Origin of the sequence: Dehalococcoides sp. THU4, from assembly GCF_043231265.1 — a bacterium.
GTDB classification, from domain to species: Bacteria; Chloroflexota; Dehalococcoidia; order Dehalococcoidales; family Dehalococcoidaceae; genus Dehalococcoides; species Dehalococcoides mccartyi.
In genome coordinates, this window is the sequence record NZ_CP171266.1 from 1,179,896 (window position 1) to 1,294,180 (window position 114,285).

The 114,285-nt window shown below is 47.3% G+C and carries 117 protein-coding genes, 7 tRNA genes and 1 pseudogene (1 of these 125 running past the window's edge); 79 read left to right on the forward strand and 46 right to left on the reverse strand.

Translation table 11 applies throughout. From position 1 onward, the window contains the following. Window positions 1–124: 124 nt before the first annotated feature. The 4 genes from ACE6F3_RS06310 (at window position 125) to ACE6F3_RS06325 (ending at window position 549) form a co-directional block, all read left to right on the forward strand. A tRNA-Phe gene (locus ACE6F3_RS06310) sits at window positions 125–200 on the forward strand. Window positions 201–274: 74 nt separating this feature from the next. Further along, window positions 275–361, forward strand: a tRNA-Leu gene (locus tag ACE6F3_RS06315). Between the two features lie 29 nt (window positions 362–390). Then, window positions 391–464: transfer RNA gene (locus ACE6F3_RS06320), tRNA-Gln, on the forward strand. 10 nt (window positions 465–474) lie between these two features. Further along, window positions 475–549 (forward strand) — tRNA-Asn (locus ACE6F3_RS06325). A 472-nt stretch (window positions 550–1,021) separates the two neighbouring features. Here ACE6F3_RS06325 and ACE6F3_RS06330 read toward each other — a convergent pair. Next, a complete protein-coding gene (locus tag ACE6F3_RS06330) occupies window positions 1,022–1,159 on the reverse strand; it encodes a recombinase family protein (protein WP_324665151.1) in 138 nt (45 codons plus the stop codon). Window positions 1,160–1,302: 143 nt separating this feature from the next. Between ACE6F3_RS06330 and ACE6F3_RS06335 the strand changes: the two genes are divergently transcribed. The 6 genes from ACE6F3_RS06335 to ACE6F3_RS06360 all read left to right on the forward strand — a co-directional run bounded on the left by ACE6F3_RS06335 (window position 1,303) and on the right by ACE6F3_RS06360 (window position 8,238). Next, window positions 1,303–2,283 (forward strand): hypothetical protein, encoded by a 981-nt coding sequence (locus tag ACE6F3_RS06335; RefSeq protein ID WP_279115767.1) that lies wholly within the window; start codon window positions 1,303–1,305, stop codon window positions 2,281–2,283. 46 nt (window positions 2,284–2,329) lie between these two features. Beyond that, window positions 2,330–4,495, forward strand: coding sequence for a DUF3854 domain-containing protein (locus ACE6F3_RS06340; protein ID WP_279115766.1), 2,166 nt, complete (start codon window positions 2,330–2,332; stop codon window positions 4,493–4,495). Window positions 4,496–4,764: 269 nt separating this feature from the next. Next, window positions 4,765–5,139, forward strand: coding sequence for a J domain-containing protein (locus ACE6F3_RS06345; RefSeq protein WP_279115765.1), 375 nt, complete (start codon window positions 4,765–4,767; stop codon window positions 5,137–5,139). After that, window positions 5,139–6,047 carry an ATP-binding protein gene (locus ACE6F3_RS06350; RefSeq protein ID WP_279115763.1) on the forward strand — a complete coding sequence of 303 codons (909 nt, stop codon included), beginning with the start codon at window positions 5,139–5,141 and terminating at the stop codon, window positions 6,045–6,047. The genes ACE6F3_RS06345 and ACE6F3_RS06350 overlap by 1 nt, the downstream gene beginning before the upstream one ends. A gap of 142 nt (window positions 6,048–6,189) precedes the next feature. Beyond that, a complete protein-coding gene (locus tag ACE6F3_RS06355) occupies window positions 6,190–7,698 on the forward strand; it encodes an ArdC-like ssDNA-binding domain-containing protein (protein WP_392654710.1) in 1,509 nt (502 codons plus the stop codon). A 3-nt stretch (window positions 7,699–7,701) separates the two neighbouring features. Beyond that, the gene (locus ACE6F3_RS06360; protein ID WP_279115717.1) at window positions 7,702–8,238 is read left to right on the forward strand and encodes a hypothetical protein; all 537 of its coding nucleotides are present in this window, start codon (window positions 7,702–7,704) and stop codon (window positions 8,236–8,238) included. Between the two features lie 46 nt (window positions 8,239–8,284). Here ACE6F3_RS06360 and ACE6F3_RS06365 read toward each other — a convergent pair whose 3' ends face one another. Genes ACE6F3_RS06365 through ACE6F3_RS06390 form a run of 6 tightly spaced genes read right to left on the reverse strand, consistent with a single transcriptional unit; the run spans window position 8,285 to window position 13,190 of the window. Further along, window positions 8,285–8,668: a hypothetical protein gene (locus tag ACE6F3_RS06365; protein WP_279115715.1), complete on the reverse strand. Its 384-nt coding sequence runs from the start codon at window positions 8,666–8,668 to the stop codon at window positions 8,285–8,287. Between the two features lies 1 nt (window position 8,669). Beyond that, entirely contained in the window at window positions 8,670–9,086 is a 417-nt protein-coding gene (locus tag ACE6F3_RS06370) for a hypothetical protein (protein ID WP_279115713.1), read from the reverse strand. A gap of 10 nt (window positions 9,087–9,096) precedes the next feature. Then, a complete protein-coding gene (locus tag ACE6F3_RS06375) occupies window positions 9,097–9,840 on the reverse strand; it encodes a hypothetical protein (protein ID WP_279115711.1) in 744 nt (247 codons plus the stop codon). A 23-nt stretch (window positions 9,841–9,863) separates the two neighbouring features. Next, entirely contained in the window at window positions 9,864–10,760 is an 897-nt protein-coding gene (locus ACE6F3_RS06380; protein WP_279115709.1) for a hypothetical protein, read from the reverse strand. Continuing rightward, window positions 10,761–12,008, reverse strand: coding sequence for an MBL fold metallo-hydrolase (locus ACE6F3_RS06385; RefSeq protein WP_279115707.1), 1,248 nt, complete (start codon window positions 12,006–12,008; stop codon window positions 10,761–10,763). A 12-nt stretch (window positions 12,009–12,020) separates the two neighbouring features. Next, window positions 12,021–13,190, reverse strand: coding sequence for a Fic family protein (locus ACE6F3_RS06390; protein WP_279115705.1), 1,170 nt, complete (start codon window positions 13,188–13,190; stop codon window positions 12,021–12,023). Between the two features lie 381 nt (window positions 13,191–13,571). Between ACE6F3_RS06390 and ACE6F3_RS06395 the strand changes: the two genes are divergently transcribed. The 12 genes from ACE6F3_RS06395 to ACE6F3_RS06450 all read left to right on the forward strand — a co-directional run bounded on the left by ACE6F3_RS06395 (window position 13,572) and on the right by ACE6F3_RS06450 (window position 23,001). Beyond that, entirely contained in the window at window positions 13,572–14,177 is a 606-nt protein-coding gene (locus ACE6F3_RS06395; RefSeq protein ID WP_279115703.1) for a hypothetical protein, read from the forward strand. 372 nt (window positions 14,178–14,549) lie between these two features. Further along, a complete protein-coding gene (locus ACE6F3_RS06400; protein ID WP_392654711.1) occupies window positions 14,550–15,581 on the forward strand; it encodes a hypothetical protein in 1,032 nt (343 codons plus the stop codon). A 326-nt stretch (window positions 15,582–15,907) separates the two neighbouring features. Continuing rightward, entirely contained in the window at window positions 15,908–16,096 is a 189-nt protein-coding gene (locus ACE6F3_RS06405; RefSeq protein WP_279115699.1) for a hypothetical protein, read from the forward strand. Window positions 16,097–16,163: 67 nt separating this feature from the next. Then, window positions 16,164–16,499: a hypothetical protein gene (locus ACE6F3_RS06410; protein ID WP_279115697.1), complete on the forward strand. Its 336-nt coding sequence runs from the start codon at window positions 16,164–16,166 to the stop codon at window positions 16,497–16,499. Window positions 16,500–16,568: 69 nt separating this feature from the next. Further along, window positions 16,569–17,051, forward strand: a complete 483-nt coding sequence (locus ACE6F3_RS06415; protein ID WP_392655063.1) for a hypothetical protein — start codon at window positions 16,569–16,571, stop codon at window positions 17,049–17,051. A 55-nt stretch (window positions 17,052–17,106) separates the two neighbouring features. Continuing rightward, on the forward strand, window positions 17,107–17,424 hold the full coding sequence (locus ACE6F3_RS06420) for a hypothetical protein (protein ID WP_324665142.1): 318 nt from the start codon (window positions 17,107–17,109) through the stop codon (window positions 17,422–17,424). A gap of 38 nt (window positions 17,425–17,462) precedes the next feature. Beyond that, a complete protein-coding gene (locus ACE6F3_RS06425) occupies window positions 17,463–17,948 on the forward strand; it encodes a hypothetical protein (protein WP_324665140.1) in 486 nt (161 codons plus the stop codon). Window positions 17,949–18,184: 236 nt separating this feature from the next. Beyond that, entirely contained in the window at window positions 18,185–18,385 is a 201-nt protein-coding gene (locus ACE6F3_RS06430; RefSeq protein WP_278812099.1) for a helix-turn-helix domain-containing protein, read from the forward strand. A 13-nt stretch (window positions 18,386–18,398) separates the two neighbouring features. Continuing rightward, window positions 18,399–19,574, forward strand: coding sequence for a UPF0758 domain-containing protein (locus ACE6F3_RS06435; RefSeq protein WP_324665136.1), 1,176 nt, complete (start codon window positions 18,399–18,401; stop codon window positions 19,572–19,574). Further along, window positions 19,571–20,095 carry a hypothetical protein gene (locus ACE6F3_RS06440; RefSeq protein ID WP_324665134.1) on the forward strand — a complete coding sequence of 175 codons (525 nt, stop codon included), beginning with the start codon at window positions 19,571–19,573 and terminating at the stop codon, window positions 20,093–20,095. Before ACE6F3_RS06435 ends, ACE6F3_RS06440 begins: the two co-directional genes overlap by 4 nt. Window positions 20,096–20,313: 218 nt before the next feature. Further along, window positions 20,314–20,799, forward strand: a complete 486-nt coding sequence (locus ACE6F3_RS06445; RefSeq protein ID WP_392655065.1) for a DNA methyltransferase — start codon at window positions 20,314–20,316, stop codon at window positions 20,797–20,799. A 630-nt stretch (window positions 20,800–21,429) separates the two neighbouring features. Continuing rightward, the gene (locus ACE6F3_RS06450) at window positions 21,430–23,001 is read left to right on the forward strand and encodes an NAD(P)/FAD-dependent oxidoreductase (protein WP_279115682.1); all 1,572 of its coding nucleotides are present in this window, start codon (window positions 21,430–21,432) and stop codon (window positions 22,999–23,001) included. On the opposite strand, the gene ACE6F3_RS06455 is transcribed toward ACE6F3_RS06450, so the two are convergent. After that, on the reverse strand, window positions 22,998–23,588 hold the full coding sequence (locus ACE6F3_RS06455; protein WP_058292800.1) for a phosphatidic acid phosphatase: 591 nt from the start codon (window positions 23,586–23,588) through the stop codon (window positions 22,998–23,000). The genes ACE6F3_RS06450 and ACE6F3_RS06455 overlap by 4 nt on opposite strands. A gap of 219 nt (window positions 23,589–23,807) precedes the next feature. Here ACE6F3_RS06455 and ACE6F3_RS06460 point away from each other — a divergent pair, with 219 nt between their 5' ends. From ACE6F3_RS06460 to ACE6F3_RS06475, 4 genes are all read left to right on the forward strand, one after another. Further along, window positions 23,808–24,554 carry an ABC transporter ATP-binding protein gene (locus ACE6F3_RS06460; protein ID WP_279115680.1) on the forward strand — a complete coding sequence of 249 codons (747 nt, stop codon included), beginning with the start codon at window positions 23,808–23,810 and terminating at the stop codon, window positions 24,552–24,554. Next, window positions 24,547–25,272 (forward strand): ABC transporter permease, encoded by a 726-nt coding sequence (locus ACE6F3_RS06465; RefSeq protein ID WP_279115678.1) that lies wholly within the window; start codon window positions 24,547–24,549, stop codon window positions 25,270–25,272. Before ACE6F3_RS06460 ends, ACE6F3_RS06465 begins: the two co-directional genes overlap by 8 nt. A gap of 100 nt (window positions 25,273–25,372) precedes the next feature. Next, entirely contained in the window at window positions 25,373–26,128 is a 756-nt protein-coding gene (locus ACE6F3_RS06470; RefSeq protein WP_041342122.1) for an ABC transporter ATP-binding protein, read from the forward strand. Beyond that, window positions 26,110–27,345: a SufD family Fe-S cluster assembly protein gene (locus ACE6F3_RS06475; protein ID WP_010936545.1), complete on the forward strand. Its 1,236-nt coding sequence runs from the start codon at window positions 26,110–26,112 to the stop codon at window positions 27,343–27,345. The genes ACE6F3_RS06470 and ACE6F3_RS06475 overlap by 19 nt, the downstream gene beginning before the upstream one ends. A gap of 68 nt (window positions 27,346–27,413) precedes the next feature. Here ACE6F3_RS06475 and ACE6F3_RS06480 read toward each other — a convergent pair whose 3' ends face one another. From ACE6F3_RS06480 to ACE6F3_RS06500, 5 genes are all read right to left on the reverse strand, one after another. After that, entirely contained in the window at window positions 27,414–28,205 is a 792-nt protein-coding gene (locus ACE6F3_RS06480) for an ABC transporter ATP-binding protein (protein ID WP_279115676.1), read from the reverse strand. A gap of 88 nt (window positions 28,206–28,293) precedes the next feature. Then, a tRNA-Lys gene (locus tag ACE6F3_RS06485) sits at window positions 28,294–28,366 on the reverse strand. Window positions 28,367–28,481: 115 nt separating this feature from the next. Next, window positions 28,482–29,135: a thymidylate synthase gene (locus ACE6F3_RS06490; RefSeq protein ID WP_279115674.1), complete on the reverse strand. Its 654-nt coding sequence runs from the start codon at window positions 29,133–29,135 to the stop codon at window positions 28,482–28,484. An 11-nt stretch (window positions 29,136–29,146) separates the two neighbouring features. Continuing rightward, window positions 29,147–29,851, reverse strand: a complete 705-nt coding sequence (locus ACE6F3_RS06495; protein WP_279115673.1) for a hypothetical protein — start codon at window positions 29,849–29,851, stop codon at window positions 29,147–29,149. A 9-nt stretch (window positions 29,852–29,860) separates the two neighbouring features. Beyond that, window positions 29,861–30,451, reverse strand: a complete 591-nt coding sequence (locus tag ACE6F3_RS06500) for a hypothetical protein (protein ID WP_392654712.1) — start codon at window positions 30,449–30,451, stop codon at window positions 29,861–29,863. A 123-nt stretch (window positions 30,452–30,574) separates the two neighbouring features. Between ACE6F3_RS06500 and ACE6F3_RS06505 the strand changes: the two genes are divergently transcribed. From ACE6F3_RS06505 to ACE6F3_RS06515, 3 genes are read left to right on the forward strand one after another with little or no spacing between them, the layout of a single operon-like run. Continuing rightward, the gene (locus ACE6F3_RS06505; protein WP_279115671.1) at window positions 30,575–30,970 is read left to right on the forward strand and encodes an archease; all 396 of its coding nucleotides are present in this window, start codon (window positions 30,575–30,577) and stop codon (window positions 30,968–30,970) included. 9 nt (window positions 30,971–30,979) lie between these two features. After that, window positions 30,980–32,440, forward strand: a complete 1,461-nt coding sequence (locus tag ACE6F3_RS06510) for an RtcB family protein (RefSeq protein ID WP_279115670.1) — start codon at window positions 30,980–30,982, stop codon at window positions 32,438–32,440. After that, complete coding sequence (locus tag ACE6F3_RS06515; RefSeq protein WP_077975278.1) at window positions 32,441–33,058, forward strand: SagB/ThcOx family dehydrogenase; 618 nt, start codon at window positions 32,441–32,443, stop codon at window positions 33,056–33,058. Between the two features lie 2 nt (window positions 33,059–33,060). Here the strand turns inward: ACE6F3_RS06515 and cimA are convergent, their stop codons facing one another. The 11 genes from cimA to ACE6F3_RS06570 form a co-directional block, all read right to left on the reverse strand. Further along, on the reverse strand, window positions 33,061–34,662 hold the full coding sequence (gene cimA, locus ACE6F3_RS06520; protein WP_077975279.1) for a citramalate synthase: 1,602 nt from the start codon (window positions 34,660–34,662) through the stop codon (window positions 33,061–33,063). 6 nt (window positions 34,663–34,668) lie between these two features. Beyond that, window positions 34,669–35,766, reverse strand: a complete 1,098-nt coding sequence (gene leuB / locus ACE6F3_RS06525; RefSeq protein WP_096476666.1) for a 3-isopropylmalate dehydrogenase — start codon at window positions 35,764–35,766, stop codon at window positions 34,669–34,671. Then, complete coding sequence (leuD, locus tag ACE6F3_RS06530) at window positions 35,767–36,267, reverse strand: 3-isopropylmalate dehydratase small subunit (RefSeq protein WP_041342140.1); 501 nt, start codon at window positions 36,265–36,267, stop codon at window positions 35,767–35,769. 71 nt (window positions 36,268–36,338) lie between these two features. Beyond that, window positions 36,339–37,592: a 3-isopropylmalate dehydratase large subunit gene (gene leuC / locus ACE6F3_RS06535; RefSeq protein ID WP_279115668.1), complete on the reverse strand. Its 1,254-nt coding sequence runs from the start codon at window positions 37,590–37,592 to the stop codon at window positions 36,339–36,341. Between the two features lie 17 nt (window positions 37,593–37,609). Continuing rightward, window positions 37,610–38,011, reverse strand: a complete 402-nt coding sequence (locus ACE6F3_RS06540) for an MgtC/SapB family protein (RefSeq protein ID WP_010936557.1) — start codon at window positions 38,009–38,011, stop codon at window positions 37,610–37,612. A 15-nt stretch (window positions 38,012–38,026) separates the two neighbouring features. Next, entirely contained in the window at window positions 38,027–39,544 is a 1,518-nt protein-coding gene (locus tag ACE6F3_RS06545; protein WP_058292787.1) for a 2-isopropylmalate synthase, read from the reverse strand. Between the two features lie 175 nt (window positions 39,545–39,719). After that, complete coding sequence (ilvC, locus tag ACE6F3_RS06550) at window positions 39,720–40,718, reverse strand: ketol-acid reductoisomerase (protein WP_010936559.1); 999 nt, start codon at window positions 40,716–40,718, stop codon at window positions 39,720–39,722. An 18-nt stretch (window positions 40,719–40,736) separates the two neighbouring features. Further along, on the reverse strand, window positions 40,737–41,273 hold the full coding sequence (gene ilvN / locus ACE6F3_RS06555) for an acetolactate synthase small subunit (RefSeq protein ID WP_010936560.1): 537 nt from the start codon (window positions 41,271–41,273) through the stop codon (window positions 40,737–40,739). Further along, window positions 41,249–42,958, reverse strand: coding sequence for a biosynthetic-type acetolactate synthase large subunit (ilvB, locus tag ACE6F3_RS06560; RefSeq protein ID WP_279115667.1), 1,710 nt, complete (start codon window positions 42,956–42,958; stop codon window positions 41,249–41,251). Before ilvB ends, ilvN begins: the two co-directional genes overlap by 25 nt. A 21-nt stretch (window positions 42,959–42,979) precedes the next feature. Next, entirely contained in the window at window positions 42,980–44,647 is a 1,668-nt protein-coding gene (ilvD, locus tag ACE6F3_RS06565; protein ID WP_279115666.1) for a dihydroxy-acid dehydratase, read from the reverse strand. A gap of 101 nt (window positions 44,648–44,748) precedes the next feature. After that, window positions 44,749–45,390 carry an L-threonylcarbamoyladenylate synthase gene (locus tag ACE6F3_RS06570; protein WP_279115664.1) on the reverse strand — a complete coding sequence of 214 codons (642 nt, stop codon included), beginning with the start codon at window positions 45,388–45,390 and terminating at the stop codon, window positions 44,749–44,751. Between the two features lie 231 nt (window positions 45,391–45,621). Here ACE6F3_RS06570 and guaA point away from each other — a divergent pair, with 231 nt between their 5' ends. The 6 genes from guaA to ACE6F3_RS06600 are packed head-to-tail and all read left to right on the forward strand — an operon-like array spanning window position 45,622 to window position 51,560. Beyond that, entirely contained in the window at window positions 45,622–47,223 is a 1,602-nt protein-coding gene (guaA, locus tag ACE6F3_RS06575) for a glutamine-hydrolyzing GMP synthase (RefSeq protein WP_171973451.1), read from the forward strand. 6 nt (window positions 47,224–47,229) lie between these two features. Beyond that, window positions 47,230–47,541, forward strand: coding sequence for a hypothetical protein (locus ACE6F3_RS06580; RefSeq protein WP_010936565.1), 312 nt, complete (start codon window positions 47,230–47,232; stop codon window positions 47,539–47,541). A 19-nt stretch (window positions 47,542–47,560) separates the two neighbouring features. Next, window positions 47,561–48,838 (forward strand): phosphoribosylamine--glycine ligase, encoded by a 1,278-nt coding sequence (purD, locus tag ACE6F3_RS06585; RefSeq protein WP_010936566.1) that lies wholly within the window; start codon window positions 47,561–47,563, stop codon window positions 48,836–48,838. Further along, complete coding sequence (gene purE / locus ACE6F3_RS06590) at window positions 48,829–49,293, forward strand: 5-(carboxyamino)imidazole ribonucleotide mutase (RefSeq protein ID WP_010936567.1); 465 nt, start codon at window positions 48,829–48,831, stop codon at window positions 49,291–49,293. Before purD ends, purE begins: the two co-directional genes overlap by 10 nt. Further along, window positions 49,290–50,645 carry an adenylosuccinate lyase gene (gene purB, locus ACE6F3_RS06595; protein WP_077975285.1) on the forward strand — a complete coding sequence of 452 codons (1,356 nt, stop codon included), beginning with the start codon at window positions 49,290–49,292 and terminating at the stop codon, window positions 50,643–50,645. Before purE ends, purB begins: the two co-directional genes overlap by 4 nt. Further along, window positions 50,646–51,560: a phosphoribosylaminoimidazolesuccinocarboxamide synthase gene (locus ACE6F3_RS06600; RefSeq protein ID WP_279115662.1), complete on the forward strand. Its 915-nt coding sequence runs from the start codon at window positions 50,646–50,648 to the stop codon at window positions 51,558–51,560. It abuts the gene before it with no gap. A gap of 68 nt (window positions 51,561–51,628) precedes the next feature. Here ACE6F3_RS06600 and hisB read toward each other — a convergent pair whose 3' ends face one another. The 5 genes from hisB to ACE6F3_RS06625 are packed head-to-tail and all read right to left on the reverse strand — an operon-like array spanning window position 51,629 to window position 57,264. Further along, window positions 51,629–52,219, reverse strand: a complete 591-nt coding sequence (gene hisB / locus ACE6F3_RS06605) for an imidazoleglycerol-phosphate dehydratase HisB (RefSeq protein WP_279115660.1) — start codon at window positions 52,217–52,219, stop codon at window positions 51,629–51,631. 1 nt (window position 52,220) lies between these two features. Beyond that, window positions 52,221–53,297 (reverse strand): histidinol-phosphate transaminase, encoded by a 1,077-nt coding sequence (gene hisC / locus ACE6F3_RS06610; protein ID WP_279115659.1) that lies wholly within the window; start codon window positions 53,295–53,297, stop codon window positions 52,221–52,223. Window positions 53,298–53,309: 12 nt separating this feature from the next. Beyond that, window positions 53,310–54,620, reverse strand: coding sequence for a histidinol dehydrogenase (hisD, locus tag ACE6F3_RS06615; protein WP_279115658.1), 1,311 nt, complete (start codon window positions 54,618–54,620; stop codon window positions 53,310–53,312). A gap of 6 nt (window positions 54,621–54,626) precedes the next feature. Then, window positions 54,627–56,033 (reverse strand): ATP phosphoribosyltransferase, encoded by a 1,407-nt coding sequence (hisG, locus tag ACE6F3_RS06620; protein ID WP_279115656.1) that lies wholly within the window; start codon window positions 56,031–56,033, stop codon window positions 54,627–54,629. Continuing rightward, entirely contained in the window at window positions 56,026–57,264 is a 1,239-nt protein-coding gene (locus ACE6F3_RS06625; protein WP_279115655.1) for an ATP phosphoribosyltransferase regulatory subunit, read from the reverse strand. Before ACE6F3_RS06625 ends, hisG begins: the two co-directional genes overlap by 8 nt. A gap of 141 nt (window positions 57,265–57,405) precedes the next feature. On the opposite strand from ACE6F3_RS06625, the gene ACE6F3_RS06630 reads away from it, so the two are divergent. Beyond that, the gene (locus tag ACE6F3_RS06630; RefSeq protein ID WP_279115654.1) at window positions 57,406–57,696 is read left to right on the forward strand and encodes an NfeD family protein; all 291 of its coding nucleotides are present in this window, start codon (window positions 57,406–57,408) and stop codon (window positions 57,694–57,696) included. Then, complete coding sequence (locus tag ACE6F3_RS06635) at window positions 57,697–58,500, forward strand: slipin family protein (protein ID WP_012882041.1); 804 nt, start codon at window positions 57,697–57,699, stop codon at window positions 58,498–58,500. Window positions 58,501–58,572: 72 nt separating this feature from the next. Here the strand turns inward: ACE6F3_RS06635 and ACE6F3_RS06640 are convergent, their stop codons facing one another. Then, complete coding sequence (locus ACE6F3_RS06640; RefSeq protein WP_279115653.1) at window positions 58,573–59,361, reverse strand: biotin--[acetyl-CoA-carboxylase] ligase; 789 nt, start codon at window positions 59,359–59,361, stop codon at window positions 58,573–58,575. Between the two features lie 90 nt (window positions 59,362–59,451). On the opposite strand from ACE6F3_RS06640, the gene ACE6F3_RS06645 reads away from it, so the two are divergent. The 19 genes from ACE6F3_RS06645 to ACE6F3_RS06735 all read left to right on the forward strand — a co-directional run bounded on the left by ACE6F3_RS06645 (window position 59,452) and on the right by ACE6F3_RS06735 (window position 77,343). Beyond that, window positions 59,452–60,003, forward strand: a complete 552-nt coding sequence (locus tag ACE6F3_RS06645) for a DNA polymerase ligase N-terminal domain-containing protein (protein WP_279115651.1) — start codon at window positions 59,452–59,454, stop codon at window positions 60,001–60,003. 35 nt (window positions 60,004–60,038) lie between these two features. After that, entirely contained in the window at window positions 60,039–60,935 is an 897-nt protein-coding gene (locus ACE6F3_RS06650) for an ABC transporter ATP-binding protein (RefSeq protein WP_279115649.1), read from the forward strand. Further along, window positions 60,928–62,145, forward strand: coding sequence for an ABC transporter permease (locus tag ACE6F3_RS06655; protein WP_077975294.1), 1,218 nt, complete (start codon window positions 60,928–60,930; stop codon window positions 62,143–62,145). The genes ACE6F3_RS06650 and ACE6F3_RS06655 overlap by 8 nt, the downstream gene beginning before the upstream one ends. 137 nt (window positions 62,146–62,282) lie before the next feature. Then, a tRNA-Gly gene (locus tag ACE6F3_RS06660) sits at window positions 62,283–62,357 on the forward strand. Window positions 62,358–62,382: 25 nt separating this feature from the next. Next, window positions 62,383–62,598 carry a hypothetical protein gene (locus tag ACE6F3_RS06665; protein ID WP_010936581.1) on the forward strand — a complete coding sequence of 72 codons (216 nt, stop codon included), beginning with the start codon at window positions 62,383–62,385 and terminating at the stop codon, window positions 62,596–62,598. Between the two features lie 46 nt (window positions 62,599–62,644). Then, entirely contained in the window at window positions 62,645–62,860 is a 216-nt protein-coding gene (locus tag ACE6F3_RS06670; RefSeq protein WP_279115647.1) for a hypothetical protein, read from the forward strand. 288 nt (window positions 62,861–63,148) lie between these two features. Continuing rightward, window positions 63,149–64,372, forward strand: coding sequence for an ABC transporter permease (locus ACE6F3_RS06675; protein WP_279115645.1), 1,224 nt, complete (start codon window positions 63,149–63,151; stop codon window positions 64,370–64,372). A gap of 1 nt (window position 64,373) precedes the next feature. Then, a complete protein-coding gene (locus ACE6F3_RS06680) occupies window positions 64,374–65,084 on the forward strand; it encodes an ABC transporter ATP-binding protein (RefSeq protein ID WP_279115644.1) in 711 nt (236 codons plus the stop codon). Between the two features lie 12 nt (window positions 65,085–65,096). Then, window positions 65,097–66,233, forward strand: coding sequence for a radical SAM family heme chaperone HemW (gene hemW, locus ACE6F3_RS06685; RefSeq protein ID WP_279115642.1), 1,137 nt, complete (start codon window positions 65,097–65,099; stop codon window positions 66,231–66,233). 63 nt (window positions 66,234–66,296) lie between these two features. After that, window positions 66,297–68,114 (forward strand): translation elongation factor 4, encoded by a 1,818-nt coding sequence (gene lepA, locus ACE6F3_RS06690; RefSeq protein WP_010936586.1) that lies wholly within the window; start codon window positions 66,297–66,299, stop codon window positions 68,112–68,114. Between the two features lie 140 nt (window positions 68,115–68,254). Then, entirely contained in the window at window positions 68,255–70,201 is a 1,947-nt protein-coding gene (locus ACE6F3_RS06695; RefSeq protein ID WP_279115641.1) for an NADH-quinone oxidoreductase subunit L, read from the forward strand. Next, window positions 70,198–71,046 (forward strand): complex I subunit 1 family protein, encoded by an 849-nt coding sequence (locus tag ACE6F3_RS06700; RefSeq protein WP_279115640.1) that lies wholly within the window; start codon window positions 70,198–70,200, stop codon window positions 71,044–71,046. Before ACE6F3_RS06695 ends, ACE6F3_RS06700 begins: the two co-directional genes overlap by 4 nt. Continuing rightward, window positions 71,047–71,514, forward strand: a complete 468-nt coding sequence (locus ACE6F3_RS06705; protein ID WP_010936589.1) for an NADH-quinone oxidoreductase subunit B family protein — start codon at window positions 71,047–71,049, stop codon at window positions 71,512–71,514. Then, entirely contained in the window at window positions 71,507–71,992 is a 486-nt protein-coding gene (locus ACE6F3_RS06710; protein WP_010936590.1) for an NAD(P)H-dependent oxidoreductase subunit E, read from the forward strand. Before ACE6F3_RS06705 ends, ACE6F3_RS06710 begins: the two co-directional genes overlap by 8 nt. Before the next feature lie 13 nt (window positions 71,993–72,005). Continuing rightward, the gene (locus ACE6F3_RS06715; RefSeq protein WP_279115638.1) at window positions 72,006–73,928 is read left to right on the forward strand and encodes an NADH-quinone oxidoreductase subunit NuoF; all 1,923 of its coding nucleotides are present in this window, start codon (window positions 72,006–72,008) and stop codon (window positions 73,926–73,928) included. Further along, entirely contained in the window at window positions 73,928–74,521 is a 594-nt protein-coding gene (locus ACE6F3_RS06720; protein ID WP_279115637.1) for a 2Fe-2S iron-sulfur cluster-binding protein, read from the forward strand. Before ACE6F3_RS06715 ends, ACE6F3_RS06720 begins: the two co-directional genes overlap by 1 nt. A gap of 2 nt (window positions 74,522–74,523) precedes the next feature. Then, complete coding sequence (locus ACE6F3_RS06725; RefSeq protein ID WP_279115636.1) at window positions 74,524–75,909, forward strand: FAD-dependent oxidoreductase; 1,386 nt, start codon at window positions 74,524–74,526, stop codon at window positions 75,907–75,909. Beyond that, on the forward strand, window positions 75,910–76,989 hold the full coding sequence (locus tag ACE6F3_RS06730) for a nickel-dependent hydrogenase large subunit (RefSeq protein ID WP_041342210.1): 1,080 nt from the start codon (window positions 75,910–75,912) through the stop codon (window positions 76,987–76,989). It begins immediately after the preceding gene. Between the two features lie 9 nt (window positions 76,990–76,998). Next, window positions 76,999–77,343 carry a 4Fe-4S binding protein gene (locus ACE6F3_RS06735; RefSeq protein WP_279115633.1) on the forward strand — a complete coding sequence of 115 codons (345 nt, stop codon included), beginning with the start codon at window positions 76,999–77,001 and terminating at the stop codon, window positions 77,341–77,343. Window positions 77,344–77,430: 87 nt separating this feature from the next. Here ACE6F3_RS06735 and ACE6F3_RS06740 read toward each other — a convergent pair whose 3' ends face one another. After that, window positions 77,431–78,360, reverse strand: a complete 930-nt coding sequence (locus ACE6F3_RS06740; protein WP_279115632.1) for an amino acid--tRNA ligase-related protein — start codon at window positions 78,358–78,360, stop codon at window positions 77,431–77,433. A gap of 4 nt (window positions 78,361–78,364) precedes the next feature. Then, window positions 78,365–78,931 carry an elongation factor P gene (efp, locus tag ACE6F3_RS06745; protein ID WP_010936597.1) on the reverse strand — a complete coding sequence of 189 codons (567 nt, stop codon included), beginning with the start codon at window positions 78,929–78,931 and terminating at the stop codon, window positions 78,365–78,367. Between the two features lie 194 nt (window positions 78,932–79,125). Here efp and ACE6F3_RS06750 point away from each other — a divergent pair, with 194 nt between their 5' ends. Together ACE6F3_RS06750 and ACE6F3_RS06755 are read left to right on the forward strand one after the other, a co-directional pair. Continuing rightward, window positions 79,126–79,611 (forward strand): MarR family winged helix-turn-helix transcriptional regulator, encoded by a 486-nt coding sequence (locus ACE6F3_RS06750; protein WP_096476689.1) that lies wholly within the window; start codon window positions 79,126–79,128, stop codon window positions 79,609–79,611. A gap of 4 nt (window positions 79,612–79,615) precedes the next feature. After that, a complete protein-coding gene (locus tag ACE6F3_RS06755) occupies window positions 79,616–82,561 on the forward strand; it encodes an MMPL family transporter (RefSeq protein ID WP_279115630.1) in 2,946 nt (981 codons plus the stop codon). 2 nt (window positions 82,562–82,563) lie between these two features. Here the strand turns inward: ACE6F3_RS06755 and ACE6F3_RS06760 are convergent, their stop codons facing one another. The 3 genes from ACE6F3_RS06760 to ACE6F3_RS06770 form a co-directional block, all read right to left on the reverse strand. Beyond that, window positions 82,564–83,208, reverse strand: a complete 645-nt coding sequence (locus tag ACE6F3_RS06760) for a helix-turn-helix transcriptional regulator (protein WP_077975309.1) — start codon at window positions 83,206–83,208, stop codon at window positions 82,564–82,566. Window positions 83,209–83,665: 457 nt separating this feature from the next. Further along, a complete protein-coding gene (locus ACE6F3_RS06765; RefSeq protein ID WP_010936602.1) occupies window positions 83,666–83,938 on the reverse strand; it encodes a hypothetical protein in 273 nt (90 codons plus the stop codon). A 36-nt stretch (window positions 83,939–83,974) separates the two neighbouring features. Further along, window positions 83,975–85,507 carry a reductive dehalogenase gene (locus tag ACE6F3_RS06770; protein ID WP_279115628.1) on the reverse strand — a complete coding sequence of 511 codons (1,533 nt, stop codon included), beginning with the start codon at window positions 85,505–85,507 and terminating at the stop codon, window positions 83,975–83,977. Window positions 85,508–85,919: 412 nt separating this feature from the next. Here ACE6F3_RS06770 and ACE6F3_RS06775 point away from each other — a divergent pair, with 412 nt between their 5' ends. After that, entirely contained in the window at window positions 85,920–86,555 is a 636-nt protein-coding gene (locus ACE6F3_RS06775; protein ID WP_279115627.1) for a TetR/AcrR family transcriptional regulator, read from the forward strand. Window positions 86,556–87,682: 1,127 nt separating this feature from the next. Beyond that, complete coding sequence (locus tag ACE6F3_RS06780) at window positions 87,683–88,102, forward strand: hypothetical protein (RefSeq protein ID WP_392654713.1); 420 nt, start codon at window positions 87,683–87,685, stop codon at window positions 88,100–88,102. A 40-nt stretch (window positions 88,103–88,142) separates the two neighbouring features. On the opposite strand, the gene ACE6F3_RS06785 is transcribed toward ACE6F3_RS06780, so the two are convergent. The 3 genes from ACE6F3_RS06785 to ACE6F3_RS06795 all read right to left on the reverse strand — a co-directional run bounded on the left by ACE6F3_RS06785 (window position 88,143) and on the right by ACE6F3_RS06795 (window position 89,655). Beyond that, a complete protein-coding gene (locus ACE6F3_RS06785; protein ID WP_324665091.1) occupies window positions 88,143–89,102 on the reverse strand; it encodes a tyrosine-type recombinase/integrase in 960 nt (319 codons plus the stop codon). Window positions 89,103–89,142: 40 nt separating this feature from the next. Beyond that, a tRNA-Lys gene (locus ACE6F3_RS06790) sits at window positions 89,143–89,215 on the reverse strand. Window positions 89,216–89,319: 104 nt separating this feature from the next. After that, window positions 89,320–89,655 (reverse strand): winged helix-turn-helix domain-containing protein, encoded by a 336-nt coding sequence (locus ACE6F3_RS06795; protein WP_041342228.1) that lies wholly within the window; start codon window positions 89,653–89,655, stop codon window positions 89,320–89,322. A gap of 364 nt (window positions 89,656–90,019) precedes the next feature. On the opposite strand from ACE6F3_RS06795, the gene ACE6F3_RS06800 reads away from it, so the two are divergent. From ACE6F3_RS06800 to ACE6F3_RS06820, 5 genes and pseudogenes are all read left to right on the forward strand, one after another. Further along, window positions 90,020–91,294 carry an ArsB/NhaD family transporter gene (locus ACE6F3_RS06800; protein WP_279116070.1) on the forward strand — a complete coding sequence of 425 codons (1,275 nt, stop codon included), beginning with the start codon at window positions 90,020–90,022 and terminating at the stop codon, window positions 91,292–91,294. Window position 91,295: 1 nt separating this feature from the next. Next, a complete protein-coding gene (locus ACE6F3_RS06805) occupies window positions 91,296–92,681 on the forward strand; it encodes an MFS transporter (RefSeq protein ID WP_279115619.1) in 1,386 nt (461 codons plus the stop codon). Between the two features lie 146 nt (window positions 92,682–92,827). Next, window positions 92,828–93,937, forward strand: a complete 1,110-nt coding sequence (locus ACE6F3_RS06810; protein WP_279115617.1) for an aminopeptidase — start codon at window positions 92,828–92,830, stop codon at window positions 93,935–93,937. A 221-nt stretch (window positions 93,938–94,158) separates the two neighbouring features. Continuing rightward, window positions 94,159–94,635, forward strand: a pseudogene (locus tag ACE6F3_RS06815) (rubrerythrin); the annotation flags it as partial. A 57-nt stretch (window positions 94,636–94,692) separates the two neighbouring features. Beyond that, a complete protein-coding gene (locus ACE6F3_RS06820; protein WP_279115615.1) occupies window positions 94,693–95,394 on the forward strand; it encodes a hypothetical protein in 702 nt (233 codons plus the stop codon). A gap of 4 nt (window positions 95,395–95,398) precedes the next feature. Here the strand turns inward: ACE6F3_RS06820 and ACE6F3_RS06825 are convergent, their stop codons facing one another. The 7 genes from ACE6F3_RS06825 to ACE6F3_RS06855 form a co-directional block, all read right to left on the reverse strand. Beyond that, window positions 95,399–96,199, reverse strand: coding sequence for a PAC2 family protein (locus ACE6F3_RS06825; protein WP_279115613.1), 801 nt, complete (start codon window positions 96,197–96,199; stop codon window positions 95,399–95,401). Next, on the reverse strand, window positions 96,189–97,097 hold the full coding sequence (locus ACE6F3_RS06830; RefSeq protein ID WP_279115611.1) for a PAC2 family protein: 909 nt from the start codon (window positions 97,095–97,097) through the stop codon (window positions 96,189–96,191). The genes ACE6F3_RS06825 and ACE6F3_RS06830 overlap by 11 nt, the downstream gene beginning before the upstream one ends. Window positions 97,098–97,294: 197 nt before the next feature. Continuing rightward, on the reverse strand, window positions 97,295–97,495 hold the full coding sequence (locus ACE6F3_RS06835) for a hypothetical protein (RefSeq protein WP_279115610.1): 201 nt from the start codon (window positions 97,493–97,495) through the stop codon (window positions 97,295–97,297). 26 nt (window positions 97,496–97,521) lie between these two features. After that, complete coding sequence (locus ACE6F3_RS06840) at window positions 97,522–97,776, reverse strand: hypothetical protein (RefSeq protein ID WP_010936622.1); 255 nt, start codon at window positions 97,774–97,776, stop codon at window positions 97,522–97,524. Between the two features lie 153 nt (window positions 97,777–97,929). Continuing rightward, window positions 97,930–98,664, reverse strand: coding sequence for a UPF0280 family protein (locus tag ACE6F3_RS06845; RefSeq protein WP_279115608.1), 735 nt, complete (start codon window positions 98,662–98,664; stop codon window positions 97,930–97,932). Between the two features lie 9 nt (window positions 98,665–98,673). Continuing rightward, window positions 98,674–99,084, reverse strand: a complete 411-nt coding sequence (locus ACE6F3_RS06850) for an NIL domain-containing protein (protein ID WP_041342251.1) — start codon at window positions 99,082–99,084, stop codon at window positions 98,674–98,676. Between the two features lie 8 nt (window positions 99,085–99,092). After that, window positions 99,093–100,319 carry a homocysteine biosynthesis protein gene (locus ACE6F3_RS06855; RefSeq protein ID WP_279115606.1) on the reverse strand — a complete coding sequence of 409 codons (1,227 nt, stop codon included), beginning with the start codon at window positions 100,317–100,319 and terminating at the stop codon, window positions 99,093–99,095. Window positions 100,320–100,543: 224 nt separating this feature from the next. On the opposite strand from ACE6F3_RS06855, the gene ACE6F3_RS06860 reads away from it, so the two are divergent. The 13 genes from ACE6F3_RS06860 (at window position 100,544) to ACE6F3_RS06920 (ending at window position 112,568) form a co-directional block, all read left to right on the forward strand. Further along, window positions 100,544–101,635, forward strand: a complete 1,092-nt coding sequence (locus tag ACE6F3_RS06860) for a type IV pilus twitching motility protein PilT (protein WP_041342258.1) — start codon at window positions 100,544–100,546, stop codon at window positions 101,633–101,635. Window positions 101,636–101,914: 279 nt separating this feature from the next. Then, complete coding sequence (locus ACE6F3_RS06865) at window positions 101,915–102,286, forward strand: NADH-quinone oxidoreductase subunit A (protein WP_010936627.1); 372 nt, start codon at window positions 101,915–101,917, stop codon at window positions 102,284–102,286. Continuing rightward, the gene (locus tag ACE6F3_RS06870) at window positions 102,277–102,879 is read left to right on the forward strand and encodes an NADH-quinone oxidoreductase subunit B (protein ID WP_279115604.1); all 603 of its coding nucleotides are present in this window, start codon (window positions 102,277–102,279) and stop codon (window positions 102,877–102,879) included. Before ACE6F3_RS06865 ends, ACE6F3_RS06870 begins: the two co-directional genes overlap by 10 nt. Before the next feature lie 4 nt (window positions 102,880–102,883). Then, window positions 102,884–103,330, forward strand: coding sequence for an NADH-quinone oxidoreductase subunit C (locus tag ACE6F3_RS06875; RefSeq protein WP_279115603.1), 447 nt, complete (start codon window positions 102,884–102,886; stop codon window positions 103,328–103,330). Then, entirely contained in the window at window positions 103,320–104,423 is a 1,104-nt protein-coding gene (locus ACE6F3_RS06880) for an NADH-quinone oxidoreductase subunit D (RefSeq protein ID WP_279115602.1), read from the forward strand. Before ACE6F3_RS06875 ends, ACE6F3_RS06880 begins: the two co-directional genes overlap by 11 nt. Further along, window positions 104,423–105,484, forward strand: a complete 1,062-nt coding sequence (gene nuoH, locus ACE6F3_RS06885; RefSeq protein ID WP_041342266.1) for an NADH-quinone oxidoreductase subunit NuoH — start codon at window positions 104,423–104,425, stop codon at window positions 105,482–105,484. The genes ACE6F3_RS06880 and nuoH overlap by 1 nt, the downstream gene beginning before the upstream one ends. After that, window positions 105,468–106,019, forward strand: coding sequence for an NADH-quinone oxidoreductase subunit I (locus ACE6F3_RS06890; protein ID WP_041223371.1), 552 nt, complete (start codon window positions 105,468–105,470; stop codon window positions 106,017–106,019). The genes nuoH and ACE6F3_RS06890 overlap by 17 nt, the downstream gene beginning before the upstream one ends. Before the next feature lie 6 nt (window positions 106,020–106,025). Continuing rightward, window positions 106,026–106,508 (forward strand): NADH-quinone oxidoreductase subunit J, encoded by a 483-nt coding sequence (locus tag ACE6F3_RS06895; protein ID WP_041342269.1) that lies wholly within the window; start codon window positions 106,026–106,028, stop codon window positions 106,506–106,508. Window position 106,509: 1 nt separating this feature from the next. Further along, entirely contained in the window at window positions 106,510–106,815 is a 306-nt protein-coding gene (gene nuoK / locus ACE6F3_RS06900; protein WP_010936634.1) for an NADH-quinone oxidoreductase subunit NuoK, read from the forward strand. A 16-nt stretch (window positions 106,816–106,831) separates the two neighbouring features. Beyond that, complete coding sequence (gene nuoL / locus ACE6F3_RS06905) at window positions 106,832–108,796, forward strand: NADH-quinone oxidoreductase subunit L (protein ID WP_392654714.1); 1,965 nt, start codon at window positions 106,832–106,834, stop codon at window positions 108,794–108,796. Between the two features lie 9 nt (window positions 108,797–108,805). Next, entirely contained in the window at window positions 108,806–110,299 is a 1,494-nt protein-coding gene (locus ACE6F3_RS06910) for a NuoM family protein (protein ID WP_058292990.1), read from the forward strand. Between the two features lie 6 nt (window positions 110,300–110,305). Next, window positions 110,306–111,763 carry an NADH-quinone oxidoreductase subunit N gene (locus ACE6F3_RS06915; RefSeq protein WP_353912932.1) on the forward strand — a complete coding sequence of 486 codons (1,458 nt, stop codon included), beginning with the start codon at window positions 110,306–110,308 and terminating at the stop codon, window positions 111,761–111,763. Window positions 111,764–111,773: 10 nt separating this feature from the next. After that, the gene (locus tag ACE6F3_RS06920; RefSeq protein WP_279115595.1) at window positions 111,774–112,568 is read left to right on the forward strand and encodes a TatD family hydrolase; all 795 of its coding nucleotides are present in this window, start codon (window positions 111,774–111,776) and stop codon (window positions 112,566–112,568) included. Here ACE6F3_RS06920 and nth read toward each other — a convergent pair. After that, window positions 112,548–113,204 carry an endonuclease III gene (gene nth, locus ACE6F3_RS06925; RefSeq protein ID WP_279115593.1) on the reverse strand — a complete coding sequence of 219 codons (657 nt, stop codon included), beginning with the start codon at window positions 113,202–113,204 and terminating at the stop codon, window positions 112,548–112,550. The genes ACE6F3_RS06920 and nth overlap by 21 nt on opposite strands. A gap of 127 nt (window positions 113,205–113,331) precedes the next feature. Between nth and ACE6F3_RS06930 the strand changes: the two genes are divergently transcribed. Continuing rightward, window positions 113,332–114,285, forward strand: partial view of a cobyric acid synthase gene (locus ACE6F3_RS06930; protein ID WP_279115591.1) — the 5' portion only. Its footprint extends 558 nt past the window's final position; the window shows 954 of its 1,512 coding nt (coding positions 1–954); it begins with the start codon at window positions 113,332–113,334; the stop codon falls past the right edge of the window.

Consider the following 114,285-nt stretch of genomic DNA (forward strand, 5'->3'; position numbering starts at 1 on the left):
AACATATCAGCACAGGATATAATAATATGCGTATTATCCTGTCGGTGCAAGATAAAAATAGCCTTGAAACAGGCTGAAATTCTTGACACCTTTAACGCTTAAGGCTACAATACTACATGTTTTCGCCGAGGTAGCTCAGCCGGTAGAGCAGCGGACTGAAAATCCGCGTGTCCCCAGTTCGATCCTGGGCCTCGGCACCATTTGATATTGGTATTTCAGTTACTTAAAATAGCTTTAATCAGCAAACGTAGCCAGCGAAAGTAATCTTAAACCGGCCGAAGTGGCGGAATGGCAGACGCGGCAGTCTCAAACACTGCTGGGGGTAAACCTCGTGTCGGTTCGAGTCCGACCTTCGGCACCAAGAGGACTTGAAAGCTTACTTTTAGGCTATGGCGAGTTGTGTAGTGGTAGCACAGAGGACTTTGAATCCTTATGCCCAGGTTCGAATCCTGGCTCGCCAGCCAAATAAAGCGTTCCCGAGTAGCTCAGTGGTAGAGCGGGCGGCTGTTAACCGCTTGGTCGTAGGTTCGAATCCTACCTCGGGAGCCAAGTTTATCAATACGCAGAACTTCCTCTGTAGTGGTTAACCCATTTATCGGTAATGGCATAGTATAGTCAATCACTACTTGGGGCTCATTCAATTCAATTTTCTTGATGAAAGATCTAAGGAACGATTTCTGTTCGATAAAAGAACTATTAACGAGAAGTGTTTTCATACTTGAAACATATTCTTGTACAGTTGTTAAATTCAGTGCTTGCGGAGATTCCTCATTCATCGCGTCTAAAAGACCATTTCGCTTCTCTTCCAGTTCTTTCTGTTGAGACCTGAGTTCTTTTATTCGAGGTGCCAGATCTTCAAGATCAATTTTTCCTGTTTCGAGAGCTGAATAAAGTTTACTCAATCTGCCTTGAACCTGCCCTAACTGCTGTCCGATCTCACTAATCTGTTCCTCAAAATATCCACTATTTTTTATCAATTCTTCATTAACAAGTTGAACCAGTTGCTTGATATTTTCGTCGGTTAGAATATGTCCCAACCACGTTCTAACGCATATTTTCTTAAAGCCTTTATTTGAGCAGGGATCGATAAATCTTTTTCTGCTTGCCTTTCGGAAGATACCCTTGCATAAATAGCTGCCTTTCCAAGATTATTAATCATTTTTCCCTCCAGATTAGCTTTTACAAATGAGTTCGATAACGGGCTAAGGATATTGGCTCGAATAATTGCTCGAGCTTATCTGAAAGACCTTGCGATAAAGTCTAACAAACCTAATTCATTAGAGAAAACGAAGGAGGATGACAATGCCAATCAAGGGAGTGACCGGTGTAGTGAGACTTCCCCGTCTGGGGAAAATAAGGTTGGGAGTAAAAAAAGAAAATGCTAGCGGAATATCTTATCCGTTCCCAACGGATTATTTTGTCTGTCCTGAAGAAGTCAGGAAAGTCTTTGGAGAGAAACCAAAAGAATTACGAATCATGTTCCCTACCGATGATCAGACACAATGGGCCAGCCAGTATTTAAGATGTTATTCAGCAACCAGGGGGCTTGTTTGCCGCGGTGATGGAGAGACATCGGTCGCCAAAATCGATACACGTACCGGTGATATTGCTAATAGAGATTCCGTTGAAACGGAGATGAGAGAAATCACCTGCAATCCAGCTAAATGTACCTACTACCAGTTAGCCAGATGCCGGCGGGTTATGAATTTACAATTCCTTCTGCCTGATTGTCCCGGCTTTGGCGTTTACCAACTCGATACCAGCTCCTTTTATTCGATCGTTAATGTCAACTCCAGCCTTGAGCTGATTCGCGGTACCTGCGGCAGGCTTTCAATGATTCCTCTTTCATTGAAGCTTGTCGAACAGGAAGTTCAGCCGGAGGGTAAGAAGAAGATAGTGAGAGTGCTCAGTATCACCGCACCGTATTCACTGGTTGAAATCCAGCGATATGCCCAGATACCGCCCGGACAGGTTTTGCTTTTACCTCCACCGGATAACGAAGCGCCTGACGACCTGTTTCCGGATGAAATCCTGAGCAAAGAAGAATCCCCGAAAACAATACTGGGTTCGGATAAAGAACTAATGCTGCTTTGGGACCGGGTCAAGAGCAAGATCTGGCAGATGGACATGCAGGATTACCAGATATCGCACTGGTTTCAAAAGAACTGTAACCTTGACGTTCATATAACCGACTTCGATCTGTTGACGCCTCCAAACAGGATCAAAGTCGAGTACCTGGAAAACTTTTTGAAGACCCTGGAACGATACACAGATCGTAGCTAGAACGTAGAATCTCAATCTTCCGTACACACGATTTTTAAGGATTGCTATGTCTGAACTTGTTTTTTCCGAAGCTGTCCCGCAGCTCCTGGTTGAGCACCTTCATCATCTCAGTGAAGGGAGCGGTATCAGCCTCGATGTGATTAAGGAAAGAGGATATCGGAGCGTTCTCAATAAAACCGACCTGGCAAAGGTAGGATTTACATCTTCTCAACAGAGAACCTCCGGTATTCTCATACCATTATGGGGAGTCGATGGTGGACAAGTAGGTTACCAGTATCGGCCGGATAATCCCCGTATGGATTCAAGACAACGGCCAGTGAAATATGAATCACCGGTTGGCTCATCGAATCACCTGGATTGTCCTCCCCGCTGCAAACCGATGCTTGGAGATCCAAAGACTCCCCTCTGGATAACTGAAGGCTCGAAGAAAGCTGACGCTTTGGCAACTCACGGAGCCTGTGTTATCTCGCTTACTGGTGTCTGGGGGTTCAAAGGCAAGAATGAATTCGGTGCTATCACTCTGCTTTCTGATTGGGACCGCATCGCCATTAAAGACAGGCTAATTTATCTTGCCTTTGACTCCGATGTTATCTCCAAGGAAATGGTGAGGAAAGCACTCGAGCACCTGGGGGAGCATCTTAATCGTAAGGGTGCCAACATCGTGGTTGTATATTTGCCTCAGGAAGGTAACCAGAAAGTCGGAATTGATGATTATCTTCTCAATCACTCACTGGAAGAAGCTCGCAAGCTGGCGACCGACTTTAAAATTGAAGATGAAAACAAGGAGCGATTAGTACCTGGCTTTGTCCTGCATGACGGTACCATCGGTGAGCTTATAGTCAACAAGGAAGACGAGCGGGCGTTTATTGTTGTGTTCAATGGTTCGGTACGTAAGGTTTTTCGCTTCGAGACTCCCAAAGCTATCTATATTCCCACAGATGATCCCCTGGTAGGTGAGGTAGTTCATTTCGCCTCTACAGCTACACCGTATGACTCCCAAGCATATCTTTTTAAAGAAATTAGGAATTTTGTACATCGCTATTTGGAACTGCCGGCTGATTTTGAGGAGATATCTTCCCTTTATGTGCTACTCACCTGGGTTTATGAGTTCGCTCCTTCCATACCCTACCTGCGGGTTATTGGTGACTGGGGCACCGGTAAAACTCGCTTTCTACAGGTTGTTGGTAGTGTTTGCTTCAGACCGACATTTGCTTCAGGAGCCACTACAGCGGCACCGATATTTCGTATCCTGGAGCAGTTCCGGGGCACGCTGGTACTGGATGAAGCTGACTTCAAGGACTCTTCATCCTGGGTTGAGATGGTAAAGCTATTAAATAACGGCTATCGCCCTGGAATGCCGGTACTCAGAGCAGATAAAGAAAACGGCAAGTGGTTCCCGCGCAGCTACCAGGTATTTGGGCCGAAATTGATTGCCACTCGCTTCCCTTTCAAAGACGAAGCCCTCGAGAGCAGATGTTTAACATCCGAGATGATGCCATTGACCCGGGATGATATTCCTCGCGTACTACCTCCTATTTTCGATAAAGAGGTGGACGATTTGAGAGCTAAGCTACTGACCTTCCGGCTGGCCAACCTGATCAAGCTCAAAGGGAAAACTTTTGGGAATGATCTTCTTGAACCGAATCTTCAGCCCAGGTTGCAGGAAATATTAATACCCTTAAAAGCTATGCTCAACGGTGACAGCTCCATGGTGGAAGCAATAACAGGATTCGTTCACCGTCTCCAGGAAAGCCTTTTTCTGAGAAGGAGAGAAAGTATCGCCGGAAGAATATTAGCAGCGCTGATTGATTTACGTGAAGAAGGTAAAGAGCTTACATCTGAGAACGTGGCTAAAAAAGCGAATGAAACTGACGATGAGGTAGAACAGCTCAGTGCTGAGAAGGTCGGCCGGATGACGAAACGGCTGGGCTTTGCTAAAGAGCGGGTCGGAAAGTCCAGGCAACGGCTCATCTGCTGGGACGAAACAAGAATCACCAAACTTATCGGCTCTTATGGATTACAGATGGCTCTCCCGTTATCCGTAGAAAAACCGTCCGAACCGTCCTTACTGTCCGCTTTAGATACAAATCCGGCGGACAGTATTAAAGATAGCTCCGTAATCCGTCCGCCATACTGTCCGCCAACTGCTGAAGCTAACTCAAGCGTGGAGGCGGACAGTAGGACAGAGCGGACAGTAAATAGAAATGGTTGAACTTAGCAAATGAGGGAATGAGAACATGAGGAAAATGCGGACCCTTTATGAATGTATCAACGCGCGGGTAACCGGCGATCGGATCCGTTGCCGCTGCGGACACCCGTTTTCACTTAAATCGGCGGATGGCAGCATCGACGCGAGAAGACTAGCCCGAGGAGAGCCTCTCACCCTCAATATTTGCCAGGTATGCGGTGATTTTGAATGTATCGGACCACCAATACCCGAAGAAGAAAGGGGCTGGATTATGCAAGAGGTGGCGAAAAGAAATGGTAGAAGACTTGTTAAGAGAACTTGAGCAATTAAACAAAACCGTGAATAGAAGTTTCTCGGAGGAGATGCGGGCATGGATGCAAGAACTTCTTTCCGGTGCTTTTACTCCTGCCGGCTTGCTGTATTTTGCAGAAAGCCTGGGGATAAACCTTTCGGGATCCACTGCGGCAGTTGGCCAGCAGGATAGTTTCAATCCTTATCGGGTTCTGGGCCTCGAAAAAACAGCTAAAGATGAGGTAATTAAACGACGGTACCGGGAACTGCTTATGAAGTTGCATCCTGATACTGCCGGAGTCGAAGGTACAAGCTTTCTGCTCCAGTTGGTAGTGGCTGCTTACCAACAAATAGTAAAAGAAAGGGAGTGGCACTGATGAAAGACGGTGATGTCGAACTGCTGAATGAAATTGCCAGGTTTGAGGCTTCGGTAGATCTGGAGAAAGAATACCGGATTGGCTGGTCATGGCGTCATGTCAGGATCTGGCCGGCAACTCTCAGCCGGTTATTCAAAGATGGATACCTCGAGAATGTCTTTCGCTCTAACTCTTATACCGGCTACAAGTTGGGTGACCTGGGTAAAAAGCTGGTGGAGGGGGCAAAGGCAGAAGCTGCCAGTGTGACCAAGCAAGACGAGAATTTGGCAATATCAGGTGACCTTTTCGAGGATATTATTGGCCATCAAGAAGTAAAAGAGCTATTGAAAGCTGCTCTATTAGCTGAAAAGCCGGTACATGTATTACTCACCGGGCCTCCAGCCCTGGCTAAAACTCTTTTCCTCTGGGATATAGAACGAGTGGGCAGAGAAAAAGCTATCTGGCTGGTAGGCTCAGCCACTTCTAAGGCTGGCTTATGGGACATGGTTGCAGAAAGGCAACCACGAATACTGCTAATCGACGAGCTCGATAAGATGAATGCTGCCGATACCGCGGCATTACTCACCATGATGGAGGGGGGACGTTTGGTTCGTGCCAAGAAAGGGAGAGAACTGGACCTTTCTAATCCTCTTCGGGTCGTGGCCGCCAGTAACCGAATGGATATGTTATCTCCGGAGTTACGATCCCGCTTTGCTGTCCGCAGACTTAATACATACGACCGTGTTGAGTTTCTGACGGTAGTAAAAGGTGTTTTGGTCCGGCGGGAAGGTTTAAATTCTGAACTCGCGGATGGAATCGCTCAGGCTCTCGATGGCAGAAGCCAGGATGTACGGGATGCTATCCGTGTGGCGCGGCTGGCACCTCAACTGGGAATAGAGAGAGCGGTAATCCTACTTCTGGGAGGATAAGTTTGGAGAGCTTGTATGAGGCTGAAGGAGGGGTCACCCCCGGCACCCCTATCAAGAGGTATATAAATAGCCACAACGTATTTGCTGGCAACGTATGTGCTGGCTTAAATGCCAACGTAACTGCTGATAAGGAGGTAAATAGATGGTGAAGTGCGGAATTTGCGGGAGAGAGTTCCCAACCGCTCAAGCTCTAGGTGGGCATGTCAAGAATGCTCATAACCATGAGCAAGGAAAGGAATTAATAGAAAATACAATTGTTCAAGAGCAAGGTTCTGGTGAACTTAATGGTACAGGTGAACCTCAGGAACACTCTATGGATAACGGATCTGAAAAAACTGAAGAACCTAGTCTGGCGGAACAGATACGGAGCTATTTGAAACAGGGCTATTCCGTCAGTCAACTCAGGGATCAGTTCGGCTTCAAGGAAACCACGATACGACAGGAAATAGAGAAGATGGTACCGCCGGAAGGGAATCAACTGGTAAAAGCAAGCGATTCCAAAGATGACGGACTTCCGGTAATGCGTAAAATGGGCGGTGGAATGGAAGTCACTACCCCTGAAGCAGTACTCAGAAGATATATGGACGGCAGTGAGCGTGAACAAATTGAGCTGCGAGGAATGATGAAACTCAGAGCGGCAATGCTGATGGTCATGGACCTGGTGAATATCCAGAAAGCTGCCGCCGAAGCTGATGCCAGAAGGTTGGAGCCGGTACTGAGGCTGATGAAGGAAACTCGTGAAGAACAGGATGCCGCTGCCGCCCGGGCCAAGGCTTCAAGCTATGAGATGGCCAGGGAGGCGGCTCAGGAAGCCGTTGGTGGGGTGATGAACTACATCGAAGATAAAATACCCAAAGCGCCGCCGCCGAAGACAGTGGATGAAGCCTATGCTAAGAGGATAGACAAGGTAATGGATATGGTTTGGGGCATGATGGAACAGCAAATCATGCTACAAAAACCTGATGCTACACGGGTCGCCGGTTATAGCACCTGGAAAGATTTATATCGCTGGGTCAAGAAAGGCGAAAAGGGGATCGCTATTCTAGCTCCGTGTATGCCTCCTAAGAAAAAGATACTTGAACCTTCTGAAAGTGAGAATGCACAGGATGAAGAGGAAACGGAGATCCGACCGATCTATTTCAAAGTGGTCCACGTTTTTGATGTTAGCCAAACAGAAGGGAAACCTTTGCCTGAATTTGAAGTTCCACCTCTCACCGGCGAAGCAAATGAAAAATTATTCGAGCAAGTTATGCAGCTGGCAGAATCACAAGGGCTTGAGGTCAGTTTTGAATCAAAGCCGGATCAGGATCCGGATATTAAGGGTTTCTACACAGGGAAAACTATCTGGGTTAGGCCGGAAGAGTCACGAGCTCAGCAATTAAAAACACTGTTGCATGAAGTGGCTCATTATTATTCTGAGGGGGTATTTCGCATACCGCGAAGCGATGCCGAAACAATCGCTGAAAGTGTGGCATTTACTATCGGCGCTCATTATGGCTTTGACACAGGTGCACGTTCGTTCCCGTATGTGGCGATCTGGTCCAAAGATAAGAAAGTTCTTGAAGCCAACCTGGCTGCCATACGTAAGGTGGCAGATAAGATGTTCGATGGCCTTGAGCAAGCTATAAAGAAACCTATAGGAGTAGCCTAATCCATGGTAATTCGATTAGCGCCTACCAGGGGAGGCTTCCTCCGACCATTTGGCTGTGGGTGGTTTATCCGAGAATACCTTCTGGGTAACGGTCCTGAAGGATCAAAGAAACTTGATCCTGAGCAAGGCGCTCCTCAGGCTGACATCAACTTTGAGTATAAAGAGGCTCTGGCCCGGGCTACAGCAAGGGAACGAGCCGAGCGAATCATAAGTAACATGGTGGCCAAAGGTGCTGATGTTTCCGAAGAAGAAGCCGAAAAAATTTACCAGCGTGAACTTAAAAGAGTCTCTCGTAAATTTACCCATATGCGATATCATTCTTTCCTGATGTACTTCGGAGTGCTAAAGAGGCTGGGATGGGTCGAAATCACTAAGCAAACCGAAGCTTCAACGATTCAGGATAACTATCCCTCGGCTCCAGAGCGGACCTACTATCGGCTTACAAAAAAGGGAATTGAAGCTGATGAAGAGTTTTGGTCAAATCCTCTCTTTACTCTATATCCTGAAATTGGCCCCAACCATACGAAAAAGCCAGATTAATACAGCAATAGCTACACCAAGCGAACACTCAGCATTTTCTTTACTATTATGTGTGTTCAGTATATTTTGGCCATTTATTAAAGCGTAATAAGTATTGCTTGTGTAGTTCTTCTTCAACAGCACAAGGCCTATCAGTCTCCGCCCAACGTATTTCTATATCATTTACATTTTCGTTGGCACGGATTTGTTTCCCTGATGAATGAGGAGTCTTTCCTTTAACCAGTCCCTGCCTTACTCTCATTCTCAAGTTCGAGGCTTTTCCAATAGTTAAACGCTCGGGTTGTCCTTTTAGTCTTGCCTCATAAACCCCAGGTATTCCGTTTGGTATATTTATACCACCAGAACGACCGTCCATGATTAAGTCATTCCAGTTATTCCATTCGCTCCATTTAAGCTGAATCGGAGGAATACGTATTTCCTGATTTTCCATACTAACCTCTTAATATTCGCTCAATGATCTCGAAATCATGATCCATATATTCTTTCTGAACTGATGACCTTCCAATTCTTGGTGAATGGTTTTGATATTTGTGTGTAATCAGTTTATTGGCGCAATTTCCGCTGAGAAAATACAATTCAGGTTGTTTTTTAGGATTTAGTCCAAGCCTAACGAGTGCGACTATCGAATTCTCGCTAGTGTCAAACTTATCGGCTACTAGCCAATCGTAACCATGATATGTTGATTTCACTTGAATATTGATGGTCCTCCCCGTATCACAAGTTGCCATCATATCGAATACTTTAGCTCGGCCAATCGTAATCCCTATATCGTAACCCAGCCGTGAAAGGCAAAAGGCAACGTAATATTCACCGGCAAGGCCTCTTTGTTGGCTATCTGGTTCGTTCATACATAACTCCTTATTCAATGGTTCTCTGTCCTTGGAATTCCTCTTTCTTGCGTGGAGACGCCCAAATACATGAGAGCCTAGGAGAAAGGGAATTCCAATCAACTAACTCCTTGAATCTATCCCAAAATTTATTTTGGGCAATTTCGATATTACTCGTGGAGGCTAATTCAGAATTATCGAAAAGCAGTACTATACCATGATCCGCGAATGGTTTAGGATAATAATCGTTAGCCTGTACGGTGGCTTCCAATTTCCTTATAGCCTGAACAGCATATTCCGCCTGTTGTTTGGCTGATTCTGTCCGATTACGATGTGCTAAATCACGAAACAGTTTCAACTCAATAGCATAATCAAGAACAGGAAGAGGTATTTTCCCAGACTTTAAGTTCTCACAAAGCGTCTTATAATCTTGGGAACGTAGAACCTCAAATTCGCATTGGCTTGCTGCCTTCCTGTTTAGGATAACAATATCGAAGTGTCCCCTTTGGCCTTTTATATCCGAAACATCCAGCAATTTAAACTGGCGATCAATCATTGAGCATCGAAACGGTGTAGGATATTCAGTATGAATAATAGAAGTAACACCGTTTAGAAAAGTAAACTGTTCTGTTCCATTCAATGCCAAAATATTCCCGATTTCCCTCAGTAAACGCCACCTGACATCTTCTTCAGTGAAATAGTTATGCGGGTGAGCTTGAAAGTCGAGAACGACTTCTTCAATACCTTTACTTACGGCAATACTTATATCTGTCATTGTGGTTATCTTATCCCTAGAACTTAGTATTTATTATCGCCAAATTTAGACAAGTTAGATTGCCAGAGTGCTAATCCACCGAGTGCTATATGAACTTTCCCTTGGAAATCTGGCTTCCCAGCGTTCTCAGCTCGCTTCATAAGATCACTGTTCCGGTTATAATCGATTAGATAAATGATAACTTCTGTCTCAGCGATATTGGGTTTAATTGGAAGTTTTCGCAGGCGGTTTATTTGCCCCTCAGTTTTTGCTAGTAGACCTAGTTCCAGCTTCTGATTTAAGATATTTTCCATATCTTCACAAATTTCAGGCAGATGCGCTTCCAAATAGTTGGCGTATCTCTCGATTTGGTTTTTAATGTCTTGGATATCAGGATTCTGAGCATATTTTACTTCTATTATGGACAAGTAACCTTCCTGGTAGGGTCTGCCTCGTTTTTCGATTGGCCATCTTAAGGCAACAAGATCCCACCTATCTACACCTCTATTTACAACATATTGGCGATCGAGAATAATGTATTCGGAGTTATTACGGCTTTCTAGATTATTAGCCCGTATAAGAAGCTGCTCGAATTCCAGTTCTCTACTTTTTGAAGACCTAACACCTACCTCATTTGGGCAGTAGGTGACATTATCCTTGATGTTTGGAAGTAATTTCAGATAAGTATTAACTTGTTCCTTGGTTTTAAATGAACTGGGGATTTGGTCTTCCACTCCACGTAAAAACTTCTTATCAATTGTAATGTTTCCATTCTTGTCCAAGTTCAAGATACTGTGACCTTGATAGTAAATGTTCAAATATTTACCTCTAAACTCCATGTCGAGGTCTTTGTCCAACCTTACCCTCTGAACTATAGGATGATAGATACCATCCTTCAGCTCTCTTATAAAAGAATCTGATAATCGTCTATTTCCTGTCATTTATATTTCCCACCATTCTCCATCATTGTGTAATTCTACATTGGCAAAAAGAGCCGGGTATCTTTCGGGCATGAATGTGTGAATTGGGATGACCTTAACTGGGGATAGAGCCGCGACAAACCTTTTCAAATCAGCGATGCTAGCATGACCGGAGGTATGGATATGACGGTCGGAAATCTTGTGCTCCTGTAGCCAGCTACGCAAACCCCGAAAGGATTCCCTTTCCCAATAACCTTCCCACTGTGAATATACATATACTGCCCCGTCAAGGCAGTCTGCTCTGGTTAAATCAACGCGATGAACCGGTCGGAATAATAATACTGACTTCCTCGACAAGTCTTTAAGATTCTCTATAAATATTCGGTGTGCAGAATGTCTTCGAAGTAAGTCGAACCATGCATTATTTTTAATCTGTATACGTTGTGCTTGTGGAATGTAAAGTACAACGTCTGGCCAATCCGATTGTGGTATTCTGGGATTACCCGTGGCTTCAAGGATAGCGGCAGCATAAAGATCAATCACCAGTCTTCGCCCAGATTTTTTACATGCCCGGAAAATAGACACAATTCGGTCAATGTTTTGCGCAGAAGTATGTACCATGACTATGCCTTCGGCTTCAGTGAATATTCGCACAAATTCGGTTTCGATGTCTGCTTCTGAAGGGAAATGCTTGTCTTCATCTAAACGGCCAAGAGTCGATCCCTCGACAAGAAGAGCATCTACAGGAGAAGGAGGATTGGAAACAAAGCGTTCAAACAAAGGAAATTTACGACCATGTGCACGAAAATCACCACTGTAGAACAAACGCTTACCTTGTGCCTGGATAAGCAGGGAATAGGCATCGTAAGCCGAATGATCTATCAAGAAGGGCGTTATGCGGAATGGTCCAATGTTAATTGTCTCCTCAGATACGAAATCCCAGCCCATTGTTGGAGAAATCCAACTGTTAGGTAGAAATGGGGCTGCCGCTGTCATTATCTTACGAGCAGCAACCCCAATGCCGATCGGAATTTCCTGGTCTATATATGAAAGTAAACCGAAATGGTCAAGATGTGGATGAGAAACCAGGATACCCAATAGCGCGGGATCCTTTTCCTTCAGCCCCTGAATCTGTGGTAGATATTGAGATCCATCTTCTTCCGCATCTAAAGGAAGACCAAGGTCAATGAGTAATCGTTGGCCATTATTTTCCACTTCGACGCAGCTTCCACCTATTTGTTTGCTACCACGATGTATACATACGCGCATAATAATATCAGCTTATCTCGTAGATTTTTCCTCGGGTGATGTTTCTCCATCAAGTGCTTTAAGAACAGCATTGGCAGCATAGGCTTTGTCACGTTTGCGACCGGTGATTTCGGTCAAGATGCCGGCTTCTTGTAACGCTTTTATCGCCTTCTGCGCCCCTGGGTATGTTATCTTTAAGAATTCCTGAGCTGTATTAGTACTCAACACAGGCTTCATGAGCACCAATTCCACCAGTTGTAAAGCTGTTGGGGGTAACCGTTTTTCTCGTGCGAGCTGAGTATAGTCACGATGGAGTTCCTGTAGGCGCCGGGATCTTGAAACCGCATCTCCGGATTGCTCAATTACTGCCTTTAAGAAAAACTCTATCCATTGTCGCCATGCTCCTGTACTACTGACTTTCATGAGAAGGTCATAATAGTCCTGCCGGTGTTGCTCAAAAAAAGCACTCAGATAAAGTAATGGCTTGCTAAGAACGTTTCTCTGGCATAAAAGCATGGTAACCAGCAGGCGTCCAATACGTCCATTGCCATCTAAAAAAGGATGAATTGTCTCAAACTGGTAATGGACCAAAGCCGCTTCTACCAATGGGGGAAGCTTGTTTCCTGCATGAAGGAATTTTTCCAGTTGATTGAGACACTCCTGCATATCTGGAACCGGGGGCGGAACAAAAGTCGCTTCGTTGAGGGATGCTCCTGAACTGCCTATCCAGTTTTGCGACTGACGAAACTCTCCGGGAGTAGCATGTTCGCCCCGAACTCCTTCCATCAGGATGCCATGCATTTCACGAATAAACCTTAGACTGAGTGGTAACTCGCTTAATCTTTTTAAACCATTTTCCATGGCACGTACATAATTTTGAACTTCCCTGACGTCACCTCGCTTTTCGATCTCCGTCGCTTCAAACAATAGTAAATCGGAGAGTGATGATTGCGTACCCTCGATGCGTGAAGATAGTACTGCCTCTCTCCGGATAAACGGATAAATAAGAAGGTGTGGATTGGGTAAAGTCTCTCCTAAACCAGAAAGAGTACCGAGAGCTATATCTGCATTCGACATGAGGGAGACCAGAGCATCGTCCCATTCAAGCCTTGGAGGTAAGTTATTAGGCACAAAAGCCCAATATCCACCGGAAGCTTTGACAAGCCTACCTGAAGGACTCTTTTTAAATAGTGCTGTATCCATTATTAAACTCCAGTTGAGTAGCCCTTTCTGTTATTAAACTATATGGCTTATTTGTTTAATAATACACCATGAAAGCATACTTGGCAAGATAGTCTATCGGTTATTTTTGAGTGTGTGCGTAAAGATACATAGTACGGAGCTTTTGTCAGTAAAAATCGGAACTCTATTTGATCATCATCTCCTGGTTATTGATTTTTCGACATTCTTCTTTTGCCCCGACAGCGGGGGCGATAAAACAGCTAGTTCTTGAAATTTTACCTTATGTATTTTTGTTGGAAAATGAAGCTAAACACGCACAAAACACGAAGCACATTAACAACAGAATACAGAGGACAAAGACCTTGACCTGAACGCTTGCCCGAATAAAAAGGGGGATTAAGCGTGGTAACAACTTTATGCTGTCCGCAAGACGACAATCCCCTATCCTATGACCGACTTAACGGCGAATGGGCACAATGGTTTCGCACCGCCCAAAGGTTTGAACACAAAGTGCCTGCACAGGATAGGGGAGACATCCGACATAGTATCATACTTGAATTGGCTTTGACCAGAGCCAGAGACGGCAACAAGCCTTTCAGTGAAGCGATGATGTGCCGTATCGCAAGCTGTGTGGTAGCTGATTACTGGCGAAAGCAATACAAGCTCACTAATGGGCTTGATTGCGGTAGCTGTAGCCAGAAACAAAGGTCAAAATGCAAAGCCGACTATCTGTATTCCCAGTGTCCGAAAGCTATCAAGATTGAAAGCCTGTCAAAACCGATAACAGACGAAAACGGCAACGTAACCGAGTTTGGGGATACCATAGCCGATGATAGGGCGATTGATATTGGAGCTTGGCTTGACGCCCGAACTTTCCTGTTAAGTTGCCCTAATAGGCTAATCCAGATAGCCAATAAAATGAGAAACGGCGATAACCTGACACCTACAGATAGTCAATATCTCTGGAGATTTAGGAAACGAGAACAAAATACTTTACTGGCGATGTAGAGATTTTACCCCGCTCTACCGATATATATAGTGGAAGCACCGATAATGCCAGCGAGTTGCGGGTTATTGGTAGCTTACTACTAGATGAAGCCGATAGCCTTGCCCACTATCGGATAGTCAAAAGGGGGTGTTCCAATAGAACAATTGAATATTGAGGGCAAGCGTTCAGGTGAGGGCTTTTGTGCTCACAAGGCGATACTGGTTAACGCCCTATCAAGGGCACTAGCCGAAAGGGTAGTGCTGATGGACTTCACGATAGGGCGAAAAGGCTTTCTTACTTACCTGAAGTCATTAGGCGGGAGTAATGTTGTTAAGGTTGTCCCGTCTAACGGCGATGCCAGCGGGTTGCGGGTCGCTGATAAAAGACTAAAGGTGGTCTGTGGGTCAAATACCAGTTACCTTGACGATATGGCTTGGGTAGGCGATAAGACGCCACTAACACTCTGCGATGTCAGGGTAAGCCCATCAAATACCGTTAAGCCTAACCTCGGAGCACTGGAGCTATCGGAAGCTCTGTCAAGGGTAGTGCCGTTTACCGCTAAAGAGGATAACAGACCTGTTTTACAGAGTGTCCTTTTCAAGGTGGCAGACGGCAAGCTCACATTAGTGAGTGCCGATGGCTACAGGTTAGCTGTGGTAAAGCTGGACTTTGACGGCGATGAGGGGCAAGTCCTGATAAATCGGGATGAGCTAAGGGGTGTGATAAGTGCCTTACGGCGTGCCTATCGGGTTAGAGTGGGCTTTGAGAAAAGCGGGGAAAGCTTTGACGGAATGAGCCTCGTGCTGGACACGGAGCTAATCCGTTATAAATGGCGGGGAGCTGATGGGAACTTTCCCGAATACGAGAAGCTGATACCCGCCGACTTCAATACTTTTGTTAGCTTTGACACTAACGAGGCAATCAAAGCGGTAAGCTCACTCAAAGTCCTGTCGGATAGTAAGAACTACCCAATAGACCTCACCATCGGCAACGGCAAGCTCACGATGTCCAGTCCCGATGAAAAGGGAATGGCAGAGATACCCGCCGATACACAGGGCGAAGGCAGGATACGACTGGATGGCAGTTACCTTGCTGACGCCTTAAGAGCTTGTGGCGGGATGGTAGAGCTAAAGTTGGTAGACAGTAAATCGCCGATGCTCTTTACCAGTCCTGACTATGAGCTTGTGGTAATGCCGATGTTTGCTGGTGAAAGCCAGAAGCCGAAAGAGGAGGCACAGACCACCGAGCCAGTCAAGGTAGAACCCGAAACCGCCGAGAACACCGAGCCAACCGAGCCAGAAGCCGAAATAGAAACCGAGAAAGCCAATGCGGTAGCTGAAGCTGAAGCTATCGCCAATGCTAAAGCTGAAAAGCCGAAGCATAAAGCGAAACGCAAGGCAAAAGAACCAGTTGCGGTAGCCTAAAGCCTGAAATTGAACGCTTGAACTCAGAAAACAGCCAACGCAGGAAAGCGGGGGAGACCCCGCTTTTTTGCTTTTTTAGGGGTATTCGTTTCCCCAATGCGTGGGAACGGATACCCCTTTTTTTGTGGCAAAAAGGGCAGGGAGCACCGATGCCCGATGGCAGAGGCAGCCCTCGATAGACGTAAGCCCTCGATGGCAGGGACAGCACCAGCGGTTGCGTACTTTTGGAAGTCCCGATGGACAGTTGCACAGTGCGAGTTACAACCAAAGCGAGTAGGTACTCCCAGTATTCACAGGTAATACATACGGAAAGGAGGAAGCCGATTATGGCGGATACGGACACTATCTTTGTCCTCAGTAAGGTGGATGTCATTGATTGCGCCAGGGAAATGGGTATCCCTGAAGAAGTGATAACCGATGACGTACTAGCCCAGGTGAAGAAGGGCGTGGAATGGGGTCTGGAGTGCTGGTCTGATGTCGTCAAGGAAGCCATCAATATGGCACTAAAAAGCTAGACCATCCCACATGCCCATTCTTGCAGGGGTAACTATACCCAAAAAACTGAATAAAAGGAGGTCAACCATGCCTATCAAGTGGAATGCACTGATGGTAAGCGAAGCTATGGACATGGTCGAGGAATACGTCAATCAGGCCATCGAGCCGATGGAGCAAGCGAAGCTTGTCGCTACTGAAGCAAGAAAAATCCCCAATCTGCCGGGCTACATCGACCAGCACCTAGTACGCCTCATCAGTGAAATCGAACGGATTACTGGCGGTGTAATGTCCTGGAACCAGCAGCCTTATTCGGGTAATGTCCGCGCGGCGATTACCTCAGTTCGTGAGTCTATCCCCAGTGGAACGGTGGAGTCCGAGCGGCAGAAGGTAAACAGTGGCAAACAGCTCAGTTTAGTGAACTGATGGAGTCAGTGAAACCTGTAATTGAAGGGGTTACTGTGCCCAAAATCTGAACAGAAAGGAGTAAGCAATATGACCACAGGACAGATGGACTTGTTTGGTGGAGTGAAGCTTGCCGAACCAGAGCCGACTACCACTGTGAAGCTGGGACGGAAGGCTGTCCAGATACCACTACGCAAGAAACGAAGGGAAGCCGTAAAGCGCCTGATGGAGATACTGGAAGAGCTGGAAGGGAAGGATATCTATATTGGCTCGTATGACGCCGGCGGACGGCACTTCTGGTTGGATAACCTGAAACTCCAACGGCTGCAACTGGAATGGCATCCCATGAGACTTAAGAGCGACCAGGCCTATATCCCAAGTGTCATTGTGCTTTGGGGAGCTAAATCGGCAGCCGTCAGAATTTTCACCGACTACCTCGTAGCTGTACGTGAACAGGAATACCAGGGCTACTGGCATTACTTGTTGGATTTCCGCAACGGCTTCTGGGAAAGCCCGATTGACAACTTCAGGTCACATTACGCCTGCCTGCACATAACCAGGTTCAAGGATTAGAAGGCTAATTCCCAATTAATTGAAGGGGTAACTATACTCTAAAAAGGAGAAAACAATGAATACATTATTCGTAATCAATGCTGCTTTCAACACCGGCCAGATCGTCGCGACCCGAGGAGTCTACGACCTCGCCTGTGAGAACCCCGAGTTTGCCCGATTCATCCAGAAGTCTCTCAATCGCCATGTAAAAGGTGACTGGGGTGATGTGGACGAAGAGGACAAACAGAGCAACAACCAAGCAATGAAACAAGGCACACGTTTGCTATCAGCCTACATCGATAACCGCTTTCCTCAAAACGGGGTAGCGACTATTTGGATAATAACCGAGGCTGACCGGAGCTCAACCGCTATCCTATTTCCCGATGAATACTAGACCTTTACCACAAAAATACAAATACAAGGAGGGTTACTATGTCTAAAAACGTGAACTCGATGATAGATGACCTTGTCGGCACCTTAACCGATCCTATCATTGTCTACCCAGGGGGTTGGGGGGATACTCTCCCGGAATGGCTAAAGAACGCCATTACCCTGGAAAGATTGACCGATAACATGAAAGCTACCAAGGGAGAACTACTAACCGGTACCGATGCAGAAGCCTGTGCCTATCTTAACACTGCCTCACTGACTATACCGATGGACGGTGATTGGAGTCAGATTTATCTTTACGTCGCTGGTAAAACCTATACTCGATGGCGCAAGGGTGACATACCAGAGGATATCAGGGTTGATTCACTCACAGAACAGCAGATGGCAGACCTGAGCCGTCTCAAAGAATGGCTTTACTGCCGGCGAACCACGGCCAGACAGGAACTAGAACGGGATGGAAGACGCCAGCAGAAAGAAGAGGAGGCATCCAAGAGGAAAGTAGAACAGCCAGCATTGTTTGAATTCTAATTTTATCGACGGTAATCTGCTCAAAAGGGGATCGGGAATATTCTCGGTCCCCTTTTTTTATCCAGAATGTGATATGGAATATACTGGGTCATATCTTAATAAACACAGACATAATAGGAAAAAATCCTTGACAATGACGATGCTCGTGGTATACGCTGTGGTTGTTTATTCGAGCCACTTACCTTGAACGCCGGTTATCACATTACTGCTGTAGCACATAAAAGCGGAGACTTAAAATGGAAGACCGATGGTTATCTGTAGATCAAATTGCGGATCATCTCGGTATTAAACGAGATACAGTCTACAGGTGGATTGATGAGAGACAAATGCCTGGCCACAAAATCGGCCGGCTTTGGAAATTCAATAAACAAGAAGTTGACGAGTGGGTTAAGTCAGGTGGCGCCCAAAACAAATTGAGTTCCAAGAAAACAAAGTAATAAAGAGTTGACGATGCCTGATTTGGAAAATAAAGGTCATAGACAAAGACTAAGAGAGCGTTTCGTTAAGAGTGATACGATTTCTCATTCAGAAGCTGCTTTGCTTGAGCTTCTTCTAACCTATACTATACCCCAGAGGGACGTTCAGCCACTGGCTAAACGGTTGTTGGCAGAATACGGTAGTCTTTCCTCGTTGTTGACAGCTCCTATGGAACGTCTTTGCCAATCACAGGAAATAAAGGAAACCAGCGCAGTCCTCTTGAAACTGGTCGATTATATTCGCAAAGAATTTCATTCGACCGAACAGATAGTACAAAAAGAGGTCGAGCCTCCAGTTCAAACTACTTTGTTCGATTCTGTTTCCCCTGCTGAGATAGTCCCTGAGAAAAATGTGGTTAAAGATAAATCAATCGAAATATCAGGCAAGGAAAAAAGTTCAACCAGGCGTGGCACTGAGCTTTTTGGTAAGGCAGTGCTTAAAGAAACGATACAAATATTACCTAAGCTTCCATTCACTAACTCCATGAAGGAAATAACTGATTTCTTAAATAAGAATCTTCCTTTTAATTCTGTGCAGACCAGGACTCGCCGGGGGAGATATATCAAATTTAATATGTTCGGGGATAATGCCTCCATTCTCCCCCTGATCAAGTTCGCCCATACGTTCCCGGGAAGCCGAGAATTGAAAGACGTTTGTTTCTACAAATTCTGCAAGGCTCAGCCGTTAATGCTGGACTTTATTCAAAGCATAATGCTGCCGAATATTGGAGCTGGTTCTATCAATCGGGATGCTGTATCCGAATATCTCCGTTCCCGTTATCCGGAATCCAAAGCAATAAACGACGCTACTTCTGCAGTGTGCGAGGCGTTGTTCGGCGCGGAAATTGCGAGTAAGAAAGGTAACCAAATAGCGTTTTCCTTAAGGGCAGTTCCCGTTGCATCCTTTGTTTTTGTCCTGCACAGCGAGTTCCCTGAACCCGGAATGTATGATATCGAGAAACTTAACAGTAACCGTGTGATTAAAGCCATGCTTTGGAACCCGGAGCAAATCCTCAATAGTCTTTACGAGGTACGTAACCAGGGGTTTATCACCAAGATTTCAGAGATAGATAATATCCGACAATTCACGACAAAATATGCTCTAGCCGAAGTGGTTGAGAAACTTGCTTCCAAAGGTGAAAAGGTATGAAGTCTACCGAGATAATCGATGTACTCCGTCAAAAACTTACTGTACCTGGTGGCCGCCATTTATACGGGGTAATGGGGACCTATACCCAGCTTGATAATTTTGCTAAGAAGCTGCATCAAGCAAAAACAACTGACGGTCAACTTTTCCCCAAGCCTACTAACGTCAATAGAGGCATATTGGACTCACTACCAGATGATGAGTTTAGAAAACTGGCAGAGAATGAAGCCAAAATGCCTGAACCTACAGCTGCCCATGTCAGCAAGGCATTTGAGAGGTTTCTCCGGGCTAATCTAACCGGCAAAGGTATGTTGGTACTATCCAATCTGGAGATGTTGTTTGCATATCATATTGAACTTAACCTACTCCGGACCATGGCTGCGGATGAAGACCGTGTGTTGCTTTTACTGCCGGGAAGAAGGTCCCGCGGAAGGATAATAATGTTTCATGAAATGGAAGCCAGTGATTATACATTACCGACAAATCTGATTGCTGAAAACCATCTTTGGGAGATAAAGGAATAATGATGGATAACGAACATGAAGTCCAAACTGGCAATTTATTTAGTGAAGATACTCCCAAAATGCCAGAAGGGTATTATTCCGGGGATAAGCCCAACCTAAATCTTCCTGCTTTTGTTGAACAACATATTAAAAGTCGGCCATATTCAACTAACGAAGACTATGGGATAGATTCTTTCTCCGAACCCATAAATGCTCAAAGAGAATATGACATATTTAATATGCATGCCTACTGGTCAAAAAAAGCTCACGAAGCCATAGAACAGTATATTGAGCATTATACTCAACCGGGAGATCTTGTTTTAGATCAATTTTGTGGTTCTGGAGGTACGGCGTTATCAGCGTTGAGTTTGGGAAGGAAAGCAATAGCTATAGATAGGTCACCTGCAGCGACATTTATTTCAAATGGTTTCTGCTCATCGACAGATTTACCGAAATTGAATGAAGAATACGCTCGTTTAATGCAGAAGGTAAGCTCCCCAATATCTGAGTTGTATAACTCTAACTGCCATATATGTGGGTCTAAAGCTATCATTCACTACCAAGTATATTCAATGACTTTTCAATGTCTAAAATGCCTTCGCAAAACACCACTTGCAAGGTGTACTCCTGTTGATAATTCGTCTAATGCATATTACTGTCCCTACTGCGGCGACATTATAAAAACGTCTCAAGAAAAAACGGGTTACCAGCTAATAGAAACATAAGTAATTGTTGAAGTATTCAAAGACATAATTCACACAAGTCTTTATGTTTTCAGCACGAGCAGCTATATCGAATTCATTAAGTCGGTCTTCCTTCTTACGACGAGCCACATATTCTTCAAAATGTAACATTTTACCTCCTCAAATTGGATTCCTTTTTTCATATTTCCAACTTGAGAGGAAGATGTCAATATCTATTTTCAACGAAGAGCTTTAACGGCTTTTGAGAGCATGATTTCCACTCGGCTCTTTTGTTGATCAGGGGGTAGTGTCAATAAAGGCCTCAATCTCCTCTCAGACACGGTAGGCACTTTTAATGGATCACCTAGAGATAAAATCAAGTCTTTGACTTCGGTTGATAATTGTAGAAGGTTTATAATTTGGGTTACCCTGGCTCTAGAGACTTGTAGGTAGCGAGATAAAGCTGCCGGAGATGAACACTTGCCATTATCTAAGAGGACACGCCATTCTCTAGCTAAGTAAATAGGGTTACGGTATTGTCGCTTGCCAACCTTTATCAGGTTATGTTTAAATCGATTTACCGGAATTTCGAATACAGCTCGGAAAGTTCTGTGTATTGAACTACTCGGGGAGCCAACGTATACTAAACCGCCTGACGCAGGCGGTTTTTTTATGCCGTTTTCAGCTATTGACGCTTTTATAAAAGCGGATTATCATTCGGCTGTATTTCAGGAGGCCGCCGTGTCTGCAAAAAAGGTTATCATTATTGGTGCGGGTTTAGCCGGGCTTTCTGCCGGTTGTTATTCCCGCATGAATGGTTATGATACCCGTATTTATGAGCATCATACCAAGCCCGGCGGTGTTGCCGCCTCCTGGCGGCGGGGTGATTACCTGGTTGACGGCGGTATTCACTTCATTACCGGCTACAAAAACGGCACTGATTTATATAATATCTACCGCCAGCTTGGGGTGGCAGACCCTGCCAACTTTGTGACCATGAAATCATACGGCAGTTTTATTGATATTGAGCAGGGAAGGCAGCTGGATATACCCATTAATATTTCTGAACTGGCGCTGGAGATGAAAATGCTTTCCCCTGCAGATGCTCCCTTGATAGATGGTTTGGTAGCGGCGGTACATGCTTTTTCCGGCAAAGATTTAGCTACGTACGGGCAGCTTAATCCGCCGGAACTTACCTCCGGCATGGACAGGCTTACGGCTATCTGGAAAATGCGCGGTCTGGTTAAGTATATGTCCGGCCGGTATGCAAAAAGTATGGCAGAGTATACTTCCTTAATGCAAAGCCGCTGGCTGGCGGACTGCCTGAATAATCTCTTTACCCCCCAAGTTCCTGTCTGGTTTGTAGTCATGCTGCTGGCACTTGCCGGTGACGGGCAAATAAGCTACCTGGCAAGAGGCTGTAAAGATTTTGTCCGCCGGATAGAAAAACGGTATGAAGATTTGAGCGGGGAACTAACCTATTCTGCTACGGTGGAAAAGATACTGGTTCAGAATGACTGTGCAATCGGGGTCAGGCTGGCTGACGGGACTGAAGACTATGCAGATTACGTTATTTCGGCCGGTGATATTTATAATACAGTTTTTCACCTGCTTGACGGCAAGTATATAGGCAAAAAGCTCCAAAACAAGTTTGATACCTCTGAACTCAGCCTGCCATATTTTGTGGCCAGCTTTGGGGTAAAACGCACTTTTGAAAATGAAAATGTTTTTAATACAATTTTTTTAAAAAAGCCCTTACAGGTTGGTAACCGGGATATCCGGCAGCTGTTCCTTAGGATATTTAACTACAGCAGTCACTTTGCACCTGAAGGCAAGAGTGTTATTCAGGTAGAGTTTGAAACCGAATGGGTTTACTGGAACAACCTTAAGCAGACCGACCTTAGTAAATACACCGCTGAAAAAGAACGGCTGGCGGCTGAAATACTGGACAATCTGGATATGCTGTATTCTGGCGTATCCCAAGCAGTGGAGGTCAGGGATATTGCTACTCCCTGCACTTTCAGCCGTTATACCTTAAATCATCAGGGTGCGCCGGAAGGCTGGGGTTTGAATGTCTTAAATTTCAAGGCCGAATCAAGACGGACTTTAGAGGGGCTGTCCAACCTTTATCTGGCAGGACACTGGGTATTAGGGGGTGTGCCGGGGGTAATACTTTCAGGGCGTCAGGCTGTACAGCTTATATGTGCCAAAGAAAAGAAGACGTTTTTTACCCGGACTACTTAGAGATTGACCATATTGAAAATATTAAAAACAGTTACTATCACTGTGCCCGCCAGCAATGCTCCGGCAGTTACCTGCCCAACTGTATGTTCTTTTAAGTAAACTCTGGCCCAGGCCATCATGGGTACCAGCAAAATAAAACCCAAAGCACTGTAGCCGTAAAGCACTAAAGCTATACTGAAAAAGGCGCTGGCAAACGCGGTGTGAACGCTTATCTTCCAGAAGAAATTTACTATCATAAAAAGTACGCTGGAGACAAAACCGGCAAATAAAGCGGCAATCAGTTTGTCCGGCGCGCCGATAAATACCAGTATTATCAAAGCGGCGCCCACCAGCACCGAACCTAAAACATATAAAACATGGCGCTGCTCACGGGGGTTTGAAAAGACTGACTTTAGTTTACCTTTTTTGACCATATTTAAAATGACCAGAAATATCGGCAGCATGCACAGGGCTATAAATATAAATGACCATTTGGCGGCTTCCCACAAATTGGCGGTAGAGTCTTTGGCCAAAAGGAAAACAAACAATATGCTAAGTGTAAGCGGATTGAAAATATCAGAGATGTAGTTTGCCAGTCTAGTCTTCAATTCACCTTCCCGTATATAAAGCTTTCACTTTCATATTAGCATAAACTCCCGTTTCGCACTAATAAATCTAACTATATTGATACTAACTCTTGCGGGTGTGCGCTTGCTGCGGGTATTATGAATCAAGAGCAGTTCTGAAAACTTGGGAATATCCGGCTGAGAGTCGGGCCAAGGGGTTGGTTTTTAAAAAGCTTTTGTCCAGACAGAAAGGGACACGTTATGACTGATACAGCTATCAGCTTGAGGGATATATCTTTCAGCTATAAGCGCATTAAAGCTTTAGATGATTTGAGTTTGGAGATTCCCTGCGGTATAAGCTTCGGGATAATGGGGCCTAACGGGGCAGGCAAAACCACTCTTATCCGGATAATGGTGGGGCTTCTCCGCCAAAAAAACGGATATCTTGCTATACTGGGCAAAGAGTTCAGCCGCCAGCTGGAATATCAGCTGGGGTACATGCCCCAGATACATTCCCTGTATACCGAACTGACAGTCAGCCAGAATATAGACTTTTTTGCCCGTATCTACGGGCTGCGGGATAAAACACTGCGTAAAGCCCGTATAGAAGAAGTAATCAGGCTGGTAGACCTCTGGGACAGACGGGATGATGCTGTTATGAACCTTTCCGGAGGCATGAAACAGAGGGTAAGTCTGGCTTGTGCCATTGTCCATAATCCGCCGGTAATATTTTTAGACGAACCCACTGTGGGGCTTGACCCCGAACTGCGCTGCCGCTTCTGGGAGTACTTTAAGAGCTTGAACCAGAAGGGGGTAACAATAGTAATATCCAGTCATACCCTTGATGACGCCGCCCACTGTGACCGCCTGGCATTTCTGCGTGAGGGCAGAGTTATTGCCGAAGGTACTCCGTCAGAATTAAAGGCGGCTACAGGCAATGCCGATGCCAGTTTGGAAGACGCCTTTTTATATTCCATCCGCACAGGAGGTGCTCTCAGCCATGAATAATATACTGGCTATTGCCCAGAGGCTTATCCGCCAGTTGCTCCATGACCGGCGGACTATGGCCCTTATTATAGTAGTTCCGGTGGTAGTTATGGGGCTTATAGGGGTAAGTTTCCTGGATGCCACTGTACTTGATTATATTGCCCCGGCCATGCTGGCCACTTTAGCCCTGTTTTTCAGCTTCCTGCTGACCGGCATTTCATTCCTTAGGGAGACATCTCAGGGTACTATGGAAAGGCTTATGGCTGCACCTGTTTCCCGTCTGGACATAGTTGCCGGTTATCTGCTGGGTTTTTTCGTGTTTGCCCTGCTGCAGACACTTATCATTGTTCTTTTTACCATATACGTGCTGGGAGTCAACTTTCAGGGTGAACTCTGGCAGATTCTGTTCTTTCAGGTGCTTATTATTACCGGGGCGGTAACACTGGGCATTTTCACCAGCAGTTTTGCCAAAAATGAATTTCAAATGGTCCAGTTTATACCGCTTATTATTGTCCCCCAGGTGTTTTTGTGCGGTGTTATCTGGCCGGTTTCCCAAATGCCGGAATGGCTTCAGTACCTGTCAAATATACTGCCGCTGACCTATGGCGTGGACGGCATGCGGGAAATAATGCTTCAGGGGAAAAATCTGGCTGAAGTAGGCTTTCAGTGCGGGGTTCTGATACTGTTTGCGGTTATTACCACCGCTTTGGCGGCACTCACCGTTCCCAAGCGCCGCTAAGGTAAAATGGTCATGCCGCCGGTTGGCGTGCAAATTGCATATCCGCCGCTTTACTGGTAACATTTAATATATACTAAGCATAAATTCAGGGGTATTTAAAATGGATTCAGAAATTTTGCTTGAGGTAAAAGACCTACACGTTGAGGTAGATGGCCGTGAGATACTCCACGGAGTTGACCTGGTACTGCCTGCCGGAGAAACCCATGTCATTTTCGGGCCTAACGGCAGCGGCAAAACTACTTTGCTGATGACTCTGATGGGCTTTCCCCGGTACAAGATAACCCAGGGACAGCTTATATTTAATGGCAAAGATATTACCCATGTCCCCATTGATGAGCGTGCCCGTTTAGGTATAGGCATAAGTTTTCAGCGCCCGCCGGTAGTCCGTGGGGTAAAACTGAGGGAAATGGTAAGGAGTTCGCTTCGGACTAAAGAAGACTCAGGTTTGATTGATGAGCTTGCCAAAAAAGCCCACATGACAGATTTTCTGGAAAGAGACGTAAACCACGGCTTTTCCGGGGGTGAAATAAAGCGTTCCGAACTTTTGCAGTTACTGGCACAAGGGCCGGATATGGTGCTGCTTGATGAACCTGAATCCGGGGTAGATTTGGAAAATATTGCTCTTATCGGCAGCCTTATAAATGATTTGCTGGAGAAAAAACACCCTATCCGCGAACGCAAACGGGGTGGTCTGGTAATAACCCATACCGGGCATATTCTGGATTATGTAAACGCCCGTACCGGTTATGTGCTCTGCCACGGACGCATAAATTGCACCGGTGACCCAAGGGATATGCTGGAAACTATAAAGCAGAACGGTTATCAGGAGTGTGTAGAATGTCCCCGAAAGATCTAAGGCCTAATCTGGCTGATAAAGCCGGTGCTGCTGTAAATAAAAAACCCGCCATCGGTGATGATATTTTATTAGAAAAATATACCGATAATACCGATGACCATAAATACGTAAATAAACCGTCTGAACTTGGGGCTGAAGATAAATCCCGTATGCTTGAGTCAGGTGTAATACTGGATGACCTTAAGGAACGCAGCGGAACATTTATCCAGATGGATAACCGCCCCGTCCATTTCTCTACCCAGCAGGATGGCATAGAGATTATGTCAACCAGTGAAGCCGCTTTGAAGTATGACTGGCTGAAAGATTACTGGTGGAAAGCGGTATCTGTAGATGCGGATAAATATACCGCCCATGTTGAACTTAACAAGGCAGACGGCTATTTTATACGGGCGCTTCCCGGTGTAAAAACCGAATTCCCTGTCCAGTCCTGTATGTACATGGCTAAAAACCAGGCTATACAGAATGTCCACAACATTATTATTGCCGAAGAAGGTTCTGAGCTGCATATTATTACCGGCTGTACTTCCGCTCACCGCACCGAGACCGGTCTGCATCTGGGTGTGACCGAGTTTTTTATAAAAAAGGGTGCTAAAGTAACCTTTACCATGATACATACCTGGTCACCGGATATAGCCGTGCGTCCGCGTACCGGTGCCATAGTGGAAGAGGACGGGGTTTTCCTGAGTAATTACGTTGTCATGAAAACTGTTAAAAACCTGCAGTCATACCCGGTGGCCTATCTGAATGGCGAAAATGCAGTTGCCCGTTTTAACAGTGTTATGGTTTGCCCTCCCGGCTCTAAAATGGATGTCGGTTCGCGGGTCTTTTTAAATGCCAGGCATACCCGGACAGAGCTTATTACCCGCGCCCTGACCACCGGCGGGGAGATTATCTCCCGCGGGTATATTGAAGGAAAAGTGCCGGATTGCAAGGGGCATCTGGAGTGCCGCGGGCTTATCCTGGGTGATAACGGCATTATTTATGCCATACCGGAGCTTATGGGTAAGGTGGCCGGAGTGGATTTGTCCCATGAGGCTGCGGTGGGTAAAATAGCCGAAGAGGAAGTTGAATACCTGATGGCCAGGGGTTTAAATAAAGACGAAGCTACGGCCGCCATTGTACGCGGCTTTTTGAATGTAGATGTTGAAGGCTTGCCTCCCCTGCTTAAAGAAGAAATGGATAAAGCTATTAAGCTGGGTGACCAGGAAGGAATGTAATAAAAATATTACATTAGCTGTATAAAAAAGCCCTCTGGAAACAGAGGGCTTTTGATTTGTATCAGGTGCTAGTATATATGATAAAAACCGTCTTTGCTCAATAGGTTTACTTCAAACCCGAAAAGCTCTGCAAAATTAGCTTCGGTCAGTATCTTGGTTTTTACCCCGTCCCGGAAAATGCTGCCGTCTTTCAGCATAACCACTCTGTTTATTTCGGGTATTATGTCACTAAGGTTATGGGTTACCAGTATTATCTGGGTGCCCAGACCGGCAATTTTGCTGAGCAGTTTGCGTAACTGGTGGGCGGATTTCATGTCAAGGTTGGTAGTCGGTTCGTCCAGCAGCAGGCTTTGGGGTTTGTTTACTAAAGCTCTGGCAATAACCACCCGGCGGGTTTCACCGCTTGAAATCTCATCGGTCAGCCTATCCGCCAGTTTGTCTATTTCCAGCAGCTGCATTACTTCATTGGCATAGTTTTCCATCTCCGTGCTGACTAATCCGGCATCGTGCAGATATGGTGAGCCGAAATACCCGCTTAGCACTGCTTCTTTGCAGGTCTGGCTGATATTTTGGTTTAAAACTTCGGCTGATACTATGCCCAGCTGGCTTCGCAGCGCAAACACGTCCCAGTTCTCCCGTCCCAGTATACGCAGGCTTGAGTTTTGGGGGTCAAAAATCGGATACAGTTCGCGGGTTATGGTTTTAATCAGGCTGGATTTGCCTGCCCCGTTCGGGCCGAGGATTGCCAGGCTTTGCCCCTGGTTTATAATCAGATTTATATTTTTCAGGCACAGGCGTTCACCGCGTACCAGGCTTATGTTCTTAAACTCTATCAGAGGTGGTAAATCTTGTTTGGCCATTTTTAATTCCTTCTTGCAAGCTCTGAAATCACCGGCAAACAGAAAAGCGGTCAATACCACGCCTGACCGCTTTAAAACCATTATAAAGTGAGCCGAGGAGGACTCGAACCTCCAACCAATTGATTAAGAGTCAATTGCTCTGCCAATTGAGCTATCGGCCCACGTTTAAAACACCCATATTTTAACACTATACCCAGTTTGTGACAAATACAAAGCTGTCTGTTTTTGAAAAGAACGTTCAGCATTATAGTACAAATAAGCAGAAATGCCAAATATCTAAGCGCCGTTCATACCGGCGGCGGTTTTGGCTATATCCCATGCATAATCATATATATGCATACCCTTGCTCATGGCGATAATCTCGCCGTCCTCCACCCCTATTTCGGCGGCCATGTATTCTTTGAGCATCTGGATAGCGGCCAGATTAGACGGGAAACCTGCCCACAAATCCCATGAGCGGAAATATATAACGAAATGAAGTTTTCCGTAGCGGATTCTGGTATCTATACTGCGCAGGCAGGGCGGGTCTTCCAAATCCAGCGTTTCGGGGTTACCTACGGTCATAAAGGCCTGGTTGGTATTGAAGCCTGTGTCCCGGTACATTTTTATGACCTTGGCAATCTGGGCTTCAAGGTACTGGCCGTAAGTATATTGTTCACCCTCTGCCCGGTGGGCGGTCATAAGGTAAGGCAGGTAGTTGTCTATATATTCCAGAGTGGATGGGGCAGGTACGCCGAGGGGGACATCCGGTATAAGGGGGCGGTTGCCGGGATTCTTAATATGGACAGTTATCATATCCAGTTCTTTGCGTTTTTGCCCCGTATAACTGCCGCGTTCAATAGTGTATTCGTAACCATCTGTCAGCACCTGTCTTAGGCACAAAAACCATGCTTCGGAGAGGTCTCTGGCTTCCACTGAGGTAATTTTCATCAGTCTTCCCCTTATTTTTTCTTAAACAGGGCAAAAAAACGGTCCTGATATTCATTAAAAAGCTCCCAGCGCTCCAGCTCGTCTTTAAGGTCTTTGGGGTCGGCTTCGTCCCTGAGTGCTTTGGAAAACAGCTCCTCAATATGAAAACGGGCATCGCTGGGTACGCCGTCAGCACCTACTCCCAGCCGTCCCCGGCTGCCCAAATCTGAGAGGTTGCCCTGAAGCGAATGGCGGGTAAGGTCGTAAATGAATTTGAGCAGAGAAACATCCCAGAGGATATCTTCGCCCTCTATAATGGTGGATAGTTCAATTTTATCCCTATCCAGTTGCTGGTTTATATTCTGGGCTACCATATGCAGTTCTCCCGGTACTATGTTAAGCCCTTTGGATTCATTTTTATAGGCATACATCAGCCCCGGTGCCTGAGAGCCGTACCGGTCAACCAGCAGGCTGAAATAGCGTTTTGCTTCGTCAGAGAAGCCTTCCAGGCGGCTAAGATAATAAGGCGTAACTATCCGCGGCTGCTGGACTATTACTTTGCCTTCCCGTATCACCGTTTCCGCAGGTGAAGACGCGTCCCCATCCTCAACGGGATAAGACGGCGTAGTCAGCAGGTAATAATCTATATTGGTAATACCGAAAGTCGCCAGCCGCTGTTTGGGCGGACGGAGTATCCGGGTATTTGCCACTGCTTTAAAAATCAGAGAATCGTCCACACTAGACCCCTATTTTATTTGTGAAAGTGCTTGTTTCATTTGAGCCAGAGATTCTATATACCGGGCTTCAAGTTCATTTTTCCGTTTCCTCCATTTTTCCTGAAAACGGGGGTGCTTCTCTATGTCATTTGACAGCCCCGGGGGCATTTCCATTCCCTGCTGCATGGCTTTTTGCAGGTACTGGGAATACTGCTGTTTTAGCTGGTCATAAGCGCTGCGGCGCTGTTTTTCCCCCTGGTCAGCATAATGGGTCAGGATTTGCACCATCTGGGAGATAACTGCTTCGGCGGCCTCTTTATCTTCCTTGATACTTTTTATGCCTTCCATGGCTGTTTCGTTAGTACGCTTGGCGGCTTCATTTTCCGGCAGGGTTATCAGGGATGACAGCAGGTTTTCTATACCTTTTGCCACGTACTCACCCGCTTTTCCGCTGTACTGTTGAAGTTCCGCTTTGAGGTCTACATTTCCTTTCAGATAGGCCGCTCCCAGCTTTTCTCCAGCCGGCAGGTATTTCCAGCGGGCTTTTTCTTCCTCGGTAACCTCTTCAATATCCTTTAGCTTTTCCATGGCGATTTCAAGAGCAGATTTAATTTCGCCCATATTCACTCCGATTCCGTTTATTCGCTTATATTATACTAAATGATGGTCAAAGCTGAAAGAAATTTACGCTCGTGAATATTTAAAATGTTATAATAAATAGCCATGTTTTCCGGATATAAGCTGATGCAGCATACTGCCGACACGGGCATAATAGCCCAGGGGGCAGATTTGAGTGTTGCTTTTGCCTTTGCAGCCAGCGGGCTTTTCAGCCTTATCATCGATACCTCAACTTTGCAGCAGGATAAAGCCGTATCATTGGCATTCAGTTCGGACAGCTATGAAAATCTGCTGGTTAAATGGCTGAACGAGCTTATCTACATATTTGATACGCATCAGATGGTATTTGGCCGGTTTGAGGTAGCCGTTAGCCCTGATTTCAGGCTTTCAGCCACCTGTTTCGGACAGAAAATTACGGCTGATACTGTTTTGCACCATTATGTAAAAGCCGCTACCTACCACCTGCTTAAGGTAAAAAAGATTAGCGGAGGGTACAAGCTACAAGTGGTATTGGATATCTAGGAGGCAGTTATGACCAGCCCGTGGCAGGGAATACTAAAAAAAATAGATGATTACCGCTGGGAAATTCCCCAAAACTACAAAACCGGTATGAAAGTGCCCGGTCTGGTGTATGCCAGTGAGCCTATGCTCAGCCAAATATGGGAGGAGCATGCTATAGAGCAGATTGCCAATGTGGCATTTCTGCCTGGTATTGTCGGCAAGTCTATGGCTATGCCTGATATTCACTGGGGTTACGGGTTTCCTATAGGCGGGGTGGCGGCCACCCGGATAAGTGACGGGGTAATTTCACCCGGCGGCGTTGGTTTTGATATAAATTGCGGCACCCGCCTTTTGCGGACAAACCTGAGTGTCCGGGAGGTACAGCCTAAGATAGATGAACTTTTGGCTGAACTTTTTGCCAAAATACCTTCCGGCGTTGGCGGCAGCGGTAATATAAAGCTGAGCCAGCCGGATATGGATAGCGTTATGACCCACGGCGGAAACTGGGCGCTGGAAAAGGGCATGGGCGAGGCTGAAGATATCAGCCTGACTGAGGAATGCGGCAGTCTGTCCGGTGCTAATCCGGACAGGGTTTCCCCCAAGGCTAAAACCAGGGGTTCCTCCCAGCTGGGTACACTGGGTTCGGGGAACCATTTTCTGGAAGTACAGGTGGTGGCTGAGATATTTGACCCGGAAGTGGCCTCAGTATTTGGGGTGCAGGAAACCGGTCAGGTGCTTTTTCTTATCCACACCGGTTCGCGGGGTTTGGGACATCAGGTATGCACTGACTATGTCCAGCTGCTTAATGAGACAGTCAGGAAATATGGGATAAATTTGCCTGACCGCCAGCTGGCCTGTGCCCCGTTAAAATCAGAAGACGGGCAGAATTATCTGGCTGCTATGGCTTGTGCTTCCAATTACGCCTGGGCTAACCGCCAGTGCATTACCCAGTGGGCGCGGGATGCCTTTATGAAGGTATTTGAAAAAGGGCGGCAGGATTTGGGTATGAACCAGATATACGATGTGGCTCATAATATTGCCAAAATAGAAGCACATATGGTGGACGGGAAAATGCAGAACGTATGTGTCCACCGCAAGGGTGCAACCCGCTCTTTTCCGGCCGGGCGGCCTGAAATACCCGCGATTTACCGAAAAGTGGGGCAACCTGTTATAATACCCGGTGATATGGGCAGGTACTCATATGTGGCTGTGGGCACCGAAACTGCCATGAAAGAAACTTTTGGGTCTACCTGCCATGGTGCAGGCCGGATGCTAAGCCGAAGCTTGGCCAAAAAAACTGCTTCCGTTCCGCAGCTTATGGAAAACCTTAGAGCCCAGGGTATAAGTGTGATGGCAGGTGATATAGACAGCTTGGCTGAAGAAGCCCCGGAAGCCTACAAGGATGTGGCAGATGTGGTAGAAGTAACCCACAAAGCCGGTATTGCCCGAAATATATTTAAAACCAGACCATTAGGAGTAATCAAGGGTTAAATGGCCGATATTATAAAATTACCCCCGCCTGCTGTCCGGGGCAAAATGACAGTTGAAGAAGCTATAAATAAACGGCGTTCGGTGAGAGCCTTTTCAAGCCGCGGGCTGACCAAAGAAATATTATCCCAGCTGTTATGGGCTTCAGACGGTATTACCGATACGGTAGATAAATTGCGCTCTGCACCCAGTGCCGGGGCAATTTACCCGCTGGAACTTTATATTATAGCCGGTGATAAAGGGGTGGAAGGCTTAGATGCCGGTGTTTACCGGTATAATCCGGAGAGGCACGTTCTTCATCTGCAGCTAGGCGGTGATTTCCGCCTTCAGCTGGCGGAGGGGTGTTTTAATCAGGATTTTGTGGCTGATGCACCTTTTTCGCTGGTTATCTGCTACCGTCCTGATGAGCTGATAAAAAGGTATGGCAAAAGCGCTGACAAGTATGCTTATTTTGAAGTGGGTCACGCGGCTCAAAATTTTTGTCTGGAATGTGTGTCTTCGGGTTTAGGGAGTGTAGTAATCGGTGCTTTTACGGAAGAAACTGTTTGCAAATCTATGAACCTGAACGGACACCCCAAACCGCTGTATGTAATTGCGGCGGGTTTCCCCGCCGCTAAATAAGTTTACTGTTTCTTGCAGTTTTTACATTTCTTGGTAATCAGCCAGTATTCAAAGCTGTCTGACAAAGCCAGCCAGCTGGCCTCGATGATATTCGGGCTGGCACCTACCGTATGCCAGGTACTTTCACCATCAGTAGATTCAATCAGCACCCTCACCAAAGCATCTGTACCGCTGGTCTGCTCCAGTATACGCACCTTATAATCCGAAAGATGGACAGATGAAAGTTCCGGATAAAACTGGCAAAGTCCTTTGCGCAAAGCAGCATCAAGTGCATTTATGGGGCCGTTGCCTTCGGCGACAGTATGCATAACCTCACCGTCTACCCTTACTTTTACTATCCCTTCGGCCATCATTTCGTCCTGGCTGCGCATAGCTGAGGGGCGGCGCTGTTTTTCTACCACCACCATAAAATCTATAAGCTCAAATGGGGCTGCATAACCCGCCTGGGTGCGGTTTACCAGCAAATCAAAAGAGGCCTCAGCATTTTCATACTGAAAACCCATGCTCTCCATTTTCTTGACCTGCTGAAGCAAATCTTTGACTTCTTTTGAGTCCGGCGTCAGATTTATGCCGATAGCTTTGGCCCTTTGGACAATGTTTGACCGGCCTGCCAGTTCCGATACCAATAAACGCTGGCGGTTGCCCACCAGTTCCGGCTCTATATGCTGGTAACTGCCTGACCACTTGCTCAGGCCGCTGACATGCAGGCCTGCTTTGTGGGAAAAGGCGCTGGCACCCACATACGGCAAAAACGGTTCGGAAACCAGATTTGCCAGTTCGCTTATATAATGGGAAGTATCGGTCAGCAGTTTCAACTGGCTGTCAGTTATGCAGTCTATACCCATTTTCAGTTTTAAAATGGGTATGATGGAACACATGTTGGCATTGCCGCATCTTTCACCAAAACCGTTTATCGTACCCTGAATCTGGCTGGCACCGGCCTTGAGAGCGGCTATGCTGTTAGCTACGGCCATTTCTGTATCATTATGAGAGTGAATACCCACACAGATATTTACCGACTTGGTTACCGCTTCTACGGCTTCGGCTATTTCTTCGGGCAGACTGCCTCCATTGGTATCGCAAAGCACCACGCCTTCAGCTCCAGCCTTTTCGGCCGCCTGCAAAACCTGTATGGAGTATTCGGGGTTGTCTTTGTAGCCGTCAAAAAAGTGTTCGGCATCTAAAAAAACCTTTATGCATTTTGAACGCAGGTATTCAATGGAATCAGTAATCATGGCCAGATTTTCTTCCAGAGTGGTTTCCAGCACCTGGGTCACCTGTCTGGCGGAACTCTTGCCGACCAATGTAACATATTCCGTACCTGCCTCAACCAGTTGCCTAAGAGTTGCATCTGCTTCGGCTTTAACTTTGGGGCGACGGGTAGAGCCGAAAGCCACCATTTTGGCATTTTTCAGCTTGAGGGACTTTACCTGAACAAAAAATTCACTGTCTTTGGGGTTTGAACCCGGCCAGCCGCCCTCAATATAGTGTATGCCCAGTTCATCCAGTTTCTGGGCAATCTTAAGCTTATCAGCTACCGTAAAGGAAATTCCTTCACGCTGAGAACCGTCTCTTAAAGTAGTATCATATAGTTTTACTTGCACAGGAGATTAGCCTCCTATAATTTTAGCTATCTGGCTGCCCATCTCGGCTGTACCGAGCCTGGTGTTGCCCTCTTTAAATATATCTATCGTAGCATAACCAGCCGCCAGAACCTTGTCAACCGCCGCCTCAATTTCAGCAGCTTCGGTCTCCAGCCCGCAGGAATAACGGAGCATCATGGCTATGCTTAAAATGGTGGCAATGGGGTTGGCAATATTTTGTTTGGCAATAGTGGGGGCGCTGCCGTGAATAGGTTCGTAGAGACCAAATGTTTTAGTGCCTTTTGCCGGTATGCCTGCCAGAGAGGCAGACGGCAGCATGCCCATAGATCCTGCCAGCATGGAGGCTTCGTCTGTTAAAATATCGCCGAACATATTTTCAGTCACAATAACATCAAAATAAGTGGGTGCAAGTATCAGTTTCATAGCACAGGCATCTACCAGTATATGTTCCACCGTAACATCAGGGTAATCTTTAGCAATTTCTATTACTATCTGCCGCCACAAACGCGAAGACAGCAGCACATTGGCCTTGTCCACGCTGACCAGTTTCTTTTTGCGGCTTCGTGCCAGCTCAAAGCCAACACGCACAATCCGTTCTATTTCCTTTTCAGAGTAGGTCATGCTGTCGGTAGCTTTGCGGATACCCGAAGGTGTTGTCCAGCGTTTTTTCGGCTTGGCAAAATAAACGCCGCCGGTCAGTTCACGTATAAATATAAAGTCAGTGCCTTTTACTATTTCTGCTTTTATGGGAGCAGAATTAACCAGCGAAGGAGCCACCTTGACCGGGCGGATATTGGCAAAAAGACCAAGGCCGCGTCTTAAGGCCAGCAAACCATCTTCAGGGTGAACCGGCAGTTTGGGATCATCAAAGCGGGGGTCACCTACTGCCGCCAGTAAAACGGCATCAGACTTTTTGCACATGGCCAGTGTCTCAGGGCTGAGTGCTACCCCCTCTTTGTCTATACAGCAACCGCCGATAAGGCCGTACTGATATTCAAAGCTATGTTTATATTTTTTGGCAACAGCATTAAGCACCTTTAGGCCCTCGGCCATAACCTCCGGGCCGATGCCGTCACCGGGCAGAACTGTCAGTTTGAAATCCAACTAAACACCTCTTCCGCAAAGTTTTTCACGGGTATATTCAATAAGGCCGCCTGCCTTTATCAGGCGGGACATAAACTCAGGATAGGGTTTGGCGGCAAAGTGCTCACCTGTAGTCAGGTCTTTGATAACGCCGCTTTCCAAATCTATTTCCAGTTCGTCACCGCTGTTTATTTTTTCGGCTGCTTCGGCACTTTCAAGCAATGGCAGGCCGATGTTTATGGCGTTGCGGAAAAATATACGGGCAAAACTGGCGGCTATAACTGCCGAAACACCGGAAGCTTTTATTGAAATAGGTGCATGCTCACGTGAAGAGCCGCAGCCAAAATTGGTGGTGGCTACGATAAAATCACCCGGTTTAACCTTTTTTACAAAGTCCAAATCTATATCTTCCATACAGTGTTCGGCCAGTGCCTTGGGTTCGGATACGTTTAAATACCGTGCCGGGATAATGGCATCCGTATCAACGTTTTCACCGTATTTATGTACAAATCCTTTTAACATCTTTTCTCCTAGCTGAATAAAGCTGGCTTTATCAGGCAGCTTCTTCGTCTCCCTCTGACAGGATTTACTATTTAAATTTCATCAGGATGGGCAATGTACCCCTTGATGGCGGTAGCGGCGGCAACTGCCGGCCCGGCCAGGTATACTTCGCTCTTGGGGCTGCCCATACGCCCTACGAAATTGCGGTTGGTAGTGGCCAGACAGCGTTCACCGGCGGCCAAAATACCCATATGCCCGCCGAGGCAAGGACCGCAGGTGGGAGTGGAAACCGCAACCCCGGCATTGATAAAGGTTTCAATATAACCGGCTTTCAGGGCATCCAGATAGACCTGCTGCGAACCGGGTATAACAATAGTCCGCAAATCAGGGCTGACTTTGTTGCCTTCAAGCAGTTTGGCAGATATGGCCAAGTCTTCCAATCTGCCGTTGGTGCATGAGCCGATGATAACCTGGTCAACCTTTATTTTACCAATCTGGCTGATGGGGCGGGCATTTGCCGGTGAATGCGGCAGTGATACCTGCGGCTCAAGCTTGGAAATATCAAAGTTATATGTTTTGGCATAAGACGCATCAGCATCATTATCATAAACCGTATACTGGCGTTTGGCTCTGGGGGTCACATATTCCAGAGTCTTTTCGTCAACCCTGAAAAGACCTGCCTTGCCGCCGGCCTCTATGGCCATATTGGACATGGTAAAGCGGTTTTCCATGGAAAGGGCATCAATAGCCTCTCCGCAGAAATACATGGCAGAGTACAAAGCCCCGTCTACCCCTATCTGACCTATGGTAAACAGAATAAGGTCTTTGCCGCCAATCCATTTAGGCAGCTTGCCCGTATAGTTAAATTTGATGGTGGGGGGGACTTTCATCCAAACCTCACCGGTGGCCATGGCGGCGGCTATATCGGTTGAGCCCATGCCGGTAGTAAAAGCGCCCAGTGCCCCATAAGTGCAGGTATGAGAGTCAGCGCCTACCACAATATCCCCCGGCAGTACCAGACCCTGCTCGTGCAGGATTACATGCTCAACACCCATTTTGCCGCATTCAAAAAAGAGTATCCCCTGCTCACGGGCAAACTCACGCACCATTTTTACCTGTTCGGCAGATGCAATGTCCTTGTTGGGTACAAAATGGTCAGGCACAAAAACTATCTTTTTGGGGTCAAATACTTTGCTGACCCCAATCTTCTTAAACTCTTTTACGGCTATAGGTGCGGTAATGTCATTAGCCAGCACCAGGTCTACTTTGGCGTTTATAAAATCACCCGGGCTGACCTGAGTTTTGCCGCTGTGGGCGGCCAGTATTTTTTCAACTAAGTTCATCATAACCTCTCCAAGAATATCTAACGGAATTTTACCCGGTCAATAAGTAATATAAGCAGTATCACACCGGTACCGACGGCGGACAAAAAGTACATACCCGCACCGGATGCCAGGCCTATGCCGGCAACAGCCCAGATAGTGGCGGCAGTGGTTAGCCCCTCAACATGTCCCTCTGTCTGGCGGAGTATAGCCCCTGCACCCAGAAAGCCCACCCCGGTAACTATACCGGCGGCTATCCGGCTGATATCCGTTTCCGCAAAACCGTATATGGATACCAGGGTTATCAGACAGGAACCCACGCAAATAAGGGTATTGGTACGCAGCCCGGCTGCCTTGCCTGAGCGTTCCCGTTCATAACCAATAATCCCGCCCAACACCACGGCCAGCAGAATGCGAAACAGCATTTCCACTTCTATCGGCATGGCATGTCGCTCCTTTTAAGATGCGTTCTTGACCCTGAGCAAACGGTTTAAGGCGTTCATATAAGCCTTGGCGCTGGCTACTATTATATCGGTATCAGAGCCGCGTCCGGTATATGTTACCCCGTCACTCTCAATCCGGATCAGCACTTCACCCAGTGCGTCAATGCCGGCCGTAACAGATTTAACCGAAAATTCAGTCAGTTTGTTAGGTACATTTACTATCCGGTTTATGGCCTTGTAAACAGCATCTACCGGCCCGCTGCCCAAAGCGGCATCTTCTGCTGCCTCTCCGTTCGGGGTGGTTAGTCTGACGGCAGCAGTGGGTATGCCCCGGTCTCCTGAGGTAACCTGTATCCTGTCCAGATGATAAAGCTCAACTGTAGTCCGCAGTTCCTCGGCAACCAGCGCTTCTATATCCCGGTCAGTCACGTCCTTCTTTTTATCGGCCAAATCTTTAAAGGCCTTGAATGCGCGGTCAAAATCCTCTTCGTTCAGGTCAAAGCCCAGTTCTGTCAGGTGCTGTTTGAAGGCGTGGCGGCCAGAAAGTTTGCCCAGCACCAGACTGGAAGCCTGAATACCCACTTCTTTGGGGTCCATAATCTCAAAAGTTTTAGCCATTTTAATAACGCCGTCCTGATGGATACCGGACTGGTGGCGGAAAGCGTTTTCACCCACCACAGCCTTGTTGGGCTGGATAGCAAAACCGGTCAGAGCGCTGACCAGGCGGCTGCTGCGGTATATTTCCTGGGTGTTTATACCTGTTTCAAAATTGAAAAAATCACTCCGGGTGCGCAGTGCCATCACTACTTCTTCCAGTGCGGCATTGCCGGCACGTTCGCCTATGCCGTTCAGGGTGCATTCCACCTGTCTGGCACCGTTTTTAACCGCAGCCAGCGAATTGGCTGTACCCATGCCCAAATCATCGTGGCAGTGTACGCTTATTACCGCTTTGTTTATATTAGGCACATTCTGGCGGATACCCTTTATGAGTTCGCCGAATTCACTGGGAATAGCGTAACCCACCGTATCAGGTATGTTCAGGGTGGTAGCCCCGGCATCTATAACTGCTTCCAGCAGTTTATACAGAAACTCCGGGTCAGAGCGGCTGGCATCCATCGGGGAAAACTCTATATCATCAGTATAGCTTTTGGCTCTGGCAACCATAGTGCGCGCCAGCTCCATTACTTCTTCACGGCTCTTTTTTATCTGGTGAACCATGTGTATTTCAGATGAAGAAATAAACACATGAATTCGGGGGTGGGCAGCTTCTTTCAAAGCCTCCCAGGCACGGTCAATGTCAGCCGGTATAGCTCTGGCCAGACCGCAGATGACAGGGGTGCGCACTTCCTGGGCTATCAGCTTTACCGCTTCAAAATCACCGGGAGAGGTGATGGGAAAACCTGCTTCAATGATATCCACTCCCAGTTTTTCCAGCTGCCGGGCTATCTCCAGTTTTTCCTGTGCATTCAAAGACGCACCGGCAGCCTGTTCTCCATCTCTGAGGGTGGTATCAAAAATCTTTATTTTGTCCATGACAAAAATCCTTTCTGAAAGAAAATTACTCTATATTTAGCATTATACCCGGATACCCCTCTTCGTCCAGAAAGAGGGGCTGCTAAGGATGAGAAGTTTCCCTTCAGCCAGGCTGTGATACAGTCCGCTTATATTATTTGGAATGTAATCTGTCATGGTTATTTTTAAATGCCCTTTACTTTTTCTTTTTCAGCCAGCTCATCATAGAGCGCAGTTCGGCACCCACTTCTTCAATAAGGTGCTCAGACTCCATGCGGCGGAGGGAGTTATAAACAGGGCGTCCGGCCTGATTTTCCAGTATCCATTCCTTGGCAAAGCTGCCGTCCTGAATCTCGCCCAGTATCTCACCCATAGTTTCATAGGTTTCTTCGTTGATAACTCTGGGGCCGCGGGTGAAGTCACCGTATTTGGCGGTGTCAGAAATGGAATCACGCATATAGGCAATACCGCCCTGATACATCAGGTCTACAATCAGCTTGAGCTCATGCAGACATTCAAAATAAGCTACTTCGGGCTGGTATCCGGCTTCCACCAGGGTTTCAAAACCGGCTTTGACCAATGAGGTAGTGCCGCCGCACAAGACAGCCTGCTCGCCGAAAAGGTCAGTTTCGGTTTCTTCGGCAAAAGTTGTTTCCAGCACGCCGGCACGGTTAGAGCCGATACCCTTGGCATAAGCCAGAGCTATTTCTTTAGCCTTGCCGCTGGCGTCCTGTTCAACTGCAATAAGCGAAGGAGCGCCCGCGCCTTCGGTGAAGACCTGTCTCAGCATATAGCCGGGGCATTTGGGGGCAATCATGGTCACGTCTACAAAAGACGGGGGTACAATCTGCCCGTAATGAATATTGAAGCCATGGGCAAACATCAGCATTTTGCCGGGCGTTAACCCCTGTTCTACCGAATCTTTATAAATTTTGGCCTGAGATGTATCCGGGGCCAGCATCATGATAATATCGGCTTTTTTAGCCATTTCGGCTACGCACATCACCTCAAAACCGTCAGCAGTGGCTTTTTTCCAGCCGCGTCCGCCTTCAACGCAGGCCACAATAACCTTCAGACCAGAATCACGCAGGTTCTGGGCATGGGCATGACCCTGGGCACCATAACCGACAATACCGATAATTTTCTTTTCAATAAGGCTTAAGTCACAGTCCTTATCGTAATATATAACAGCCATCTTTCCTCCTAGAGCTTTTTACTCTTTTGTTTTTGATTCTTTAGCTGATTGCAATTCGGTAGCGGTAGCAAGCCCGCCGCGGGTCATGGCGATTCGGCCGGTGCGGGTTATCTCCTTGATACCAAATGCACGTAATAGATTATATAGCGAATTTACTTTTTCTTCATCTCCGGTTACTTCCACTGTCAGCGAGTCGGAAGCTACGTCCACTATTTTTGCCCGGAAAATATCTACAATCTGCATTATTTCACTGCGGTTAGCCGGAGTGGATTTTACTTTTATAAGTGCCAGCTCACGGCAGATAATATCCTGCCCGGTAATATCTGACACCTTGACCACATCCACCACTTTGTCAAGCTGCTTGCGTACCTGTTCAACCATAGTATTAGCCCCGTCAACCACAATGGTCATTCGGGAAAAACCGGGTGTTTCACTCCGCCCGACTGCAATACTGTCAATATTGAAACCACGCCGTCTGAAAAGGCTGGCCATGCGGTTTAATACGCCGGGCCTGTCTTCAACTAAAGCTACTATGGTATGCTTCGTCGGGGACATGCACTCACCTCTTTCTTAGGTTCTTCCAGTACTTCGTGGAGAGCGGCGCCGGGAGGAACCATGGGATATACGTTTTCTTCAGGTTCAATTATAAAGTTTATAAGGAAAGGCCCTTCGGTGGCCATAGCCTGTTCAATAGCCAGCCGGACCTCTTCCTTTCGTTTAACGTTTAAAGCCGGTATATCATAGGCTTCGGCTATTTTTATAAAATCAGGGCAGCCTAAAGGAGTGGCCACGTAATTTTTGTTATAGAACAAGTCCTGCCACTGGCGAACCATACCCAGATAGCCGTTATTGAAGACCGCTATTTTTACCGCAGCCCTTTCCTGAACTATTGTGGCTAGTTCCTGCATATTCATCTGGAATCCGCCGTCCCCGGCAATGCACCAGACAGTTTCGTCCGGACAGCCGACTTTAGCGCCCAAAGCAGCCGGCAGGTCAAAGCCCATAGTGCCCAGACCGCCGGAAGTCACCAGAGAATTGGGGCGGATATATGTATAATGCTGGGCAGCCCACATCTGGTGCTGTCCCACCCCGGTAACCACAATGGCGTTGCCGCTGGTAGCTTCGCTTATCTGCTGGACTATATACTGGGGCAGGATAAGGTCAGTATGCCGTATGGAGAGCGGCGGGTGTTCTCTGCGCCAGTTTTCCAGCTGCCTCAGCCACTCAGAGTGCTGGACACATTCTACCTGTTTGTTGAGTGATTTAAGTACGGTTTTAACGTCACCCACTATGGGCACGTCAACCCGTATGTTTTTACCTATTTCAGCCGGGTCTATATCTATATGAATAATACTGGCATGGGGAGCAAATGCGCTCAGCTTACCGGTAACCCGGTCATCAAAACGCATACCGATAGCCACTATCAGGTCAGTGGCCGCAACAGCCATATTGGCATAAGCCATGCCGTGCATACCCAGCATACCGTAGCTTAGTATATGGTCTTCGGGGAAACTGCTGACACCCAGCAAAGTGGTAATAACAGGCAGCTGGCAGTTTTCCGCCAGGGTTTTCAGTTCTTCATTGGCACCGGAAATGTTTACCCCGTGTCCGGCAATAATCACCGGTTTCTCAGCGGTTTCTATCAGCTTGGCCGCCTTTTGTATCTGCATCAGGTTGCCCTTTATAACGGGTTTGTAGCCGGGCAGATCAGGTTCATCAGGGTATTCAAACTCTGCCTGCTCAATAAATACGTCTTTAGGTATATCTATCAGCACCGGGCCGGGGCGTCCGGTTCGGGCTAAATAGAAAGCTTCTTTTATAGTGTCTGCCAGTGCACTTGCCCTGGTTACCAGATAATTCTGCTTGGTAATAGGCAAAGTGATACCGGTAATATCAATCTCCTGAAAAGCATCTTTGCCGATAAGGTTACGGGTAACCTGGCCGGTTATAGCTACCATAGGTATGGAATCCATGTAGGCATTGGCAATGCCGGTAATCAGGTTGGTAGCACCAGGGCCAGACGTAGCCAGGCAGACACCTACTTTGCCGGTTACTCTGGCAAAACCATCGGCAGCATGGGCGGCACCCTGTTCATGCCGGGTCAAAATATGCCTTAAGGCGGGGTACTGGGGGAAAGTATCATACAGAGGCAAGAGTACTCCACCCGGATACCCGAAGATTATATCTGCCCCTTCTTTGAGCAGACTTTCACATACTATCTGGGCGCCAGTCAATTTCATTTTCTCATTGCCCCCTTAGAATTAGTCTTTGAAAACCGCCCCGGTACTGGCCGAGGTGACGTTTTCTGTATAATATTTCAGATAACCGCTTGTGATTTTAGGTTTGAAAGCCGGCACATTTGCCAGCCGTTTCTGGATTTCCTCATCTGAAAGCTCTACCGAAAGTTTATAGTTATGGATATCAATATTTATCATATCGCCGTCCTGCAGGGCGGCTATAGGTCCGCGTGCAGCGGCTTCGGGCGAAACATGCCCCATAGCGGCTCCGCGGGTTGCGCCTGAAAAACGCCCGTCCGTAATCAGAGCTACTTCTTTATCCAGCCCCATGCCTGCCAAAAGCGAGGTTGGGGTGAGCATCTCCCGCATACCCGGCCCGCCTTTAGGCCCTTCATAGCGGATAACCAGTACATCACCGGGGATTATCTTTCCGCCCATAATAGCTTTGGTAGCCAGCTCCTCAGAGTCAAATATACGGGCAGGCCCGCGGTGAACCATCATCTCAGGGGCAACGGCAGAGCGTTTGACTACGCTGCCATTTGGTGCCAGATTGCCGAACAAAATAGCCAGCCCGCCTTTGGGTGAATACGGGTTTGAAGCAAAACGGATAACTTTATTATCAGCTTTGGGGGCGGCATCCGCCATCTGTCCTATAGTTTTGCCGGAAACAGTCCGGGCGTCATTTTTCAGCCAGGGTTTCAGCTCTTTCAGCACACTGCCTATACCGCCGGCCTGGTCAAGGTTTTCAATATGGTACGGACCTGACGGGCGGAGTTTGCACAAATTCGGGGTAGTATCACTTACCCTGTTTATTTCTTCCAATGAAAAATCAGCCCCGGCTTCATGGGCAACTGCCATAACATGGAGTACCGAATTGGTACTGCCGCCCAGTGCCACATCCAGACTGAAGGCGTTGTAAATGGCATCCGGCGTGATTATATCCTTAGGGCAGGTATTGTCTTTTACCAGTTTCAGTATCTGCCTGCCGGTGTCTTTGGCCAGCTGGGTGCGGCGTGAATCTACCGCCGGGATAGTGCCGTTGCCGGGCAAAGCCATACCCAGAGCTTCGGTCAGGCAGTTCATGGTATTGGCAGTGAACATGCCGGCACAGCTGCCGCAGCCGGGACAGGCCACTTTTTCCAGTTCCAGCAGTTCTTCTTCGGTCATCTGGCCTTTGGCCACCTGACCCACTGCTTCAAAAACGCTGTTCAAATCAACACAGCTGACCTGGTCATTTTTCCTTAACCGCCCGGCCAGCATGGGGCCGCCGCTGACAAATATAGAGGGAATGTTTAAACGGCAGGCAGCCATCAGCATGCCAGGAACCACCTTGTCACAGTTCGGTATAAACACCAAGCCGTCAAAGGCGTGAGCCATGGCCATTATTTCAACTGTATTGGCAATAATCTCACGGCTGGGCAGGCTGTATTTCATACCGGCATGGTTCATGGCAATGCCGTCACAGACAGCAATGGTATTAAACTCAAATCCCACTCCGCCGGCGGCATTTATACCCTCTTTAACCGCTTCGGAGATACGCCTGAGATGAATGTGTCCGGGGACTACTTCGGTAAAGCTGTTTACAATACCTATAAAAGGTTTTTGAAAGCTCTCGGTGTTTAAGCCCAGAGCGCGCAGCAAAGACCGGTGCGGGGCACGTTCAATACCTAGTTTGACATCTTCGCTTTTCATTATAGGTTCTCCCGTTTAAAAGAATTAAAAACCGTCCTTTGGGGACGGGTGTACGACGGATTATTGGAAGTGTTTAACCTTAACACAGTCCACGTTTGCTGTCAAGCTGAAAAGCCGTTTTTGGCGGCCGTTTCAAGTATATCTGATTCTTTTATGGCCCCCTGGCGGATAATCTTCAAACCGTCAGGGTTTACCGCTATTATGGTAGATTCCACCCCTCCGCTCACCTGCCCGCCGTCAAGGATAAAATCCACCCTGTCACCCAGCTGTTTTTCGGCCTCGGCGGCATTAAGTGAGCTTTTGCACCCGCTGAGATTGGCGCTGGTGCCGGTTACCGGTTCCCCAACCCGTTTCAGCATCTCAATTACCGCCGGCTGGTTTGGTATCCGTATGGCTACAGTTTCATTTCCGCCGGTCAGCTCAAGGGGGATATTATCTGTCTTGGGCAGCACCAGGGTAAGCCCTCCCGGCCAGTATTCCTTAGCCAGCTTGCGGGCCAGCGGCGGAAAAACTTTGGCCACCTGATTTATTTGGGAGATATCCCCTATCAAAGCCGGCAAACCTTTGGTATTGGCGCGGCCTTTTATGTCAAATACGCGCCTCACTGCCTGGGTATTGCTGGCTAAAGCCCCCACTGCATAAACTGTATCGGTAGGAAATACCACTACCCCGCCCCGCTTAAGTATGCTGACTGCCTGGTCTATCTGGCTTTCCATACCGGCATCAAACAAATTTGGTGTCATATATTTATTACCTCTGGTATTTATAAACCCGGTAAATATATCTAAATACTCTTAGGAAATTTAGTCAAGTATTATCCGGGAAAGCTCTATTAGAAACAGGCCTGTTTTCTTTACAATTTTAGCCTATAATGCTAAGCTACCATCAAGAAAATGATGAGCGAAATGAATAATATACAAACCACTGAAAGCCTGCGGGTTGCCACTAGCGGAGACATTGAGGTCTCTACTTATTTGGAAATTGCCAAGGAAAAGTCCGGCGCCAAACCGGAGTTTATTGATAACGAAGATGAAAACCTGCGTGAATCAATAGTAATTTTTGATTTCGGTTCCCAATACAGCTTACTTATTGCCCGCCGTATACGTGAGATGCATGTTTATTGCGAGCTGGTTTCGCACGATACCCCCTGGGAGAAAATAGCCCACTTAAATCCCCGCGGGTTTATTCTTTCCGGCGGGCCTTCCAGTGTCTACGAAGCAGGAGCGCCTTTGGCCCCTGCTTATATATTTGAAAGTAAATTGCCGGTTTTGGGTATTTGCTACGGTATGCAGGCTATCACCCACCAGCTGGGGGGGGTAGTTGAGCACAGTGAAAAACGCGAATACGGCCATGCCTTACTCCATTCAAGCGTGGCAAATTCTGACCTCCTGTCGGATATGCCCGAGCCTTCTCCCGTTTGGATGAGCCACGGAGACCGTATTGAAAAAATGCCGGCTGGGTTTACGGCGCTGGCTTACACCGAAAACTGCCCGGTGGCGGTTATGGGTAACGAAGCGGATATTTACGGTTTGCAGTTTCACCCCGAAGTTGTCCATTCCCCTAACGGCAAAATCATTCTTAAAAACTTTGTTTTCAATATTTGTAAATGTCATGCCAACTGGACTATGGGCAACTATATTCAGGAAAGCATTCATAATATACGCGAACAGGTCGGAGACGGTCAGGTTATCTGTGCCCTTTCCGGCGGGGTTGATTCGGCGGTAGTGGCTTCTCTTATCCACAAGGCCATTGGTGACCAGCTGACCTGCATATATGTAAATAACGGTCTTCTCCGGCGTGAGGAGGCTGACCGCACCCTGCATGTTTTCAAAAACCATATGGGTATGAAAATAATATATGTAGATGCGGTTGACCGTTTCCTTGATGGCCTTAGCGGAGTTACCGACCCCGAACAGAAACGCAAGGTTATAGGCAGTGAATTTATTAAAGTATTTGAAGATGAAGCCTGCAAGCTTGGCAAGATTGATTTTCTGGCGCAGGGGACACTTTACCCTGACGTCATAGAAAGCGTTTCTTCCGTATCTAAAGCTTCTGCCAAGATAAAAAGCCACCACAACGTGGGCGGCCTGCCTGCCCATATGAAGTTAAAACTTATAGAGCCTTTGCGCTATCTCTTTAAAGATGAAGTGCGGCTGCTGGGCAAAGAACTGGGTTTGCCGGACGAAATGATTTGGCGTCAGCCCTTTCCCGGCCCCGGTCTGGCAATACGTATTATAGGTGAAGTTACCCGTGAAAAGCTGGAAATCCTCCGCGCGGCGGACTGGATTGTGATGAGCGAAATTAAAAAAGCCAAAATGTATCACCAGGTATGGCAAAGCTTTGCCATATTGACTGATGTTAAATCTGTGGGTGTTATGGGTGATTTCCGCACCTACGGTTATCTGGTTGCAATCAGGGCTGTCACCAGCGAAGACGCCATGACGGCGGACTGGGCTAAACTGCCTTATGATTTGCTTTCAGTTATATCCAACCGGATTGTTAACGAGGTTAAAGAAGTGAATAGGGTGGTTTATGATATAAGCTCCAAACCGCCTTCCACTATTGAATGGGAGTAAGGTATTATGACCGGCGGTTATATCATGGGCAGAGGCTACACACCCGAAACCTGTCTGGATGAAGTTAAAAAAGCGCTGACAGATTTGGGGGGGAGGGCTTCGGCCGAAGAGATACTGCAGGCGGTCAGGAAAAAAGGCCACTGGAGTGATGAGGCTATCTGGCAGTGTCTGGAGTCAAATACCATAAACTACCCGCCTGCCTGCCGCCGTGATACATCTGCGGATTCAAAGTTTCTTTTCCTGAGGGAAGACGGCAATTATGAGTTTTATGCCCCCCGTTGGCATGGCCGCTACGAGCGGGGCAGAAGAATAGTTTAGTTTTGCTGAGGAGACAACTCTGAAAGTTCTGGTTATTGGAAATGGGGCAAGAGAGCATGCTATTGTCTGGAAGCTCTCTCAGAGCCCGAAAGTTACTAAAATTTACGTTGCCCCGGGTAATGCCGGTACAAGCCTTATAGCTGAAAATGTGGCTATAAGCTGTACAAATATCAAAGGTTTGCTGGCCTTCGCCAAGGATAACTCCATTGATATCACTTTTGTAGGGCCTGAAGCACCGCTGGCAGGCGGGGTGGTAGATGTCTTTGCATCTGCCGGTCTGCGCATATTCGGTCCCTGCCGTGAGGCAGCCCAGCTGGAATCAAGCAAGGTTTTTACCAAAGAACTGCTTCTTTCAAATAAAATCCCCACCGCTTACAGCCGCAGTTTTTCCAGTTATGAAAAGGCCTGCTCGTATTTGAACCGACTTGAAATGCCGGTGGTAATCAAGGCAGACGGTCTGGCAGGCGGCAAAGGGGTTACCGTTGCCCAAACCTATGAGCAGGCTATGGCGGCCTTATCAGATATCATGGAAGCCAAAATATTCGGCGAAGCCGGTGAAAACGTAGTTATAGAAGAGTGCATGGTGGGGCGTGAGATGAGCTTTTTTGCGGTTACTGACGGCAAAACTGTTGCTCCTTTAAGTGCCGCCTGTGATTATAAACGGATTTATGACGGGGATAAGGGTGCTAATACCGGCGGTATGGGCAGCTATACCCCCCCCGTGTTTTTTACGCCTGAGCTTAAGGATGAGATAATGTCCCGTATTCTGCTTCCGGTTATAAAAGCCCTGGCTGAACGCGGTATTACCTATAAAGGCGTTTTATATGCGGGGCTGATGATGACAGCCGAAGGGCCAAAGGTCATGGAGTTTAATGCCCGGTTTGGAGACCCCGAAACACAGGTCTTAATGCCCCTGCTTAAAACAGACTTGCTTGAAATAGTAGAGGCAACCCTGGAGGGGCGGCTTGATAAACTTAGTATTGAAATGGAAGACTCCTGCGCCGTGGGAGTAGTCTTGGCTTCAGGCGGTTACCCGGCTGAATACCGCAAGAGATTGCCCATAAGCGGCCTTTCAGATATGCCTTCGGATATACTGGTTTTTCATGCCGGCACTGTTGTCTCTGAAGAGGATGAGATAGTTACCAATGGCGGGAGGGTGCTCTGTCTGGTCAGCAAAGGCCAAAGCATAGAGGCTGCCCGGGAAAATGTATATCGGAATATAGGCAAGGTATCTTTTGAAGATTGCCAGTACCGCCGGGACATAGCCTTGTTTAACGGGAGGGAACTATGCCGCTAGTAAGTATTGTAATGGGTTCTAAATCTGATGCCGAGGTTATGAAACCTACTGAGGAAATACTGGAGAAAATGGGTATTTCTTTTGAGACGCTGGTTATGTCTGCTCACCGTACTCCCGAAAAAGTGCAGGAGTTTTGCCTGGGTGCGTCCGCACGGGGGGTTGAACTGGTTATAGCTGCCGCCGGGGGAGCAGCCCATTTGCCGGGGGTAATTGCCAGCTGGCTGACACTGCCGGTTATAGGCGTACCGGTGGCTTCAGGTGAACTCAAAGGGGTTGATGCCCTTTATTCCATAGTCCAGATGCCCGCCGGTATACCGGTAGCAACCGTAGCTATCGGGGCGGCCGGTGCTAAGAATGCGGCTTATCTGGCGGCTGAAATACTGGGTTTAAAATATCAAAATATCCGTCAGGCTTATGAAAGCTACCGTCGGGAACTAAAAGGTGAGAACAAATGATAGAGCGATACAGCCGCCCTCAAATGAAAAAAGTCTGGTCAGACGAAAGCAAATTCGGTTACTGGCTGGATATTGAAATTGCAGTCTGCGAAGCTTGGGCTAAGATTGGCGTGATTTCCCGTGAGGATATTACCAAAATCAAGCTGGCGCGTTTGAATTTCAAACGTATGGAAGAACTACTAAAAGAAACCCACCACGATATGACTGCGTTTCTGGGCTCGGTGGCCGAAAGCCTGGGTGATGAATCCCGCTTTATCCATATGGGCATGACTTCTTCAGACGTCATGGACACCGCCCTCAGTCTTCAGCTGGTCGAAGCCTCCAAGATACTTAACAGCGGCATTAAAGAGCTGATAAATGCCCTGGCTGCCAAAGCTATGGAGTATAAATATACTGTTCAGGTAGGGCGTACCCACGGCGTGCACGCCGAACCCATTTCATTCGGGCTGAAACTGGCGCTCTGGATGGAAGAAATGAAGCGTAACCGCCAGCGCCTTGCGGACGCCACCAAAGCTATTACAGTGGGCAAAATGTCAGGTGCGGTAGGCACATATGCTACTTTATCACCCGAAATTGAAGAAATAGCCTGTAAAAAACTGGGGCTTTCCCCGGCTTCCATTTCAAATCAGGTAATCCAGCGTGACCGTCATGCCCAGTACATGACTACTCTGGCCATTATCGCCGGTTCGCTGGAAAAGTTTGCTACCGAAATACGGGCTCTTCAGAAGACTGAATGCCACGAGGCTGAAGAACCATTTGAAAAAGGGCAAACCGGTTCGTCAGCTATGCCTCATAAGAAAAATCCTGAGCTTTGCGAACGAATTTGCGGTATTGCCCGTATAATACGCGGTTATTCCGTTACCGCCATGGAAAATCAGCCCTTGTGGCATGAGCGGGATATCAGCCACTCCTCTACCGAACGGGTAATAATGCCTGACGGCTGTCTGCTGTTGGATTATGCTTTGCACATTTTTACCAATGTCATAAAGGGTCTAAATGTTTTCCCCGAACAGATGGAAAAGAATCTTAACCTTACCGGCGGTCTGGTTTATTCACAGAGAGTTATGCTTGCCCTGATAAACAAGGGGCTTTCACGCCAGCAGGCATACAAGATGGTGCAGCGGAATGCTATGCGCACCTGGCAAGGCGAAGATAATTTTATGAACCTGCTCAAGGCGGATGCCGAGGTTATGGAACACCTTTCTTCTGCCGAAGTTGACGAATTATTTGACTACAAATTTTATCTGCGCTACATAGATGATATATTCAGACGGGTAGGGCTGACTAATTCCCAGTGGAAGAAAGGCGGGGATGCCTCCTCTGACGAAGGACTGGCCCCCAGAGCTATATAAATGACTGATAACAACATACTCATGGAAACCGCCCTGCCGCTGCCTTCTTTTATTAAGGGTAAGGTGCGGGATACTTATCTGCTGGGGGATAAACTGCTTATCATTGCCAGTGACCGTATTTCAGCTTTTGATGTAATATTGCCTGGCGGTATACCCGGCAAAGGGCGGGTGCTTAACCGTATCTCCTCATTCTGGTTTGAAAAAACCGCCCGCATAATACCCAATCATGTTATAGAGCTGGTTGAAGATGTAAGCTGTCTGGATAAATATTTGCCCCCGGAAGAACGCTTTCAGTACCCGGAATATTTGCGCGGCAGAAGCATGGTGGTCAAAAAGGTAAAGCGGGTTTCGGTGGAATGTGTGGTACGGGGTTATATTGCCGGCTCAGCCTGGAGTGAATATAAAAAGACGGGTACGGTAAATGGCATGCCCATGCCGAAAGGTCTTTTGCAAAGCCAGGAGCTGCCCGAACCTATTTTTACCCCTACCACCAAAGGTGAGGGCGAACATGACCGCCCTATGACCATTGCCGAACTGGAAGCTATGGTTGGCAAGGAACTGGCTGATAAACTGGCTGAAAAAAGCTTGGCACTCTATAAATTCGGCCGGGAATATGCCCGCCAAAGGGGTATTATTATAGCTGATACCAAGTTTGAGTTTGGTCTGGACGGCTCAGAGCTTATCCTTATTGACGAAGCCCTTACCCCGGATTCCAGCCGTTTCTGGGATGAAAAGACCTATAAAGTAGGCGAAGCCCAGGATAGCTATGACAAACAGCCCGTGAGGGATTATCTGGAAGCTATCGGCTGGGATAAAGAGCCTCCAGGCCCGGTATTGCCGGATGAGGTTATCAAATCAACTACCCGCCGGTATGAATATGCTTATGAAAGAATAACCGGTATCAAACTGGTCTAGCCGGGTTTCACATATCCAAAATAAAAAGGGGCTTTTCGCCCCTTTTTTTATTCTATAAACTATTTAAATCAGTTTTCCAGCATGCCTTTGGTGCTGGGGGCAATGCCCTCACGTCTGGGGTCTAAACTGGTAGCTTTGTCCAGTGCCCGTGCAAGTGCTTTGAAAAGGGCTTCGGCTTTATGGTGGTCATTTGACCCGTATAAAATACGGGCATGCAAATTAAACCGCCCCTCAATGGCAAATGTCTCCAGAAAATGCCTGACCAGGTCAGTGGGAAAACCGGTAAGGTCATTTTTGGAAAAGGGCAAGTCCACCACCGCATATCCCCTGCCGCTCAGGTCCAAGGCCACTGTCGCCAAGGAATCATCCATCGGTACAGTGGCATCAGCCATCCGTACTATCCCCTTGCGCTCCCCTAAAGCCTCGTTAAAGGCTTTACCCAACGTAAGTGCCACATCTTCCACCAGATGATGAATATCATCCCCGTTGGCGGAAATATTTATGTCAAATAAACCATGTTTGGCCAGCTGGGAAAGCATATGGTCAAACAGCCTGACCCCGGTGCACATTTCAGCCTGACCGCTGCCATCCAGATTCAGGCTAAGGCTTATGGTGGTTTCGGTGGTCTGTCTTTTTATAGAGGCAGTTCTCTTGGTCATGTTATTCCCCCATTTCCCCAAGCGCTTTTAACAGTGCGTCTGTATCTTCGGGCTTGCCCACTGAAAACCGCAGGCAGTTTTCCATCATGGGGGCATCAAAACATCTTACCAAAATGCCCTGTGATTCCAGAGCCTGCTGAACATCTTTGGCCTTGCCTTTAAGCAGCTTGCACAAAATAAAGTTAGCCGCAGAAGGATATGGTTTCAGCCAGCTAAATTTACTTAGTTCAGTATATAACCGTTTACGTTCATCCACAATCTTTTTTACAGTTTCCAGCATATATTCGCGCTGAAGCATAGTCTGGCGGACAGCTGCATCAGCCGCTATATTGACCGAATACGGGTCTTTGATACGTGAAAGGTAATCTGCAATTACCGGCGGAAAAAGCCCGTAACCTACCCGCAGACCAGCCAGCCCTGCCCACTTGGAAAAGGTGCGCAGTATCATCAGGTTCGGGTAACTGGGCATATCCGGCACCATAGTCTGCCCGGTAAATTCGTAGTAGGCTTCGTCAATTACGGTGGGTACGCCCAAATCCAGTATCTGCCGGATGTCTTCTTTGCTTATGGCTGTACCGGTGGGGTTATTGGGGGCGGCTATGAATATAAGCTTGGTTTTTGGGGTAAGTGCATTTTTAATGCCGCTGATATTTACATTATAACCGGCATCACGCGGCACATTGACCACGGTTCCGCGGTTCAAATCAGTATAAAACTTATACATGGCGAAGGTAGGCGGGCAGTTAATAACCTCATCTCCGGGGTTTATAAACAGCCGCAGCAGCAAGTCTATCAGTTGGTCAGAGCCTGCCCCGCAGATAATCTGCTCCATATTTACGCCTGTGTATTCCGCCAGCAAACGGCGGATTTCAAATTGGGTGGCATCAGGATAGATATGGTACTGGTCAAAGGCTGACATAGCCTTTTGGACAGTTGGCGCAGCCCCGTACAGGTTTTCATTGGCATCCAGCTTGATTATCCGGTTTTTTGTCTTTACCAGTTCTGGTGCTTTGCAGGCAGAATAGCCGGCAAACCCTTCTAAATCTGTCCGTATGTATTTTTTCATATCATATGTCATATCAGTTCTCACTTATTCCATCCGCTTTAAAGCGGCTTCGGCATGGCATTCCAGCCCTTCGGCTCTGGCAATAGTGGCAGCGGCTTTCCCCAGCTTGGACACTTCCTCTTTGCTCACGTTTACAATATCTATATATTTTACAAAATCCAGTATATTAAGCGGGGAGCTGAAACGGGCAGTACCGGAGGTGGGCAAGGCATGGCTTGGCCCGGCTACATAATCCCCCATTACCACACTGGCTTTTTCCCCGTAGAAGATACAGCCGGCGTGATTTATACGGGATAAATACTGTTCTGAATCCTTTACCAGCAGGCATAAATGTTCGGCGGCATACATATTGGCCAGCGTAATGGCTTCATCCATATTATCCACAACCGCAATCAGCCCGTTGTCCCTTAAAGACTGCCGGATAATATCCTTTCGGGCACAGGTAGCAGCTTTTGTCTCCACGATATCATTCACCCGTTTTGCCAGTTCCTCAGATGTAGTCACCATAATAGGCGAAGCCAGCACGTCATGTTCGGCCTGGGCCAGTATGTCCAAGGCGCAGTATTCGGCATTTGCATACTGGTCAGCCAGTATCAATACCTCGCTAGGGCCTTGAAGCCCGTCAATATCTACCACTCCGAATACGGCTTTTTTGGCCAGTGTAACAAATATATTACCCGGCCCGCATATCTTGTCTACTTTGGGAATAGATTTGGTGCCGAAGGCAAGCGCTGCCACCGCCTGAGCGCCGCCGCAGGCAAATACCCTGTCTACTCCGGCTATATAAGCGGCAGCCAGAGTGGGCGCAGGTATTTTCCCGTCTGCTCCCGGCGGAGTCACCAGTATTATTTCATTTACCCCGGCTTCCTTGGCCGGAATAGCAGTCATCAGCACAGTTGACGGGTAAAAAGCTTTGCCGCCGGGTACATACAAGCCGACCCTTTCCAGCGGGCGGATAAGCTGTTTGCCCTGCATAATTTCAGCTGCTTTCCAGACAGCCTCTTTCTGAAAGCGGTGATAAGCCCGCACCTGAGCGGCGGCAAGTTTCAGTGCCTCAAAAAGTTCAGCAGATATTTCACCAGCGGCCTGCTTTATTTCGGCTGGGCTTACCTCAAGTTTTGAAATAGCGGCACGGTCAAACTTCAGGGTGTACTCTAAAACAGCTTTATCACCCTGTTTGCGTACATCGTCAATTATGCCGTTTACAGCTTTTTCGGGGTCAACCCCCAGCCGTTTGGCAAGTTCGGCTCTCTGGGTTTCGTCCAGAAAGAACCCGGTCTTATCCCGGCGGGAGAGCCTTTTTTCTGCTTGGGCAAACCCGCGGATTATTTCCATTTTACTTTAGGCCTCCAATGCCTTTTTAAGCATACTTATTACCGTGTTTATCCGTTCGCTCTTGGCGGCGGAAACTACACTCTGGTAGTTGGCTATAACACAGGCGGTAGATTCAAATAAAGTATCTATTATTTTCAGATTGTGGCGGGCAATAGTGCCGCCGGTTTCGGTATTTTCCACCAGCATATCGGCATCTTCCGGCAGAAAAGCCTCAGTAGCCCCCCAGGTTGGAACAATGCGGTAATGCCCCAGATGGTTGCTTCTGGCGTAAAAGTCAGAAATATTGGTATACTCGGAAGCTATCCGCATTTCGCGGCTGCCGCAGTAATCTTTCAGTTCGTCCAGATTGGAAACCGGCACGTCGTTATGCACCACCGCCACCAGTTTCACCCAGCCGTATTTCAAATCCAGCAGTTCCTTTACCGGGCTGGTCGGGAACTGGTAAAGATGGTCAGTCAGCCAATCACGCCCGGTAATAGCCAGGTCAAAATTGCCGTTGGCTACCTGTATGGGCATATCCTGGGGGCGGATTACCTTTACCGCAATGCCGTTTATGCCGAATGCCGGACGGTGATTGCCCGTGGCAGATGGGTAGTCTTCAATAGCTATCCCGGCGGCATCCAGTATCTTGCGGACATGGGGCTGCTGATGCCCGTCAGGCAGTGCCAAACGCACAGTATCATCCGGCATATCCAGAAAAGATGGCTGGCAGCCATTTACTGGTTCAATCTTAATATCTTCCACTTTGGGTTCAACATACTGGCTGATATTTGCCATTACAGATGAAATAGCCCCGCTCAGGTCTTTTTCTTCAAGGCTCTGGCTGTTGGCTATCAGGTAGGCTTTAAAATCCAGCACTTTGGCGATCGAACGCAGATTCTTTTTAGCCAGGTCCGCTTCGGACTTGCGCGGCAGAATAACCACTTCGGCGGTATCCGGCGGATAAGCCTCTGCCGAACCCCAAAGCGGGAAAATACTGAAATTTTTAAGCCGCAGCTGCATGGCAAATGCCTCGGCGATATTCGGGTATTCGCTGGCTATGCGTATGCGGGTACTGCAGGCGGAAAGCGCCGCCAGGCTGTCATACGAGCTGTTTACAGCCGTTGCCGCATATAAAGCGCCATGCCCATAGCCCAGGTTTTTCAGTTTGACTATACTACTGGAAGGGTAACGTGAAGTCAGTTCGGTAAGCCAGTCTGCCCCGCAGACACCCAAATCATAGTTGCCTATGGCCAGCTGAATGGGTATATCTTTTTCGTGAAATATTTTGGCGGACATTTCCGGATTGGAAACTGATTTAAAGCAGTATATTTTAGCCTTATCCACGTATCCGTCAAGCCCCCACTGGCTTTTCTCCAGCAGGGCTTTGGTATCACCAAGTAATCTGCCTTTTGGCAGAGCCACTCTAAGCATCTTCTTCACCGCTTAGCAGGCATATTACCTCGGCCTGATTTTTAAACTCTGTGGTTTTGTCTTCAATCAGGTCTGTTACTTCATAGCTGTCAGCCGCTTTTACCGTAACTGCCCAGCCATAGGCTGCCGTATCCACACCGGGGTAAAAAAGCTCAGCGCTTATGCCGCACTCGCGGATAAGGTTAGCCATTTCGTAGGCATTTTTAAGGTTGTCACCTTCATATTTTATAAGTATTTTTTCTTCTACCATGTCATACATATCTTCGGCATCTATCATGGGGATAAGGCGGTTCAGATACAAAGCAAACCCGGCTGCCGGTTTGTCAGGACCGCCCAGCAGGGGGATAAGCTTATCATAGCGGCCGCCGCCGCCCACGTGTTCGCCGTTTACGAACAAATGGAAAATTACCCCGGTATAGTATTCAAAACCTTTACCGGAGGCAAGGTCTATCTGGTAGCTGACACCCAGCTTATCCAGTACGTCTACCCCGGCAATAAAATCATTCAGGGGTTCTTCCAGGTCACCGCCGGCAGTCCCGGCCATGGCCATTACATTTTTAAGGAAAGCGGCTGAAGTGCCTTTGTTTTCCATCAGGAGCTTCAGGGTGCGGAAAAGTTCAGGTTTTTCGGCCTCAAGCCTGCTCATCAGGGCAACATCCCCATCCAGCAGTTGGTCAAATATTTTATGCTGTTCATCAGCATTCGGCTCAAGCTGGGCCAGCACCGCTTTTATAAGCTGGGAATGGGAAAGCCTTAGCTCCACATCTTCAAAACCCAGTCTGGACAGGGTTTCCAACGCCAGCGTAATCAGCTCAGCATTAGCTTCCGAACCGGTAACGCCGATAAGTTCGGCTCCCAGCTGCCAGTTTTCGCGGGATTTTTTGCCTGTTTCATCAAAGCGGAAAATATTGGAGGTATAGCACAAACGGGCAACTTCCATTTCCTGGAGGTTGTCTATATAAAGTCTGGCAGCCGGTATAGTACCGTCCGGCCGCAGTACAACCCTTTCGCCGCTCCAGCCGTCCCAGTCCAAAAAGGAATATACCCTTTTAAGCATCTGGGGGGTAAGTGTGCCGCTTGAAGTAAACAGGCTTAGGTATTCCAGCATGGGGGTACGCACTTCTTCGTAACCCCAGGTAATGCAACTGTCATGGAAAATGCTTTCTATATACCTGAACCGAAGCATATCTTCGGGTAATAAATCACTGCAGCCTTTACAACGCGCAATCATGTTCTTCTACTCCGTTTAAAGTTAGTCTGTAGATTTTACAATACCCGGCCTGACCAAGCAAATAGTAGTAAAGTTATTGAAATATTATACCTTAAAGCAATATACTTTAGTCGTCTTGTATTGGCCGGCAAAGGAGTAAGTATGAGCTGGTATTGGATAATCCCGTTAATAATTATAGCTGTACTGGTAATAATTTTTGTGGTAAATCAGGTGGTCAGCGCCCACCTCAGGCAGGCTGCCACCGGCAAAGAAGAGCTGTACGGCAAAAAAGCTCTGGTAAAAACCCCGCTCAACCCCGAAGGGAAAGTGCTGTATGACGGGGAGATATGGGCGGCGCATATTGAAAACGGCTCTGCCGAAGTGGGACAGGAAGTAGTAATAGTACGTCTGGAAGGACTGAAATTGTACGTCAAAATGGAAAGGAGTGAATAAATGGAGGAAACCCTGAACACTTTAATAACGGTCGGGGTGGTTCTGGTTATACTGCTGCTTATACTCAGTATGGCCGTCAAGGTAGTTGCCGAATACGAACGGGGTGTCATATTCCGGCTGGGGCGGCTTATCGGCGGCAAAGGGCCGGGTTTATTTTTCCTTATCCCCTTTGTAGACCGCATGGTAAAGGTTGACCTGCGGGTAGTCACTATGGATGTACCCGGACAGGAAGTCATTACCCGTGACAATGTCACCGTAAGGGTTAATGCCGTGGTTTATTTCAGAGTGGTAGACCCTGAAGCCTCGGTGGTAAAGGTGGTTGACCATTACCGGGCTACTTCCCAGATTTCCCAGACTACCCTCAGAAATGTACTTGGCCAGTCAGAGCTTGACGAACTGCTCTCCCAGCGTGAAAAACTGAACCAGATACTTCAGCAGATTATAGACGAAGCTACTGCCCCGTGGGGTGTCAAGGTTAGCATTGTAGAAATAAAAGAAGTGGAACTGCCCGAAGCTATGAAACGGTCTATGGCCGCTCAGGCTGAAGCCGAGCGGGTACGCCGGGCCAAGATTATTCATGCCGAAGGCGAAATGCAGGCTTCCCAGAAACTGGCTCAGGCCGGCAAGGTTATTGCCAAAGAGCCGGTCAGCCTCCAGCTGCGTTACCTGCAAACCATGACCGAAATTGCTTCGGAACACTCTAACACTATAATTTTCCCTGTGCCGGTAGACCTTATCAGCATGTTCATGGATAAAGGTAAAGGCATGACTAACCCCAAGACTGAAAAAGACACTAAAGAATAGCTTTTTACCGTCATGTAAATTAGAAGGCCTGCTTTAAAAGCAGGCCTTCTTTATATATTAGTGTATTAAATCTCATTCCGCATGCCGCAGGCTTACATCACCCGCCACTATATGCACCATATTACCGTCCGCCAGCCGTATTTTCAGACTGCCGTCCGGAACTACGCTTTCCACAATACCCCGGTAAGTATCTTTGCCGCTTGTTACGTCTACCTCTTTACCCAGAGTAATCAAGCGTTTTCTCCACATTTCAAAAATGCACTCGCCATATTCGTTCAGGCCCAGATACAGCCTTTCAAACTCATGCAGAAAGCTCACTATCAGCTTCTCACAGCTGACAGGTTTGCCGGTATGGTTTATCAGGCTGGTGGCAATACCCTTTAGTTCAGGGTATGACTGCATGTCTGTATTTACGTTTATACCCAGCCCCACCGCACTGAAGTTTACCTGCCCGTCACGTATATCATTTTCCACCAGCATACCGCACACTTTCTTGCCGTCTATCAGGATATCATTCGGCCATTTAAGCTCACCAATCAGGCCGGTGGTATTCTCTATGGCAAAGCTGACTGCCAGCGAAGCGGCCATTATCAGGCGGGAAAGCTGATTTTGATTCGGGCGCAGTATCAGGGACATATAGATATTACCCTGGGGCGATACCCATAATCTTTTCAGGCGTCCATGCCCCTCGGTTTGTTTTGCGGTTATTACCAAAGTACCCGCCTGGGAACCTTTGCATGCCATATCCATAGCGGTTGTCTGGGTAGATGCAGTTTCGGGCAGATATATTATTTCCCTGCCCATAAGACAGGTATGCAAATTGTTCTGAATATCACTTAGGGAAATAAAAGGTTCATCCATATGTTTCTCCATCTCCCCTAAAGTGTCTGGACTTTAGGCCGTAACCGTTATATTATACAACAATAAGCACGTCTGAGGAGTAAACTTGTTATGCCTGCCAGCCCGCTGGAAGAATATAACCGCAAACGTGATTTTAATAAAACCGCCGAACCGTCAGGGGCAAAAAGCCCGCCATCCGCTAACCCCGTGTTTGTTGTGCAGAAACATCTTGCCAGCCATTTGCATTATGATTTCAGGCTGGAAATTGACGGCGTATTAAAGTCATGGGCTGTTCCCAAAGGACCGTCTGCCAGTCCCAAAGAAAAAAGGCTGGCGGTTGCCACCGAGGACCACCCCATACAGTATGCCTCTTTTGAAGGGGTAATACCGGCCGGGGAATATGGTGCCGGTAAAGTTATTGTCTGGGACAGGGGCACTTTTCAGAACCTGAAAGACGGCAAAACACTGGAGGAATCTTACAGCACAGGGCATCTGGTTATAAACCTTCAGGGTGAAAAACTTAAAGGCGGTTATTCGCTTTTGCGGACTAAAATGGGCTGGCTGATGGTCAAGATGGAAGACGAGTTTGCCCGTCCTTTGTCAGATATACTTAACGAACAGCCTGCTTCAGTAATAAGCGGCAGGCTGGTAGAAGAAATTTAGTTTAGCCGGGTTTAAACCTTACCGGGGAGTAGTCTATGAGTGTAATAGAAACACATGGCATAACCAAAATATACGGCCGCAATGTTATAGTGAATGATTTATCACTTAGCCTTGAGCGGGGGCAGATTATGGGGCTGATTGGGCCGAACGGAGCGGGTAAAACTACAACCATTCGGATGATAATGGATATTATCAAACCTGACAGCGGCAAGGTACTTATACTGGATAAACCTATGGATGCTGATGCCCAAAACCATATCGGTTACCTGCCTGAGGAGCGCGGTCTTTACCGCAAGCAGAAAATAATTGACTCCCTGGTATATCTGGCCAGCCTGAAAGGTATGAATCCGTCTGCCGCCAGGGTAAGAGCACTGGAATTACTGGAAAAGGTAGGACTTTTGGCTCATGCCGAAAAGAAAATAGAACAGCTTTCTCATGGCATGGGGCAGCTGGTTCAGCTGGTTTCCACTATTATCCATGACCCGGCTCTGATGATAATAGACGAGCCTTTTAACGGTCTGGACCCGGTAAATGTCCAGCTGGTAAAAGACCTTATGATGGAACTGCGCAGCCAGAACAAATCACTTATTCTTTCCACCCATCGTATGAATGAAGTAGAAGAAATGTGTGACCGCGTTTGCATGCTTAATAAAGGCCAGCAGGTACTCTACGGTAATCTGGCGGATATCAAAAACCGCTACCGCAGTAATACGCTTGAGGTAGATTATGATGGCGAATTCCCCCGGCTGGATAAAATAAGTGACCTGCAAGCCGAGAACGGCAAAGCCCATATTATACTAAACGGCAGCACCACTACCCAGGATGTGCTGGTGCAGCTGGTGAACAGCGGGCTGGTTATTCACCGCTTTGAGGTGGCCACCCCCACTCTAAATGATATCTTTATCAGCATTGCAGGTAAGAAAAATGTCTAAATACAGCATTGTTTTAAAGCACGAGTTTATGTCAACTATCAAACGCAAGGGGTTTGTAATAACCTCGCTGGCTTTGCCGGTGATTGGTTTGGTGGGTATTCTGGTGGGTATGCTAATCCAGAATATAAACGCACAGCCGGATACTTCCGAACCGCTTCAAGTGGGCTACGTGGACAACACAGGTATTTTCAGCGGCTATCAGGACCAGCCGGGGGTTGTACTGGTGCCCCAAACAGACTCTCAAACCGCAGTTGATAATATGCTAAGCGGGGAACTGGACGAGTTTCTTATCATACCTGAGGATTATATAAATACGGGTATCATTCAGCGTTTTACCATGCAGGCCGAGACAAACCCCGGCGGCGATATCACCTACGCTATATCCAATTTTCTAACCTCCAATCTTTTAGATGGCAAGGTTGATACTGATATCTTAGGCCGGGTGCAAAACCCGTTTGCCCTGATAAGTACCGTTATAGACGAAACCGGCCAGCCGGCACCCGGTCAGGGCGGCATTCCCAATTATATTGTTTCCTATCTATTCGGCATACTTTTACTGATGTCCATATTTACAGCTTCGGGTTATTTGCTGCAGGGTCTTAGTGAGGAAAAGGAAAACCGTATTATGGAGGTACTCCTCTCCTCTGTTACCACCCGTGAACTTATGACCGGTAAAATAATAGGGCTGGGGCTGGCAGGTCTTATACAGGTTGCCTTCTGGCTGGTCTGTGCCTGGGGCTTGGTAAAATTTGCCACCAACACTTTCGGTGATATTCTGGGTGCTTTGTCTATACCGGCAGATATGATTATAGTCTGTCTGGTTTTCTTTATACTGGGTTACTTCCTGTACGCAATCATGATGGCGGCCATAGGTGCTGTTACCTCTAACGTACGTGACGGGCAGCAGCTATCTGTTATTGTCACCATGTCAGCCGCTTTCCCTTTTTACATTATGCCCTTTATCTTAGACGGTGGTGACAACCTGCTTAACCAGATACTTTCCCTGTTTCCCCTTACCTCACCCCTTACTATTATTATGCGGATGGGTATCGGCATACCTGTATGGGAAATTGTACTGGCGGCTATTCTCCTCGCGCTCACTATCTGGTTTTTTTTCGGTCTGGCCGCCAAATTATTCAGAATCTTTTTGCTCATGTATGGCAAAACCCCCAGCATAAAGGAGATAATGCATCTTATCAGGCAAACTTAGGCTGGCCGGGGCAGCAATACTCCGGCTTACCTTCCCCGGCCGGGAGCAAAGCCGATATTTTGTATGTCAGAACAAGCCGGAAAACTGCCAAGCCCTTTACTATTCGGCCGAATTGCTCTAAAATAGCCTCAAAACTTGCGGGTGTAACTCAGCGGTAGAGTGCTTGCTTCCCAAGCAAGACGTCGCGGGTTCGAATCCCGTCACCCGCTCCATAACAAAATTTGAAAGAGGTGCTGCGTGGGAACTGCAATTGATTACCAGAAGCAAATGACCGAAATCGTGTATGTAAACCTGCCAGGGCCTGAAGAACCTCAACCCGGCATGACTGGCGGGGAACTTTTGCATGGCTTTTTGGCTGAGCTCAACCGAGCTCCTTCAGCTGAGACACGGGCTTTTGTAAGCACTCTGGCATCCAAGTGGAATATTCACTACCGCAATAGCAGCGGGCGTTAATAACCCCCTTGCACATATCCCATCAAGGGGGTAGATGAGGTGCAATATGGGTGTAGCAATTGAATACCAGAAGATTATGACCGAGATTGTATATATCAATCTGCCCGGTCCGGAAGAGCCTATGCCCGGTATGACAGGCGGGGAACTCCTGCATGGTTTTTTAGCCGAGCTTAACCGTGCAGTTTCACCTGAAAGCCGGGCATATATTGCTTCTTTGGCTGCCAAGTGGAACATCCATTACCGCAGCGCCCCTTCCAAGTAAATCCGTTTGTGATTATATAGTAGCTTCGGTAAGCATCTGTAACACGATGCACAGTTGTATCCTGTCCTGTCAGCCAAACACACACTGCCGCATAAGCCGCCGATATTATTCCCCGTTTTTCGTTAGCTGCTTTTGCCAAGCAATATTTGCGTGCTTGCCCATACACTTCTCATTTACCCCTCAGTAACTACTTGTATTTTGCTGCAACTGGTGTGAATTGCAATAAAAATGATTGACAAAAGCAGTTTTCTGAAATAATCTTTTTAAACAGCCAACAGGTGAGATTATTTGAAAGAGATTTTGCATTACGCTTGGATAGAAATTATCCGCCGTCCTGCCCGCAGCATTGGCAACATGCTGGGCTACAGCTTGGCACTAGCCATTGTCGTAGTATTGTTTTCAGTGCTCAGTTTTTCCCAGGACGCCTCTACTGCGGTACTTAATTCTACCGGTACTCATTTCATAACTTATCTCCCCCAGTGCAATACCGAAGCCTGTGCTGTAGACCTTAAAGATCCGCTTCACGAAGGTTTTATAGCCAACAACACTCCGGCAAAAGTAATTTCAGCTGATATTGTCAGCCAGATAACGGCGCTTGATACCGTAAAAGATGCCTCGGCTTTTATTCTGTTCCGTTTTTACGACGAAGCCACCGCTAAATACACTCTGGTAGCAGGTTTTGATCCTCTTAATGACACGGCAGTCAAAACGAACTGCTGTGCTGCCGGGGATATTATCCAGGGCGAATTCCTTACCCCAACTGATACCGGGCTGGTCATGCTTGAGGAATCCTTTGCTCTGGCTGAAAACCTTCCGGTAGGTTTCCGGCTGGATATAGGCGGACAGAGCTTTCAGGTGGAGGGAATTATAAATGCGGGCATACGCCCCGGCAAAGCTGATGTCTATATGCCTATAAACGAGCTTCGCACTCTTATAAATACCCGCCTTAATACTGCTCTGCCATCGGATGCAACCAACATTATACTGGTGGAATCTGCCGGTGCAAATGTACATTACCAGGCTATAAATCAGGTAGAAGAAATAATGGGTGACCGTAGTCTGGTTTCCACTTATGCCTGTTCCAAACTAGCTTCAACCGCCATGGGCATAGGTGAAAATGGCATCTGGCTGATTTCAGGTATTTTACTTATAAGCGTAATTGCTCTGGCCTTGAAATCTGAATATTCGGCGGTACTGGAACGTCGGCGGGATATCGGTATCTTAAAAGCCATAGGCCTTAACAACAGCACTATTGTCTGGCAGATAACCAGTCAGTCAGTTATACAGGCACTTATCGGAGCCGGAGCAGGTATTTTGCTGGGTATTATACTTATATACGCTGTGCCGTTTGCCAGTCTCAGTGGAATTGTCAGCCAGGATACGCTGGGAATTGACTGGACGGTCACGCTGAGCGCTTTCGGTCTGGCCATGGCCGGCGGAATAATAGCCGGGATAATCCCCGCCTTAAGCGCAGCCTCAATGCGCCCGGCTGAAAGCCTGAGGGGGCTCTAGAATGAAAAAGTCCAGCCTGGAAGCCATACATCTTCGCCGTTCTTTCCGGAAAGGTGTCCAATCCATATCCGTTTTACGGGATATCAATCTGCGGGTTGAGCCGGGTGAAGTGGTGGTTATCCGCGGCAAGAGCGGGGCAGGTAAGTCCGTTCTCCTATGGATATTATCCGGTTTAGACAATCCGGATTCGGGAAAGGTGCTTTTTGACGGGCGGGAATTAAATACACTTGGCAATTCGCAGCGCTCTGAACTCCGCCGGAGCCGCCTGGGCATTATTTTCCAGAATTTCAATCTGATTGGTTCTTGGAATACATATGAAAACGTGGCAATCGCCTTGCATAATTCCGCGCTTTCTGAGCTTGAAAAATCAGAGCGGATTCACCGTATTTTAGCGGATTTGGGACTATCGGACAGGCTTCAAAACCTGCCCGCCGAGCTAAGTATCGGGCAGCAGCAAAGGGTGGCTATTGCCCGGACACTGGCCGCCAAACCCGAAATAATACTGGCAGATGAGCCCACCGGTGATGTAGACCCCGAAACCGGGGCTGAAATAATAGAGATGCTGCTCTCACCGGTAAAAGCAGGCAAAGCCGGGTTGGTAGTAGCTACCCACGGCAATTTCCCTCTAGCGGTTGCTACCAGGGTATATACCCTAAGCGATGGTGTTTTAATACCGTTTGAACCTTCTACTGCCTCCGCTGCCCAATCCTGATATAATAGTCTTATGACAGACACCAGCCTTGCCTTATATCTCCACTTTCCCTTTTGCCTGCAAAAATGCGGATACTGCTCGTTTGTTTCTTACCCTGCAAGATTGGATTGCCTGACTGATTATGTAAAATGCCTTAGAAAAGAAATAAAGTCTAGGGCAAGCGGGCTTTACTTTCACAGCCTGTATTTTGGCGGCGGTACACCCAGCCTCTTATCCCCTTCGCAAGTGGCAGATATTTTAGCCGGTATACGCGCTGCGGCATATTTGTTGCCAGATGCGGAAATTACCTTTGAGGCAAATCCCGGTACGCTGGCCCTGCCTTATCTTCCAGAAATAAAAAGCCTGGGCATAAACCGCTTAAGTCTGGGTATCCAAAGCTTTTCGGATGCCGAACTGACAATGCTTGGGCGGCTACATAATGCCGGAAAAGCCCGTGAAGCATATAAACAGGCCAGAGCCGCCGGCTTTAATAATATCAGTCTTGACCTTATATATGGCCTGCCAAATTCCACCGTTAGTTCTTTTAAAAAAAATCTGGCAGAAGCGCTGGCACTTGCTCCGGAACATATTTCACTTTACGGCCTGACTTTAGAAGAAGATACACCTATGTACCGGCAGGTGCAAAAAGGATTGCTGCCTGAAATAAATGCCGAAACTGCGGCTGACCAGTATCAAGCCGCCGAAGACATACTGGCGAAAGCCGGATACCGCCATTATGAGATATCTAACTGGGCTAAACAGGGATACGAAAGCCGCCATAACCTTACCTACTGGCAAAACAGGCCGTATCTGGGTCTGGGAGCGGCCGGGCACTCCTTTCTTGAGAATTGGCGGCTGGCAAATACCTCCAGCCTGGATGAATATTTAAACAGCTGGCAAAATGACCTCCCGCCGAAGCCATCTGAAAATATATATGTAGATTTGAAAAATCAACTGGCTGAAACTATCATACTGGGTCTTCGGCTGGATAAGGGTATAACTGCCGAAGATATTGAAAACCGCTTCGGGCAACATGTGATGGACAAATATTTTCCGGTTATACAGGAATGCACGGGGCTGGGCCTTTTAGAAAAATCTGATGGCTATATCCGCCTGACTCCCAGAGGCCGCCTGCTCTCAAACGAGGTTTTCTGGCGTTTCTTGCCTTAAAGGTGAAAATACGCTAATTTATATATCCGGCAGCATACAAGTGTATAGTTAAAAGTTGGTGATATGAGTCAATCCGCTACAAGAAATTTCTGCATTATTGCCCATATAGATCACGGCAAATCCACTCTGGCTGACCGCCTGATAGAGATGACGGGTACACTCAGGCATGATGAAATGTGCGAACAGGTCATGGACAGCATGGAGCTGGAACGTGAGCGCGGCATAACCATAAAAGCCAAGGCTATCCGCCTACGCTATCTGTCAAAGGATAGCCATGAATACCGGCTGAACCTTATAGATACTCCCGGACACGTGGATTTTTCCTATGAAGTTTCACGGACTATTGCCGCCTGTGAAGGGGCTATTCTGGTTATAGATGCAACTCAGGGTATTCAGGCCCAGACTCTGGCCAATGTTTACCTTGCAATAGAGTACAATCTGGAAATTATTCCGGTTATCAATAAGATAGACCTGCCGGGGGCTGATATCCCGCGGGTGATGGGCGAAATTAAAAGCGTACTGGGTTATGACGAAGATGCCGTAATCCAGATAAGTGCCAAACTGGGTTTGGGCGTGCCGGAACTGCTGGAAGCTATCGTAGCCAGAGTGCCTGCCCCCAAGGGTGATGGCAAGCTGCCCCTGCGGGCGCTTATATTTGATTCGCATTATGACCCTTATAAGGGTGTGGTTGCCTACCTGCGGGTGGCAGACGGGAATATAAACAAGGGTGATGATTTGCGCCTGATGGGACAGGGTACGGAATTTAAGGTGCTTGAAGCCGGGTATTTTGCCCCTGCCCAGGTTGCCGCTTTGAGGTTAGACGTAGGTGATGTAGGCTATGTAGCCACCGGACTTAAATCTGTGGGCGAATGCCGGGTGGGTGATACAGTTACTTTGCAGCACGGGGGCGCAATCCAGCCGCTTATAGGTTATCACCCGGCCAAGGCCATGGTTTTTGCCGGTATTTATCCCACTCAGACAGATGATTATCACGAACTACGTGAGGCTATGGAAAAGCTGAGCCTGAATGATGCCTCGCTGTCTTATGAACCGGAATCCAGCCCGCTTTTAGGGCATGGTTTCCGCTGCGGTTTTTTGGGGCTGCTCCATCTGGATATAATTGTAGAACGGCTGGAACGTGAGTTTAACCTTTCACTGGTAGTAACCTCCCCCGGTGTTAGCCTGACAGTCACCCGTACCAGCGGTGAGGTTCTTACGGTCGTAAACCCTAATGAGATGCCCCTTCCCCACGAGATTGCCAGTATTGAAGAGCCATGGGTTTCGGTGGTGATTATAACGCCCTCAAAATATATCGGTACGGTTATGGATTTAGTCCGGGAAAATTACGGCGTTTATAAAAATACCGAGTATCTGGGGCAGCTGGCCATGAGTGAGCTTGGCCAGCGGGTACAGCTTCATTATGATATGCCGCTGCGTTCCATACTTACCACCTTCCATGACCAGCTTAAAAGCCGGACTCAGGGTTATGCTTCGCTGGACTACGAATTTGTTGGTTACCGCATTGCCAACCTTTCAAAGATAGACGTACTGGTAAATGATGTTGCGGTAGATGCTTTCAGCCGCATTATCCCTCCGGATAAAGCCCATGAAATTGGTGAGGCACTGGTAAAGAAGCTGAAGGAAATGATACCCCGGCAGCTATATCAGGTCACCCTTCAGGCGGCTATCGGCAGCAAGATTGTAGCCCGGGCTGATATATCTGCCAAGCGCAAAGACGTAATTGCCAAATGTTACGGCGGTGATATTACCCGTAAACGCAAACTTCTGGATAAGCAGAAGGAAGGCAAGAAGAAGATGCGCCAGATTGGCAAAGTGGAAGTGCCCAAAGAAGCATTTCTAAGTGTCTTAAAGCTCCAATAGCCTGTTTTTTCAGCCTTGCCAAAGGGCATTTAGTGTGTTACAATACCGCCACTTAAGCTACTTTCGGGTATTCTATTGTCTTTTGCATACGTATGTCTTTATGCCCGGGGTAGACATTACTAAAAAAGGAAGATTAGATTTTGGCCAGTAGTCTTATTGCTATAGCCGTTCTCTTCCCATTTGCCGCCGGCTTGGTTTGCCTGTTTCTGAAAAATACCCTTCTCCGGTCCGGGCTGGTTGCTCTGTCAGCTATTGTACTCATCTGCAGTTCCATTTTGCTGTTTTCCCAGGGAAGTTTGCCCATTGAATACAGCCCCGCCCACCAGTGGGATAGTATTATTCTGGTGCTGGATTATGTGCTTCTGGCATTTTTCCTGTTTGTGGGTGTGAAAGACATCCTGAAAAACGGCTGGAGCGCCAGAGGTGTTTTAACCTCCGGTTTGGTGCTTTCCCAGATAATCCTTCTGGGCCTGTTTGAGTTTGTCTGGGCACCCTCCGTACCGCTTGCGTCCGAACCGGCTTTCTTTATTGACCAGCTTTCGATAATAATGTGCCTCATTATTTCCATTATCGGTTCTCTTATACTTCTTTACGCCATCAAATACATGAAAGACCATGAGCATCACCAGCACCTAAGCGTCACCCGCCAGCCCCGTTTCTTCTTCTTTATGACCATACTGCTGGGTGCTATGAACGGCATTGTCTTTTCTGATAACCTCCTCTGGATATACTTTTTCTGGGAAATAACCACTTTATGCTGCTTTGCCCTGATTGGCCATGAACAAACCAAAGAAGCCATAAACAATGCTTTTAGGGCTTTGTGGATGAATCTGATAGGCGGTCTGGGATTTGTACTGGCTATTATTTATGTCTTTACAAATTATGACAGCATTTCCCTGCAGGCTCTTATAACTAACCCGGCCATAGCCATGGCGCCACTCTTCTTCCTGTTTATGGCAGCTTTTACCAAATCAGCCCAGGTGCCGTTTCAGGGCTGGCTTCTGGGGGCAATGGTGGCACCCGTACCCGTTTCCGCCCTGCTTCATTCCTCCACTATGGTAAAAGCGGGTATTTACCTTTCTATCCGGCTGGCACCGGCTATTACCGATACATCTTTAGCTACTTTAATTGCCCTGTTCGGGGCATTTACTTTTATGGTTACTGCCATTATGGCTATCAGCCAGCGTGAATCCAAGAAAGTTTTAGCCTATTCCACCATCTCAAACCTGGGGCTGATTATAATGTGCGTAGGTATAAATACTCCTCTGGCAATTACTGCTGCCATTGTGCTCGCCATTTTTCATGCCATATCAAAAGCTTTGCTCTTTATGTGCGTGGGTGTCATAGACCACTCTTTGGGCAGCCGTGATATTGAAAACATGGAGGGGCTGGTACGCCGTTACCCCTTAATTGCCGGTATAACTATAGCCGGTATTCTCTCCATGATGCTGGTGCCTTTCGGTATGCTGCTGGGCAAATGGGCGGCTATAGAGGCCACTTCAGCTATGTCCGGGTTTATCTCACCCCTGGTGTTCCTGCTGCTGGTTATAGGTTCGGCAGCTACTACCGTTTTCTGGGTAAAATGGCTGGGCCGCTTTTTCAGCGTAACACCGGGTATAGAAAAAATACGTTTTGAACGTTTTTCATTTTTATATCACGCCCCTTTGATTGTACTGCTGGCTTTTGCCGGAATATTCAGCATAGGGGTGATACCCTTCTATGAAAGCTTTATTTTGCCGGCGGTAACTGCTTTCTATCCGAGTGCCATTGACACTTCAAACGGATTTTTCGGCAGTGCGGCCGGGTTATTTACTGTGTGGCCGCTGTTTATCCTGCTGGCCATAGCCATTATACTGGTGCCGGTTTTATTTAAGCCCAAAACCAAAAACCTCAGCACTGCCTATATGTGCGGTGAAAATGTCAGCACCTCAGCTGACAGTTTCTATTCTGTAGCTGACGGTGAAACTAAACTAAAGCTGGGGTCTATGTATCTTGACACCCAGTTTGCCAACACCCATCTGGATACCGGGCTAAAAATAGCTGGCCTTTTGATACTGGTTAGTATGCTGGTAGTGGTGCTGATATGAATGAATGGTTGCTGGTTGCCTTAGCCCTGGTTTTGCCCCCGGTACTGGGCAGTTTACTCCGCGGTCTTGACCGCATACTGACAGCCCGCATGCAGGGCAGATTCGGGCCGCCCCTGCTTCAGCCGGTTTATGATACTATCAAACTGCTTGCCAAACACCGCATGATTACCGGCCGTATGCAGGCCGTTGGTTCTATAGGTTACCTGCTGTTTATCATGGCGGCTACGGTCATGTTTTTCCTCGGCCAGGACCTGCTGCTGATTGTACTGGTGCTGGGTGTGGCCGATGTGTTTCTGGTTGTGGGTGCTTTTGCCACCCGTTCCCCGTACAGCCAAATTGGTGCCAACCGGGAACTTTTGCAAATACTCTCCTACGAACCTATCTTGATTATAACGGCTATCGGGCTTTATGTTGCTAACGGCAGTTTCATGATTTCCGAAATAGACCAGCCCCTGCTGCCCTCTTTGTGGCCCATACTTTTGGCCCTGGTGCTGGTACTGGTTATTCTTATGCGTAAATCCCCGTTTGATATATCTTCTTCGGAGCATGCCCATCAGGAACTGGTGAAGGGTGTATTTACCGAATATTCAGGCATCCACCTGGGGCTTATAGAGATTGCCCACATGTATGAACTGATACTAGTGCTGGGGTTTATTTCTCTAATGTGGCTTCCGGGTATTGTGCCCGGCGTTGCCCTGGCACTGGGCTGCTGGTTTTTGGTGCTGGTGATTGACAATATTACCGCCCGCCTTACCTGGTCTTCCATGCTCAAAATCTCCTGGATGTTCGGTTTGGGTCTGGCTCTGGTTAATCTTATCGGACTTTCAGCACTGGGAGGGGTCTAAGTGGATTTTGTTACTAAATCGCAAATAAAATCACCCTGGCTGCTCCATTTTGACTGCGGCAGCTGCAACGGCTGTGATATTGAAATCCTGGCCTGTCTTACCCCCCTTTATGATGTTGAACGTTTCGGCATTGTCAACATGGGTAACCCCAAACACTCGGATGTGCTTCTGGTAACCGGCCCGGCCAATAAGCGTAATTACCGTGTTTTGCAAAACTTGTATCAGCAAATGCCTGACCCGAAGGTGGTAATAGTTATCGGCACCTGCGGCTGCAGCGGCGGTGTTTTCCATAACTGCCCGAATATACTGGGCGGGGTAGACAAGGTAATACCGGTGGACGTATATGTACCAGGTTGTGCCGCCAGGCCGGAGGCTATTATAGACGGCGTGGTTATGGGGCTGGGCAAGCTGGCTGAGAAAAAAGCCAAGGCCAAAACTGAAGCCAAACGTGAGGAACAGCATGTGTAATTGTGAAACTAAAGCGCCTGAGGTTATAGACCTGTCAAAGCTGGATAATATCCTTGACGGTTACCGTGATAAAGCTGATATGCTTATTCAGGTACTCCTTAAAATCCAAAAAGAATATAACTGGCTTCCCAAAGAGGCCTTGTATAAAGTAAGCCAAGCTCTTAACGTACCGGTAAACCGGGTCTATCATGTGGCCACTTTTTATAAACTTTTCAGCGTGATTCCCAAAGGTAAGCACAATGTGAGTGTTTGCGTAGGTACTGCCTGCCATGTGTTTGGGGCACCCAAAATACTGGACAGGCTGGAAAAATCACTGGGTATCAAAGCCGGTGAAACTACGCCTGACCTTAAGTTTTCCCTGGAAACAGTAAACTGTCTGGGTTGCTGCGCATTAGGGCCGGTGGTGGTGGTTGACGGTCACTATCATGGCAAACTGCCCACTGCTGACGCCGAAAAAATACTGGCAGATTACGATTAGTTAGGAGCAGATGATGCCAAGGCTGAATACTCCGGCTGAGCTGGAAACACTGCGGGAAAAACTGGTCAAAAACCAGTCTGCCTCCCGCCCCTGCATAACGGTATGCTGCGGTACAGGATGCCGGGCATTGGGTTCGGTTAAACTGGTAGATGCTTTCCGGGCCGAGCTTGCCAAACAGGGCCTGGAAAGTTCAGTTGATATTAAAGAAACCGGCTGCCATGGTTTTTGTGAAAAAGGTTCGGTAGTTGTTATCTATCCCCAAAATATCTGCTATTTCCATGTAAAACCTGAAGACGCCGCAGACGTTGTCGCTAAAACAATAAAAACCGGCGAACTGGTAGACCATTTGCTTTACAAAGACCCTGCCAGCGGCGAAAGGCTGGTTTATCATCAGGATATCCCCTTTTACAAGTACCAGGAACGGACTGTACTGGGCGATAACGAGCATATAAACCCCCAGAATATAGAGGATTATATCCAGCGGGGCGGTTATTCCGCCCTGGTTAAAGCCCTTTTCCAGATGACCCCTGAATCTGTACTGGAAGAAGTAGATACAGCCAATCTGCGCGGACGCGGCGGCGGCGGTTTCCCTGCCGGTAAAAAGTGGCGCACCACCCGTGATGCTCCTGACCCGGTCAAATACGTGCTGGTTAACTGTGACGAGGGTGACCCAGGGGCATTTATGGACCGCTCCATCATGGAGGGTAACCCCCACTGTGTGCTGGAAGGTCTGGCTATAGGGGCTTTTGCAGTCGGCGCTAAAGAGGGTTACATATATGTACGTGCCGAATACCCATTGGCAGTGGAAAACCTGTACGCTGCCATAAGGCAGGCAGAGGAGTATGGTCTGCTGGGCAAAAATATACTTGGCTCCGGCTTTGATTTTATTGTCAAAGTCCACGAAGGAGCCGGGGCTTTTGTATCCGGCGAATCATCCGCCCTGATGACTGCTATTGAAGGGCGGGTTGGTGAACCCCGTCCCAAATATATCCGCACTGCTATCAAGGGGCTCTGGGATAAACCCTCAAATCTAAATAACGTGGAAACCTGGGCTAACGTACCCCACATTATTAACAAAGGGGCGGAGTGGTTCAGGTCTATCGGTACCGAAGGCAGCAAAGGCACCAAAATATTTGCTTTGGTTGGCAAGGTTAACAATACCGGACTGGTAGAAGTACCTATGGGTACTACCCTCCGGGATATTATATTTAAAATAGGCGGCGGCCTGCGTGACGGCAAAAAAATAAAAGCTGTCCAGACAGGCGGCCCCTCAGGCGGCTGCATACCCGAAAACCTGCTGGATTCGCCTGTTGATTATGATGTGCTGAGTAAACTGGGTTCTATGGTAGGTTCAGGCGGGCTTATCATAATGGACGAAGAAACCTGCATGGTAGACATTGCCCGCTATTTTATAAACTTTCTTTCAGACGAATCCTGCGGCAAGTGCCTGCCCTGCCGCGAGGGACTCCGCCAACTGGTAGAAATACTTACCCGTATTACCGAAGGCAAAGGCACTATGGCAGATATGGACACTCTGGAAGACCTGAGCGGGGTAATGAGCGAAGCCTGCCTGTGCGCTTTGGGACAGCAAGCCCCAAATCCACTGCTGACCACCCTTAAATATTTCCGTCACGAATATATTGACCATATTAAAAACAAACATTGTGAAGCCGGTGTCTGCAAAGCCCTGCTTACTTTCTATATTGACCCTGACAAATGCAAAGCCTGCATGATTTGCGCCCGAAACTGCCCCACTGATGCCATCAAGGGTGGCAAAGGGCTTATTCATACTATAGAACAGGATAAATGCATCAAGTGCGGTGCCTGTCTGGATACCTGCCCGGCCAAATTTGATGCGGTCAGGAAAATATCCGGCATACCTATACCGGAAAACGTACCGTCTGAACCTATTCCTTTAAACCGGAAGGCAGAATAATGGAAGAAATCAAGCTTACCATAGATGGCAGGGAAGTTACTGCCCAAAACGGGCAAACTGTTTTTCAGGCAGCGGCGGCAGCCGGTATTCATATACCCGCGCTTTGCTTCCATGAACAGCTTGAACCATACGGCGGCTGCCGTGTCTGCAGCGTGGAGGTAGTAACAGGCTCACGCTCCAAGGTGGTAACTTCGTGTGTTTATCCGGCGTCAAACGGCCTGGTAGTAAATACCAATACCGAAAAAATACGCCATATCCGCAAGGTGCTTATAGAGCTGCTGCTCACCAAAGCCCCCGCTTCAAAACCAATACGAGACCTGGCAGAAGAATACGGGGCGGATACCGCCCGCTTCAGCCATGATGCCTCTTTCTGCGTACTCTGCGGTTTATGTGTGCGCTACTGTACCGAGGTTAAAAAAGCTAACGCCCTGTGCTTTATCAGCCGGGGTACTCAGCGGGAGGTAACCTTCGTACCAGAGATAGCCAGCCGGGAATGCGAAAAGTGCCAGCAGTGCTTTGATATCTGCCCCACCAATTTTATCCGGGCTAATTTTGAAATGGCCAAAGCTCTCACTTTCGGGACTGAGGAATAGTTATGTTAGAAAATGCTGAATATATAACAGCCGAGGAACTGCTTGACCAGACCCAGAAGCTTTATGATGAGGGGGCAATATTCTGTACCGCCTCCTGCATAGACTTGGGAAATGAATTTGAAGTTATTTACCACTACAATCTGGAAAATGGTCTTCGGATGAAACACCTCCGGCTTAAAATAGATAAAAATGAAACTGTTCCCAGTATTTCAAACATATATTTATGTGCTTCGCTTATTGAAAACGAAATGCAGGAGCTTTACCAGTTAAAACTCAGCAAAATTGCCATAGATTTCAGCGGCGGGTTTCTGGTCACCAAAGAAACCCCCAAAAGCTATATGATAAAAGCCCCTGATTACAAGCTTATTCCGGTAGAACGCCTGACTGCCCCCTGCCAGAGGACTTGCCCGGCAGGTATAGATGTATCCCGTTATGTCCGCCTTTGCGGCGAAGGGAACTATGATGCAGCCTTAGCTGTAATCAAACAGGCCATGCCTTTCCCCGGAATACTGGGGCGGGTTTGCTTAGCTCCCTGTGAATCAGCCTGCCGCCAGGGCAAGTGCGGAGAAGCTATAAGCATCAAACAGCTTAAACGGGCGGCCTATGAATACGGCCGTTATACAGATACCGCCACCGCCAAACCCACCGGCAAAAAAGTGGCAGTGGTTGGCTCTGGTCCGGCTGGTCTGGCAGCGGCCTATTTTCTGGCCAAAAAGGGGCATAAGGTAACTGTGTTTGAGGCTTTGCCGAAAGCCGGCGGCTATATGCGGGTAGGCATACCTGAGTATGCACTGCCCCGCCAGATACTGGATGCCGAAATTGAAAACGTTGCCAAACTGGGTGTTGAGTTCAAGCTGGGTACAGCCGTAAATTCGCTGAGTAGCCTCAAAGAAATGGGGTTTGATGCCACTTTGCTGGCGCTGGGTGCCAATCAGGGGGTACGCCGCTCTAACATCATAGCCGCTTTCAGCGGTGCAGCAGACGTATTTAAAAAATTCGGGCTGGCAGTTGAAAATATAAACGGCAGCAATGTGCTTAAGGTTGACGATGATACGCTTAGTACTTCGCAGGAGGGTGTTTTTGCCTGCGGAGACGCCGTAAACGGGCCTACTTCGGTAATTCATGCCGTTGCCTCCGGTAAAAAAGCGGCCGCCAGTATAGACCAGTATCTGGGCAGTGACGGCAAGTGGGTGTATGAAAATATTGTAGCCCACGAGCCGGTATCCCGTGATACTTTCCTTGAACGGATTTTGCCCAAGAGCAAACCTTTAAGTGTCAAATATGATATTAAGCAAGCCAAAGAGCGAAATGAAGAAACTGCCGGCTATAGCCGTGAAGTTGCCGCCGCCGAGAGCAAACGCTGCTGGCGCTGTGATTTGGAGGAATAAATGGCACGAACAGTAATACCCTTCGGGCCACAGCATCCGGTATTCCCTGAGCCGGTACAGCTTAAACTGGAATGCGAAGACGAAACGGTAGTCGGGGTTACGCCGGTTATCGGTTACGTACACCGCGGGGTAGAAAAGGCCTGTGAGATAAATACCCTGCGGCAGAATATCTTTCTGGTAGAACGTATCTGCGGCATCTGTTCAATCCAGCACGCCCTTTGCTATTGTCAGGGCATAGAGGAACTGGCCGGTATTGAAGTTCCCCAGCGGGCGCAGTATCTGCGCACTGCCTGGGCAGAACTCTCCCGTCTTCACAGCCATAGCCTTTGGCTGGGTTTGCTGGCGGATGCACTCGGTTTTGAAAGCCTGTTCATGCAAATCTGGCGCGCCCGTGAGATTATTCTGGATATACTGGAGATGACTGCCGGACACCGGGTTATTACTTCTGCCTGTGTGGTGGGCGGAGTGCGACGTGACATAGACACCGAAATGCTGAAAAAAACGTCCGATATGCTGGCTGAATTTAGAAAAATGATGGATAAAACTATCCTGCCTACCCTGCTGAATGACCCCACCTTGAAAAAACGGACTGTCGGCAAAGGTATTTTATCCTATGACCAGGCGGTTACCTTAGGTGCTTGCGGCCCTACCATGCGCGGCAGCGGCGTCCCATCTGATGCCCGGGCCACCGGGTATGCCGCTTTTAAGGAGCTTGGATTTGAGCCGGTAGTGGAAACCGCCGGGGACAGCTATGCCCGCACCCTGGTGCGCACCCGCGAAATTTACCAATCTATAGACCTTACGCTGGCCGCGCTTCAGCAAATGCCAGCCGGGGAAATAATGGTTAAGGCCGAAGCCTATCCTGAGGGGGAAATATTCACCCGGGTGGAGCAGCCCCGCGGCGAGCTTACTTATTATATAAAAGCCAACGGCACAAATCATTTGGACAGGTGCAAAATACGTACCCCCACCTTTGCCAATATCCCCACCCTGCTGGTCATGCTGCCGGGGTGTGAACTGGCAGATGTGCCTGTTATTACCTTATCTATAGACCCATGTATATCTTGCACGGAGCGTTAGGAGAAGGCTATGCCCTGGATGATAGGAACAGTACTTAAAAATTTGTTTTCAACTCCCCCCACCCGCCGCTACCCATACGAAAAACGGGAGTCATTTGCTGGTTCACGCGGTAACATCACCTGGGATGCCGGGCGTTGTGATATGTGCAATGATTGCGCCCGGGTCTGCCCCGCCCGCGCTATTACGCTCAAACCGGAAAAACACCTTATAGAATATGACCCGCTAAAGTGTATCTACTGCGGCACTTGCGCCGAAACCTGTCTTCAGCATGCAATCACCCAGCATCCGCTTTATGCCGCCCCGCAGACTGAGCACGCTAGCCGGATAACCGAAGTCCACCACTACCGCTATTAGAAAAAGATTTATCGCAGAGAAAAACCCCGGCTGTGACCGGGGTTTTATTATATCTATTATGATCTGCGGATATATTATGTAATGTAATTAGGCTGTATCGGCTGTAAAGGGTATAACGTCCTGTATCCGGTCTGTATTACAGAAGAACATAACCAAACGGTCTACTCCCAGCGCATTTCCGGCACAGGCAGGCAGATATTTCATTGATTCCAAAAATTTATCAGGTGAAACCACCCGCCTATTCTGCTCAGTTTCTATCAGCCGCTTTTCCTCAGCAAAACGGCTAGCCTGCTCAAGTGGGTCAGTCAGCTCTGAATAAGCATTGGCCATCTCCAAGCCGGATATAAAAAACTCCGCCCGTTCGGCTACTTCCGGTTTAGTCTCTTTTATCCTGGCCAGAGATGCCATTTTAGCCGGATAATCCATCAGCACCGTAGGCTGTTCGGACGGTAAAGACGGAATAACCTTTAACACCAAATCATCATCAAAACGCTTTTCATCATCTACGCTTAGCGGATTCCAGCCTGCGGCAGTTAAAAAGGCATCCTGCACAGTTATACGTTTCCACGGGGGCATCAGGTCAATTTCCTTCGCCATGTACCGGACTAGTGGTTTGCCGGATAGTTTCATGGCAATATAATGAAACAGATTTTCGGTGTCTTTTATCATCTGGAGATAATCAGCCCCGGCCCGGTACCACTCCAGCAGACTGAATTCGGGGTTATGCTGGCGTCCTTTCTCCCCGTCCCTGAAACAGCGGCTTATCTGGTAGATTTTTGCATATCCCGCTGCCAGCATACGTTTCATGTAAAGCTCAGGGGAAGTAGACAGGTAACCGCTCTGGCATTCCACCGGTTTTATATACCGTTCCGGGGCAACTGCCGGAACAAAAACAGGGGTTTCCACTTCCAGAAACCCCTGCTCATTGAAAAAACTGCGTATCCACCCAAGTATCTGCATGCGGCGTTTCAGGTTGTCTTCCAGTTTCCCCAACCGCTGCTTCTCGTCTAAGTACATCCAGCTACTTCTTGTTGCCAACTCTTTCCACATAGGCACCGGTGCGGGTATCTACTTTTATAATATCCCCAGCCTTTATAAAAGTGGGAACGCCTATTTCCATGCCATTGGAAAGTTTGGCCGGTTTATTCTGGGCAGTTACGGTTTCTTTGCCGGTACTCATAGAAGTTTCCACTATTTCCAGCTCAACAAAATTAGGCAGGGTAATTTCAATGGGGGCATCACCCAAAAGCTGTACCGGAATAACCATGCCGTCTTTCAGAAAAACACCCCGTGAACCCATACGGTCTTCGGTCATGTAGTGCTGTTCAAAGGTATCGGTATTCATAAATATATAATTGCCATTCTCATGGTAGAGATACTGCATATCATAAGTAGCTACATCAGCTTCCTTCAGTTTGTCACCCGAATGATAAGTACGTTCCAGGATTCCGCCATCCATCAGATTGCGGAACTTTATCCGGTAGACGGCACTGCCCTTGCCCGGCTTCATAAAATCCACGTCATCCACGTTGTAAGGTATCTCATCCAACAGGATTTTTTTGTTCTTGCTGACTTCCTCTATATTCATACTGGCCTTTCGTAACAGAAAATACTAAGTGGTTTCAATCCAAAAATAATAATGGATATACGTATAACAAGTCAAATTTAAGGGGCATTGTTATCAGGGTTTGACACCGTTTTTAGGCCTGATTATAATTAGTGCTATACAAATTATTTTAGTACTAAAAAATATATATATGACACGATGTATAGAGGAAAAACATGACACCTGAAACGTGCTCTGAAGATGCAAAATTTGTGCTGGTAAAAGATATTCTGGGATTTATCCAGAAACTTTATACCGAGGCCCTGGTAGTCCCCCAAGGGCTGCTGGAAACCGAAATCACCATGCCCCAGCTGCGGGTGCTTTTACTTCTGCGCCAGCACGGCCCTCTCTCCATGGGGATAATATCCAAGAAACTTTGTGTCGGGCTGGCTACCCTGACCGGCATTGTTGACCGTCTGGTCAGGCAGGGTTTTGTAGAACGAGAAACTCCGCCAGATAACCGCCGGGTGGTCATCTGCCACCTTACACCAAAGGGTAATGACCACTACCAGAGCCTGTGGCAGTTTACCACCGACAAAGTAGCCGAACTGCTGGACGGGGTAGATAACGAAGGCTTATCCATAATCCGGAATGGGTTTTGCCAGCTTGAAAAATCCATTGCCAATAAATTAACAGCGGCAGAAAGTACTGACAGGATTTAAAAATATGTTCAAGACTATTGCAAATTGGGTTATCAAATTTAAATATCTGGTAGTCAGTTTCTGGGTGATACTGGCTGCGGTAATGGCGCTTTCAGCCCCATCTTTGCAGGATGCAAGCACACTGGACCAGTCCGGCTTTATGCCCTCAGACTCAGATTCAGTTAAGGCTGATGCTCTTTTAAAACAGTATTTCCCGGATGATATTTCCTCGGTTTCCGGTCTCTATCTAATCCTGTTTAACCAGTCTAGCCTGAGCCAGACTGATATGGATTATGCCGAATCTTTAAGTGACTGGCTCTCTTCCGGGGATGCGCCCGCCGGCATTGGGGAAGTAGATTCGGTATTTAACAACCCCCAGTTAGCCAGCCGCCTTATCAGCCCGGATAATACTACCATGCTGATAAATATAAGCCTCATGCAGGCCGCCGAGGACAGCCGGACAGAAAAAATCATAACCGCCATTCATTCCCAGCTGGCAGATACACCCGCAGGGCTTGAAGTATTTGTTTCCGGCGAAGCCGGCATATTAAATGACCTTTTTGCCGCTTTGGCGGACAGTATAGACCTGACCACCATTGTTACCATTGTGCTGGTTTCGGTCTTGCTGCTTATTATTTACCGCTCACCGGTAGCTTCACTGGTACCGCTTTTAACCATTGGCATTGCTTATCTGGTTAGCCGGGGCGTGCTGGGCTATATGGCCGAAGCCGGAGTAAATATCTGGTCACAGCTGGATATATTTATAGTGGTACTCATATTTGGGGTAGGCACGGACTACTGTTTGTTTCTTATGTCACGCTTCCGCGAAGAACTCCACAACAACCAAAACCGCTGGGATGCACTTAAAACCGCTTTGGGGCGGATAGGGGCTGTCATATCTGCCAGCGCTATAGCACTTATTGTGGGTTTGATGGGCATGTCAATCGCCCGCTACCAGATGATTCAAACCATGGGGCCTTCACTGAGCGTGACCATTGCCATTACCCTGCTGTGTGCTTTAACAATCACCCCTGCGCTGGCATCTATATTCGGCGGCAAAATATTCTGGCCCAGCAAATTTGATAAAAACCAGAAGGAAAAGCAGCCAGATGCACCGCCCAAAAATAAATTCCACTTCTGGAGCTGGATAGGCAATATCACCACCAAACACCCTCTGCCCATAGCACTGGTTATTATCGGGCTTCTTTTCGTACCCTATACCCAGCTGTCACGCCAACAAGTTTCGTTTGACACTATCAGTGAACTGCCCCAGGATGCCGAATCGGTAATCGGTTTTAATAAACTGCTGGAGCATTTTAATATAGGCGAAATGATGCCAGCCACTCTGGTACTGGCTGATAGCAACGGCGAAGACCTAAGTTCCGCCGCTATACTTGAGGAACTGGCTGATTTAACCGCCAGCCTGGAAAATATTAAGGGGATAAGCGGTATCCAGTCTGTGCTTCAGCCGGACGGGACTGCCGTTTCCGGTTCAGCGCTTTTGGCCGCCAACCAGATACTGGGTCTGATACCGGATGCATCTTCCGGAAATCTTGACCCTGCTGATTTGGTTTCTGACCAGACTTTAGCAAGTTTCGGCTTTATAAAAACTTACCTGCTGGAACTCGGTCAGAGTTTTTCATGGCTTGCAGATGAGACAGCCTATCAGGACTGCCTAACCTCCATAAACAATATAACCGATATACTTACAAGTATCCGCTACAATGCCCAAATAGATACCCAGCTAACTAGCTCGACTGAAAAAATCCGTCAGACCGCAGATGCTTTGAGGCTGGGCTATCCGGCTCAGGCTGAAATAGCCTTTGCGGTAAAAGCCTATCTGGAAGAAAGTGCACAGGCATACAGCTTTATTGCTGATTTATATGACTACCAGCAGGCCATGCAAAAGATTGATACACTTGCCCTCCTTATTGCCCAGTCCAGCAATGACGGCAGTATTGTTTCCGGATTATACAGTCTGGCCTACTCCACCGAACACCTGTCATTCGTGATTGGCAGTGAGGGTGTCTTCTATTTCTTCCCCCAATCCCTCCCGTCAGACAGTGCCTCTGATAATGCCGCTGCAATGCTGCTCAGTGAAATAAGCACATTCGGCCAGAATATGTATTTATTAAGCAGCACTCTGGCGGACAACGGCAACCCGTATTTTATATCTCAAGCTCTTATGCAGGCCTCTCCCGAACTGCGCAGCCTGGTGGATGCATTTTATTCACAGGACAGGTCAGGAATACGTTTGTTCCTGATACTGGCTGATTCGCCCTACAGCAATGAAGCCATGGATACCATTTCCGATGTAAAAGCCCTGCTCCAGCAGGACATGCCAGAAGGGCAGCTTTCCGGTCTGGAATACGGCATTCAGGGTACCAGCGCCACCAGTCAGGACGTCCGGGGTATGATTGAAGAAGATTTCACCCATATCCAGATGATAATTCTGGGCGGGGTATTCTTGGTTTTGCTTACCCTTTTACGAAGTATAGTTGCCCCCATTTATCTGCTCCTGACCGTAATGCTAAGCTACGGTGCAACTATGGGCATAATAACCTGGCTGTTCCAGGATGTATTAGGGCACGCCGGTATAAGCTTTATGCTGCCTATCATATTATTTACCCTGATAGTAGCGCTGGGTTCAGATTACAATATCCTGCTTGTATCACGTATCCGTGAGGAATCGGAGACCAAACCCATCAGGGAAGCTGTTAAAAATGCAATTTCCTCAACCGGCGGGGTTATCGTGGCTTGCGGCTTTATTCTGGGTGGTACATTCGCAGCCATGCTCACTTCACCCATACTTACCATGTACCAGCTGGGGGCGGCGGTCGCCATTGGCATTATAATGGACACCGTCATTGTCAGAGGTATCCTGGTACCTTCACTGGCTACTATAATCGGCCGTTGGAACTGGTGGCCGTTCCATCAGAAAAATACCAGCAGCAGAAAGAGTGAAAACTGAAGCTAAATTACTTTACATTTGTAGCTTAAAAGTATTTTTCCCAGGACCTTTATCTCGGTCAGCGGCAGATTACGGTTTGTGCCATTTCCGTCTGAAAGACGGAGGCCATTATCTGTGGTATACAGATGATATCCGTAAATGCCCTGGTCTATCTGGCAGGCATACAGGTTGCCGTCTTTTATTGCCTGTCCTGCCTGAATGACCACCATCTCACCGGGGTATATGCCAAAATGTTCCAAATGGTTATCATCTACCTGGAGGGCATAAATGTTTTTCAGGTTCTCAACCAAGCCGCGGGGAATAAGCAGGCTTTTATATTTTAATTCATTACGGGGTCTGCGTTCAGGCATGCATCCGTGTACGCAAACTTCCACAGTTTCAAGCCTTTGAAACACAGACCGGATTTCAGTCAGTATATCTTCAATTTGTCTGGGTAATGTAGCTTCGCTTTCCGAAATAAGTTTGGATGGTTCAATACCGAAAGCGCTGGAAAGTTTACTGGCTGTGGTCAGCGTAATACTCTGCCTCTCACCTTTCTCCAGCTTTCGTATATATTGCCCGGAAAGCCCCGAACGACTACCTAAGTATTCAGGCGTCCAGCCTCTGGCCTTTCGGAATTCTCGTATCTTTTCGCCTATACTCATCATTGTAATTATATAGACATTATGCACTTAAAATAAGTATTTGACAATATGTTTTTATATTTTAATAAATATCAGAAAAGCAAGATTTTTGGTATGCGGGTAATAAAAGATGATGGACATAGAAAGGCTGAACAAAGACCAACTGCCAGCAGTAAACTAAGTGAAAGTAATGCGGTAGCAAAACACGAGGGAGTAAGTGGTAGGCCGTACAGGTCTCGAACCTGTGACCCTCTGATTAAAAGATACAAAGAACACGTAAAAAGGGATACTTTATAGTCCCTTGATGTAGCATTTTACGTTTGTTTCGTACCGTCTGATTTAGTTAAATACCAAGGCAAAACAAACAGTTGGTTAGCAAAATGTTAGCAAAGACAGGGGATTTATTTTGCAGGTTTTGTTTATCAAAATGAAAGGGGGAAGCCATAATGGCTTCCCCAATATCTTTTAGTTATCCTAAAGTCTAGGATGATTTAATTCTTCTAGTCACCAATTGCCAAGCAACGACCAGAAAAATTAGAGATGGCAACCCCGTGGCCAGCAAGAACGTGTAGGCGGCTGTGGGTTCAAGTTCAGCAAAGCTGGCGAAAAAATTCTGAACAGTGAAGAGCAATAAAGCTAACCCCAAAATCCCTATAATCCATTCATACCATTTAAGGTTTGCTTTTGCCTTTTTTATCCACCAAATAAGCGCCGTTATTAAGGAACCGACAACCAAACCGATTAAGAACCACATTTTCCTCTATCCTCCATTTCGTTCAATTAACACCTGTTATTTGTATCCACCATCAGTAGCCCCAATACTACCATCCTGGCCATACAGAGGAAGAGATAAATCCCACCATTTACTCGTCTCCTCAGCGGGTACTAACCCATAGCCGAAAGCCTTGTCAGCATTCCAGAGGAATCCATTGAGAAGGCCAGTCGAACTTACTGTTGTTTTTACAAGCTCATGAACCATTGCACTAGTGTTTGTATTGAACACACAAGTACCCATACACCTGGCGCAATAACTCGGCTGCGCATCAAAATACAACCTGCATTTCAATGCATCAGTATGGTATGTTCGCTTACCTGGTGTAGAGAAACTTATTGGTTTATCAGTAGCAATTGCTGATGGCGGAATCTCCCATGATGGTTCAGCTTCGAAAGATATTCCTCCAACCGGACACGCTTCGGCGCATTTACGGCAAGTATGACAAAAACGGAATATCCCAGCGTCTATCGGCGGAGTTGGCATTAGAGGCAGGTCAGTTATTAAACTGAAATAACCGCAAACTGAGCCAAATTCCGGACTTATGCAGTAATTATCATTACGTCCCATCTCTGCTATGCCAGATAGAACCGCAGTAGCTTGCGCCGGCAAAGCACCCCAATAAGACTTGGGGTATCCCATCCCTTGGTAGCCAAGGCCACGCAAAAAATTTTGAGTCAGGTATTGTATTGTTGCATGAAGGCGATAACGGCTTGAATTAGCGGCCATTCTAATATGACTTTCTTCATGACGGAACATCTCTTTTGACATCTGCACAGCTATACATACAGTCCAAAGCGGCTTATCAGGAAGGACATATTTATTGCTTCCTTCGTAAGCTTTATCTACATTCTCAAAGACAAAAGCCTTGGCATCAGTATCTGGGGGTGGCCAACTGTAAAGATAATTATAATTATGTGCGTTACCTGTATCATGGGTTGATATTATTTTTCTCTCATTAGTATCTAATGCGCTTACGGCTATTTGAGAGGCGCCAAAAAAGCGCATTGCCGCACGAAGCATTTTTAGGTTTTCTTCCGGAGTCCCTTCCCATTTTGGCACCCCAAGTTCCTCAGGTGTGGCAGATACTCCATAAAATTCAGTTTTTTGAGGCCCTAACCAGGTCTTCAGTTCTTGTCCTGGAACATAAGAGGTATTAAATGTACTTGCAGCGGATGCAAGAGCAAGATCTCTCAATGATTGGCCTGGTTTGTTATTTTTAAGACCTTCAGTCTGAGTAGCGCCTTTTTCATGGAAAATCTGTAAAACTTTATCGACACCTACATAGCTAGCCAAAGCATGCGGCATCCATAGATTTTCCCTTAAGTCAAAACGTTGCATTTCGTTCCAATTGATTTCTATAGTCGGGTTTCCAAGTTCTCTTTCCTTGATCCACCAGGGACGTTTCCAATTACCCCAAGCTGAAGAACTAACATCATCCAGGTCTTTAAACAGAGGAGCAGCCGCAGTAGCGGTTCCCAACCCAGCGCCGACTAACCCTAGGCCTTTCATAAAATCACGCCGGCTTACTGTAGAATGAAAATTACTCATAAAATACTCCTTTCCCTTAGCTCCACAGATTTGCAAATAAACGCATATTGAAAAATTTCTATTCTTCAAATGCGCTACATCCACACAAACTTAAAATATTTTCCCGTTGCTATGAATTCACAAATCAAATCTTCTTATTATTTATGCACCTCCTCCAGGATTAATTCGAAAATATGGGATATAAGAATCAATACTGTTAGAGTATACTGACGTTAAGATATAGCTAAAATATAATTTCAGGGCAATATTTATAGATTTTAAAATGAACAGCTTTGAAACTATAAATAATTAATGCTATTTATAGTAGCATTAGCAATCTTGTTGGTAGCTAATTGTATATCTTGGTATTGTGCCTTATGATGAGTTCTGTTTTTGTGGGTTATTATGATTTTACGGTGAAAGGAGGCATGTAATGGTAAGTTCAGGGGCAACAAAAAGGCATATTCTTGATACATACCTCAAATTATGTACAGAACATGGCGAACGCAATGTAACTTTGAAGCTCCTAGTGGAGCACGTAAATGTAAGCCAGCCTTGTATTTATTATCACTTTCACTCCTTAAGTGAGTTACGAGAAATAGCTATCGCTTATTCGATTACTTCTCATTTCCTAGATGGAGGCCAAAAGGAAATGGAATATTTGTGGGACAATCAAACAAAAGAAGAATTATATAATATGTATTTGCAGCTTGGTGGACAAAATAACAAAACGCCTTTTGTCTATTATTCAGCAAATATTGCTGGCAAGGAGGATATAACTTTATTTCACTTGAATGCTATGATTAAACTTCAACAAGAAGGGTTAAGCGATTACGTTTTTACAAAAGGATGTAATATTACAAAAAAGGACGAGTACACCCTACGGCTATTAAGAACAGCTGCGTTTAATATGATATTTCTCACTTTAAAATACTATCACGAAAATTTTAGGGACAAGATGACTAAAGAACAATTTGCAAGAGTTATGACTGAAATTACTTATAATAGCTTTCGTGAATTATGGCGTAAGGTTAAAAAAGGTGAGTTTGACTATAGCTTTCCGAGTTAGAGATCTAGCTATAGGAAGAATTATTAAAATCTAAAGAGGCAGAGAACACGTGGAAAGGGATACTTTTTAGTCCTATACTATGGCATTTTACGTTTGTTTCGTGATATCTGATTTAGTCAAATAATAGGGCTAACAAGCAGCCGTTTAGCAATACTTAGTTTGTTTGAGTCTTACACAAGTGTTTATCAAATTATTTATAGAGTCCAGCCAGGCAATATAAATCGGGTCTTCAATAAACTTTATGTAGTCTTTTAGGTTTGAAATCGACTTCTTGAAGTCAAGCTCCTTAAAATCATCATAACAATTATTGAATTCTTTAATCATTTCTTTAAATTCCTTGTCAGGTACATTGCTGTATTCCAGCATAATTTCAATGCGAGAGAATTCCCTGAAAATCTCTTCAGATCGATCGATTAGACGTTCATTTGTAGACAAGAGATTTTTCAAAATACCTTGTTTGTTTATCGGTTTATCTTTAATGGTCTGCTTTATTAGTTGTATATTGTTATTTTGTTCTTTGTAAAAATATAGATAATTATTAAGAATTATAACTGTTTCACTTAACAATTCCCGGATATGATTGTTTCTGTATTGATCCTTTAAATTCTTAATGGAATAAAAAGTAGCACATGCTAATGCTTCAATGGGTGATGATAATAGGTGGAGGGCTGTTCCTATTAGGATTGGTCAGGATCATTGCAAAATCTATTGAACGCAATAAAAATAGTTAGAGTAAAAACAGCGGGCCTGAGACCTTGTGTGTAAAGATTTGGTATACATTACATGTAATTCAGACTTCTGCAAGTTCAAGTCCAGCACAGTGGGCCTTGGGAGACAGTTCCCGAACTCACGCCTGAATATTGAGGTAATTTTATTACCTGCTGGTAAATTCAAATTGAGCTGGAAGTATTGAAGAGAAAGGATTACCTTCTTTAGTTTTGCTGGCAATTAGCAGTTCGCAGACTGCGCAAAGCTTAGAAAAGATAGCGCCTAAGTTAGTTGAAGTGGGGGGAGTAAAATCCCCCCACTTTTACATTTTCAATCATCATTTGTCTAAATTACCTCATAAATTTCTGAAATCATATTCCACAAATCATATGAAATACGTCGCAGATAAGATGTCTGATATGACAAGACCTGTTCGAGAGCAGGGTATTGATCGGATAGATATACGCACAAATCAAGAACTACTACAATCAGCGACTAAAGAAGATATCAATGCTTTTGAAATACCAGAACTACTGGATGAACCAATATTGAAAGAAACACGAAAGATTAACTTCTCAATTATTAGTTTGGCATTCAAAGAAAATAATAAATGGCGTCTCAGTGATGGAGATGCAATATTTAATGTAACAATGAATGATGCGAATTTCCTCAGTAAAGTCGACAATAATTTAATCTCCTTCTCAAAAGGAGATATTCTCTATTGTGAATTACTTACTACCCAATGGCAAGTACAAAATGGTGTGAAAACAGAGTACGAAGTAATTAAAGTATTAAAACATACACCGGCAAGACAGCTACCACTGCTAGATATTAATTAAGGTCGGCATTCCTATCCGGCCTTTCTACCTTATAGGTATATTATAACTTCAAGTTATCCACCGGGCTAAACTTCTTATGTGCTTCAGCTGCTGCTTCTGACTGTAACGAAGCCGCATAACGTCTGGTCATGGCCAACGTAGTATGTCCAAGCATTGATTGCACTTGGAATAAATCCCCGCCATTCTTTATAGACAATGTCGCGGCCGTATGGCGAAAGGTATGCGGCGAGTTACGGACATCCTTCAGCCCGGCTCTTTCGCCTAATCTATGAATAGCCAAATATATACCTTTAGGCGTGAGAGTCTTACTGTCAGTAGTAACCCAAAGAGACGGATTATTATCAACTCGGGCATGTAGATATTTATAAACTGCCATCTGGGTGCGTTTAGAAATTCCCACAACACGCTGTTTACGTCCCTTACCCCAGACGCTGATTGTTTCTCTATCTACATCAATATCTGAAATATTGATGTTCGCAAGCTCCCCTAACCTAATCCCATTATCAATTAACACCAGCATAATAGCCCGGTCACGTAAACTCAAAATACCTCGCCCTTCACACGCTAAAAGCAACGACCTTAATTCATCCGGATAGTAAGGCCGAATTATTTTTTTGGGAACTTTTGGCGGACGGATAGGAGCCATCGGGCTAAAACTGATAACACCTTCTCGTGTTAGCCAATTGAAAAAAACTTTAATAGAGCGATAATAACCGTGGACACTTACCGGCTGACAGGTTTCCTGTTTGGTGAGTAAAAATCCTCTTATATGTGAGGCAGTAACTTCTTTTGGATCTGTAAGACCAAGAGCTACCATGTAATCGATTATCTGACCAATCTTCTGCCGATAATCAAAAATAGTCCTGCGGGATAAATCTTCAACACGGCATGCCAAAAGAAATGCTTCAAGGTGACGTCTAAGACCAGTGGATACAATCAGGGTATCAAGTTTACGTATAGCTCTATCGTGAGCTTGGGGTGCAATCAGGGTATCTTTCACCGCACTTTTTGGACAGCCGCCGGTGTATTTAGCTTTAAAGTAGGCCGTACAGGTCTCGAACCTGTGACCCTCTGATTAAAAGTCAGATGCTCTACCAACTGAGCTAACGGCCCACAAACAGAGGTTATTTTAGCATCGTTGGGTAGGTTTTGACAAACTTTAACCGGCTATTTATCAGGTATTTTTAAAATATTTGTTACTTGCGGCAAAATATCTGCTACTTGGCAGGTGCTTCAGCCGTAATAACATTGGCTTCAGCTGCAGGTTTACGCTTGCGGCGTTTCCAGCCCAGACCTTCCAGAAAATCACCGATAATTATTTCCTGATATGATTCATGGCGTAAAGATAAATCCGGGTTGATGCGGTATTTTATGCCGCGCCCTTCTTTTTTCTTGGCAATATAGCCCTCGGCCTCAAGGTCGGCAATAATTTTCCTGACAGCCCGTTCGGTAATATGTATATTTTCAGCAATTTCACGGGCGGTAATACGTGAATGTCTGGCTAAAAAGCTTAGCACCAGTGCGTGGTTCGTGAGAAAAGTCCAGCTAGCCATTCGTAACTCCCCTTAAATTTATGCCCAATTTTACCATTTGACAAGGTCTTTGATTAGTGATAAATTATTCATGTTTTAGATATCATAACTATATATACATGAATATTAGAACATCTTGATTGTAAACTATTTTGTTCATGCATGCAATATCTAAAACTGACAACGTAGGTGTTGCCACATCGGGTACATTAGAGTGCACGAAAGGGGGTGACTACAATGGTTGACAAAAAACCCATGGCTCCTGCTGCCAAGCCCGGCGCTCCCGCTGCCAAGCCCGTTAAAAAGTAACTGGTAATCAACTGATGGTAAAGGGCAGGAGAATCTCTCTCGCATCAAGGGTGATTCTCCTGCATTATTTTTGAATATGCTCTGGTTGGCTTTATCTATATTCGTTACCACCATTCTGTTAGTGGTATTTAAACCTCGGCCGTTTAACGAAGCCGGGGCTATTTGTTTTGGGGTCTTTTTAATGCTTGTGCTGGGACTGATTCCCCTGTCAAGTATAGGGCAGACTTTAGCTGCAAACCTGAATATTTTATTTTTCTTTCTCGGGCTCATGCTGGTTAGTTATTTCGCAGAGTTGTCCGGTTTTTTTGATTCAGCCGCCAACTTGGCTCTGAAGCTTTCAAACGGCAGCTCTTGGCGGCTGCTGGGGCTGGTTTTTGCACTGGGGATTGTTATCACTATGTTTATGTCCAATGATGCCACTGCCCTGCTCTTAACCCCGGTAATTTTTATGCTTGTCCAGCGCTACGGGCTGAAGCCTTTGCCATATGTATTTGCCTGCGCTTTTGTGGCTAACGCAGCCTCATTTATCTTCCCTTTTTCCAATCCAGTAAATCTACTGGCTGTAGATAAATTCGGCCTTAGCCTAAGTGAATATCTGGGATTTATGTTAATCCCAGCCCTGCTTGCTATTGCGATTATGATAGTCATATTTTACTTTATTTTCCGCCGTGACCTTAAGGCGGGGTTTTCACTGGCAACGGCTAAGGCTGTTGCAGCAAATAATTTTTCTCGCTCGGTCAGGCTGGCATTGGTTTTCCTGGCAACAGGCTGCCTTTTGACTTCGTTTATGGGGTGGCCGCTGGCAATCCCGCTTATGCTGACTGCATTTATTCTGATGGGCATAACCCTATTCTATAAAAAAATGGATTTCGGGCATCTTCGGCAATCTGTTTCATGGTCGATACTGCCCTTTGTACTGGGGTTGGCTTTTATGGTAAGCGGATTGGAAAATGCCGGAATTACTTCGGCACTGGGAAACTGGCTTTCCGGCACTATGGCCGGCGGCAACCAGCTGGAAACAGGGTTAATTACCTCTTTCGGGACAGCTATCGGTTCTAACCTTATAAATAACTGGCCGATGATGATGGTCTCAGTATCCAGTTTATCCGCCATAACTGATATCAGCGGCGGCAATGCATGGCTGGTGTATCAGGCTATTTTGGGCGCAGATTTGGGGCCTAATCTGCTGATAATGGGTTCTTTATCCACCATGCTCTGGCTTATGCTCCTGCGGAAGCGGGGGCTGATAATAAAGGCTATGGATTATACCAGACTGGGTCTTATCATCACCCCGCCATCTCTGTTGGTATCTACATTTGCCATATTCCAATTAGGAAAACTGAGTAATTAAGATGAAAACTATCACTCGCCAGAGTTTAGATAACAGCATCAAAGACGGGGCGGCCTACTCCGCCATGCTGGGGCTGACCCAGGATTATGTAACACCTTTTGCATTGGCACTAAAGGCATCCGTACCCCAGATAGGCATACTTTCAGCACTACCCAACCTATCCATTGCTTTTTCACAGCTGTTTGCCCCTTTCCTGTCCGAAAAAGCCAAAAGCCGCAAGGGTTTCGTGCTTAAGGCCGTATTGCTGCAAGCGGTATGCTTTATACCGGCGTTCATTCTGCCTGTTCTTTTCAGTGATTACGGGGTGTGGTGGCTGATACTCTGGTACACTTTGGGGACTATGTTCGGCTCACTGGGTAATCCGGCCTGGTCAAGCCTGATGGCAGACCTTGTCCCCGGCCCTATCCGCGGGCGTTTTTTCGGATACCGCGGCATGATAGCCGGGATTATGACTCTGGCTTTTTCACTTTTGAGCGGGCTGCTGCTCCAGATAAGCGCGGACACCCTCTTTTTGGGTTTTGGTCTTATATTTTTCGGTGCCAGCTTAGCCCGTTTTATTTCAAGTTTCTTTTTAAACAAGATGGAAGACCCTCAGGCTAAAACCCCGGTCAAAGACAATGTAAGCATGAAAGCCCTGTTAAAGGGTCTAAACACAACCCCCATGGGCAAATTCATATCTTACTCAGCCCTAATAAACTTCAGCACTTATATTGCCGCACCGTTTTTTGCAGTCTACATGCTGCGTGAGCTTGGCTTTGACTATCTGACATATATAATAGTAATATCCTCAGCCTCAGTAGCCAATTTTGTGTTTATGAAGGTCTGGGGGCGGGTTTGTGATATCTGCGGCACGGTAAAGATACTTAAGCTCTGCAGCATATTTGTACCGATAGTACCGCTTTTATGGATGTTTAGCCATAATACATATTACCTGATAGGTGTTCAGGCACTTTCAGGTATTGTCTGGTCAGGTTTCCTGCTGTCAGGCACTAACTATATCTTTGAAAGTTCCAACCGCCGTAACCGGATGCGCGGTTTTGCCCTTTACACCGGGGGAAACAGCCTGGGTATTGCGCTGGGTTCACTTGCCGGCGGTTTATTAGTTAGCATACTGCCCCAGATTAACGGCTACCATATGCTAAGCCTGTTTTTAGTATCGGTAATAGCCAGAGCAGCAGTAATAGGGCTGCTGATAAATGGAATAAAAGAGCTTAAACCGGTAAATACCTCCATATATCAGTTGTTTATATCCGTGTGCAAACTGGACGTACTGGCTCTTAGATTAAAAGCTGTGTTTCAGGCAATACCCCAGCTGCCGCGTCTTTTCCGCCAGCCTCTCCGCTCCGGAATGGTAATCCGCATATTCCAGCTTATTATCCGTTTTTAAAAAGCAAACAGCCCACTTTATTCCCCGTGCTAAATACATATAGCGTCTTGCTTCATTGCCGGTAAACCCCCAGCGGTCTCACAAGTTGGATTTGCCAATCACAGCCACTATAATAAACTATAATACATTTTAAGCGAGGTTTATTTATGGTTGACCCGCGGACGGAAAAACTGGCGGATTTACTGGTTAACTATTCTATTGAGGTAAAACCGGGTGACACAGTGGCGGTCAATTATTTCAGCGGTGCGCTGCCCTTAGCGGTTGAAGTATATAAAAAAATACTGGCTGCCGGAGGCCACCCCCTTATGCAGGTCTCCAAAAACGAATTTCTGGAGTATTTGCTGAAATACGGCTCTGATGAGCAGATAAGCTATGTCCACTTTCCCCAAAGGTATATAACGGAACATTATGACGCTACTATACACCTGCTGGCTGAGGAAAATACCAAATCCATGACCAGCATAGACCCCCGGAAAATGGTAGCCTTTGAAAAAGCCCGCACCGACCTTATGGAAACCAGTATGCGCCGTACCGCCGAGGGCAATTTCCGCTGGGTACTGGCTATTTACCCCACTAACGGCTATGCCCAGGATGCCGGTATGAGTCTGGAAGAATATACTGATTTCGTTTATAACGCCTGTCTGCCGGATATGAATGACCCGGTGGGTTTCTGGAAAAACTTAAATACCCGCCAGCAGAAAGTAGTAGACTGGCTCAAGGGTAAAAAACAGGTGCATATAAAGGCCAAAGAAACTGACCTCCGCCTGAGTATAGAAGGACGTACATTTGTAAGCTGTGACGGCAAACTCAACATGCCTGACGGGGAAATATTTACCGGCCCGGTAGAAGACAGTGCCGAAGGATATGTATATTTTTCCTACCCTGCCATAGAGGCCGGGCGTGAAGTTACCGGGATTCGCCTCTGGTTTGAAAAGGGCAAGGTGGTAAAAGCTACCGCTGAAACTAACGAAGAATTTTTGCTAAAGACCCTGGATACTGACCCGGGTGCCCGATATCTGGGTGAATTCGCCATTGGCACCAGTGAGGGAATCCAGAAATTTACCAAACAAATACTTTTTGATGAAAAAATCGGGGGGAGTTTCCACCTAGCCTGCGGAGCGGGTTATCCGGAAACTGGCAGTATCAATAAATCTGCCGTCCATTGGGATATGGTATGTGACCTGCGTGACGGAGGCGAAATCTGGGTGGATGGCGAATTATTATATAAAAACGGGAAATTTGTTATCGACTACTAGTCTTTTCAGGCACAACAAGAATATCCGCCCGTTGCTAAAACGCCCTAAAAATAGTCCTTTCCCATGGGGTATATGCCGGTGTATTTTAATCCGGCAGTATCCGCTATTGTTATATATTTATTACATATATTCCGGCAGATTACCCCTGACGGGATTTGCCTGTTATAATATGCTTTAAGCGGCATAAGTTTTAGCCAGAGCCGGCAACCAAATATTTCTTAGCGCAGAGAGGATTTTGCCAGATGAGCGAAGAATTAAGAGAACTTATTGAAGCGGCTGTATACAAGGAAGTTGCCTCTCAGTCACTTTATCAGTCTGCCCTGCAAAAAACAGATGATGCGGCCGTCAAACAGCTTTTAAAGGAACTAATCCAGAGCGAAGAAGGCCATCTGAAAGTGCTTAAAGATTTGCTGGTCAAAGGCGAATTTAAGCCAAAAACCATTGCACCCCGCTTGCAATCTCTCAAGCTGGATACTTATGTCAAAGGCGGGAATGACATGGAAGGGGCAGGGCTGCAGGACATACTCCTTTATGCGATTAAAGAAGAACAGTCTGCCTCAGAGTTCTATTCCCACCTCATGTCTACCTTCATCAGCCGGGAAGCAAAGGATATGTGCCGGTTTTTATCTGCCGAAGAGCTGGAACACAAACTGAAGCTGGAACTTATCTATGATGACCTGTTTTTCCCCGAAGATTAGGCCAGCCGAAGACTATTCAGTTTGTTATAGCACCCAAATACCAACCAGGAGGTCAAAGTGTCTGAAGAGATAGCCAAAATACAAAAGCCCGAAAGCAGTAAATATGCGGATAAAAAGAAGCTCTATGTAGTTCCGCTGGTGCTTGGCTGGAAAGATGCACCGCCCGAATATGAAGCCATGCTCAGCCGCTATTGGAAAGAAGTAAGCGTTCAGCTGTCCCATCTGGAAAGCCGCATCGGGGCTGTCAATTACGTATTTCACGAATCAGTAGACCAAAGCGGCGCAGAAGGGTTGGAAGTGCTGACAAATTTCAGCCCCGTAAGCAAGGAAATGGCCCTCCGTTTTTTGGAAAAAGGTGCGGTAATTGAGGCCACAGAAGATAGTGAACTGGTGCGGGAATGTCTGGACTGGGAACGCTTTATGCTGATAGGTTTTACCAGCCAGAATGTATCCAAACTGGTTTCTGAAAAATTTATACAGGCGGTAAAAAGCCGCTACGAGTTTATCCTCGGCAGAATAAGCGGAACGGTCAAAGGGAATGAGGCCGGTGTGCTGTTTATCCGCGAAGGCAACCTGATGCAATTCCCGGCTGATATTGAAGTATTCAGCATAGCTCCGCCGGTACTGGACGAAATTCACCGCTGGCTCAGGGAAAGACGGGACCAGATACCCGCTGCTCAGGAAGACGAACAGATTGATTCCTGTTTTGCCGAAAAAGATACCGGAACACCCCCGGCCGAAGATACCAAAAGCACTTAACTAACTAACAGTCTTCAAAAAGGCGGCTTATCTGGTCTAAAAGCTGATTACGGCTTGCAGCATCCAGACTAAGCCCGCCTTCCAGCATTTTCAAACCACTTGCAATCTGGGTATCTGTTTGGCACAGGGTACTTATTTTGCCGGACTGATACTTTACCTTTTGTTCTGTTTCAGCCAGATTAAGCTTTAGGGCAAACCTGTCACCCAGGAATTCAAGCAAAAGAAGCTCAGCCGCAGCATCCCCGCTGTTCTGCAAATAAAAGGGCAAAACCTGCCACAAACTCATGGCATTTATACCGTATTTACCAGCCAGCCAGATTACAAATGAATTTATATCTACCTTCTGGTTAGGCGGGGTGTCAAAATTCATATTGCACTCAACCCCGGTGTTTTCCAAACTGTATTTGTGTATGTCAGAGTTGACCACTGCCATAAGGCGGCGGGGGGCGGTATGGGAAATCATAGCACCCACACTGCCCAGACAGATTATTTCATTTACCTGATAAGACAAAGCTGTATTAACCAGCCTGTCCAGATACTCATACTGGTTAAATTCGGGGATACTGCCCCGAAATACCAGCAGCTGCCCTCCAGGCAGATATTTCAGTTCACCACCGGGGAAATGGGTTAAGTCATCTTTAACCGCTACCCCGTTAAGTGAGAAGTATTTTTCTATTTCCACCTCAAATACAGTGACAGGGGTATCCTGTTTTTCGATTTCGGCCAGCACTCTTTCGCTCAGCAAACCGAATTCGCCCTGCCAGGCAATAATCAGGCACTTTGCCTGCGGGTTTTTAGCTTCCATGTTCATCCTGATTATGGTCTTTCTTAAAAAATTCGGCTATGTTCTCTTTCAGCCATTTTTCATCATCATCGGAAATACCTTCGTTTTCAACGGCATGATAACGGTTATCCAGTTTCTGCCTTACCATTTCCGGAAAACGAGCATACATTTCAGCAATCATTTCGTCCATTTCGCGGACAGATTCATCCATACGGAACAAATCCACGCTTATACGCATAATATACCTCAGGGCTTCAAGTGACGAACGGGAGGCATGCGGGTAAATCAGCGGCAGGTGAGACAGATAATCCGGTATTTCCCCCATCAGGCAGGCCGCAGGTATATTTCTTTTACCGGCCACACCCAGCAAAAGCCCGTTTAAACCCGAAATATGGGGGACGAAATTTTTACCTGCCAAATTGCTTTTGAGCTCCGCCGGCAAACGCTCATTTATCATATCCAGAAAATTTTTGCTGCTTGCCACTGCCCATACTTTAGGTTTGGCCTTATGATGGGTCATAGTCACCGCCGCACCGAAAGTAATAATCCTCTGGCAGCCCAGTTCTTCAGCCACATCAAGCACTTTAGCGGTCATCCGGCTGGCACGGCTGCCCTGAGCATAGGTATTCTGCCCGTCAGCCGGCTGCTCGTCACCCATGAATATTACTACATCCTGACCGCACCACTTTTGATAATAGAAGCGGCTTTGGGGAAACCTAAGTTCCTGCTGGACACCGTTTTTTATATTTACCCCCGAAGGATAAAAAAACTCCTCCGGCTCTATATCCGCCAGAACACCCGCCCCCAGCTGGTCACGCAAAGCCGCCAAAGTAACAATGCCCACGTTGCCAACACCCGGCCAGGCTGCCAGCAGAGTAGGTGACTGCATTTCAGGTTTATTATGATAAATAATCCCCATAGACTTGTTTTGCCCTTTACAATACTATATTAAGCCCGACTTACATGGTAATCCAAACGGCTATTGGCTGTAAAATGAATATTACCGGGAAAAAGACTGCCATCACAGCCGCGTGAGCTAGCTTTGAACACAACCTTTGTAAAACTTTTTAGAGGACAGATATTAAAGTAATATTAGAATGCTATTATAGGGTCATTTCAGTCTGCAAATAACCCCAGCAGTTTCCCGAATAAAAAGAACCCGCCCAAACTAATTATTAAAATAAGGCCGAACGTCAGGATAACCCGCGGAGACAGGCAGGCCCTTATTATGGCTCCGCGCATCAGCTTGGTGTGCTGCTGTTTTACCAAATTTTCGGCTGCGCGCCCGGCTAAATATTCATCCGGTGAAACAGGCATGGCAGAAACCTTCTTGTATGAGATGATTAACCCAGATATATTTCAAGAGCGTCTTCGGCTACAGTTATCAAACGCCGGGTGGTATCCAGTTTTATAGAGTACATATAACTGGTGATGGGCGGCTTTTCGTTTTTGGGATCCATATAGCGTACAAAATAATCTTCTATGATTATGCCGGTTTCAGAAACATATTTATCAATTTCAGGGTATTTGGAGGTCATGTTGGCTAGACGTACTGACAGTATTTTCACCCTCTGGCCTTTTAGAAAACGTGGCGCCATTCCCATTCCTCCGCTGAAGCTATTTTACTGTGTAGCGTAACATTATGTTATCTTTATGTAAACAAGTAGTGGTTCTTTAGCCCACACAGGCTATTTCCCCTGTTTACACCCAACATACTTTACCATATCCGCAGTTATTAGGATACTTTTTGATTATCTTACAGGAGATACCGGAGAAAGCTGTATATCTCCCCAGATACCTATTTTGTCATCTTTAATAACCACCAGCCCGGCAACACCCTCTATCTTTTGCCCGTACTCCAGCGCTGCGGGAATATCAAGAGCGGTTTGCACCTGATTGGCCACTGCGGTAGCAGCCGCATCTGCCAGAATAGCAGACCCAGATACCACCAGAGCCGCATCCGCCTTGCCAAAACTTAGGCTGTGCCCCACTGTACCGGAAGAGGTGCAGATACCCAGCGGGCATTTATCAGGCCTTATTTCCAGTGCCAGCCTGCCGCTTAAGACAGAGCGACCGGCAAATATACCAATCCGTCTGGCCGAAAGGGTATAAACAAATATATCTCCGCCGTTTTCAACCAGAATTTCGGGGCTGTAGGCTAGAAGCTCTTTGCCCACATATTCGGCTACTGCCCCGGCAACCGCCGCCATAGGCCCTACACCCGCTTTAGCAGTAGCTTCGGCCATAGCTTGTATAATAGGCGGAGCATCTGCATAAATCTTTAGCGGCTTGAGGCTGGAGGCAAAAACAGGCTGACGCTTAATGTAAGAGGTTATTTCCTGGCGGTATTTCCGGGTAAAAAAGTAGCTTAGCTCTTTGAGTTCGGTTGCAGCCAGTATAAACAGGTCTGATTCCTCTTCAAGTACCTGAAAAGGAATAAGTTTACCAGCGTTTACCCAGTTTCGGTAATTACGCGGTTCATACATGCTAAACCACTAAAAGTGCAGTTCCATAGCCCGCGGCGGGCAGGCCTGAATGCATATGCCGCAGACTATGCATTTTTTGGCATCAAACTTAATTTCCCGGTTATCCTCATCTATGCTGAACGCATCTACCGGGCACATAGTCACGCACGCTCCGCAGTGAGTACAGCGGTTTTCGTTGCGGGTTACTTCACGGTTGAGAGAATCTATCTTGACGCCGGCCTCATTCAGGTAGGCAATACCTTTATCGTAGGCTTCACGTTCCCCGGTAATCTCCAGTACCATCAGCCCCTCTTTATCAGGCGTGATGGAGGCTTTAAGGATATTGAATGCCAAGTCAAAATCACGTATCAGATGGTAAACAATGGGACGGTCTACCAGTCTTTGGGGAAAACGCAGAACTATTCTTTTAGATGTTTTCATATTACTACCTACAAGATATGATGATTGGTATCACCAAGCGGCCGTTCATTAAACGGGCGGACTTTAAGGCCGGAGTCTATACCCGGCAGGGGTGCAACCGGACTGGTGATTTCAAATTTACCCTGCTCAACCCAGGTTTTTAGTTTACCGGCAATTTCCCGTGCCCGTGAATAGCTGCAAAGGGAAGCAGTGAGTATATTTTTACCGTTTATATCCACGCTGCCGCTTCGCAGCTGGGCATAAGTAACTTCGGCAACCGCACCCGGACGCAGATTAGGATAGGCAGACGAGTAATCTATCACCGTACCTACAATATCATCATCAGTAACCAGCGTAGATTGCAGTATCTCTTCAGAAAGTATGGGGATAGGCACGCCGATACCCACTGACAAAGTCACTCCGTAACCCAGCATGCTGGTACCCACCAGATAACGGGCATCCATTTGTTTAAGGTCACCGATAACCGCCAGAGTACCAGCCCCGCCTTTGGGCACGCCACTCTCTGTCCGGGCAACACCGGGGTTGTGCTGAGTGCCTTGCCAGGCCACATAGCCCACGCCCCCACCTAAAAAGATGCGGCTGCCGATTCCTATAGTCCGGTAATACGGGTCATTAAGCAGCGGCGACAGCATACCGGCGGTGCAGTAATTTATGTTTCCCATATTGGGTTTCAAAACGCCCATGTAGGTATATATGGTTTTATCAGAAAGGTTAACAGCCACATTGTAGTTCTGGTAGGCGTTACGCATATTAAACAGAACGGCTTCGTTAAGGTCTTTTATATTCAGGTAACTGGAAAGCCGCCTGCGCGGATAGCAGTCTGTTCCGTAAGCACTGGCCTCCAGACGGATGTCTTTGCCGGCCACCAGCTCCTCTATAACATGGCCGCCGCCATAATTGAACTCTCCGGGGTGAATACGGTTACGGGGGTCATCATCCGGCAGAGCGTTGGCACCTATAAATAAATCTGCCGCCGCAAAAGCCGCATACGCCGGTACGTCATTCAGATAAGCCCTACCGCCGCCCAGTTTCATGCGGGGAGTGGTGTGACCCATATTAAAATAAACACCAGAGGAACACATAGGGCCAAAAGTGCCGGTGGTGACTACATCCACCTCTTTGAAAGCGGCTTTCAGCCCTTTCTCCCGGGTATAGCCCACAATCTCTTCGGCGGTCAGAACAACCGCCTTGCCTTCCCTGATTCTCTGGTTTATTTCCTCCAGTGTCTTTTGCATATCAGCCCCCGCCTGAAACAAAGCCTGAAACAGCTACGCATTCAAGCTAAAATTTAGATAACTATATCACTTAACATATTAGTCTTCAAACAAATATATCCTGCCGGTGGTAATATAGTTATAATATAATAAACTTAAATAGTACTTTTGGGGGATTTTCCTTACTAAAACTAACTTATACTATAATATAATATGATATCATATCTGGTTCAGAAGGAAGACAAATGCGCGCAGACGAATTATTAAAAATAGCAGTAGAAAAAAAGGCTTCAGACCTTCACCTGAGAGTGCCGAACCCGCCTGTACTCAGAATAGACGGCGCCCTTAAACCCCAGACAGACTGGCCTGTTTTATACAACAAGGCCATTGAACAGATATTGGAAGAGATAACCACCCCCGAACAGCGTGAAATATTTTATGCCGAAAAAGAGCTGGACTTTGCCTACAGTGTAGCCGGGGTAGCCCGCTTCAGGGTAAACGTGATGAAACAGCGCGGCTCTATCAGCATTGCCTTCCGCCAGGTGCCTTTTGAGATACGTTCTATAGATGAACTGGGTGTACCCAAAATCTGCAAAGAGCTTATCCTGAAACCGCGCGGCCTTATTCTGGTAACCGGGCCTACCGGCAGCGGTAAATCCACCACCATGGCCGCCATGGTAGACCACCTGAATAATACTGATTCGCGTAATGTCATTACTATAGAAGACCCCATTGAGTATCTGTATACCAATAACCGCTGCATTATTGCCCAGAGAGATTTGGGTGACGATACCAAGTCTTTTTCCACTGCCCTGAAACATGCCCTCCGGCATGACCCTGACGTAATACTGGTGGGTGAAATGCGTGACCTGGAGACTATTTCCACTGCCATCAGCGCCGCCGAAACAGGCCACCTGGTAGTGGGTACTTTGCACACTACCGATGCCCCCCAGACTATAGACCGCTTAATAGATATATTCCCCCCTGACCAGCAGCAGCAGATACGTATGCAGCTGTCTCTGGTTATTGAGGCAGTACTGGTACAGACGCTGCTGCCAAAACGGGAAGGCAAGGGGCGGGTAGCCGCTTTTGAAATAATGGTAGCTAATACCGCCGTACGTAACCTGATACGGGACAAAAAGGCCCATGAACTGCATAACGTAATGCAGCTGAGTGCCAAAGACGGTATGCAGACCCTTGACCAGTCTTTGGCAGGTCTGGTACGCCAGAATATAGTTTCGCTGGAAGAAGCCCTGTTAAAAAGCAGCAACCCGGAAAGACTGCAAAAATTGCTGGCATACCAGCAAACCCAGCAGACCAAGCCCCACCAGTTTTAAACTGCCGGCAACACGCAGCATCATTTGCCGTATTAAATGCAGCAAGCCCGGCGGGGTTTGACCCGGCGCACTCTGCAAGTATATTTCTTTTCCGCACTTTTTGGCCCAAAGATTCCAAGTTCTAATACTTTAGTATTAGACTTTAAAATTATTTTTGGAATATTTAAGTACAATTAAAACTTTAAGTCACTATTTTATAATACCATTACATCATATTTAAGCTTTACTCTTCAAGGGGACTAATGCTATAGTAGTAAAAAGTATTTCAGGGGAGGAATTATGCTGACTGATTACGGCTATATTGCACTATTCCTTGTCGCTGCAATACTCTTTACCGCCATAGTACTAGGCCTACCGGTTCTCCTTCGTATAATCGGCATCGTGCCTAACAAACCTGACAAAGTCAAAAATGCCACCTATGAGTGCGGTGTGGAAACCCAAGGCCGCACCTGGGTTCAGTTTAATTTCCGTTATTATTATTACGCCCTGCTGCTGATTGCTTTTGATGTACTGCTGGTCTTTCTTTTCCCCTGGGCAACTCAGATAGGTTCGCTCGGGTTTTATGCTTTTGGAATAGTGCTTGCCTTTCTGATAATAGTCATGGTGGGCTACCTGTATGCCTGGAAGAAGGGGGCTTTGGAATGGAACTAGATTCGGGAAAACCGCTGAGCCTGCTTACGCTGGATGAAATTGACCAGCATGAAGGCGGGATAATTCAAAGCTTCCGCACCGGTCATACCACGCCTTACCCTGACCCTGCAGACTGGCTAAACAGCGAAGAGCCGCCTCCGGGTGTTTTCATTACCAGTGTTGAAAAGGTGCTGAACTGGTCACGCCATTATTCCCTTTGGCCGGTGATGTTCGGTTTGGCCTGCTGCGCTATTGAAATGATGTGCATGGCAGCTTCCCGTTGGGATTTAGCCCGTTTCGGCATGGATATTTTCCGCGCCTCCCCCCGCCAGGCAGACCTGATGATAGTTGCCGGTACTCTTACCTGGAAAATGGCTCCCTGGCTGAAAAGGATTTATGACCAGATGCCGGAACCGAAATGGGTACTGGCTATGGGTGCCTGCGGAACCAGCGGCGGTTTGTTCCGGGATTCATATTCGGTAGTTCCGGGTTTCAATATGGTAGTCCCGGTTGATGTATATGTACCCGGCTGCCCTCCCCGTCCGGAAGCCCTTTTAAGGGCTATTATGGATATCCACGGAAAAATAGATAAAACCCGCATTATAAAGAGATAGATTCATGACCGCCGTACTTGATTACCAACAACTGAAGGCTGATTTATCTAAAGAGCTGCCCGGGATTGAAATCCAGGCGGAAAGTTCTTTTCTGCTGGCTTTGCCTGAGGATATACACCGGGTGTGCCAATATCTGGTTTCCCGGCCGGTGCAAATGGACTACCTGACCAACCTTACCACGGTTGACTATCCTGAATACATAGAAATAGTTTTCCATTTGAATTCAATTGTGAACAATACCGCCATGACACTTAAAACCCGCCTGACTGACAAGACTAACCCCAAAATAGCTTCGGTAGTGGATATCTGGCGGGGAGCAGAGCTGCAGGAACGTGAAATATATGACCTTTTCGGAGTGGTTTTTGAAAATCATATAGGCCTGAAACGCATTTTCCTGTGGGAGGGCTTTGAGGGTTATCCTTTGCGCAAGGACTTTGCAAATGGCCATTAAAACTGAAAGCTTTATTTTAAATATAGGCCCCCAGCACCCCAGCACCCACGGTGTGTTCCGTCTGCGGCTTGTTCTGGACGGTGAGGTTATTACCGACCTGGAGCCGGTTTTCGGTTATCTCCACCGGGGTATTGAAAAGCTGGCTGAGGGACGTACCTACCTGCAGGACATACCTTTTACCGACCGACTGGATTATCTGGGCTCTATGACCAACAACCACGCTTATGTTATGGCGGTGGAAAAACTGGCCGGCATAACAGTGCCAGAACGGGCTGAATATATCAGGGTAATACTGGATGAGCTCCAGCGGATAGCCAGCCATCTGGCGGGTCTGGGCTTTTTCCTGAATGATTTAGGTGCCCTGCAAACCCCGCTTTTGTACATGTTCCGCGAACGTGAAAAGATTGTGGAACTGTTTGATATGTGCAGCGGCCAGCGCTTAAATTACAATTATTACCGTTTCGGCGGCTTTGTTCAGGATTTGCCGGAAGAATTCCTGCCTGCCCTGAAAAAGCTTCTTGATACCTTGCCCGGTTTCATAGACGAATACGAACAGCTTATTTCCACTAATGAAATTGTGCTTATCCGCACCAAAAGTGTGGGGGTACTTAAGCGTGAACTGGCCATAAACTCCAGTGCGGCCGGGCCGGTTCTCCGTGCAAGCGGGGTAAACTGGGATATCCGCCGGAATGACCCGTATTCAATCTATGACCGCTTTGAGTTTGATATACCCACCGCCCAAAACGGTGATACATATGACCGCTATATGGTACGTATCAGGGAAATGCGCCAGAGCGTGCGGATACTCCGCCAGGCAGTCAAAGACCTGCCCGAAGGTGAAATAATGGGTAAAGCACCCAAACTCCTTAAGCCGCCTGCGGGTGAAGTTTACAGCCGCATAGAAGGGCCTAAAGGCGAACTGGGCTTTTATCTGGTTTCAGACGGCACGGATAAACCTTACCGCTGGCGGGTGCGTCCACCCTGCCTGCTAAATTTATCAGCTTTGAAAGATATGGTGGTAGGCTGGAAAGTGGCTGACCTGATGGCTATATTCGGCAGCATAGACATTGTAATGGGTGAGGTGGACAGATAATGTCTGACTTCTGGGTTCACCTGCTGGTCTACCTGGTCATACTCTTTGGTTTTGTAATTGTGAGTGTGCTTTTATTTATCTGGCTGGAGCGCCGCTTTATCGGCCGTTTTCAGCTGCGCCCCGGCCCCAACAGAGCCGGCCCTTTCGGGCTGCTGCAGCCCATTGCAGATGCTATCAAGGTGCTTATTAAAGAGGATATTATCCCTACTGAGTCAGACAAAGGGGTATTCTGGTTAGCCCCGCTGGTGGCTTTTGTGCCGGTAATGCTGATGTTTGCCGCCATACCCTTTGCAGACGGAGCTATGCTGGTTGACCTGAATATAGGCATACTCTATATACTGGCGGTTAGCTCGGTAACGGTAATAGGTATATTTATGGCTGGCTGGAGCAGCAACAGCAAGTATTCCCTGCTGGGTGCCATGCGTACCATAGCCCAAGAAGTCAGCTATGAAATACCGCTGGTGCTTTCAATACTCGGCGTTGTTATGTTAACCGGTTCGCTTTCGATGAATGAGATAGTAAAAGCCCAGAGTGTCCCGTTTGTACTTTTGCAGCCTCTGGGTTTCTTCGTTTACCTGTCCGCCGCCATGGCGGAAATAAACCGCACCCCGTTTGATTTGCTGGAAGCGGAATCTGAAATCATTGCCGGTTTTCATACCGAATATTCCGGCATGAAATTCGGCCTTTTTTACCTGATGGAATACGCCGAAGTACTGGCAATTTCGGCCATAGCCACCACCCTGTTTCTGGGGGGCTGGCAGGGGCCGCTGCTGCACCCCGTTATCTGGTTTATTACTAAAGTCCTGATAGTCTTTATGTTTATAATCTGGGTGCGTGCTACCATACCCCGTCTTCGTATAGACCAGGTGATGGCTTTCGGCTGGAAGTTCCTTTTGCCGCTGTCCCTGGCCAACCTGGTTATAACGGCATTTGAGATACTGGCTGCGCCTGACATGAATACAGCAGTGCTTATCGGTATAAATATAGCGGTAATGTTCGGGCTTATCCTCCTGTTCAGCCGTTTTTACAAGCTGGGAGGTGGACGTGTCAGCGTTAAGTAATACCGGGGGCGGCATTCTAAAAGGAATGCGCCTTACCTTCAAGCATCTTTTCCGCCCGTGGATAACTGTCCAGTATCCGGAAGAAAAACTGACCATGTCAAAAAGGATACGGGGAACGCAGGTTATCTGGGTGAAGGAGACCTGTATTGCCTGTCTGGCCTGTGCCAGAGCCTGTCCGGTAAAGGCCATCAATATGGAGGTTTCCCGCGGCGAAGACCGCAAGCTTAAGGTAGACCATATGTCTATAGATTTCGGGCTGTGCGTCTTTTGCGGTCTGTGTGTTGAATCCTGCCCTACTAAAACTTCAATTTACATGGGCTACGGCTACGAAACTACCACCTACCGCTGTACTAACGTTGAAAAAGCGGAAGGGCAAAGCCGTTCCGAGTGCCGTTGCCGTGAGCTGATACTTACCGGGGATGAACTTGCCCCCTCGGCAACCCGGGTACTCAGCGGGTATGACCGCCCGGATGCCGCAGAAAAACTGGCTGAACAAACCCTGCTTATAAATAAGAAAGGCTACTTTGAAAGGTAAACCGGGGTGGAAATAGCGTTCTGGATTATAGCCATAACCTGTATAGCCTCCGCCTTGCTGGTGGTGGGAGTGAAAAATATTTTTCACTCATCCCTCTGGCTGATACTCTGTTTCCTTTCGGTTGCCGGCGTGTTTTTGCTGCTTTCGGCAGACTTTCTGGCAGCGGTGCAGATACTTATTTATATCGGTGCTATATCGGTACTGATAATACTGGCAATCATGCTTACCCGTGAGGTTCAGCGGGGCAACCTTACCAACAAGCTTAAAATACCGGCTCTGGTTGTTGTTACCGCTTTGGGCGGGATAATGACCTATATGCTTATCAGCTCAAACTGGACCTCCAGTGACGCACCCGCCCCCTCCACCACCACTGCCGGGCTGGCCGAAATGCTTTTCGGTTCAGACGGGTTCGGGCTGGGGGTACTGATTACGGGTGTGATATTACTGGTGGCTATTATCGGGGCTATAGTACTGGTGAGGGACAAATAATATGGGACTGACTCACTTTTTGGTACTGGCGGTAATACTGTTCTGTATCGGTCTTTACGGGGCGCTGGTTAAAAAGAGCGCCGTAGTGATACTGATGTGCATAGAAATAATGCTGAACGCAGTTACCATTGCGGCGGTGGCCTTTAACCGTTTTTCTGCCGCCGAATTTTTTACCGGGCAGATATTTACCCTGTTTATTATCGCGGTGGCGGCCGCCGAGGCAACTATTGGTCTGGCCATAATAATATCCATTTATAAAAACCGGGATACTATTGATGCCACCAAGATAGATTTGATGAAGTGGTAAAGAGGAAGAATAAGCGATGACCCAAACCGGACTCTGGCTCATAATGCTGCTCCCCCTTATCTGCGGGGCTTTGATAGCCCTGGGGTACGCCTTTTTCTGCAAAAAACCGGCCCTGAGCGGATATTTGGGCATAGCCGGTGTAGGCGGTTCATTACTGCTTTCCATCTGGGGGCTGACAGGCCTGCTGGGTAAGGAAGGGGCTTCTCACTATGCCTCCGGCTTCAGCTGGTTTTCCATTGGGAATTCGGTTGATATCAGCCTTAACCTAAATTTTGACCCGCTGGCCGCCATAATGTGCTTTGTAATCCTTTTTGTAAGCCTGATGGTACACATATATTCACAGGGCTATATGCACGGTGATAAAGGGTATCCCCGTTACTATGCCTTTTTATCTTTCTTCACCGCCTCCATGCTGGGGCTGGTGCTCTCTGACAACCTGCTTTTTACCTTCTTCTTCTGGGAGCTAGTGGGTCTGGCATCATATCTTCTTATCGGCTTCTGGTTTACCCGCCCGGCCGCTGCCAATGCCGCTAAAAAGGCGTTCATTGTAACCCGTATAGGTGATGTGGGCTTTTTAGCCGCTATACTCATTTTGTTTGCGAATACCGGCACGCTTGATATAAACAGCCTGAACGGCATGGCCGAAATGGGGCTTATAGGTGCCGGCACAGTAACTGTAGCCGCTCTGGGCATATTTGCCGGTGCGGTGGGCAAATCAGCCCAGTTCCCCCTACATGTATGGCTGCCGGATGCTATGGAAGGCCCTACCCCCGTTTCCGCCCTTATCCATGCCGCCACCATGGTTGCTGCCGGTGTATTTCTGGTTGCCCGCACCTACCCTATATTTGAAAGCTCGGCAACAGCCATGCTTTGGGTATCTATAATCGGCGCGGTTACCGCTATATTTGCCGCTACCATGGCGCTGGTTATGAACGATATGAAGCGTATACTGGCCTATTCCACAGTCAGCCAGCTGGGTTATATGATGCTGGGGCTGGGTACAGGCGGCATTGCTATCGGTATATTCCACCTGTTTAACCATGCTTTTTTCAAGAGTTTGCTCTTTTTAGGTTCAGGCAGCGTAAATCACGCTACCGGCACATTTGATATCCGCGAAATGGGCGGCCTGTCCAAGCCTATGCCTGTTACCAGCAAGACCTTTCTTATTGCCTCACTCAGTCTGGCAGGCATCTGGCCGCTTTCAGGCTTTTTCAGCAAGGATGAGATACTTGCCGGGGCTATGGACGGGCAATTTATCCTGTTCATTCTGGCACTCATAACCGTATTCCTGACAGCCTTTTATATGTTCCGCCTGTACTTCGTGGCTTTCGGCGGCACTTACCGCGGCAAGGGGCATCCCCATGAATCCCCCAAGGTCATGTCATGGCCGCTTCTGATACTGGTTGTGCCTTCGGTAATCAGCGGTTTGCTGAATGCCGGCGGCAGTTTCAGCAGCTTTTTGGGCGAAGAAGTGCATACCGGCTTTTTTGAGGGGTTGTTCGGCATTTTGCTGCACCCGCTGGCCCTGGTTTCACTGGCCGTAGCCGGCGGCGGTATATATCTGGCCTTCCTGATGTATAAAAAGAAGAGCCTTTCACCCGCTGTATTTTCAGAGCGTTTTAAATGGCTTTATATGATATTTTCCAAGAAATACTGGATGGATGAGCTGTACGAAGGGGTTATATCCCGCACTCTGCTTATGAAAGGGCTGTTTGCTTTTGCGGCTTTCTTTGACAAAAAGGTAGTAGACGGGGGCTTAAACGGCTTCTTCATTCAAAAAGTATTATTTTCCCGTCTTTTCAGCCGCTTCCGCACCGCTGATGAACGCATAGTGGACGGGGCGGTAAACGGGGTTGCCGCTATAACCGTAGAGAGCGGCAAGGTGGGACGCAAAGCCCAGACCGGTCAGCTCCAGTCATACGGAATTTATCTTGCCGCCGGGGTGGTTGTACTGGTGATGGCGGCTCTTATTATCTGGTAAGGGGGGAGTATGAGCATACCATACTTAACACTAATAACTTTCCTGCCCGCAGCGGGAGCTATCTTGATGGCTCTGTGGCCGCGTTTGTCCGGGCGGGCAATAAAAATCAGCTCACTGCTGCTCACTCTTGTGCCGCTGGTGCTCTCACTAGTGGTCTTTGCCGGATTTGACCGGAGTAGTTCCATGGCCGGGGTTATACAGTTTGAAGAAAATCTCCCCTGGATATCCCTTTTAAACGCCAACTACCACCTTGGCGTTGACGGTTTAAGTTTGCCTTTCCTGGTTCTGACTACTTTACTGGGTGTTTTGGCAGTACTTATCAGCTGGAAAGTAGACCTCCGGGTAAAAGAGTTTTTTGTCTGGCTGCTTATACTCCAGACCAGCATTACAGGCGTATTTGTCTCTCTTGATTTGCTGCTCTTCTTTATCTTCTGGGAGCTGGAACTGATACCCATGTATTTCCTGATTTCAATCTGGGGTGCCGGGCGTAAAGAGTATTCGGCTCTTAAATACGTCCTTTACACCCTGTTTGGCGGTGCGTTTATACTGGCCGGTATCCTGATACTTTTCTTTGCCACCGGCAGTCTGGATATAGCGTCTCTGGCATCTACTGACCTTAATAATTTCCTGCGTCCGGCCATGATGGTGCTTACTTTCTTTATGTTCTTTATCGGCTTTGCCATCAAGCTTCCGGCTTTCCCCTTCCACACCTGGCTGCCGGATGCCCATACAGACGCACCTACCGCCGCCAGTGTTATTCTGGCAGGTACGCTACTTAAAATGGGCGGCTATGCCATGCTCAGGTTAAACGTGGCCATGTTCCCTGACGTCTGCCGTGACTGGGCACCTTTGATACTGACTATTGCGGTCATAAACGTAATTTACGGTGCCGCTATCACCCTTAAACAAACAGACATCAAAAGGCTTATTGCCTACAGTTCGGTAAGCCACATGGGTTTTGTACTGCTGGGTATATTTACCCTGGGTGAAATCTCCATGAATGGTGCGGTTCTGCAAATGTTCAGCCACGGTATAATTACCGGCCTGCTCTTTGCCATAACCGGTGTGGTCATGCACAATACCCACGAACGGGATATTAACAAACTGGGCGGTCTGGCAAAACAAATGCCCCGCACAGCTATCATATTTATACTGGCCGGTCTGGGGGCAATGGCTGTGCCGGCTACCAGCGGATTTATCGCCGAAGTCAGCGTCTTTTTAGGTTCATTCCAGAGTTCGGTAGTCCCCGGCGGGCAGGTCTTTACCATGCTCTGCCTTTTGGGTTTGGTACTGGCGGCTGCCTATATACTCTGGACAGTCCAGAGGGTATTTTTAGGCCCCGGACTGGAAAAATTCCAGATGGTCAAAGATGCCGATAAAACCGAAATAGTTTTTTCACTGGTATTTTTAGTGGTAATGTTCGGGGTTGGCCTTTATCCCCAGATTATAGTAGATGTGATTCAAACCGGAGTGGCCCCGCTGGCGGCCGTTTTCGGCGGATAGAGGCAGATGGATTTGTTTATGCCTGAAATAATAATACTGATAACAGCCATTTTGGTTATAATAACTGACCTCTTTCTGACTAAAAGTAAGAGGTATCTGGCCTATCTGTCTTTGCTGGGACTGGCGGCAGCGGCTGTGGCCACAGCCCTAAACTGGAATAACCCACCCGAAATGGCTTTTGGCGGTATGCTGGCACTGGACAGCTACTCCAGTTTCTTCCGTATTCTTTTTATCTGCCTTTCAGGCCTGGTTATAATGGCTTCCATGGATTATGTAACTAAGTTTAAACGTTTTCAGGGTGAATACTACGCTCTGGTGCTGTTTGCCCTGCTGGGCATAATAATGATGGCCTCCACGGCCAACCTTATTACCATGTATCTTTCACTAGAGCTGGCCGGGCTGTCTTTTTACGTACTGGTGGGCTTTTTAAAAGACCAGAATTCCACCGAATCAGCCCTCAAATACCTGCTTCTGGGCGGGGTAGCTTCGGCTATGCTGGTATTTGGCATGGTGATTATTTACGGTTTCAGCGGAGAAACCAATCTGGGCGGTATTGTAAACTATATACAAACCCTGCCCTCAGGCACAGATATAACCACTCATGCAGGGCTGCTGCTGGGTATAATACTGACCATTACAGGTCTGGGCTTTAAAGTAGCCGCCGTGCCATTCCAATTTTGGGTACCGGACGTTTATCAGGGCTCTCCCACCCCTATAACATTGTACCTTTCCATAGCCAGCAAAGCGGCCGGGTTTGCCCTTTTCCTTCGCCTTTTCTATACCGTTTTTACCGACCCGCTGGCACTCAGCCAGGAATGGGCACTGATTATTGCCATTCTGGCCGCTGTGGGTATGACACTGGGAAATGTACTGGCCATACCCCAGAAAAACATCAAAAGAATGCTGGGTTACTCCAGCATAGCCCATGCCGGTTATATACTGGTGGCTCTGGCGGCGGTGGGAAACGCCCCGGAACTGGCAGACGGGCGGATAAGCCTGCTCTTTTATCTGGTAGCTTTTGCCGTATCAGACCTGGCCGCCTTTATCTCTATCATAGCCATCAGCCGTTCTACCGGCAGTGACGAAATATCCTCTTACGAAGGCTTAGCCAAGACCAACCCGGTATATGCTTCTGCCCTGACACTGGCGCTGTTGTCTCTCACCGGTTTTCCGCCTCTGGCAGGTTTTCTTGCCAAGTATTATATTTTCAGCGCATCTGTTCAGGCGGATATGCTCTGGCTAATGATCATCGCCGCCGTAAACACCGTGATTTCGGCCGTTTTTTACTTCAACGTAATACGGGTAATGTGGCTAAGACCTGCCCGCCAGGATGTACGGGTACTGGCGTCCTGGCCGCTTAAACTGGCACTTGGTATTTCCGGACTGGCTGTGTTAATATTCGGCATTGTACCTGAAACGCTCTTAAACCTTATTGAAAAGGCCGCCGAGCTAATAATCCATTAGGACATTTGCCGTGCCGATTTATGAATATGTAGACACCCATTCCCATCTGGATATGCCTGAATTTGACGCTGACCGTCAGGAAATGCTAAGGCGGGCTTTTGAAAACGGCGTAAAAACCATAATTACCACCGGTATAGACATACTTTCCAGCCAAAAAGCCATTGACCTGGCAGCCGCCAATCCGGCCATATACGCCGCAGTCGGTATCCACCCCCAGGAATGCACCGGGGTTACCGAGGCGGATTTTGAACGTCTGGAACTGCTGGCTAAGTGTGAAAAGGTGGTGGCTATAGGCGAATGCGGGCTGGATTATTACCGTGATTACTCACCCCGCCACACCCAGCTGGAAACCTTTTATCACCACCTTGATTTAGCTGACCAAACCGGTCTGCCGCTTATAATCCACTGCCGCCAGGCCGAAGAAGACGTACTGAAAATACTTTCGGACTGGTCTGCCCAGAGCCCGGCGAGCGCAGGCAAAGGCGTAATCCACTGTTTCAGCGGTTCGGCCGAAGCCGCACTTAAATATATAAATATGGGTTTTTACATAGGGCTGGGCGCTTATATCGGTTATCCGTCTTCCAGAAAATATCACTCTGCCTTTGCCGCTATACCTCTTGAACATATAGTACTGGAAACTGACTGCCCGTTTCTACCCCCCCAGACTCACCGCGGGGAACGGAACGAACCTGCCTATATTCCGCTGACAGCGGCAACTCTGGCGGAGATAAAAAACCTTGGTACTAACGAAGTGGCATCGGCAACCACTGCCAATGCCCGCCGCCTATTTCACCTTGACAAATAAAAAGGCTGACGGGCAGATATCATTAAGAACACACTCCTGGCAACGCGGCTTTTTAGCATCACAGACTGCTCGCCCATGGTCTATCAGGTAATACGAAAAATTCCCCCATTCACTGCGGGGAATAAGTGCTATCAAATCCTGCTCTATTTTCACCGGGTCAGTATTAGTGCTTAGCCCCAGCCGCCCCGCTAAACGCTTTACATGGGTATCTACCGCTATTCCCTCCACCAGCCCGAAAGCATTATGCAAAACTACATTGGCTGTTTTACGCCCAACCCCCGGCAGAGTAAGCATATCTGCCATATTACGGGGGACATCCCCACCAAAACGGCTTACAACCGCTCTGGCAGCACCTATAATATTCAGCGCCTTATTGTGAAAGAAACCTGATGACTTAATATCCTGTTCCAACTCAGTCAGAGATGCGTCAGCAAAGGCCTGTACGCCGGGATATTTTTTGAAGAGAGCTGGCGTGATTTTATTTATCATTTTGTCAGTAGACTGGGCGGATAAAATAGTAGCCACCAGCATTTCAAACGGGGTAGTAAAGTTAAGCGCTGTTTTGGCCTCAGGGTATATCACCGAAAGGCGTTTAATTATTTCTAATGCCTGCTTTTTGGGGTTCTCAACCAGCATTTTCAGCCTCGCTATATTAGTTGGGAAACATTATACATCAAAGATTTTCAAGGCAGAACACGCTATAAATCAAAATAAGTTGTCCTTTTTCTACTCTACTTAAATAAAAACTGGTATAATGAACGTCATGGCGAAATTGATAATGGTTCAGGGCACTTCTTCTAATGTGGGCAAGAGCATACTGGTCACTGCGCTCTGCCGGATATTTAAACAGGACGGCTACAAAGTAGCCCCGTTCAAATCCCAAAATATGGCGCTGAACGCTTTTGTCACCCAAGAGGGCGGCGAAATTGGCCGGGCACAGGCTGTCCAGGCGGAAGCCTGCGGCATTGCCCCCAGCGTAGATATGAACCCTATTCTGATGAAGCCCGAAGCAGATTCCAAGAGCCAGATTGTTGTAAACGGCAAAGTGGACCGCACCATTTCTGCCCGTGAATATTATGAATATGCACCCTTGCTGCTGGATACCGCTCTGGCGGCACTTAACCGCCTGCGGGAGCAAAATGATATTGTGGTCATAGAAGGGGCAGGCAGCCCGGCTGAGATAAACCTGAGGCAGCGGGAGATTGTAAATATGCGGATTGCCAAAACCGCCGGTGCGCCGGTGCTTCTGGCCGGAGACATAGACCGGGGCGGCGTTTTTGCTTCTTTGATTGGCACTATAGACCTTTTAGAGCCTGAAGAACGCGGTTATGTAAAGGGCTATCTGATAAATAAATTCCGGGGGGATGCCAGTTTACTTAAACCGGCCATAGATGTACTGGAAGACCGCACCTCCATACCGGTACTGGGCATTATCCCCTATCTGCGCAATATGGCTATTGCCCAGGAAGATTCGGTATACCTGGACGAATGTAAAAGCGGTCTGGGTGAAACCGACCTTGATATTGCGGTAATACGTCTGCCCCACATATCCAACTACGACGATTTTGACGCTTTAGCCACAGACGGGGCATCAGTCAGGTTTGTATCCAAAACCGGTGAGATTGGCAACCCTGATTTGATAATAATTCCGGGTACCAAATCCACCATACCTGACATGGAATACCTGTGGCAAAACGGTCTGGCGGAAACTATCATC

Bases quoted from the DNA above. Each gene is read 5' to 3' on its own strand.
- ACE6F3_RS06330 (WP_324665151.1), bottom strand. From the start codon at position 1,159: ATGATTAATAATCTTGGAAAGGCAGCTATTTATGCAAGGGTATCTTCC.
- ACE6F3_RS06335 (WP_279115767.1), top strand. From the start codon at position 1,303: ATGCCAATCAAGGGAGTGACCGGTGTAGTGAGACTTCCCCGTCTGGGG.
- ACE6F3_RS06340 (WP_279115766.1), top strand. From the start codon at position 2,330: ATGTCTGAACTTGTTTTTTCCGAAGCTGTCCCGCAGCTCCTGGTTGAG.
- ACE6F3_RS06345 (WP_279115765.1), top strand. From the start codon at position 4,765: ATGGTAGAAGACTTGTTAAGAGAACTTGAGCAATTAAACAAAACCGTG.
- ACE6F3_RS06350 (WP_279115763.1), top strand. From the start codon at position 5,139: ATGAAAGACGGTGATGTCGAACTGCTGAATGAAATTGCCAGGTTTGAG.
- ACE6F3_RS06355 (WP_392654710.1), top strand. From the start codon at position 6,190: ATGGTGAAGTGCGGAATTTGCGGGAGAGAGTTCCCAACCGCTCAAGCT.
- ACE6F3_RS06360 (WP_279115717.1), top strand. From the start codon at position 7,702: ATGGTAATTCGATTAGCGCCTACCAGGGGAGGCTTCCTCCGACCATTT.
- ACE6F3_RS06365 (WP_279115715.1), bottom strand. From the start codon at position 8,668: ATGGAAAATCAGGAAATACGTATTCCTCCGATTCAGCTTAAATGGAGC.
- ACE6F3_RS06370 (WP_279115713.1), bottom strand. From the start codon at position 9,086: ATGAACGAACCAGATAGCCAACAAAGAGGCCTTGCCGGTGAATATTAC.
- ACE6F3_RS06375 (WP_279115711.1), bottom strand. From the start codon at position 9,840: ATGACAGATATAAGTATTGCCGTAAGTAAAGGTATTGAAGAAGTCGTT.
- ACE6F3_RS06380 (WP_279115709.1), bottom strand. From the start codon at position 10,760: ATGACAGGAAATAGACGATTATCAGATTCTTTTATAAGAGAGCTGAAG.
- ACE6F3_RS06385 (WP_279115707.1), bottom strand. From the start codon at position 12,008: ATGCGCGTATGTATACATCGTGGTAGCAAACAAATAGGTGGAAGCTGC.
- ACE6F3_RS06390 (WP_279115705.1), bottom strand. From the start codon at position 13,190: ATGGATACAGCACTATTTAAAAAGAGTCCTTCAGGTAGGCTTGTCAAA.
- ACE6F3_RS06405 (WP_279115699.1), top strand. From the start codon at position 15,908: ATGGCGGATACGGACACTATCTTTGTCCTCAGTAAGGTGGATGTCATT.
- ACE6F3_RS06410 (WP_279115697.1), top strand. From the start codon at position 16,164: ATGCCTATCAAGTGGAATGCACTGATGGTAAGCGAAGCTATGGACATG.
- ACE6F3_RS06415 (WP_392655063.1), top strand. From the start codon at position 16,569: ATGACCACAGGACAGATGGACTTGTTTGGTGGAGTGAAGCTTGCCGAA.
- ACE6F3_RS06420 (WP_324665142.1), top strand. From the start codon at position 17,107: ATGAATACATTATTCGTAATCAATGCTGCTTTCAACACCGGCCAGATC.
- ACE6F3_RS06425 (WP_324665140.1), top strand. From the start codon at position 17,463: ATGTCTAAAAACGTGAACTCGATGATAGATGACCTTGTCGGCACCTTA.
- ACE6F3_RS06430 (WP_278812099.1), top strand. From the start codon at position 18,185: ATGGAAGACCGATGGTTATCTGTAGATCAAATTGCGGATCATCTCGGT.
- ACE6F3_RS06435 (WP_324665136.1), top strand. From the start codon at position 18,399: ATGCCTGATTTGGAAAATAAAGGTCATAGACAAAGACTAAGAGAGCGT.
- ACE6F3_RS06440 (WP_324665134.1), top strand. From the start codon at position 19,571: ATGAAGTCTACCGAGATAATCGATGTACTCCGTCAAAAACTTACTGTA.
- ACE6F3_RS06445 (WP_392655065.1), top strand. From the start codon at position 20,314: ATGCATGCCTACTGGTCAAAAAAAGCTCACGAAGCCATAGAACAGTAT.
- ACE6F3_RS06450 (WP_279115682.1), top strand. From the start codon at position 21,430: ATGCCGTTTTCAGCTATTGACGCTTTTATAAAAGCGGATTATCATTCG.
- ACE6F3_RS06460 (WP_279115680.1), top strand. From the start codon at position 23,808: ATGACTGATACAGCTATCAGCTTGAGGGATATATCTTTCAGCTATAAG.
- ACE6F3_RS06465 (WP_279115678.1), top strand. From the start codon at position 24,547: ATGAATAATATACTGGCTATTGCCCAGAGGCTTATCCGCCAGTTGCTC.
- ACE6F3_RS06470 (WP_041342122.1), top strand. From the start codon at position 25,373: ATGGATTCAGAAATTTTGCTTGAGGTAAAAGACCTACACGTTGAGGTA.
- ACE6F3_RS06475 (WP_010936545.1), top strand. From the start codon at position 26,110: ATGTCCCCGAAAGATCTAAGGCCTAATCTGGCTGATAAAGCCGGTGCT.
- ACE6F3_RS06480 (WP_279115676.1), bottom strand. From the start codon at position 28,205: ATGGCCAAACAAGATTTACCACCTCTGATAGAGTTTAAGAACATAAGC.
- ACE6F3_RS06490 (WP_279115674.1), bottom strand. From the start codon at position 29,135: ATGAAAATTACCTCAGTGGAAGCCAGAGACCTCTCCGAAGCATGGTTT.
- ACE6F3_RS06500 (WP_392654712.1), bottom strand. From the start codon at position 30,451: ATGGGCGAAATTAAATCTGCTCTTGAAATCGCCATGGAAAAGCTAAAG.
- ACE6F3_RS06505 (WP_279115671.1), top strand. From the start codon at position 30,575: ATGCAGCATACTGCCGACACGGGCATAATAGCCCAGGGGGCAGATTTG.
- ACE6F3_RS06510 (WP_279115670.1), top strand. From the start codon at position 30,980: ATGACCAGCCCGTGGCAGGGAATACTAAAAAAAATAGATGATTACCGC.
- ACE6F3_RS06515 (WP_077975278.1), top strand. From the start codon at position 32,441: ATGGCCGATATTATAAAATTACCCCCGCCTGCTGTCCGGGGCAAAATG.
- leuD (WP_041342140.1), bottom strand. From the start codon at position 36,267: ATGTTAAAAGGATTTGTACATAAATACGGTGAAAACGTTGATACGGAT.
- leuC (WP_279115668.1), bottom strand. From the start codon at position 37,592: ATGATGAACTTAGTTGAAAAAATACTGGCCGCCCACAGCGGCAAAACT.
- ACE6F3_RS06540 (WP_010936557.1), bottom strand. From the start codon at position 38,011: ATGCCGATAGAAGTGGAAATGCTGTTTCGCATTCTGCTGGCCGTGGTG.
- ACE6F3_RS06545 (WP_058292787.1), bottom strand. From the start codon at position 39,544: ATGGACAAAATAAAGATTTTTGATACCACCCTCAGAGATGGAGAACAG.
- ilvC (WP_010936559.1), bottom strand. From the start codon at position 40,718: ATGGCTGTTATATATTACGATAAGGACTGTGACTTAAGCCTTATTGAA.
- ilvN (WP_010936560.1), bottom strand. From the start codon at position 41,273: ATGTCCCCGACGAAGCATACCATAGTAGCTTTAGTTGAAGACAGGCCC.
- ilvB (WP_279115667.1), bottom strand. From the start codon at position 42,958: ATGAAATTGACTGGCGCCCAGATAGTATGTGAAAGTCTGCTCAAAGAA.
- ilvD (WP_279115666.1), bottom strand. From the start codon at position 44,647: ATGAAAAGCGAAGATGTCAAACTAGGTATTGAACGTGCCCCGCACCGG.
- ACE6F3_RS06570 (WP_279115664.1), bottom strand. From the start codon at position 45,390: ATGACACCAAATTTGTTTGATGCCGGTATGGAAAGCCAGATAGACCAG.
- ACE6F3_RS06580 (WP_010936565.1), top strand. From the start codon at position 47,230: ATGACCGGCGGTTATATCATGGGCAGAGGCTACACACCCGAAACCTGT.
- purE (WP_010936567.1), top strand. From the start codon at position 48,829: ATGCCGCTAGTAAGTATTGTAATGGGTTCTAAATCTGATGCCGAGGTT.
- purB (WP_077975285.1), top strand. From the start codon at position 49,290: ATGATAGAGCGATACAGCCGCCCTCAAATGAAAAAAGTCTGGTCAGAC.
- ACE6F3_RS06600 (WP_279115662.1), top strand. From the start codon at position 50,646: ATGACTGATAACAACATACTCATGGAAACCGCCCTGCCGCTGCCTTCT.
- hisB (WP_279115660.1), bottom strand. From the start codon at position 52,219: ATGACCAAGAGAACTGCCTCTATAAAAAGACAGACCACCGAAACCACC.
- hisC (WP_279115659.1), bottom strand. From the start codon at position 53,297: ATGACATATGATATGAAAAAATACATACGGACAGATTTAGAAGGGTTT.
- hisD (WP_279115658.1), bottom strand. From the start codon at position 54,620: ATGGAAATAATCCGCGGGTTTGCCCAAGCAGAAAAAAGGCTCTCCCGC.
- hisG (WP_279115656.1), bottom strand. From the start codon at position 56,033: ATGCTTAGAGTGGCTCTGCCAAAAGGCAGATTACTTGGTGATACCAAA.
- ACE6F3_RS06625 (WP_279115655.1), bottom strand. From the start codon at position 57,264: ATGATTGCGCGTTGTAAAGGCTGCAGTGATTTATTACCCGAAGATATG.
- ACE6F3_RS06630 (WP_279115654.1), top strand. From the start codon at position 57,406: ATGAGCTGGTATTGGATAATCCCGTTAATAATTATAGCTGTACTGGTA.
- ACE6F3_RS06635 (WP_012882041.1), top strand. From the start codon at position 57,697: ATGGAGGAAACCCTGAACACTTTAATAACGGTCGGGGTGGTTCTGGTT.
- ACE6F3_RS06640 (WP_279115653.1), bottom strand. From the start codon at position 59,361: ATGGATGAACCTTTTATTTCCCTAAGTGATATTCAGAACAATTTGCAT.
- ACE6F3_RS06645 (WP_279115651.1), top strand. From the start codon at position 59,452: ATGCCTGCCAGCCCGCTGGAAGAATATAACCGCAAACGTGATTTTAAT.
- ACE6F3_RS06650 (WP_279115649.1), top strand. From the start codon at position 60,039: ATGAGTGTAATAGAAACACATGGCATAACCAAAATATACGGCCGCAAT.
- ACE6F3_RS06655 (WP_077975294.1), top strand. From the start codon at position 60,928: ATGTCTAAATACAGCATTGTTTTAAAGCACGAGTTTATGTCAACTATC.
- ACE6F3_RS06670 (WP_279115647.1), top strand. From the start codon at position 62,645: ATGGGTGTAGCAATTGAATACCAGAAGATTATGACCGAGATTGTATAT.
- ACE6F3_RS06680 (WP_279115644.1), top strand. From the start codon at position 64,374: ATGAAAAAGTCCAGCCTGGAAGCCATACATCTTCGCCGTTCTTTCCGG.
- hemW (WP_279115642.1), top strand. From the start codon at position 65,097: ATGACAGACACCAGCCTTGCCTTATATCTCCACTTTCCCTTTTGCCTG.
- lepA (WP_010936586.1), top strand. From the start codon at position 66,297: ATGAGTCAATCCGCTACAAGAAATTTCTGCATTATTGCCCATATAGAT.
- ACE6F3_RS06700 (WP_279115640.1), top strand. From the start codon at position 70,198: ATGAATGAATGGTTGCTGGTTGCCTTAGCCCTGGTTTTGCCCCCGGTA.
- ACE6F3_RS06710 (WP_010936590.1), top strand. From the start codon at position 71,507: ATGTGTAATTGTGAAACTAAAGCGCCTGAGGTTATAGACCTGTCAAAG.
- ACE6F3_RS06715 (WP_279115638.1), top strand. From the start codon at position 72,006: ATGCCAAGGCTGAATACTCCGGCTGAGCTGGAAACACTGCGGGAAAAA.
- ACE6F3_RS06720 (WP_279115637.1), top strand. From the start codon at position 73,928: ATGGAAGAAATCAAGCTTACCATAGATGGCAGGGAAGTTACTGCCCAA.
- ACE6F3_RS06725 (WP_279115636.1), top strand. From the start codon at position 74,524: ATGTTAGAAAATGCTGAATATATAACAGCCGAGGAACTGCTTGACCAG.
- ACE6F3_RS06730 (WP_041342210.1), top strand. From the start codon at position 75,910: ATGGCACGAACAGTAATACCCTTCGGGCCACAGCATCCGGTATTCCCT.
- ACE6F3_RS06735 (WP_279115633.1), top strand. From the start codon at position 76,999: ATGCCCTGGATGATAGGAACAGTACTTAAAAATTTGTTTTCAACTCCC.
- ACE6F3_RS06740 (WP_279115632.1), bottom strand. From the start codon at position 78,360: ATGTACTTAGACGAGAAGCAGCGGTTGGGGAAACTGGAAGACAACCTG.
- efp (WP_010936597.1), bottom strand. From the start codon at position 78,931: ATGAATATAGAGGAAGTCAGCAAGAACAAAAAAATCCTGTTGGATGAG.
- ACE6F3_RS06750 (WP_096476689.1), top strand. From the start codon at position 79,126: ATGACACCTGAAACGTGCTCTGAAGATGCAAAATTTGTGCTGGTAAAA.
- ACE6F3_RS06755 (WP_279115630.1), top strand. From the start codon at position 79,616: ATGTTCAAGACTATTGCAAATTGGGTTATCAAATTTAAATATCTGGTA.
- ACE6F3_RS06760 (WP_077975309.1), bottom strand. From the start codon at position 83,208: ATGATGAGTATAGGCGAAAAGATACGAGAATTCCGAAAGGCCAGAGGC.
- ACE6F3_RS06765 (WP_010936602.1), bottom strand. From the start codon at position 83,938: ATGTGGTTCTTAATCGGTTTGGTTGTCGGTTCCTTAATAACGGCGCTT.
- ACE6F3_RS06770 (WP_279115628.1), bottom strand. From the start codon at position 85,507: ATGAGTAATTTTCATTCTACAGTAAGCCGGCGTGATTTTATGAAAGGC.
- ACE6F3_RS06775 (WP_279115627.1), top strand. From the start codon at position 85,920: ATGGTAAGTTCAGGGGCAACAAAAAGGCATATTCTTGATACATACCTC.
- ACE6F3_RS06780 (WP_392654713.1), top strand. From the start codon at position 87,683: ATGACAAGACCTGTTCGAGAGCAGGGTATTGATCGGATAGATATACGC.
- ACE6F3_RS06795 (WP_041342228.1), bottom strand. From the start codon at position 89,655: ATGGCTAGCTGGACTTTTCTCACGAACCACGCACTGGTGCTAAGCTTT.
- ACE6F3_RS06800 (WP_279116070.1), top strand. From the start codon at position 90,020: ATGCTCTGGTTGGCTTTATCTATATTCGTTACCACCATTCTGTTAGTG.
- ACE6F3_RS06805 (WP_279115619.1), top strand. From the start codon at position 91,296: ATGAAAACTATCACTCGCCAGAGTTTAGATAACAGCATCAAAGACGGG.
- ACE6F3_RS06810 (WP_279115617.1), top strand. From the start codon at position 92,828: ATGGTTGACCCGCGGACGGAAAAACTGGCGGATTTACTGGTTAACTAT.
- ACE6F3_RS06825 (WP_279115613.1), bottom strand. From the start codon at position 96,199: ATGGAAGCTAAAAACCCGCAGGCAAAGTGCCTGATTATTGCCTGGCAG.
- ACE6F3_RS06830 (WP_279115611.1), bottom strand. From the start codon at position 97,097: ATGGGGATTATTTATCATAATAAACCTGAAATGCAGTCACCTACTCTG.
- ACE6F3_RS06835 (WP_279115610.1), bottom strand. From the start codon at position 97,495: ATGCCTGTTTCACCGGATGAATATTTAGCCGGGCGCGCAGCCGAAAAT.
- ACE6F3_RS06840 (WP_010936622.1), bottom strand. From the start codon at position 97,776: ATGGCGCCACGTTTTCTAAAAGGCCAGAGGGTGAAAATACTGTCAGTA.
- ACE6F3_RS06845 (WP_279115608.1), bottom strand. From the start codon at position 98,664: ATGTATGAACCGCGTAATTACCGAAACTGGGTAAACGCTGGTAAACTT.
- ACE6F3_RS06850 (WP_041342251.1), bottom strand. From the start codon at position 99,084: ATGAAAACATCTAAAAGAATAGTTCTGCGTTTTCCCCAAAGACTGGTA.
- ACE6F3_RS06855 (WP_279115606.1), bottom strand. From the start codon at position 100,319: ATGCAAAAGACACTGGAGGAAATAAACCAGAGAATCAGGGAAGGCAAG.
- ACE6F3_RS06860 (WP_041342258.1), top strand. From the start codon at position 100,544: ATGCGCGCAGACGAATTATTAAAAATAGCAGTAGAAAAAAAGGCTTCA.
- ACE6F3_RS06865 (WP_010936627.1), top strand. From the start codon at position 101,915: ATGCTGACTGATTACGGCTATATTGCACTATTCCTTGTCGCTGCAATA.
- ACE6F3_RS06870 (WP_279115604.1), top strand. From the start codon at position 102,277: ATGGAACTAGATTCGGGAAAACCGCTGAGCCTGCTTACGCTGGATGAA.
- ACE6F3_RS06875 (WP_279115603.1), top strand. From the start codon at position 102,884: ATGACCGCCGTACTTGATTACCAACAACTGAAGGCTGATTTATCTAAA.
- ACE6F3_RS06880 (WP_279115602.1), top strand. From the start codon at position 103,320: ATGGCCATTAAAACTGAAAGCTTTATTTTAAATATAGGCCCCCAGCAC.
- nuoH (WP_041342266.1), top strand. From the start codon at position 104,423: ATGTCTGACTTCTGGGTTCACCTGCTGGTCTACCTGGTCATACTCTTT.
- nuoK (WP_010936634.1), top strand. From the start codon at position 106,510: ATGGGACTGACTCACTTTTTGGTACTGGCGGTAATACTGTTCTGTATC.
- nuoL (WP_392654714.1), top strand. From the start codon at position 106,832: ATGACCCAAACCGGACTCTGGCTCATAATGCTGCTCCCCCTTATCTGC.
- ACE6F3_RS06910 (WP_058292990.1), top strand. From the start codon at position 108,806: ATGAGCATACCATACTTAACACTAATAACTTTCCTGCCCGCAGCGGGA.
- ACE6F3_RS06915 (WP_353912932.1), top strand. From the start codon at position 110,306: ATGGATTTGTTTATGCCTGAAATAATAATACTGATAACAGCCATTTTG.
- nth (WP_279115593.1), bottom strand. From the start codon at position 113,204: ATGCTGGTTGAGAACCCCAAAAAGCAGGCATTAGAAATAATTAAACGC.